99 protein-coding genes and 2 pseudogenes (1 of these 101 running past the window's edge) are annotated in these 113,823 nt (G+C 69.8%); 54 read left to right on the top strand and 47 right to left on the bottom strand.

The window, feature by feature from the left end:
- The 3 genes in view from MD221_RS04115 to MD221_RS04105 are tightly spaced (at most 43 nt apart) and all read right to left on the bottom strand, a layout consistent with a single transcriptional unit that may run on beyond the window.
- A protein-coding gene (locus tag MD221_RS04115) for a fimbria/pilus outer membrane usher protein (protein WP_425602215.1) crosses the window boundary here: on the bottom strand, positions 1-884 show its start. Its footprint begins 1,459 nt before the window's first position; 884 of the gene's 2,343 nt are visible here — the first part of the coding sequence; the start codon lies at positions 882-884; its stop codon lies off the left edge, out of view.
- Positions 885-927: 43 nt separating this feature from the next.
- Positions 928-1,701: a fimbrial biogenesis chaperone gene (locus MD221_RS04110; protein WP_242108028.1), complete on the bottom strand. Its 774-nt coding sequence runs from the start codon at positions 1,699-1,701 to the stop codon at positions 928-930.
- 7 nt (positions 1,702-1,708) lie between these two features.
- Positions 1,709-2,233 carry a Csu type fimbrial protein gene (locus MD221_RS04105; protein WP_242108027.1) on the bottom strand — a complete coding sequence of 175 codons (525 nt, stop codon included), beginning with the start codon at positions 2,231-2,233 and terminating at the stop codon, positions 1,709-1,711.
- Between the two features lie 450 nt (positions 2,234-2,683).
- Between MD221_RS04105 and map the strand changes: the two genes are divergently transcribed.
- From map to dapE, 5 genes are all read left to right on the top strand, one after another.
- Positions 2,684-3,460 (top strand): type I methionyl aminopeptidase, encoded by a 777-nt coding sequence (map, locus tag MD221_RS04100; protein WP_242108026.1) that lies wholly within the window; start codon positions 2,684-2,686, stop codon positions 3,458-3,460.
- A 45-nt stretch (positions 3,461-3,505) separates the two neighbouring features.
- Positions 3,506-6,160 (top strand): [protein-PII] uridylyltransferase, encoded by a 2,655-nt coding sequence (gene glnD / locus MD221_RS04095; protein WP_242108024.1) that lies wholly within the window; start codon positions 3,506-3,508, stop codon positions 6,158-6,160.
- A complete protein-coding gene (gene dapD, locus MD221_RS04090) occupies positions 6,157-7,068 on the top strand; it encodes a 2,3,4,5-tetrahydropyridine-2,6-dicarboxylate N-succinyltransferase (RefSeq protein WP_242108023.1) in 912 nt (303 codons plus the stop codon). Before glnD ends, dapD begins: the two co-directional genes overlap by 4 nt.
- Before the next feature lie 139 nt (positions 7,069-7,207).
- Positions 7,208-7,561: an arsenate reductase gene (locus MD221_RS04085; RefSeq protein ID WP_242108022.1), complete on the top strand. Its 354-nt coding sequence runs from the start codon at positions 7,208-7,210 to the stop codon at positions 7,559-7,561.
- Between the two features lie 19 nt (positions 7,562-7,580).
- Positions 7,581-8,708, top strand: a complete 1,128-nt coding sequence (dapE, locus tag MD221_RS04080) for a succinyl-diaminopimelate desuccinylase (RefSeq protein WP_242108021.1) — start codon at positions 7,581-7,583, stop codon at positions 8,706-8,708.
- Positions 8,709-8,799: 91 nt separating this feature from the next.
- On the opposite strand, the gene aqpZ is transcribed toward dapE, so the two are convergent.
- Positions 8,800-9,516, bottom strand: a complete 717-nt coding sequence (aqpZ, locus tag MD221_RS04075) for an aquaporin Z (protein WP_242108020.1) — start codon at positions 9,514-9,516, stop codon at positions 8,800-8,802.
- A 218-nt stretch (positions 9,517-9,734) separates the two neighbouring features.
- Between aqpZ and MD221_RS04070 the strand changes: the two genes are divergently transcribed.
- Complete coding sequence (locus MD221_RS04070; RefSeq protein ID WP_242108019.1) at positions 9,735-10,451, top strand: ankyrin repeat domain-containing protein; 717 nt, start codon at positions 9,735-9,737, stop codon at positions 10,449-10,451.
- 76 nt (positions 10,452-10,527) lie between these two features.
- Positions 10,528-11,757, top strand: coding sequence for a Tle-like phospholipase domain-containing protein (locus tag MD221_RS04065; RefSeq protein WP_242108018.1), 1,230 nt, complete (start codon positions 10,528-10,530; stop codon positions 11,755-11,757).
- 41 nt (positions 11,758-11,798) lie between these two features.
- Here MD221_RS04065 and MD221_RS17620 read toward each other — a convergent pair.
- The 9 genes and pseudogenes from MD221_RS17620 to MD221_RS04025 all read right to left on the bottom strand — a co-directional run.
- Positions 11,799-11,903: pseudogene (locus tag MD221_RS17620) on the bottom strand (pirin family protein); the annotation flags it as partial.
- Between the two features lie 32 nt (positions 11,904-11,935).
- A complete protein-coding gene (locus MD221_RS04060; protein WP_242108017.1) occupies positions 11,936-12,796 on the bottom strand; it encodes a pirin family protein in 861 nt (286 codons plus the stop codon).
- Between the two features lie 145 nt (positions 12,797-12,941).
- Entirely contained in the window at positions 12,942-13,355 is a 414-nt protein-coding gene (locus MD221_RS04055; protein ID WP_242108015.1) for a hypothetical protein, read from the bottom strand.
- Between the two features lie 45 nt (positions 13,356-13,400).
- Entirely contained in the window at positions 13,401-14,138 is a 738-nt protein-coding gene (nfi, locus tag MD221_RS04050) for a deoxyribonuclease V (protein WP_242108013.1), read from the bottom strand.
- 27 nt (positions 14,139-14,165) lie between these two features.
- Positions 14,166-15,440, bottom strand: a complete 1,275-nt coding sequence (locus MD221_RS04045; protein ID WP_242108011.1) for a dicarboxylate/amino acid:cation symporter — start codon at positions 15,438-15,440, stop codon at positions 14,166-14,168.
- Positions 15,441-15,454: 14 nt separating this feature from the next.
- On the bottom strand, positions 15,455-16,249 hold the full coding sequence (locus tag MD221_RS04040; protein WP_242108010.1) for a L,D-transpeptidase family protein: 795 nt from the start codon (positions 16,247-16,249) through the stop codon (positions 15,455-15,457).
- A gap of 6 nt (positions 16,250-16,255) precedes the next feature.
- Positions 16,256-17,107: a MurR/RpiR family transcriptional regulator gene (locus MD221_RS04035; RefSeq protein WP_242108009.1), complete on the bottom strand. Its 852-nt coding sequence runs from the start codon at positions 17,105-17,107 to the stop codon at positions 16,256-16,258.
- A gap of 14 nt (positions 17,108-17,121) precedes the next feature.
- Complete coding sequence (locus MD221_RS04030) at positions 17,122-18,219, bottom strand: dipeptide epimerase (protein WP_242108008.1); 1,098 nt, start codon at positions 18,217-18,219, stop codon at positions 17,122-17,124.
- A 43-nt stretch (positions 18,220-18,262) separates the two neighbouring features.
- Positions 18,263-19,672: a C40 family peptidase gene (locus MD221_RS04025; RefSeq protein WP_242108007.1), complete on the bottom strand. Its 1,410-nt coding sequence runs from the start codon at positions 19,670-19,672 to the stop codon at positions 18,263-18,265.
- 278 nt (positions 19,673-19,950) lie between these two features.
- On the opposite strand from MD221_RS04025, the gene MD221_RS04020 reads away from it, so the two are divergent.
- From MD221_RS04020 to MD221_RS04005, 4 genes are all read left to right on the top strand, one after another.
- Entirely contained in the window at positions 19,951-21,480 is a 1,530-nt protein-coding gene (locus MD221_RS04020) for a transglutaminase-like domain-containing protein (protein ID WP_425602194.1), read from the top strand.
- Positions 21,481-21,543: 63 nt separating this feature from the next.
- Positions 21,544-24,585 carry a TonB-dependent receptor gene (locus MD221_RS04015; protein WP_242108006.1) on the top strand — a complete coding sequence of 1,014 codons (3,042 nt, stop codon included), beginning with the start codon at positions 21,544-21,546 and terminating at the stop codon, positions 24,583-24,585.
- Positions 24,586-24,593: 8 nt separating this feature from the next.
- The gene (locus MD221_RS04010; protein WP_242108005.1) at positions 24,594-26,255 is read left to right on the top strand and encodes a serine hydrolase; all 1,662 of its coding nucleotides are present in this window, start codon (positions 24,594-24,596) and stop codon (positions 26,253-26,255) included.
- Positions 26,252-26,971 carry a M15 family metallopeptidase gene (locus MD221_RS04005; RefSeq protein ID WP_277928877.1) on the top strand — a complete coding sequence of 240 codons (720 nt, stop codon included), beginning with the start codon at positions 26,252-26,254 and terminating at the stop codon, positions 26,969-26,971. Before MD221_RS04010 ends, MD221_RS04005 begins: the two co-directional genes overlap by 4 nt.
- 42 nt (positions 26,972-27,013) lie before the next feature.
- Here MD221_RS04005 and MD221_RS04000 read toward each other — a convergent pair whose 3' ends face one another.
- From MD221_RS04000 to MD221_RS03990, 3 genes are all read right to left on the bottom strand, one after another.
- Entirely contained in the window at positions 27,014-28,540 is a 1,527-nt protein-coding gene (locus tag MD221_RS04000; RefSeq protein WP_242108001.1) for a Gfo/Idh/MocA family protein, read from the bottom strand.
- Positions 28,541-28,739: 199 nt separating this feature from the next.
- Positions 28,740-28,931: a hypothetical protein gene (locus MD221_RS03995; protein ID WP_242107999.1), complete on the bottom strand. Its 192-nt coding sequence runs from the start codon at positions 28,929-28,931 to the stop codon at positions 28,740-28,742.
- 57 nt (positions 28,932-28,988) lie between these two features.
- On the bottom strand, positions 28,989-29,492 hold the full coding sequence (locus tag MD221_RS03990; protein WP_242107997.1) for a DUF6496 domain-containing protein: 504 nt from the start codon (positions 29,490-29,492) through the stop codon (positions 28,989-28,991).
- A 639-nt stretch (positions 29,493-30,131) separates the two neighbouring features.
- On the opposite strand from MD221_RS03990, the gene MD221_RS03985 reads away from it, so the two are divergent.
- Positions 30,132-30,587 carry a hypothetical protein gene (locus tag MD221_RS03985; RefSeq protein ID WP_242107995.1) on the top strand — a complete coding sequence of 152 codons (456 nt, stop codon included), beginning with the start codon at positions 30,132-30,134 and terminating at the stop codon, positions 30,585-30,587.
- Between the two features lie 64 nt (positions 30,588-30,651).
- On the opposite strand, the gene MD221_RS03980 is transcribed toward MD221_RS03985, so the two are convergent.
- A complete protein-coding gene (locus MD221_RS03980; protein ID WP_242107993.1) occupies positions 30,652-32,247 on the bottom strand; it encodes an MASE1 domain-containing protein in 1,596 nt (531 codons plus the stop codon).
- A gap of 637 nt (positions 32,248-32,884) precedes the next feature.
- On the opposite strand from MD221_RS03980, the gene MD221_RS03975 reads away from it, so the two are divergent.
- Entirely contained in the window at positions 32,885-34,030 is a 1,146-nt protein-coding gene (locus tag MD221_RS03975) for an NAD-dependent epimerase/dehydratase family protein (RefSeq protein ID WP_242107991.1), read from the top strand.
- Between the two features lie 22 nt (positions 34,031-34,052).
- On the opposite strand, the gene phaZ7 is transcribed toward MD221_RS03975, so the two are convergent.
- Positions 34,053-35,195 (bottom strand): extracellular native short-chain-length polyhydroxyalkanoate depolymerase PhaZ7, encoded by a 1,143-nt coding sequence (phaZ7, locus tag MD221_RS03970; protein WP_242107989.1) that lies wholly within the window; start codon positions 35,193-35,195, stop codon positions 34,053-34,055.
- A gap of 189 nt (positions 35,196-35,384) precedes the next feature.
- On the opposite strand from phaZ7, the gene MD221_RS03965 reads away from it, so the two are divergent.
- The 7 genes from MD221_RS03965 to MD221_RS03935 all read left to right on the top strand — a co-directional run bounded on the left by MD221_RS03965 (position 35,385) and on the right by MD221_RS03935 (position 46,857).
- Positions 35,385-35,723: a zinc ribbon domain-containing protein YjdM gene (locus tag MD221_RS03965; RefSeq protein ID WP_242107987.1), complete on the top strand. Its 339-nt coding sequence runs from the start codon at positions 35,385-35,387 to the stop codon at positions 35,721-35,723.
- 168 nt (positions 35,724-35,891) lie between these two features.
- Positions 35,892-37,088: an SGNH/GDSL hydrolase family protein gene (locus MD221_RS03960; protein ID WP_242107985.1), complete on the top strand. Its 1,197-nt coding sequence runs from the start codon at positions 35,892-35,894 to the stop codon at positions 37,086-37,088.
- 268 nt (positions 37,089-37,356) lie between these two features.
- Complete coding sequence (locus MD221_RS03955) at positions 37,357-39,981, top strand: TonB-dependent receptor (protein WP_242107982.1); 2,625 nt, start codon at positions 37,357-37,359, stop codon at positions 39,979-39,981.
- Between the two features lie 32 nt (positions 39,982-40,013).
- Positions 40,014-43,001 carry a serine hydrolase domain-containing protein gene (locus tag MD221_RS03950; RefSeq protein ID WP_242107980.1) on the top strand — a complete coding sequence of 996 codons (2,988 nt, stop codon included), beginning with the start codon at positions 40,014-40,016 and terminating at the stop codon, positions 42,999-43,001.
- A gap of 16 nt (positions 43,002-43,017) precedes the next feature.
- Positions 43,018-45,165, top strand: coding sequence for an N-acetylmuramic acid 6-phosphate etherase family protein (locus MD221_RS03945; RefSeq protein WP_242107977.1), 2,148 nt, complete (start codon positions 43,018-43,020; stop codon positions 45,163-45,165).
- A gap of 37 nt (positions 45,166-45,202) precedes the next feature.
- Positions 45,203-45,868, top strand: coding sequence for a methyltransferase domain-containing protein (locus MD221_RS03940; RefSeq protein WP_242107975.1), 666 nt, complete (start codon positions 45,203-45,205; stop codon positions 45,866-45,868).
- Between the two features lie 56 nt (positions 45,869-45,924).
- A complete protein-coding gene (locus MD221_RS03935) occupies positions 45,925-46,857 on the top strand; it encodes a bifunctional helix-turn-helix transcriptional regulator/GNAT family N-acetyltransferase (RefSeq protein WP_242107973.1) in 933 nt (310 codons plus the stop codon).
- Between the two features lie 30 nt (positions 46,858-46,887).
- On the opposite strand, the gene MD221_RS03930 is transcribed toward MD221_RS03935, so the two are convergent.
- The 3 genes from MD221_RS03930 to MD221_RS03920 form a co-directional block, all read right to left on the bottom strand.
- Positions 46,888-47,388, bottom strand: coding sequence for a hypothetical protein (locus MD221_RS03930; protein WP_242107971.1), 501 nt, complete (start codon positions 47,386-47,388; stop codon positions 46,888-46,890).
- Positions 47,389-47,501: 113 nt separating this feature from the next.
- On the bottom strand, positions 47,502-48,812 hold the full coding sequence (locus MD221_RS03925; RefSeq protein ID WP_242107970.1) for a C2 family cysteine protease: 1,311 nt from the start codon (positions 48,810-48,812) through the stop codon (positions 47,502-47,504).
- A 119-nt stretch (positions 48,813-48,931) separates the two neighbouring features.
- Positions 48,932-49,585, bottom strand: a complete 654-nt coding sequence (locus MD221_RS03920) for a glutathione S-transferase family protein (RefSeq protein ID WP_242107968.1) — start codon at positions 49,583-49,585, stop codon at positions 48,932-48,934.
- Between the two features lie 162 nt (positions 49,586-49,747).
- On the opposite strand from MD221_RS03920, the gene MD221_RS03915 reads away from it, so the two are divergent.
- The 3 genes from MD221_RS03915 (at position 49,748) to MD221_RS03905 (ending at position 53,052) form a co-directional block, all read left to right on the top strand.
- Entirely contained in the window at positions 49,748-50,173 is a 426-nt protein-coding gene (locus MD221_RS03915) for a GNAT family N-acetyltransferase (RefSeq protein ID WP_242107966.1), read from the top strand.
- Between the two features lie 261 nt (positions 50,174-50,434).
- Positions 50,435-52,525 carry a right-handed parallel beta-helix repeat-containing protein gene (locus MD221_RS03910; RefSeq protein WP_242107964.1) on the top strand — a complete coding sequence of 697 codons (2,091 nt, stop codon included), beginning with the start codon at positions 50,435-50,437 and terminating at the stop codon, positions 52,523-52,525.
- Between the two features lie 260 nt (positions 52,526-52,785).
- A complete protein-coding gene (locus MD221_RS03905; protein ID WP_242107962.1) occupies positions 52,786-53,052 on the top strand; it encodes a DksA/TraR family C4-type zinc finger protein in 267 nt (88 codons plus the stop codon).
- A gap of 45 nt (positions 53,053-53,097) precedes the next feature.
- On the opposite strand, the gene MD221_RS03900 is transcribed toward MD221_RS03905, so the two are convergent.
- A complete protein-coding gene (locus MD221_RS03900; protein WP_242107960.1) occupies positions 53,098-53,592 on the bottom strand; it encodes a VOC family protein in 495 nt (164 codons plus the stop codon).
- A 220-nt stretch (positions 53,593-53,812) separates the two neighbouring features.
- On the opposite strand from MD221_RS03900, the gene MD221_RS03895 reads away from it, so the two are divergent.
- Positions 53,813-54,133, top strand: coding sequence for a metalloregulator ArsR/SmtB family transcription factor (locus MD221_RS03895; RefSeq protein WP_242107958.1), 321 nt, complete (start codon positions 53,813-53,815; stop codon positions 54,131-54,133).
- A gap of 73 nt (positions 54,134-54,206) precedes the next feature.
- Complete coding sequence (locus tag MD221_RS03890; protein WP_242107956.1) at positions 54,207-55,655, top strand: DUF2867 domain-containing protein; 1,449 nt, start codon at positions 54,207-54,209, stop codon at positions 55,653-55,655.
- Here MD221_RS03890 and MD221_RS03885 read toward each other — a convergent pair.
- Entirely contained in the window at positions 55,644-56,843 is a 1,200-nt protein-coding gene (locus tag MD221_RS03885) for a tetratricopeptide repeat protein (RefSeq protein WP_242107953.1), read from the bottom strand. The two genes, MD221_RS03890 and MD221_RS03885, sit on opposite strands and share 12 nt — an antisense overlap.
- 176 nt (positions 56,844-57,019) lie before the next feature.
- The gene (locus MD221_RS03880; protein ID WP_242107950.1) at positions 57,020-57,796 is read right to left on the bottom strand and encodes an AraC family transcriptional regulator; all 777 of its coding nucleotides are present in this window, start codon (positions 57,794-57,796) and stop codon (positions 57,020-57,022) included.
- Between the two features lie 131 nt (positions 57,797-57,927).
- On the opposite strand from MD221_RS03880, the gene MD221_RS03875 reads away from it, so the two are divergent.
- Entirely contained in the window at positions 57,928-59,196 is a 1,269-nt protein-coding gene (locus MD221_RS03875; RefSeq protein ID WP_277928876.1) for an MFS transporter, read from the top strand.
- Between the two features lie 9 nt (positions 59,197-59,205).
- On the opposite strand, the gene gpmA is transcribed toward MD221_RS03875, so the two are convergent.
- On the bottom strand, positions 59,206-59,955 hold the full coding sequence (gene gpmA / locus MD221_RS03870) for a 2,3-diphosphoglycerate-dependent phosphoglycerate mutase (RefSeq protein ID WP_242107948.1): 750 nt from the start codon (positions 59,953-59,955) through the stop codon (positions 59,206-59,208).
- 153 nt (positions 59,956-60,108) lie between these two features.
- On the opposite strand from gpmA, the gene MD221_RS03865 reads away from it, so the two are divergent.
- The 6 genes from MD221_RS03865 (at position 60,109) to MD221_RS03840 (ending at position 64,033) form a co-directional block, all read left to right on the top strand.
- Positions 60,109-60,705: a 2'-5' RNA ligase family protein gene (locus MD221_RS03865; protein WP_242107946.1), complete on the top strand. Its 597-nt coding sequence runs from the start codon at positions 60,109-60,111 to the stop codon at positions 60,703-60,705.
- A 2-nt stretch (positions 60,706-60,707) separates the two neighbouring features.
- Entirely contained in the window at positions 60,708-61,421 is a 714-nt protein-coding gene (locus MD221_RS03860; RefSeq protein ID WP_242107945.1) for a DUF998 domain-containing protein, read from the top strand.
- Positions 61,418-62,059, top strand: coding sequence for an HD domain-containing protein (locus tag MD221_RS03855; RefSeq protein WP_242107944.1), 642 nt, complete (start codon positions 61,418-61,420; stop codon positions 62,057-62,059). The genes MD221_RS03860 and MD221_RS03855 overlap by 4 nt, the downstream gene beginning before the upstream one ends.
- 52 nt (positions 62,060-62,111) lie before the next feature.
- Entirely contained in the window at positions 62,112-62,477 is a 366-nt protein-coding gene (locus tag MD221_RS03850; RefSeq protein WP_242107943.1) for a DUF6164 family protein, read from the top strand.
- 42 nt (positions 62,478-62,519) lie between these two features.
- Positions 62,520-63,302: a hypothetical protein gene (locus tag MD221_RS03845; RefSeq protein ID WP_242107942.1), complete on the top strand. Its 783-nt coding sequence runs from the start codon at positions 62,520-62,522 to the stop codon at positions 63,300-63,302.
- A 140-nt stretch (positions 63,303-63,442) separates the two neighbouring features.
- The gene (locus MD221_RS03840) at positions 63,443-64,033 is read left to right on the top strand and encodes a hypothetical protein (protein WP_242107941.1); all 591 of its coding nucleotides are present in this window, start codon (positions 63,443-63,445) and stop codon (positions 64,031-64,033) included.
- Positions 64,034-64,206: 173 nt separating this feature from the next.
- Here MD221_RS03840 and MD221_RS03835 read toward each other — a convergent pair whose 3' ends face one another.
- Positions 64,207-65,484, bottom strand: coding sequence for a TIGR03862 family flavoprotein (locus MD221_RS03835; RefSeq protein ID WP_242107940.1), 1,278 nt, complete (start codon positions 65,482-65,484; stop codon positions 64,207-64,209).
- A 97-nt stretch (positions 65,485-65,581) separates the two neighbouring features.
- On the opposite strand from MD221_RS03835, the gene MD221_RS03830 reads away from it, so the two are divergent.
- Positions 65,582-66,889 (top strand): MFS transporter, encoded by a 1,308-nt coding sequence (locus MD221_RS03830; protein WP_242107939.1) that lies wholly within the window; start codon positions 65,582-65,584, stop codon positions 66,887-66,889.
- A gap of 55 nt (positions 66,890-66,944) precedes the next feature.
- Here the strand turns inward: MD221_RS03830 and MD221_RS03825 are convergent, their stop codons facing one another.
- Positions 66,945-67,580: an SRPBCC family protein gene (locus tag MD221_RS03825; protein ID WP_242107938.1), complete on the bottom strand. Its 636-nt coding sequence runs from the start codon at positions 67,578-67,580 to the stop codon at positions 66,945-66,947.
- On the bottom strand, positions 67,577-67,990 hold the full coding sequence (locus tag MD221_RS03820; protein ID WP_242107937.1) for an ArsR/SmtB family transcription factor: 414 nt from the start codon (positions 67,988-67,990) through the stop codon (positions 67,577-67,579). Before MD221_RS03820 ends, MD221_RS03825 begins: the two co-directional genes overlap by 4 nt.
- Before the next feature lie 71 nt (positions 67,991-68,061).
- Between MD221_RS03820 and MD221_RS03815 the strand changes: the two genes are divergently transcribed.
- Positions 68,062-68,823, top strand: a complete 762-nt coding sequence (locus tag MD221_RS03815) for a sulfurtransferase (RefSeq protein ID WP_242107936.1) — start codon at positions 68,062-68,064, stop codon at positions 68,821-68,823.
- A gap of 22 nt (positions 68,824-68,845) precedes the next feature.
- Positions 68,846-69,013, top strand: a complete 168-nt coding sequence (locus MD221_RS03810; RefSeq protein WP_242107935.1) for a hypothetical protein — start codon at positions 68,846-68,848, stop codon at positions 69,011-69,013.
- Between the two features lie 45 nt (positions 69,014-69,058).
- Here the strand turns inward: MD221_RS03810 and MD221_RS03805 are convergent, their stop codons facing one another.
- Positions 69,059-69,814, bottom strand: coding sequence for a type 1 glutamine amidotransferase (locus MD221_RS03805; RefSeq protein WP_242107934.1), 756 nt, complete (start codon positions 69,812-69,814; stop codon positions 69,059-69,061).
- Positions 69,815-69,853: 39 nt separating this feature from the next.
- Complete coding sequence (locus MD221_RS03800; RefSeq protein ID WP_242107933.1) at positions 69,854-71,716, bottom strand: DEAD/DEAH box helicase; 1,863 nt, start codon at positions 71,714-71,716, stop codon at positions 69,854-69,856.
- A gap of 227 nt (positions 71,717-71,943) precedes the next feature.
- Between MD221_RS03800 and MD221_RS03795 the strand changes: the two genes are divergently transcribed.
- The 5 genes from MD221_RS03795 (at position 71,944) to MD221_RS03775 (ending at position 78,292) form a co-directional block, all read left to right on the top strand.
- On the top strand, positions 71,944-72,621 hold the full coding sequence (locus tag MD221_RS03795; RefSeq protein ID WP_242107932.1) for a glutathione S-transferase: 678 nt from the start codon (positions 71,944-71,946) through the stop codon (positions 72,619-72,621).
- A 78-nt stretch (positions 72,622-72,699) separates the two neighbouring features.
- On the top strand, positions 72,700-74,277 hold the full coding sequence (locus tag MD221_RS03790) for a protein adenylyltransferase SelO (protein WP_242107931.1): 1,578 nt from the start codon (positions 72,700-72,702) through the stop codon (positions 74,275-74,277).
- Between the two features lie 269 nt (positions 74,278-74,546).
- On the top strand, positions 74,547-76,451 hold the full coding sequence (locus MD221_RS03785) for an ATP-binding cassette domain-containing protein (protein ID WP_242107930.1): 1,905 nt from the start codon (positions 74,547-74,549) through the stop codon (positions 76,449-76,451).
- Positions 76,452-76,508: 57 nt separating this feature from the next.
- A complete protein-coding gene (locus tag MD221_RS03780; RefSeq protein ID WP_242107929.1) occupies positions 76,509-77,081 on the top strand; it encodes an SRPBCC family protein in 573 nt (190 codons plus the stop codon).
- 143 nt (positions 77,082-77,224) lie between these two features.
- Entirely contained in the window at positions 77,225-78,292 is a 1,068-nt protein-coding gene (locus MD221_RS03775) for a diguanylate cyclase (protein WP_242107928.1), read from the top strand.
- Between the two features lie 45 nt (positions 78,293-78,337).
- On the opposite strand, the gene MD221_RS03770 is transcribed toward MD221_RS03775, so the two are convergent.
- Together MD221_RS03770 and MD221_RS03765 are read right to left on the bottom strand one after the other, a co-directional pair.
- A complete protein-coding gene (locus tag MD221_RS03770) occupies positions 78,338-79,177 on the bottom strand; it encodes a YbaY family lipoprotein (RefSeq protein ID WP_242107927.1) in 840 nt (279 codons plus the stop codon).
- Positions 79,178-79,254: 77 nt separating this feature from the next.
- Positions 79,255-81,039: a M14 family metallopeptidase gene (locus tag MD221_RS03765; protein ID WP_242107926.1), complete on the bottom strand. Its 1,785-nt coding sequence runs from the start codon at positions 81,037-81,039 to the stop codon at positions 79,255-79,257.
- A 267-nt stretch (positions 81,040-81,306) separates the two neighbouring features.
- Here MD221_RS03765 and MD221_RS03760 point away from each other — a divergent pair, with 267 nt between their 5' ends.
- From MD221_RS03760 to cfa, 7 genes are all read left to right on the top strand, one after another.
- Positions 81,307-82,896 carry a POT-type proton-dependent oligopeptide transporter gene (locus tag MD221_RS03760; protein ID WP_242107925.1) on the top strand — a complete coding sequence of 530 codons (1,590 nt, stop codon included), beginning with the start codon at positions 81,307-81,309 and terminating at the stop codon, positions 82,894-82,896.
- Positions 82,897-83,013: 117 nt separating this feature from the next.
- Complete coding sequence (locus MD221_RS03755; RefSeq protein WP_242107923.1) at positions 83,014-83,628, top strand: rhomboid family intramembrane serine protease; 615 nt, start codon at positions 83,014-83,016, stop codon at positions 83,626-83,628.
- A 37-nt stretch (positions 83,629-83,665) separates the two neighbouring features.
- The gene (locus MD221_RS03750) at positions 83,666-83,947 is read left to right on the top strand and encodes a GNAT family N-acetyltransferase (protein ID WP_242107921.1); all 282 of its coding nucleotides are present in this window, start codon (positions 83,666-83,668) and stop codon (positions 83,945-83,947) included.
- Between the two features lie 23 nt (positions 83,948-83,970).
- Positions 83,971-84,738, top strand: a complete 768-nt coding sequence (locus MD221_RS03745; RefSeq protein WP_242107919.1) for a pseudouridine synthase — start codon at positions 83,971-83,973, stop codon at positions 84,736-84,738.
- 383 nt (positions 84,739-85,121) lie between these two features.
- Positions 85,122-85,331, top strand: a complete 210-nt coding sequence (locus MD221_RS03740) for a cold-shock protein (protein WP_242107918.1) — start codon at positions 85,122-85,124, stop codon at positions 85,329-85,331.
- Positions 85,332-85,496: 165 nt separating this feature from the next.
- Entirely contained in the window at positions 85,497-86,363 is an 867-nt protein-coding gene (locus MD221_RS03735) for a DUF3298 and DUF4163 domain-containing protein (RefSeq protein ID WP_242107917.1), read from the top strand.
- 95 nt (positions 86,364-86,458) lie between these two features.
- Positions 86,459-87,622 (top strand): cyclopropane fatty acyl phospholipid synthase, encoded by a 1,164-nt coding sequence (cfa, locus tag MD221_RS03730; protein ID WP_242107916.1) that lies wholly within the window; start codon positions 86,459-86,461, stop codon positions 87,620-87,622.
- Between the two features lie 34 nt (positions 87,623-87,656).
- Here the strand turns inward: cfa and MD221_RS03725 are convergent, their stop codons facing one another.
- From MD221_RS03725 to MD221_RS03715, 3 genes are all read right to left on the bottom strand, one after another.
- Complete coding sequence (locus tag MD221_RS03725; RefSeq protein WP_242107915.1) at positions 87,657-88,346, bottom strand: alpha/beta hydrolase; 690 nt, start codon at positions 88,344-88,346, stop codon at positions 87,657-87,659.
- A gap of 218 nt (positions 88,347-88,564) precedes the next feature.
- Positions 88,565-90,025, bottom strand: a complete 1,461-nt coding sequence (locus tag MD221_RS03720) for an amino acid permease (protein WP_242107914.1) — start codon at positions 90,023-90,025, stop codon at positions 88,565-88,567.
- Positions 90,026-90,165: 140 nt separating this feature from the next.
- Complete coding sequence (locus MD221_RS03715) at positions 90,166-90,999, bottom strand: NAD-dependent protein deacetylase (RefSeq protein ID WP_242107913.1); 834 nt, start codon at positions 90,997-90,999, stop codon at positions 90,166-90,168.
- 253 nt (positions 91,000-91,252) lie between these two features.
- On the opposite strand from MD221_RS03715, the pseudogene MD221_RS03710 reads away from it, so the two are divergent.
- Positions 91,253-95,863 (top strand): annotated as a pseudogene (locus tag MD221_RS03710) (DEAD/DEAH box helicase); the annotation flags it as partial.
- 211 nt (positions 95,864-96,074) lie between these two features.
- Positions 96,075-97,406: a glycerophosphodiester phosphodiesterase family protein gene (locus MD221_RS03705; RefSeq protein ID WP_242107909.1), complete on the top strand. Its 1,332-nt coding sequence runs from the start codon at positions 96,075-96,077 to the stop codon at positions 97,404-97,406.
- A 49-nt stretch (positions 97,407-97,455) separates the two neighbouring features.
- Here the strand turns inward: MD221_RS03705 and MD221_RS03700 are convergent, their stop codons facing one another.
- The 3 genes from MD221_RS03700 to MD221_RS03690 all read right to left on the bottom strand — a co-directional run bounded on the left by MD221_RS03700 (position 97,456) and on the right by MD221_RS03690 (position 102,253).
- Positions 97,456-98,088, bottom strand: coding sequence for an NUDIX hydrolase (locus tag MD221_RS03700; RefSeq protein ID WP_242107908.1), 633 nt, complete (start codon positions 98,086-98,088; stop codon positions 97,456-97,458).
- Positions 98,089-98,158: 70 nt separating this feature from the next.
- Positions 98,159-100,363 (bottom strand): M3 family metallopeptidase, encoded by a 2,205-nt coding sequence (locus tag MD221_RS03695; protein ID WP_242107907.1) that lies wholly within the window; start codon positions 100,361-100,363, stop codon positions 98,159-98,161.
- 525 nt (positions 100,364-100,888) lie between these two features.
- A complete protein-coding gene (locus MD221_RS03690) occupies positions 100,889-102,253 on the bottom strand; it encodes an esterase-like activity of phytase family protein (RefSeq protein WP_242107906.1) in 1,365 nt (454 codons plus the stop codon).
- Positions 102,254-102,377: 124 nt separating this feature from the next.
- Here MD221_RS03690 and MD221_RS03685 point away from each other — a divergent pair, with 124 nt between their 5' ends.
- Entirely contained in the window at positions 102,378-102,860 is a 483-nt protein-coding gene (locus MD221_RS03685) for a glutathione peroxidase (RefSeq protein WP_242107905.1), read from the top strand.
- A gap of 4 nt (positions 102,861-102,864) precedes the next feature.
- Here MD221_RS03685 and MD221_RS03680 read toward each other — a convergent pair whose 3' ends face one another.
- The 6 genes from MD221_RS03680 to MD221_RS03655 form a co-directional block, all read right to left on the bottom strand.
- The gene (locus MD221_RS03680; RefSeq protein WP_242107904.1) at positions 102,865-103,449 is read right to left on the bottom strand and encodes a TlpA family protein disulfide reductase; all 585 of its coding nucleotides are present in this window, start codon (positions 103,447-103,449) and stop codon (positions 102,865-102,867) included.
- 51 nt (positions 103,450-103,500) lie between these two features.
- Positions 103,501-104,310 (bottom strand): ferredoxin--NADP reductase, encoded by an 810-nt coding sequence (locus MD221_RS03675; protein ID WP_242107903.1) that lies wholly within the window; start codon positions 104,308-104,310, stop codon positions 103,501-103,503.
- Between the two features lie 55 nt (positions 104,311-104,365).
- On the bottom strand, positions 104,366-104,740 hold the full coding sequence (locus tag MD221_RS03670; protein ID WP_242107902.1) for a hypothetical protein: 375 nt from the start codon (positions 104,738-104,740) through the stop codon (positions 104,366-104,368).
- Positions 104,741-104,854: 114 nt separating this feature from the next.
- Entirely contained in the window at positions 104,855-105,742 is an 888-nt protein-coding gene (locus tag MD221_RS03665; protein WP_242107900.1) for a DUF4097 family beta strand repeat-containing protein, read from the bottom strand.
- Positions 105,743-105,766: 24 nt separating this feature from the next.
- Positions 105,767-106,312 carry a hypothetical protein gene (locus MD221_RS03660; RefSeq protein ID WP_242107898.1) on the bottom strand — a complete coding sequence of 182 codons (546 nt, stop codon included), beginning with the start codon at positions 106,310-106,312 and terminating at the stop codon, positions 105,767-105,769.
- Positions 106,309-106,899, bottom strand: coding sequence for an RNA polymerase sigma factor (locus MD221_RS03655; protein WP_425602214.1), 591 nt, complete (start codon positions 106,897-106,899; stop codon positions 106,309-106,311). The genes MD221_RS03660 and MD221_RS03655 overlap by 4 nt, the downstream gene beginning before the upstream one ends.
- A 135-nt stretch (positions 106,900-107,034) precedes the next feature.
- Between MD221_RS03655 and MD221_RS03650 the strand changes: the two genes are divergently transcribed.
- Positions 107,035-107,610 carry a DUF488 domain-containing protein gene (locus MD221_RS03650; protein WP_242107894.1) on the top strand — a complete coding sequence of 192 codons (576 nt, stop codon included), beginning with the start codon at positions 107,035-107,037 and terminating at the stop codon, positions 107,608-107,610.
- A 49-nt stretch (positions 107,611-107,659) separates the two neighbouring features.
- Here MD221_RS03650 and MD221_RS03645 read toward each other — a convergent pair whose 3' ends face one another.
- Positions 107,660-109,534 (bottom strand): ABC transporter ATP-binding protein, encoded by a 1,875-nt coding sequence (locus MD221_RS03645; RefSeq protein ID WP_242107892.1) that lies wholly within the window; start codon positions 109,532-109,534, stop codon positions 107,660-107,662.
- Between the two features lie 146 nt (positions 109,535-109,680).
- Here MD221_RS03645 and MD221_RS03640 point away from each other — a divergent pair, with 146 nt between their 5' ends.
- Both MD221_RS03640 and MD221_RS03635 read left to right on the top strand, forming a co-directional pair.
- Positions 109,681-111,237, top strand: coding sequence for a fumarate hydratase (locus tag MD221_RS03640; protein ID WP_425602213.1), 1,557 nt, complete (start codon positions 109,681-109,683; stop codon positions 111,235-111,237).
- Positions 111,237-111,683 (top strand): CoA-binding protein, encoded by a 447-nt coding sequence (locus MD221_RS03635; protein ID WP_242107890.1) that lies wholly within the window; start codon positions 111,237-111,239, stop codon positions 111,681-111,683. Before MD221_RS03640 ends, MD221_RS03635 begins: the two co-directional genes overlap by 1 nt.
- Before the next feature lie 12 nt (positions 111,684-111,695).
- On the opposite strand, the gene MD221_RS03630 is transcribed toward MD221_RS03635, so the two are convergent.
- Positions 111,696-112,187: a hypothetical protein gene (locus MD221_RS03630; protein WP_242107888.1), complete on the bottom strand. Its 492-nt coding sequence runs from the start codon at positions 112,185-112,187 to the stop codon at positions 111,696-111,698.
- A gap of 77 nt (positions 112,188-112,264) precedes the next feature.
- Complete coding sequence (locus MD221_RS03625; RefSeq protein ID WP_242107886.1) at positions 112,265-113,134, bottom strand: N-acyl homoserine lactonase family protein; 870 nt, start codon at positions 113,132-113,134, stop codon at positions 112,265-112,267.
- 114 nt (positions 113,135-113,248) lie between these two features.
- On the opposite strand from MD221_RS03625, the gene MD221_RS03620 reads away from it, so the two are divergent.
- Entirely contained in the window at positions 113,249-113,617 is a 369-nt protein-coding gene (locus tag MD221_RS03620) for a winged helix-turn-helix transcriptional regulator (RefSeq protein WP_242107883.1), read from the top strand.
- Positions 113,618-113,823: the final 206 nt, after the last annotated feature.

The following is a 113,823-nucleotide window of genomic DNA, read 5'->3' as shown; positions in this document are numbered from 1 at the left end:
GCGTCGGTGACGACGATCTGCGCGTTGCCCACGCCGCTGATGCCCGGCACCGTCGCCAGCTGGAACGGGCCGGGCGGCACTTCGCCGCTGTACTGGCGGATGCCGTTGACGTACAGGTCGACCGCTGAGGGCACCGCGGCTTCGCCGAGAAAGGCGGGCAGGGGCGTGGTGATGCGGTACGGCTGCAGGGAGAAGTTGCGCCCGATCTGGATGCCGCCCAGGCGCACCGTGCGCGTCCAGTCGAGAAAGCCGCTGTAGCTGTCGCCGAGGGTCAGCGTGACGGCGGAGTCGGGGAACGACAATTGCCAGCTGCTGTCCAGGCGTACGGTCTCGCCGCGCCAGCCTTCGCCCTTTTCGCGATAGGTGCGGGTGAGCGCCGAAGTGCTGAACACGCCGGCGCCGACGCCGAACAGCCGCAGCTCCGCGGTGGCGGCGAGGTTGCTGGCGCCGCGCTCCTGGCTTGCGTAGAGGTCGTAGTTGAACAGCGCGCCGGGCGAGGCGCCGGCCGGGCTGCTCGACATGCCATCGGGCCGATTCAAGAGCGTCGTGTCCAGCGAGAGCAGCGACAGCGGCGCGTCGAGATGGACGCGCTGCAGCGCCGCGTCGTAGCGCACGGACAGTCCCGGCAGCGAGTCCAGCGCTACCAGTTCCGCAGGCTGGCGGCCGGGCAGGGCAAACCCGATCTCGCGCAGCGTCGCCACGCTCGCGCGCAGCGAATCGCGCGAACGCATGAAGTGCGCCAGGCGGCCTGTATCGGTACGGTTGAGGGTGACCTGCAGATACAGGTCCTCGTCGCCGTCGGGATCGGCAAGGGGGCGCGCGGGATCGAGCGTGACGTCGGTCAGCGGCCGCGCGCCGACGTCCGCATCCGCGGCCGCCGCGATCTGCGGCACCCCCGTCAGCAGCAGCGCGGACGGCAGCAGCAGTTCAGGGCGAAGCCGACAACGCCAGCGGCTGAAGAGCGGCTGCACCGTTGATCCTCGCGACGAAGATGCCGCCCGTGAAGCGGGAAGCGGGAGACTTCAGCGGCCAGCGCATGGTCTGTCCGGCCAGCGCGTATCCCAGCAGGCCTGGCGTGACCGGCGCTGCCGAGGCCGCGTCCTTGCCGTAGGCGAGGTCGGCGATCTGCGCATGCTGCGTGCCGCGGTTGCGGACTTCGAGGATCGCCTCGCCGTCGCCGCTGCCCAGCAGGCGCGCATCGAGCGCCGGCGCGGGCGTCGGCGCCCCGGCCGCGGCATCGGGAACGACGAAGATCGGCACCGAATAGCGCAGCACGAACTGCAGGCCCTGGCGATCGCGGGCGCCGCTCGGCAGCTCGTCGACGATGACGCGATAGGTGGTTTCCGCGGCGACCGGTTGCGGCGCCGTGCGGATGATCCGCACCACCTGCTTCTCTCCCGGCTGCAGCGTCTGCATGGCCGGGCTGACGACCAGGTCGTGGCTGGGATCGAGCGATTCCGCGCCATCGGACTGGGTCCAGCGGAACATGCGCAATTGCACCTGCACCGGTTCCTTGCCGCTGTTGCTGAGCCAGAGCACATCGGCGTTCTGGCGGCCCTGCAGCGTCAGGGAGGTGGGCGCGACCTGCAGGCTCGCCGCCGGCGCGCCGCCGGTCCATGCCGCCGCCAGCAACAGCAGGGCGGCGGCCAGGGCCCGAAGGCGCGCATGCGTCGTCGTCGGGCCGCGGCCGTTCCGGATCATGCGCCGCTCAATAGACGATGGTCGCGGTGATCGTATCGAGATAGGAGCCGGCCGCCGCGTTGTTGGTGCTGGGATTGGCGACGCGGCCAAAGACCGGATAGACCTGGTTGAGGCCGGTGCCGGTGGCCGAGAGCGTGTTGGTGCCGACCGTGCTGCCCCAGACCGTGGTGCGCTGGGAGTTCTGGTAGAGCTGGTAGGCGACGAAGTTGTTGGTGGTGACGGCGCCGTCGATGTTCTTCATGCGGCGGGTGTTGACGTCGTTGGCCGTGGACGGGTTCAGGCCGGCGTTGAGGGCGATGTTGTACGGGGTGAGCGGGCTGCACTTGGCGGTCACGCTGCCCTGGGCGTCGGCGTTGGCGGTCGAGTCGCCGGCTACGCTGCCGAAATCGACGTCGGTGGCGGCCGCGGCGGTGATCGTGCAGGCCTTGAGGATGATGATCTTGACGTTGAACTGGGTGGTGTCCGCTGCGGCGGCCTGGCCGCCGACGGCAAGCAGGGCGGTGGCGAGCAGGGCGGATTTCGACAGGCGCATGAAAAGTCTCCGAAGCGTGGACCGAAGTGCAAGCCAGGCGGGATTGCCGGCCACCGAAACCGAAGCAGGTTGCATGCCAGGGCTTTCGATTGACGGTGAGCACGACCCGGGGCGAATTCAGGAACGGAGTGTCTGAAACCGAACATGAAGATTTTGACAAGAAAAGGTGACGCAAACGTCATAAGCCGTTGATTTTTTTGAAGCGAAACGGGGCTTACGCTGCTGGTAGGGGCCGGAGTGCCGGTATTCTCGCTGCGCTGCCGGGCGACAGGGCGGTCCGGCTGTTCGTTCGACCGATGTCACTTTTTGACAAAATTTTAATGATTTGCTCCGCCGTGATGCATCCAGCTGCCTCCGCCGATCGCGCAGTTTCGGTCGGGGCGCCGGCTGCAGACGGCTACGGCAGGCGCCCTCCGTTCAGGCGCCGCGCGATCGGCGATAATTCCCGTCATGTCCATCCAATCGAAAACCCCCGACGAGATCGAGAAGATGCGCGTCGCCGGCCGCCTGGCCGCCGAGGTGCTGCAGATCGTCGCCCCGCACGTGAAGCCCGGCGTCACCACCGAGGCGCTGGACCGCATCTGCCACGACCACATCGTCAACGTGCAGCAGGCGATCCCCGCCAACGTGGGCTACCGGGGCTACCCGAAGACCATCTGCACCTCGGTCAACAACGTCATCTGCCACGGCATCCCGAACGAGTCGAAGGTGCTGCGCGAGGGCGACATCGTCAACATCGACGTCACCGTCATCAAGGACGGCTGGCACGGCGACAGCAGCCGCATGTACTACGTCGGCACCCCGTCGGTGATGGCCAAGCGGCTGGTGGAGGTGACGCGCGAGGCGATGTTCCGCGGCATCCGCGCGGTGAAGCCGGGCGCCACGCTCGGCGACGTCGGCCATGCCATCCAGAGCTACGCCGAGGGCGAGCGTTTCAGCGTGGTGCGCGAGTATTGCGGCCACGGCATCGGCAAGGTCTACCACGACGAGCCGCAGGTGCTGCACTACGGCCGTCCGGGCGACGGCGTGGTGCTGCGCCCGGGCATGACCTTCACGATCGAGCCGATGATCAACGAGGGGTCGCGCTATACCAAGGTGCTGCCCGACGGCTGGACGGTGGTCACCAAGGACCGCAAGCTGTCGGCGCAGTGGGAACACACCGTGGCGGTGACCGAGACTGGCGTGGAGATCCTCACCCGGCTGCCGGGCGACGACAATGACCTTTGACGGCGGCGCCGTCCCGGCGCGCCGGCGCGCCGGCGTCCGGACGGCATGAGCATCGACGTCTCCGACGAGGCCGCCTCGACGGGCGCGGAGACGCAATGGGCGCAGCAGGCGCGCGCCGCGCTGGCCCAGACCGACGCGCGGCTGGCCAAGCGCTTCGACCAGGGCGAGCGCGTCGAAAGGCTGGTGGCGCTGCGCGCGCGCGCCGTGGACGAGCTGATCCGCCAGGCCTGGGCGCGCTGCGTGCGCGGCGAGCGTCATGCCGAGAGCGGCGCCGAAGCCCTGCCGGCGTTGTTCGCGGTCGGCGGATATGGGCGCGGCGAGCTGTTTCCGCAGTCGGACATCGATCTGCTGGTGCTCGCCGAAGAAAGCGTCCAGCACGCCTGCGGCGAGCGCCTGTCGCGCTTCTTCGCCTCGCTCTGGGACGCCGGCCTGCAGGCCAGCCATGCCGTGCGCTCGCTGGCGCAGTGCACGCAGGCGGCGGCCGACCAGACCGTCCTCACCGCGTTGCTGGAAGCGCGCCCGCTGGCGGCGCGCGATGCCGAGCGCGCGGCGCTCGCCGAGGCCATCGCCCCCGACAAGGCGTGGCCGGCGCGCGAGTTCTTCCTTGCCAAGGTGGAGGAGCAGCGCAGGCGCCATGCCCGTTTCGGCGACACTTCCGACAATCTCGAGCCCAACCTCAAGGACGGGCCCGGCGGTCTGCGCGACCTGCAGACGCTCGGCTGGATGGCGCTGCGCAGCTTCGGCGTGCGTGAGCTCGAACCGCTGATCGGTCTCGGCCACCTCGGCGCCGACGAGGCCACGGCGCTGGAGCGCGAGCGGCGCAATCACGGCCGCCTGCGCTATGGCCTGCACCTGATCGCCGGGCGCCACGAGGAGCGCCTGGGCTTCGACTACCAGAAGGCGCTGGCCGCGCGCCTGGGCTACGCCGACGACGCGCAGAACCTCGGCGTCGAACAGATGATGCAGGGCTTCTACCGCAGCGCGGCGATCGTGCGCCGCATCAGCGAGCGCCTGCTGCAGCGTTTCGAGGAGCATTTCGACGGCGCCGCGGCGCCGACGCCGCTGGACACGCTGCCTGCGGGCGCGCGCTTCGAGTCGCGCCGCGATTACCTTGCGGCCAGCGATGCGCACTGGCCGCACGAGCGCATCGACGAGGTGTTCGCGCTGTTCGCGGCCTGGGCCGCGCACGACGGCCTGCGCGGCCTGCACTCGCAGACGGCGCGCGCGCTGGCCGAGGCGCTGCCGAAGCTGCCGGCCTACGACCAGACGGCGCCCGCCTCGCGCGAGGCGTTCATGGCACTGTTGCGCGGCCCGCAGCCGGTGAAGACGCTCGAGCGCATGGCGCGGCTGGGCGTGCTCGGGCGCTGGCTGCCGGCATTCGCGCAGGTGTCCGGGCGCATGCAGTTCGACCTGTTCCACGTCTACACCGTCGACCAGCACACGCTGGCCGTGCTGCGCAACCTCGCCGCGTTCTCCTCCGGAGGCGCCGACGAGCGCTTCTCGATGGCGCACGAGGTCTGGCCGACGCTGCGCCGGCCCGAACTGCTGCTGCTCGCCGGCCTGTTCCACGACATCGCCAAGGGGCGCGGCGGCGACCATTCCGAGCTGGGCGCCGACGACGCGCGCGCGTTCTGCCAGGCGCACGGCCTGTCCGAGAGCGATACCGCGCTGGTCGAGTGGCTGGTGCGCAAGCACCTGCTGATGTCGGTGACGGCGCAGAAGCAGGACATCTCCGATCCGGCGGTGATCCATCGCTTCGCCGCCGAGGTGGCCGAGCGCGAGCGGCTGGATTACCTGTACCTGCTGACCTGCGCCGACATCGCCGGCACCTCGCCCAAGCTGTGGAACGCCTGGAAGGATCGCCTGCTGGCCGACCTGCGCATTTCCACCCGGCTGGCCCTGCGCCAGGGGCTGGAGCATCCGGTGGCCGCCGCCGAGCGCATCGAGGAGACGCGCGCCGAGACGCGCCGCCTGCTGGCGCTGCAGCAGGTCGGCTTCCAGGAGATCGACGCGCTGTTCCGGCGGTTTCCCGAATACAGCTTCCTGCGCGCGCGTCCCGACCAGATCGCCTGGCAGGCGCTGGCACTGCGCGGCTGCCGACCCGGCCAGGCCGCGGTGGCGGTGCGCTCGCTGGCCGCCGGCGACCACGCCCTGGAAGTGTTCGTGCACTCGCCCGACCGCGACGGCCTGTTCGCGGCGATCGTCATCACGCTCGACCGCCTCGGCCTGGCCATCCAGCAGGCGCGCGCCCTGGACGGGCCGGGCGAGACCATCTTCGACAATTTCCAGGTGCTGCCGAGCGACACGCGCGTCGCGCCCGACCTGGGCGCGATCGAACGCCGGCTGCGCGAGGCGCTCGACGGTCCGCTGGAGCGCATCCAGCCGGCGCGCCGCGCGCAGCCGCGCCACCTGCGGCATTTCCGCCTCGCGCCGCGGATCAGCTTCGACGCCGCCGTCGACGGCCGCAACACCGTGCTCAGCCTGATCTGCAACGACCGTCCGGGCCTGTTGGCCGATATCGCCCACGCCCTGCGCAGCCAGCGCGTGCGCGTGCACGACGCGCGCATCGCCACGTTCGGCGAACGCGCCGAGGACGTGTTCCGCATCAGCGACACCGGCAACCGCGCGCTGGACGAAACCGCCTGCGCGGCCCTGCACACCGCATTGCTCGTTCACATCGACGGAGAATCCCCCCCATGAGTCCCGCAAAGAAGGCCACGCCGGCCTCCGCGAAGAAGAAGACGGCCAGGAAGAAGGCCGAACCCAAGGCGCCGGGCGTCGACGAGCTGAAGTTCATGATCGAAAGCGCCTGGGAGCGGCGCACGATGCTCACCCCCGACGAGATCGACGGCTCCACGCGGCCGACGGTGGAACGGGTGATCGACGGCCTGGAGAACGGCGAGTTCCGCGTCGCCGAGCCGGACGGCAAGGGCGGCTGGAGCGTCAACGAGTGGCTGAAGAAGGCGGTGCTGCTGTACTTCCGCACCCAGGAGATGGAAGTCGTCGAGGCCGATCCGGCGCCGTTCTGGGACAAGATCCCGGCGCGCTTCGCCGGCTTCGACGAGCCGGCCTTCCGCAAGCTCGGCGTGCGCGTGGTGCCCGGCGCGGTGACGCGGCGCGGCGCGCACATCGGCAAGGACGTGGTGCTGATGCCGAGCTTCGTCAACATCGGCGCGCATGTCGGCGCGGGCACCATGGTCGACACCTGGGCGACGGTCGGCTCCTGCGCGCAGGTGGGCAAGCACTGCCACATCTCCGGCGGCGCCGGCATCGGCGGCGTGCTCGAGCCGCTGCAGGCCACGCCGACCATCATCGAGGACCACTGCTTCATCGGCGCCCGGTCCGAGGTGGTGGAGGGCGTGATCGTCGGCCACCACAGCGTGATCGGCATGGGCGTGTTCCTGGGGCAGTCGACCCGCATCTACAACCGCGCCACCAAGGAGATCTCCTATGGCGTCGTGCCGCCGGGCAGCGTGGTGGTGGCGGGTTCGCTGCCGGCGCAGGACGGCACCCACTCGCTGTACTGCGCGGTGATCGTCAAGCAGGTCGATGCCAAGACGCGCGCCAAGACGTCGGTGAACGATCTGCTGCGCGGGTTGGCCGCTTGACGCACCGCGTCACGCGGCCAACGGCCGGCCAGGGAGAACCGCGCCGCCGGCGCGGTTCGCGGCCTGACCGGACGACCCGAAGCCTGCGCCGCGCCGCCATGGATGGCGGCATGGACGCTCCGAAGATGGGAAACAGAGAATGACCACGCTGTACGGCCTGAAGAATTGCGACACCTGCAAGAAGGCGACGAAATGGCTGGACCGCTTCGGCGTCGCCTATACCTTCGTGGACTACCGCGACCACAAGCCCACGCCGGATACGCTGGTGGAGTGGGCGCGCCAGGCCGGGGGATTCGATACGCTGGTCAACAAGTCCTCCACGACCTGGCGGCAGCTGCCCGAGGGCCGCAAGACGCCCGGTTCCGAGGCCGAGTGGAAGCTGCTGCTGCGCGAGTACCCGCAGCTGATCCGCCGTCCGGTGGTGGTGACCGACGACGGCACGGTCACGCAGGGCTTCAGCGACAACGACTTCAAGAAGCGGTTCGGCCTTTGAGCGCGCACCGGACATCGCCATGACCGACGTCCTGCAGCTGGCCTGCAGCCTCATCGCGCGCGCCTCGGTGACGCCCGAGGACGCCGGATGCCAGGCGCTGCTCGCCGAGCGCCTGCAACGCGCCGGCTTCGCCTGCGAGCGCCTGCGCTACGGCGAGGTCGACAATCTCTGGGCCACGCACGGCAGCGGCGGGCCGGTGCTGGTGCTGCTCGGGCACACCGACGTGGTGCCGTCCGGGCCGCGCGAGGCCTGGACCAGCGACCCCTTTGCCCCGGAGATCCGCGACGGCGTGCTGTACGGCCGCGGCGCGGCCGACATGAAGGGCAGCGTGGCCGCCTTCGTGGTGGCGCTGGAACGCTTCGTGGCGGAGCGGCCGGACCATCCGGGCACGGTGGCGCTGCTGCTCACCTCGGACGAGGAGGGCGATGCCATCGACGGCGTGCGCCGCGTGGCCGAGACCTTCCGCGAGCGCGGCGAGCGCATCGACTGGTGCATTACCGGCGAGCCGTCCTCGAAGGCGCGGCTCGGCGACCTGCTGCGCGTGGGACGCCGCGGCACGCTGTCGGCGACGCTGACTGTGAAGGGCGTCCAGGGCCACGTCGCCTATCCCGAGAAGGCGCGCAATCCGATCCACGAGGCGCTGCCGGCGCTGGCCGAGCTGGCCGCGCGCCGCTGGGACGAGGGCTACGAAACGTTTCCGCCGACCAGCCTGCAGATCAGCAACGTCCATGCCGGCACCGGCGCCAACAACGTGATTCCCGGCGAGCTGCAGGTGCTGTTCAACCTGCGCTACAACCCGCGCTGGGACGCGCCGCGGCTGGAAGCCGAATGCGAGGCGGTCCTGCGCGCGCACAAGCTGGACTACGCCGTCCGTTGGCATCGCGGCGGCGAGCCGTTCTACACGCCGGAGGGCCCACTGCGCGCGGCCGCGCGCGACGTGCTGGCGCGATACGCCGGCGGCGCGCCGGAGGAGAGCACCGGTGGCGGCACCTCGGATGCGCGCTTCATCGCGCCGCTGGGCGCGCAGTGCATCGAGGTCGGGCCGGTCAACGCCAGCATCCACAAGGTCGACGAGCACGTCGCCGTGGCCGACCTGGAAGCGCTGCCGGACCTGTACTTGGATCTGATCCGCAAGCTGCTGGACTAGCCGTCCGCGCAAGCGCGGTCTTCGGCTGCCCCATCAAGACGAAGGCGCGGAACCGGTCCGCGCCTTCGTTCGACCGCGAATGCGGCAGCGCTCAGTCGCGTCCCAGCCAGCGGTAGATGATGCCGCCGATCAGGCCGCCGAGGATCGGCGCCACCCAGAACAGCCACAGCTGCTGGACCGCCGCGCCGCCGACGATCACCGCCACGCCGGTGGAGCGGGCCGGATTCACCGAGGTGTTGGTCACCGGGATGCTGATCAGGTGGATCAGGGTCAGGCCCAGGCCGATCGCGATCGGCGCGAAGCCGGCCGGCGCGCGGGCATGGGTGGCGCCCATGATCACGATCAGGAACACCGCCGTCAGCACCACCTCGGTGAGGAAGCCGGCCGCGGGCGAATAGCCGCCCGGCGAGAACGCGCCCACGCCGTTGGTGGCGAAGGCGCCGGCCGAGGTCGGGTCGATGGAGAAGCCGCCGGTGCCGCTGGCGATCTGGTACAGCACCCAGGCCGCGACGATGGCGCCGAGCACCTGGGCCACGATGTACGGCACCAGGTCCTTGAGCGGGAAGCGTCCGCCGGCCCACAGGCCGAAGCTGACGGCGGGATTGAAGTGGCCGCCGGAGATGTGGCCGAAGGCGTAGGCGCCGGTGAGCACCGTCAGGCCGAAGGCCAGCGACACGCCGAGCAGGCCAATGCCGAGCGGATTGCCGTCGCCGCCGAATTTCGCGGCCAGCACCGCGCTGCCGCAGCCGCCCAGCACCAGCCAGAAGGTGCCGAGGAACTCGGCCGCCAACCGTTTCGTCAATTGCATCGCAGATGTCCCCGTGGAAATGTGGAAGGAGGCCGCAAGGCGGCCGATGCGAAACCCAAGCAAGCTAGTGCGAGGATTGTAGCTGTTATGTGAAGGACGTCACATTGGCGCGCATCCGCGGAATCCTGTTATGCTCGGGACGTCGCGGCAGGAGGCTGCGCGGGGAGCAAGAGCGAGCGGCCATGGCCTGCCATCCGTGTCGTCCCTTGCCAACGACCATGCTGATGATGCTGGCGTTGCTGGCCGCTTCGGGCTGTGCTCAGGAGGAGTCGAAGATGTCGGAAGTCGATGTTCACCAGGTCTTCGCCGACCCGCGGGCCGCCGAGCTGGCCGAAGCGGTCGCCGAGGGCGATGCCGCGCGCGTGCAGCGCCTGGCCCAGGGCGCCGACCTGCGCGCCCACGGCGACAAGAACGTCACGCTGCTGGAGTGGGCCATCCTCAACCAGAGCCCGAAGGGCCTGAACGCGCTGCTCGTCGCGGGCGCCGATCCCGCCGAGCCGGGCATCGACGGCAGCAACGCGGTGCACCTGGCCGCGATGGCCAAGGATCCCATCTACCTGCAGACGCTGCTGGCGCACGGCGCCAACCCCGACACGCCGCATGGCCAGACCGGCGCCACGCCGCTGAGCACCGCGCTGATGGGCGAGCGTCCCCTCCAGTTCAAGGCGCTGCTGGCCGCCGGCGCCGATCCCAATCGCGCCGACCGCCTGGGCAACACGCCGCTGCACGTGGCCGGCAAGATCAACGAATCCGGGCACGCGCTCGAACTGCTCCGGGCCGGCGCCGACCCGGCCGCGCGCAACGCGCAAGGCGCCACGTTCCAGCGCTACCTCGACATGACCCCCGTCAACCTGCTCACGGACGAGAGCCGGCGCGATCGCGAGGCCGTACGGGCCTGGCTGCGCGAACACGGCATCACGGTGGAAGGGGGCTGATGCTTCCGGCGGCCGCCCGGCCGCCGGCAGTGATGATTTTCTTCTCGACAACGCAAGGACATAAGGGGAAATCAGGATGAGCCAGCAAGACAGCATCGCCATGCCCGCGGACGGGCCCTCGTTCGCCTCGCAGGTGCGCGGCCAGGACGCCCGGCCGGTCGACCTGACGCTCGCGCGGCTGATGGCCGACCTCTACGACGATCACTACGGACGCGACCGTCCGTCCAATGTCGACGGCTGGAGCGTGCTGAGCGACGAGGAGCTGACCGGCGCCGGCATCGACCCGAGCAAGCTGCAGGACGAGAACTCCGGTTTCCGCTCGCTGATCTACGGCGACGGCAAGGGCCATTACGTGCTGGCGTTCTCCGGCACCGACGAGGGCAAGGACTGGCTGACCAATTTCCGGCAGGGGCTGGGCTTCGAGGACGCGCAGTACAACCAGGCCATGGCCCTGGGCAAGGAAGCGCGCGCCGCCTTCGGCGACCAGGTGGTGATCACCGGGCATTCGCTCGGCGGCGGCCTGGCCACGGCCGCTTCGGTGGCCAGCGGTATTCCCGCGGTCACCTTCAACGGCTCCGGCCTGCACGACAACACCATCCGCCGCCTGGGGCTGGATCCGGATGCGGTGAAAGCCTACGCCGAGGAAGGCCAGATCCGCCGCTACGCGGTGAAGAACGAGATCCTTACCGACCTGCAGGAGCACAGCATCCCGCTGAAATGGGCGATGCCGGACGCGATCGGGCACAAGATCGAGCTGCCCGACCCGAACCCGCAAAGCTTCTGGCAGCGCATCAATCCGATCAGCGACCTCAAGCACGACGTCAAGAACCATTACATCGACGCGGTGATCGCCGGCATGACCCAGGCGCACCCGGAATGGGTGAGCGGCGAGGGCAGGATGCGCATCGCCGGCGAGGGCGCGCCCGCGCCCGCCGCGCCGCCGCTCGACAATCCGGCGCATCCCGGCTTCGCCCTGTTCGACCAGTCGCTGCAGGGCCTGCGCAACACCGACGCCGCGGCGCTCGGCCTGCAGGGCGAGCGGGACATGCACAACACCGCCGCCAGCGCGGCGCTGGCGGCGAGGAAAGGCGGCCTGGAGCAGATCGACCACCTGGTGCCCGACCGCAGCGGCAGCGGCTTCTTCCTGATCGAGGGCGACCTGCGCGATCCGGGGCACCGCCGCGTGCTGGTCGACGCCGAGCAGGCGCGCACCCAGCCGATGGAGCAGAGCGCCGCACAGCTGGCGCAGCTGCCTGCCGCGCAAGCGCAGCCCGAGCGCGAACAGCGGCAGACGCTGGCGGTCTGACCGCCGTCCCCGCCACGGCGCGCGGCGCCGTGGCGGGGGTCTCAGCGATCCGGTAGCGGGATGAACTCGTCGTCGCCGGCGATCTTGCCGAAGCGGCCGTCGCGCCAGTCCTGTTTGGCCTGCTCGATGCGGTCCTTGGACGAGGACANCCCCGGGGCGGGGCGCGGGGGCGGGGGTCTCAGCGATCCGGTAGCGGGATGAACTCGTCGTCGCCGGCGATCTTGCCGAAGCGGCCGTCGCGCCAGTCCTGTTTGGCCTGCTCGATGCGGTCCTTGGACGAGGACACGAAGTTCCACCAGATGTGGCGATGGCCGTCGAGCGGTTCGCCGCCGAACAGCATCGCCTTGAGCGGCGTCTTCGCCCGCAGCACGGCGCGGCTGCCGCGGTCGAGCACCACCAGGTGCCGCGGCGGGATGTCGGCGCCGTCCAGCTGCGCCTCGCCGTCGAGGACGTAGAGCGCGCGCTCGACGTGGCTGTCGTCGATGGCGGCCTCGGCGTCGGGCGCCAGGTCGATGGCCACGTTGAGGATCTCGCTGAAGGCGCGCACCGGCGATTCCTCGCCATAGGCGCGCCCGGCGATCAGCCGCAGCAGCGCGCCGCCGCGCTCGATGCGCGGCAGGGTCGCGGCGGGGTGGTGATGGAAGGCCGGATCGGTCTCCTCGTCGCGCTGCGGCAGGCCCACCCAGGTCTGCATGCCGTGCACGGGCTGTTCGTGCTCGCGCAGCGCGGCCGGCGTGCGCTCGGAATGGGCGATGCCGCGCCCGGCGGTCATCCAGTTGACGTCGCCGGGGGTGATGTCCTGGTCGGAGCCGAGCGTGTCGCGATGGCTGATGGTGCCCTGCCACAGGAACGTCACCGTCGCCAGGCCGATGTGCGGATGCGGGCGCACGTCGATGCCGCGTCCCGGCTCGAACACCGCCGGCCCCATGTGGTCGACGAACACGAAGGGGCCGACGCTGCGCGCCTGCAGCGTGGGCACGGCGCGGCGTACTTCGAAGCCGCCCAGGTCATGGACGCGCGGGGCGATGATCGTGGTCATGCGGATTTCCCTGGCGGCTGCGTTGCCGGCAAGCATCGCACCCGCAACCGCGCGCCGCATGATGCGCTGCGCAACATAGCGTCCCGTCCCGCTCCGGTTTCGGCAGGAGAATGGGGGGCGTGCCGGAATTGCGCGGGATTCGGCGCTACGGGGCGGCGGCGTCGAGTTTCAGCCGCGCTTCCGGTTCCGGGCCGCGCGCCAGCGATTCGAGCGTCACGCGCTGGCCGTCCAGGTCCTTGCTGCGATCGCCGCGTCCGGTGTGCAGGACGAAGCTTTGCGCACCGCCCGCGGCCGGCGTCCATTCGAACTCGACCTCGGCGTCGCCGGCCCAGACGCAGCGCACATCGGGAGGGCAGCGCGAATCGTTGACCAGCTTGACGTAGCGCAGCGTGCCGCGATCGGCCAGCGACACGCGTTCGCCGTGCGCGATGGAGAAGCTTTCGCCCGCGCTCACCGTGCGCTGGCCGGCGGCGCCGGCGGGCGAGGTGGAGCAGGCGGCGAACAGCAACGGCAGCAGCGCGGCGGACAAGGCGGCGGGGGAGTACGGACGACGCATCATCAAAGCCTCCCGGCAAGGAACCTTCGGTTCCGGATCACGAGGATTCTAGACATCCAGTCCGGCGTCAGGATGAACATGGGCCCGGTCGCGGCGCGAAGCCAGGCGGTCGGCCAGCCGGGTCGGTTCCGGCAGGCGGTAACGCGTGACGCAGCGCATCACCAGGTCGGCTGCGGAGGCCAGCGCCACGCGATGGCCGGGCGAGACGTAGAGCGGATTGCAGTTCGGCTTGCTGCGCAGGATCCAGCCGATCTGCCGGCCGCCCTGGCGCAGCGCGGTGTAGGCGCCGCGCGTCTGGTGCGGTTCGGGGCCGCTGCCGGTCAAGCGCTTCTTCGCCACGCCGATGCTGGGCAGGCCGGTGGCCACGCCGAAGTGCGCGGCGATGCCCAGCCCGCGCGGATGGGCGATGCCGTGGCCGTCGACGAAGACCAGGTCGGGACGTTGCCGCAGCTGTTCGAGCGCCTGCAGCAGCGCGGGCAGCTCCCGGAACGAGAGCAGGCCCGGCACGTACGGCATCGAGGTCGGCACGCGCGCCACCTGCATGTCCAGCGGCTGCAGCGTCCGCGCATCGAGCAGCACCGCCGCGGCGCGGGTAGTGGCGCCGTCGTCCTCGAAACCGACGTCGAAGCCGGCCAGCACCCGCAGCGGCGTGGGGAAGTCGTCGCGCAGCAGCACGGCCTTCGCCAATTCCGACTGCAGCGCGCGCGCGGAGGCGACGCTGCCGTCCCAACCGCCGAACACATCGCTCACCGTTCGTCCGCCGCCATCGTCTGCAAGGGCGGCCATGCTCTCACGAATGCCGTTGTCGCGGCGTCAGCCCGTGTCGGCGGCATCGGCGGCGGCGGGCGGGCGCTCCTCGCCTTCGCCGGCGTGTCCGGCCACCACGCTGGTGGCGGTCAGGCCGCCGCTGACATTGCCCACGGTGGCGAACACGTCCGGGATCGTGTCCACGGCCATCAGCACCGCCAGCGGTTCCACCGGCAGCCCCATCGCCTGGGTGACCGGCATGTTGGTGAACATGAAGCTGACCTGGCCGGGGAGGCCGACCGAGCCCATGCTGATGATCACCGCCAGGCCGATGCCGGCGACCAGGTGCATGGTCGGCACCTCGATGCCGTACAGCCAGGCCACGAACGCGGCCACGCCCATGTACTGGATCGGGCTGGTGATGCGGAACAGCGACACCGCCATCGGCAGCACCAGCGAGGTGACGTGCAGCGGGTAGCCGAGGCGTTCGCGCGCGCTGTCGATCATCGCCGGCAGCGAGGCCAGCGAGGACTGGGTGCTGGCGGCGATGGTCTGCGCAGGCAGGATCGCCAGCGCGAAGCGCCTGAACGGCTCGCCGCCGGCCACGCGCGCCACCACGTACAGCATCAGCGTCACCGAGATGTACAAGCTGCACTGCATCAGGATGTAGCCGCCCAGCGCGCCGAGCGTCTTCAGTCCCACTTCGGCGCAGACCGCCAGCACCAGGGCGAACACGCCCAGCGGCGCCACCCACAGCACCCAGTGCACGATCACGATCATCACGTCGGCCAGGCCCTGCACCAGTTCCAGCATGCGCGCGCGGCGCCCGGCGTCGATACGGGTCAGGCCGAAACCGAAGAACATCGAGAACACCACCAGCGGCAGCATCGCGCTCTGCGCGGCGGCGGCAATCGCATTGGAGGGGATGATCGCCGCGATCGAGGCGCCGAGCGTGGTCGGCTCGGCGGTGGCCGTCGCCGGCGCCATCGCCGTGCGGAAGGCGGCCACCGAGGCGGCGTCGTGCGGCAGCAGCGACAGGAACAGCGGCGCAACGAAGGCGGCGAACGCGCTGGCCAGGGTGAGCAGCACCAGGAACACCACGATGGCGTTGCGCGCCACGCGGCCGGAGGCCGCCGCGTCGCTGGCGGTGTTCACGCCCAGCACCACCAGGGCGGCGACCAGCGGCACCACGGTCATCTGCAGGGCGTTGAGCCACAGGCGGCCGATGGGCTTGACGAAATCGGCGGCGGCGCCGGCCGTCTCCGGCGCCCAGATCGCCAGGCCCAGGCCGATCGCGGCGCCGAGGAACAGCCCCAGCAGTACCCGTGTGGTCATCGACATCGTGCGGTGCGCTCCTACAGGGTCGGCAGTTGCCAGTCGGTCTTGAGGCGATCGTATTCGTTTTGCGGCAGCAGCACGAACACCGGATGCGCCTGCGGGCGCAGCCAGGCGTACAGGCGCTGCATCGTCGGTTCGTCCATCGCGGTGCAGCCGGCGGTGGCTTCGCCGGGCGCCTTCCACAGGTGCGCGAAGATGCAGCTGCCGGCGCCGGTGCGGGCTTCGCGGTTGTGCCCGATCACGAAGCCGATCTTGTAGCGCATGTCGCCATGATTGTGCAGATCCAGGCGCATCGGTTCGCTGGAGCCCTTGGCAGCGGCAGCGCCTGCGGTCTTCGTATCGACGAAGCGGTTGTACAGCGGCGAATCGGGGACGTCAATGCACCAGCTGGTAGCCTGCATCTGCAGGTAGGGCAGGGCGGTATCGGGGTGTTCGATGTAGCCGAAGGCGCCGTCGATCGTGAAGACGCCCGCCGGCGCGCGTCCGTCTCCTTCGCGCTTCATCGGCGCGCCGTCCCGAGCTTGCTGCGGGTGCAAGCCGAGACCCCAGGCCGCGCCGTTGCGCCCGATCGTCACGGGGATAGGACCGCCTTCCTTCTTCCAGCCATTCTTCGTTTTCGAGTAGTTGCGGAGCGTGCCGCCGCTTGCGTTCCAGTCGGCGGTGACGACCACGATCATCTGGGTGGCGTTGTTCCAGGCGGCCGTGTCGCCGCCAGCCGCCCTCGGCGGTCGGTGCGCGCACGCCGCCAGTACCAGCGTGGCGATCGCAAGGCAGGCGTAGGCGAGGCGTGCTGAAGCGGATGTCGGGTTCATCGGGGCTCAGTGATCCAGCATCGGCTGGATGCGTTCGAGGTTGATTCCGAGCTGCTCAAAGTGTTTCGCGTCCTCGCACAGCAGCAGGAAGATCAGGTCGAGCAGCTGCTGCAGCGCGGACTGGTAGAGCAGCGGTTCGATATGGGCGCGGTCGTCGTGCGCGGAGACCAGCAGCGAGAAATCGGCGTGCGCCTGCAGCGGATTGGCCGTATGGCGCGTGATCGCCACGGTGCGGCCGTGGTGTTCCCGGAACAGGTGCGCCACCTGGCACAGCGCCGCCTGACGGCCATGCTCCGAAAACACCAGCAGCACGTCGCCGTCGCCGGCACTGGAGATGCTGGAAGGCATCAGCGCGGGATCGAAATGATGCACGGCGAGGATGCCGAGCAGCGACAGCTTCATGGCGAAGGCGCGCGCGGCGATGCCATCCGGTCCCTGGCCCAGAACGAACACCTTGCCGGCCTTACGAATGGCGTCGGCGATGGCGTCGATGCGTTCAGGCGGGTTGATCAGCCGCGTCTCCTCCTCGGCGCGCGCCTTGGCATGCCAGAGTTCGCCGGCCAGCGCCGCGTGCGGATGCGTGTCGTTCGGGTCCGGCGCGGCGCCGTTGCCTTCCTCGCCCGCGTCGCCGCGCGCGGCCGACACGCCGATCGAGTACTTGAGGTCGGGATAGCCCTTGTAGCCGAGCTTCTGGCTGAACTTCACCACGCTCGACTGGCTGATGCCGAGCGCGCTGGCGAGCTGCTGCGAGGAATAGTCGCGCAGCAGGTGGGCGTTCTCGAGCAGGAAGTCGGCGATGCGGCGCTCGATCGCCGACATCTGGTCGCGCTGGGAGCGGATTTTCAGGAGCGGTGACATCGCCGCGCCGGCGCTCAGGCCGTCATGGCCTCGAGCCCGCGGATCTCGCGGATGCCCAGGCCCGGCGCGTCGCCGATCGAGATCTCCGATTCGTTGAAGCTGACGCCGCCGTCCACCGGGTTGAAAGCGCACAGCGACGGGCCGTCGAGGTCGACCTTGGTGATCACGTCCGACTTCGCCACCGCCAGGTGCACGGCGGCGGCCACGCTGATGCTGGTCTCGATCATGCAGCCGATCATGCACTGCACGCCGTACAGCCCGGCGATGTCGGCGATGCGCACCGCGTTGGAGATGCCGCCGGTCTTCATCAGCTTGATGTTGATGATGTCGGCGGCGTGCGCCTTGATCAGGTCGATGACCTGCAGCGGGCCGAACACGCTCTCGTCGGCCATCACCGGGGTGTGCACGCGGTCGGTGACGTACTTCAGGCCGTCGATGTCCTGCGCCTTCACCGGCTGCTCCAGCAGCTCCAGGCGCACGCCGGCGTCCTCCAGCGTCTGCACCGCGTAGACCGCCTGCTTGGCGGTCCAGCCCTGGTTGGCGTCCAGGCGCAGCAGGGCCCGGCCCTCGACGGCGGCGTAGATCGCCTTGACCCGCTCGATGTCGACGCCGATGTCCTTGCCGACCTTGATCTTCAGCGACTCGAAGCCGCGCTCCACCGCCGACAGCGAATCGGCCACCATCTTGTCGATGTGGTCCACGCTGATGGTGATGTCGGTGGTGATCACCGGTTCGCCGCCGCCGAGCATCTTGTACAGCGGCGCCTCGTAGAGCTGCGCCCACAGGTCGTAGACCGCGATCTCGACCGCGGCCTTGGCGCTGGTGTTGCGCTCCAGCGCGGTCTGGACGAGCCGGGTGATGCGGTTGAGGTTGGCGATGTCCTCGCCGATCAGGCGCGGCGCGATGAACTTGCGGATCGCCTCGATGATGGAGCCGTGGGTGTCGCCGGTGATCACCGCCGTGGCCGGGGCCTCGCCGTAGCCGACGTGCCCGCTGTCGGTGTGGACGCTGACCACGATGTCCTCCACCGTCTCCACCGTGCGCAGCGCCGTCTTGAAGGGCGTCTTCAGCGGCACGCGCAGCATGCCGAAGCGGATGTCGGTGATTTTCACGGCGAGGCCTTCATGCGTTCGTCCTGGATGTGTTGCGACCGTCTTATGGCCGGATGCGCTGGATGTTGGTCATGCGGTCCACGTAGGTCTGCTTCAGGCTGGCGCGCATCGGCGGCAGCGGCGTGACCGAGACGCCGTTGAGGTCGCCGCGCACCAGCTTGCCGGCCGTGTCGAGCCAGGCCCCGCCGTTGGTGTCGTGGATCACGTAGGGCATGCCGTTGTCGTTGCCGATCACCATCATCACGTGGCCGGGGATGTAGACCAGGTCGCCCACCTGCAGCTGCTTCACCGCCGCCGTGCGCTTGCCGCGCTCGCCGGGCTTGAAGGCGAGGCGGTTCAGCGCCGGGCTCACGCCCTGGTCGCTGGTGTTGCGCGGCAGCTGCACGCCCAGGCTGCGGTAGACCTCGGACACGAAACTGCTGCAGTCGCGCGTGCCGTAGTCGTTGCCCCAGCCGTAGCGCTCGCCCAGGAACTTGAAGCTCTGGCGCAGCAGGTTGGCCTGGGTCAGCGGCAGGTAGTCGGGCGAGACGTCCGCGGTGCGCGGCAGCAGGGCGGGGGCGAAGCGCAGCGAACCGTCGTCGTTGCGCACCGGCAGCTCGATCACGTAGGAGGCGTAGGCGGCCTGGCCGTTGACGCTCTGGTTGCCGGGCCATTCCTTCAGCAGCGGCAGCCGGATGCCCATGTCGAGCTGCAGGTCCGAGACCTGCGGCAGGTTGGGCGTGTAGGTGGTGCGCACGGTGGCGCCGGTGACCACCAGGTACGGCACCTTGCGCACGTAGCTGAACACCTGGGTCTTGCTGCCCTCGGCCACGGCCTGCTTCTCGACCCAGGCCGCGTAGAAGGTGCCGACCACGAACCACCACTTGCCGTCGCGGCTTTCGTGCGCGATCGCCACCGGCGTGCCGGGGAAGAAGGCGGTCTCCTGGAAGCGGTCGATGTCGGTGTCGCCGCGGGCGCTGAACACGCGCTGCGTGGTGGGGAAGGTGCGCAGGTCGGCGCGGTGCACGATCAGGCCGTAGCGCGTGGGCTGCGATTCGGGGATCGCCTGCAGGTTGAGGCGGTCGAGCCAGTCGTCGACGGTCTTCCTGGCGATCTCCTTGCCGGCGGTGTCGTACAGCGTGCGCGACGGGCGCGCCGAAAGCTTGCGGATCCAGCCGCCCACCTGCTTGCCGTCGAGCGTGGTGGGCAGGGCGTCGATGTTGTACAGGGACGGATCGCTCTGCTGCAGCTTGCGGTTCTGCGCGGCGATGGCGCCGCGGTCGAGGACGACCTTGTTCGCCTGCGGCAGGCGTGCGATCCAGTAGTCGGCGTCCAATTGCGCGGTGTCCACGCCCACCACTCCGGTCGCAGCGCCGGCGGCGTGCGCCGGGGGCAGCGGCGCGAACGCGACCGCGCACAGCGCCAGGAGGGCGGCGGCGAGGGGGAATCGGGACCTGCGGGATGCGGAATTCATGGCGTCGGATCTGTACGGAAGGAAAGGAGGCATGGTGGCCCGTTCATTGTGAAGGGATGAACGGCCGCGCACTACGCACTGTCCCCGATGGCGCGGCGGCTCCCGTCTCAGGCGCGGCCGACGCGTCGGGACGCATGATGGAATACAAATTTCTCAACTTGCAAGTTTTTGGAATAAATTATTGACCATGGCGGGGGCGCATGTTAAACACATGTGACAGGGGAATTGGGTGCCGGCCGTGGGTCGGTCATGACGGGGCGACTAGGCGCGGCAATGGCGTGAACCACACCTTGGCCAATCGGACTGCATCGCCCGGCGCGGCGCGTGGGCGCCGGCTGGCCGCCTTGTTGGCGGCGGTGGCCCTGGGCTGCTTCGCCGCGCAGTCCGCCGCGCCGTTGCCGGAGGTGATCGCGGCGGTCGACGCCGGCCGCTTCCAGGACGCCGAAGCGCAGATCGCGGCCGCCTTGGGCGATCCGGCCGTGAGTCCGGCCAAGAAGCGCGACTACGCCTTCCAGCGCGAGCGCATGCGCCGCATCCTGCTGGACTTCAGCCTCGACGAACAGGGCGTGCGCGAGCGCGTGCGCAAGCAGATCCCCGACCTGACCGAGGCCGAATTCGCCAGATGGAACGCCGCCGGCCTGTTCGAGCGCATGACCATCGACGGCCGTACCGTGTACTTCAACCGCGCGCCCTCGAACCTGTTCCGGCTCAGCCCGGAGGCCGCCGCGCGCCGCGATCCGGCGCTGTCGAAGCTCGGCAACGCCAACGGCCCGATGGAGTCGCCCAATCCGCACCATAGCGAGGTGCGCGATGCCGCGCTGGCGCAGGGGCGCCGCCATGTCGCGCCGAGGCGGCTGCAGGTGACGCAGTCGCTGACCGTGGACGCGGACGCGGTGCCGGCCGGCGAGACGGTGCGCGCCTGGATCCCGTATCCGCGCGCCTTGCCGGGGCAGCAGGAACATCTCCGCTTCCTGACCAGCGAGCCGGCGCGGCACCGGATCGCCCCGGAGTCCGCCCTCCAGCGCACCGTGTATCTGGAGAAGCCGGCGCGCAAGGGACAGCCTACGGCGTTCTCGATCACCTACGAGCTGACCGTCTACGGCCAGTACGTCGACATCGATCCCGAGAAGGTCGTTCCCGCGAAGATCACGCCCGAGCTCGCGCCGTACCTGGCCGAGCGCCCGCCGCACGTGGTCTTCACCGACGTCATGCGCCTGTATTCCGCGCAGGCGGTGGGCGATGAGAAGAACCCCTACCGCATCGCGCGCAAGCTCTTCGACGCCGTCGACCGCATCCCCTGGGCCGGCGCGCGCGAGTACTCCACCATCAGCAACATCGGCGACTACACCCTGCATGCCGGCCACGGCGACTGCGGGCAGCAGACGCTGCTGCTGATCACCCTGCTGCGCATGAACGGCATCCCGGCCAGGTGGCAGTCGGGATGGATCTATTCCGACGGCGGCTACGACAACATGCACGACTGGGGCTGGCTGTACCTGGCCCCGTACGGCTGGGTGCCGATGGACGTCACCTTCGGCAGGCTGCACGGCGACGGCTCGGCCGAAAGCCGCGCCGTCGAGAACTTCTACCTGGGCGGCTTCGACGCCTACCGCATCGCCTTCAACGACGACTACGGCCGCGACTTCGTCCCGCCCAAGCGCTTCGAGCGCTCGGAAACGGTCGACCTGCAGCGCGGCGAGGCCGAGTGGCGCGGCGGCAACCTGTACTTCGACCAGTGGGACTATCACTTCGCCTGGAAGATGCTGCCGCCCCCGGGCGACGGCGCGGGCGGGGAAGGGAAGCGCTGAGCGACATTCCGCCGGCGGCTTGCCGGCGCCATCATCATTTAGGGCATCGACGGGGAGAGCGTCATGAGCAGCAACAAACCGAATCCGCGCAAGCGCGCGCTCTGCATGGCGATGGGGCTGTGCCTGGTATCGCTGACCACAATGCCTGTCATGGCACAGAACACAACTGGCTCCATTGTTGGCCGCGCCGAGCCGGGTTCGCAGGTCACGATTGTTAATCCGCAGACGGGCTATACGCGCACCGTGACAGCCGACAGTCAGGGGAATTATCGCCTTGCCCTGTTGCCGACTGGCGGTTACACGCTGCAGACGAGCAAGGATGGAGTGCCTGTCGGCGATGCCGTTCCTGTCACGGTGACGCTTGGCAATGCCACTACCGTCAACATTGGATCAGCTGGAACCACCAACCTGGATGTTGTCCAGGTGAAGGGGTCGCGTGTCATCAATGCTGTGGACGTGACGTCCACCGAATCCGCGACCAATGTGACTCGCGAAGAAATCGCGCGACTTCCCGTAGATCAGAGTGTCGGATCAGTGGCGCTGCTGGCGCCCGGCGTGGTGCAGGGCAAGTCTTCATTGGGGGCGCAAGGGTTGTCTTTCGGTGGATCCTCCGTCGCCGAGAACACCGTTTACATCAATGGGCTCAACGTCACCGATTTCTACAACAGGGTCGGCTACTCCTCGGTCCCATTTGCGTTCTACCAGGAATTCCAAGTGAAGACTGGTGGTTATTCTGTCGAGTTTGGACGTAGTACCGGTGGCGTGATCAACGCGGTCACTCGCTCGGGCAGCAACGAATTCAAATCCGGCGTTGAGTTGACCTTCGAGCCTCGCGCATGGCAATCCGCGGCAAAAAATCGATACTTGCGCGGAGGAGGACGCTATATCGCAGCCGATCAGGATGACTACACCCGCGCCAAGTTCAACGCCTATGCGTCCGGACCGATCATCAAGGATCGCTTGTTCTTTTTTGCTATGTACGAAGCGCGCGATTATCGTCCGAGAAGCACCAACGACGCCGGTAGTGTGTTCAATTCTGGTCAAGCAAACGATCCCTTCTGGGGCGGTAAGCTCGATTGGCAGATTACCGATCGTCACTCCTTGTCGCTGTTCGGGTTTTCGGACAAGAACAATACGGTAACGGACGTCTACGATTACGATTTCGACTCTGGCGTGCGGGAGGGCCAAACCAACCAACTCGTCCAGGACAATGGAGGAAAGAACTGGGCGGCCACTTATACCGGAAACTTCACTGATAATTTTTCCATGAAGGCGCTCTATGGCGAAAATGACCGGGAGCGTTCGGCAAGTAGCGCAAATGACGTTGAATGTAACCGAGTGTTTGACAATCGCTCTCTAGACGATGGGGTTCCTGAGGATTTGCAAGGGGATCGCGGTTGCACGACGGCGACCGAGGTCGTGACGGCAACGGACAAGCGTAAGGCGGCCAGGCTGGATTTCGAATGGAGCCTCGGCTCGCATCTGTTTCGCTTTGGCGCCGATCGTGAAGAGAATACGTCGGAACAGGATCGCTACTATCCCGGTCCGGGTCGAATCCGTTATGACGTATATCGTCGCACCCCCGGAGCGCCGCTCAATGGCGGTCGGGTTCCGGCAAGCGGCCTTGTGGTTCGCACGCGACAAAACGAGGTTCAGGGTTCTTTCAAGTCGATCAATTCTGCGCTCTATATCGAAGACAACTGGTCGGTCACGGAGAATTTGCTGCTGAACATCGGGTTGCGCAAGGAAGCGTTCGACAATCAGGACAGCGACGGCAGAAGTTATATCGAAATGGACGATATGTACGCGCCGAGATTTGGCTTCTCCTGGGATATGAAAGGGGATGGGGCAACCAAGGTTTTTGGTAATCTCGGTCGTTACTTCCTGCCGGTCGCAAACGTCATCAACATCAAGCAGGCCGGAGCGTTCCTAGACGAGCGCCGTTGGTACGAATTTTTAGGCTATCAAGACCTGTTGAGCTCCAGTTACGGTCGAGCGTACGCCTTGCCGATCTTGGGTGGTCAGATTGGCGGCATCGACAACTCGCAGGGTGACGGTACGGTGGGAGATCTGCGCTCGGAGGTCGATCGCGACATGGATCCGGTCTATCAAGACGAATTGATCCTCGGATTCCAGACCATGATCAACGAGAAATGGTCCTGGGGCGCAAGCGCGACCTATCGCAAGCTGAACAATGCGATCGATGATATGGAGATCAGCGCCACGGGTGCATGCGGCGAGGATGGGTATGTCGGGTTCGTGATGGCCAATCCTGGCAAGAAGGTCACGGTCTGGGGGGATACCGATTGCAACGGGAGTGCCGATGGATGGATCACGGTTGACACGGCCAGGGAGGGGTGGGCGATGTACCGTCAAGATGGCGTCGATGGCGATGGTGATCCCATCATGACGTACATCGGGCAGCGCGGATGGGGTAAGCCGAAACGTTCCTATGCTGCCTTGGAGCTGCAGATCGATCGGGCATGGGATGAAAAGTGGGGATTCAATGCCTCTTACACGCTCTCCTACAACAAAGGTAACGCCGAAGGGCCGGTCAATTCTGATACTGACTTTGCTGACACCGGGCGTACAGAGAATTTCGACAACCCTTGGGTCAATTATCGAGGGTCGGGTTATCTGGCAAATGACCACCGGCATCAGTTCAAATTTCGCGGGAGCTATGCCGTCACTGAAAATCTGACGGCTGCGGCATCGTTGAACGTCCAGTCTGGCGCCCCGATCACCGCGTTTGGGGCAGGCAACCCCTTTGATACAACGGATTTCCACAGCTACTACATTTGCGTGGAGAACTGCAATTCGACCTATTCGAACGAGCGCGTCTACGTGCACTCCCGAAGGGGCGGTGAGGGGAGGACGCCATGGGTCTACAATCTGGATCTCAGCCTGGCCTACAAGGTGCCGATCCCCACTGACCTCCGAATCAAGTTCGCTATTTACAATGTGCTCAACCAGCAGCGGACATTGGGTGTGGATCAGGACCTCCAGCCTCAAGACAGTATCGGCACGTTCAATCCAATGTACGGATATGGGCAGTCGTTCCAATCCCCTCGGTATGCTCAGTTGGTGGTGAGCTGGAACTTCTGAAGGCTGCCGTGCGCGATTGGCTGATTGGCCCGGAAATTCCCGGCAACGGATCGTTGCCGGGTCTCGGCCGATTGGCGGCGGCCGTGGATATTCGACGCCTGTCCATGCTGGCGGCAATGTTGCTGTTGGCATGCCTCACTGCGAACGCAGCACCCCAGAAAGAAGCGGTTGATTCCGCTTTCGATGATGCCATGACCCGTTATCAACTGCCGGGTCTTGCCGTTGGCGTTGTCGAGAACGGAGAGGTTGTTTACATTCGCGCTACTGGACGGCAGCGTGGCGGCGGCGGTCCCGGCATCAATAACGAAACCCTGTTCAAGATAGCCTCCAACACCAAGGCCATGACCGCCGCGGTGCTGGCGCGGCTGGTCGATGCGGGCAAGCTGAAGTGGGACGATCCGGTGACCAAGTATCTGCCGGATTTCCGGATGCACGACCCGTGGGTCACGCGGGAGCTGCAGGTGCGCGACCTGCTCGTCCACAACAGCGGCCTGGGCGCCGGTGCCGGCGATCTGATGCTGTGGCCCGAACCGAACCGGTTCACGCGCCAGGACGTGCTGCATGGGCTCCGTTACCTGAAGCCGGCGTACAGCTTCCGATCGCGCTACGCCTACGACAACACCTTGTACATCGTGGCTGGCGAGGTGGCGGCCGCCGCGGGCGGGATGCCCTACGAGGCATTGGTGCGCAAGGAGCTGTTCGAGCCGCTGGGAATGACGCGCTGCCAGGTCGGCGAATGGCGGCGCGACGAGGTCGGCAACGTGGCGCAGCCGCATGTCCTGAGGGACGGGCGCTACGTGCCGGGGCGGACCGACGGGGAAACGGTCCCTGCCATTCCGATGGCGGCGGCCGGCGGCATCCGCTGCGACCTCGACGACATGCTCAAGTGGGTCTCGATGTGGCTGGCGCCGGAGAAGACCGGCCTGGTCGCCGGCAAGCCGTGGCTGTCGGCCGAGCAGCGCCAGGCGGTCTGGTCGGCGCAGACGATCATGCCGCTCTCCAGGCGCATGCGCGAGTGGGACGGCAGCCATTACTCCGCCTATGGCTACGGCTGGCGCCTGGCGGATGTCGACGGCACGCAGAAGGTCTCGCACACCGGAACGCTCTCGGGAATGTACTCGGCGGTGACGCTGTTGCCGGAGAAGCACGTCGGCTTCGTGATCCTGATCAACGGCGACGCCGAGGAGGCCAGGACGGTACTCAATCAGGTGCTGGTCAAGCACTTCACGGCGCCGGAGCAGCAGAGAACGGTCGCTTACTACGCGGACCTGCTCGATGCCGAAGCACGCGCCCCGGGGGCGCGCGCCGCGGCATCCGACGCCACGAAGGCCGAGACGGGCCGGCCGGCGACCGTCGCGGAGCTGCGCGAATTCCTCGGCGTCTATCGCGATCCCTGGTTCGGCGAAGTCGATCTCTGCCCGGCCGGGGCAGGAGTCGAATTCTCGGCCCGCAAGTCGCCGCGGGTGAAGGGCGAAGTCCGGAGCGCGGATGGACGCTGGCGCGTGCACTGGGGCGAGGACGGGCCGGACGTGGATGCCTGGCTGGAGTTCGCGGCGTCCGCCGGCGGCGTGGCGCTGAAGATGTCGAAAGTCGATCCGGATGGCGATTTCAGCAACGATTTCGAGGACCTGGCGCTCGAGCGGACGGGGATCTGCGGGCCAGGCGAATGAGGCGATTGTCCGATGCGGTGTTGATTGTCGCGATCGCCTTATCCGGTTGCGCCAGCGCGCCCGAGGCGCGGGCGCCCCGGATCGCTGCGGCCGACACCGCCGACGCGGCGGGATTCGCCAGCATGCGGGCGCTCGTTCCCGACATCCGCATGGAGATCCGCTACGCCGGCACCCACAATTTCGTCGGAACCCGGATCGAAGGCTACGAGGCGCCCGAGTGCTATCTGCTGCGGCCGGTCGCGCAGGCGCTGGCCAGGGTGGAGCGGACCTTGCGCGAGGCGGGCCGGCGGTTGCTGATCTACGACTGCTACCGCCCGGTACGGGCGGTCGCGCATTTCATGCGCTGGGCGGGCGATGCGCGCGATCAGGCGCGCAAGGCCGAGTTCTATCCCGAGCTCGACAAATCCCGGCTGGTGCCGCAGTACATCGCCGAGCGTTCCGGGCACAGCCGCGGCGCCACCGTCGACCTGACGCTGCTGCGATGCGATGCCGGCGGCAGCTGCATGCCGATGGACATGGGAACCGGCTTCGACTACTTCGGCGAGCTCGCGCATACGGACTCCCCGAACGCGACGCCGGAGCAGCGCGGCAACCGGCATGCGCTGCGGGCGGCGATGGAGCGGGAAGGGTTTCGCAACTATCCCGACGAATGGTGGCATTACACCCTGGCGCCGGAGCCGTCCCCGGAGACGGCCTACGATTTCCCGGTGCGCTGACCGGATCGCGCCTCGTCGGCGCCGGGCGAAGCCTGCGGCCGGTCAGGTGTCGCGCTCGACGAGCATGCCGGCCTCGAACTCCAGCGGGACCACCGGATTTCCGCCGCCCGATCGGGCCACGTGCGAGAGATAGATGGCGCTCATCAGTCGCGCGGGCACGAGGTGGTCGTCGATGTTCGATCGCAGCTGCGCCCGTTCGATCCTGCCGGCGACGAAGAGGACGAACTCGCGCAACGCCTCCTTCTTCACCTGTTCGATGTGCAGCCGGCTGTCGTCGAACTCGGCCAGGTCGCCGGCGCGATACAGGCGGTAGGGCTCCGCCCCGCCGGTGAGCGCGGTGTTGCGGAATATCTTGACGTCGAAGTGATTGTTGCCGCCCGCGCGCCGATCGGCCGGGGCGCTGCGCTCGTGCCTGTCGCTCGCCTGCCGGGATTCCAGGACCACGGTCTGGTACGGCCCGCAGACGATTTCGTGGGTCTCGTGCTTGACCCGCCCGGCCGCCTTGTACAGGTCCGGGCGCGGCCATAGCCAGTGGCGGCGCGAGAAGCCGTTGTGCCGCAGATCGATCTGCGCCTGTCCGATCAGGTCGCCGCCGGCGCCGAATTCGATCAGGGCCTTGGCGTCGATTTCGCCCAGCTTCGGCGAGCGCGACGCGACTTCGGCGTCGGAATGCAATCCGGCGCGCACGTATTCGGCGCCGAACAGCCGCTCGTATTCCCGGCGCGGGATCTGCTTCACGAATCCCGCCGGCTGCAGCAGGCTCGAATAGACCGATGCCCGGTCGGGCGCAGTCTCACGGGTATAGCCGGCCTTGAAGAAGCGGTAGACGGCGTCGAGGATGTGGTAGCCGGAATGGGAAATCTTGCCGTAGCCCTGGTTGAAAGGGTGGTAGCGCATCTGCAGGATTTCGCTCGGGAAGCGCCACTGCCCGTCGCAATGCGAGGAGGAAACCGAGGTGACGGGACAGCCGGTGAGGTCGCGCACCTCGCGGATCAGCGACAGCGCCAGGTCGAACGCAGGATGCCAGCGGCGATGGCTGTTGACGACCAGGCAAAGTCGCCGTGTCCCCGCGGCGCGCTCGTAGTGGGCGAGAATGTCGTCGGCATCCTCGGCGATCAACCGCGCCTGCGCAGCGTCGCTGACGGCGTTCGCGCGGGTGGTGACCGGCTTGTCGAGGAGGACGCTGAGGCCGCGCGCGAGCGCCCAGAGCGCGTAGGCGCGATGGCTGAGCGGCTCGGTGCTGATGATCACCGCATCGATGCGGCGCCGCCTGGCGAGGCCGTCCAGCCCGGATGCGACTTCGTCCGGAAGCTCCTCCTCGAACGGGGGCACGAAGACCGCATCGGCGTCGAGCCGTTCTGTGCGCAGCAAGGCCTCGATCCGATCGCGCTCGCCTTCCAGTTCGACGATGCCCGAAAGCCTGACGTCGACGCCGTCGTGGCGTGCCAGTTCGTCGACGTGCCGCACGTAGGTGCGCTGCGCATGCGGTCCGAGTCCGATCAGCAGGATGTTGATGGGGCCGTGAGTGGCGCCGGTCGAAGCGTGGGCGGTTGAGGTGCTGGAAGTCATGCGTGGCACGGGCGCTTGACGGGGCTGCGGAATCCGGCCTTGTTCCGGCCTCGCACAAAAAAACCGGCGAGACGATCGCCGGCCCACTTTGAATCGATGCCGCGGAGCATACACGAACCGCTTCCTGCCGGGATGCGGCGGAAAGCGGTTCGGATGGAGGAATGGCTCGGGGCGCGTTCAGCGTTCGCGCGTGCCGCGCTCAGTGATGGCGGGTGTCGTCGTTCTCGCTGCCGACGGTGCCGTCGCGATCCTGGTCGCGTCCGGACCGGTTGGGGAGGCGGGTCTTGGCGGCTTGCTCTTCACGACGCGAATCGCGTGGCGGGGACGTGCCGGGCAGGCGGCCCTCGGGAGGATGGTGCTGGCGGCGTTCTTCGGTTCGATGCTTGCTCATGTGGATACTCCTGTGGTCGCTCTGTCGGGGGAGGTCGGAGCGAGCGACGGCTCCGGGTCAGCTGCTTTTCTTCTTCGCGCGGGTACGGGCGGCTTTCTTGGCGGCAGCCGAACGTCCCTTCGCTCCCTTGGTCCTGGCGGCTTTCTTGGCGGCCGCCGAGCGCTCGCTCGCGCTGCGCTTGCTGGCCGCGGACTTGGTCTGGCGCGACAACGCCCGCTTGGAAGCCGACTTGCTTCCGGCCCGCTCCAGGGCCTTCTTCGTGGCCGCGGAACGCTTGCGCGAGGGTGCTTTTTTCTTGGCGGTCTTCTTGCCCGCCTTCAGGTCGCTTTGCGCCTTCTTGCGGGTCGACGCCTTGCCTTTCTTCGGCGCGCCGACCTTGACGCCGGCGCGGCGCGCCTTCGACAAGCCGATGGCGATCGCCTGCTTGGTGGATTTGGCGCCATGCTTGCCCTCGCGGACGTGTTCGATTTCCTCGTGGACGAATTCACCGGCCTGCGTACTGGGCGATTTGCCTTCGCGCTTGTCTTTCCTGGCGCGGTCGAGTGTTTTCTTCTCGGGCATGTCTGGCTCCCGTCGTGGGTGAGTGGGGTCCGGCCGATCGATGCGTGCCTGGCGTGGAGCAGGCCACGCTGCGGTGGATGCCTTGGCGTCCCGGGGCAGGCTCGTAGGATGCAGCGCCCGCGGGGGGCAACCTCGGCGAGGACGCAGCCGCGCTAGCGCGGGATGTGTCGTTTCGGCCGGCCTGGAGGCAAATTCGCATTGCGTGTCATTGCACGACCACCATCCCGGGGCCGGCGTTATCGCGGCGCGAAAAAAAGATCGAAGGAAGCGAATGCGGGCGCGGGGAATGAATTGCCGCACGCGCCGGTTGCGAATGGGTTCATGAACGGCACATGCCTTGCGGCGCCTGCACGCCGCGGGGACGCTGGGCTGAACGGCGGCAGGGTGAGGCGGCATGTCTCCCGGGCCGGAGAGACCATCGCGCGGAGGAGGCGGGCGGCGATTCCTTTCACGACAAGGATTTGGGCCGAACCTTTCGGGACATGGGGGAGGACGGCAGGGACACGCGGAATGCACGGGCCTTGTGATAGCGTGCCGGAAAATGGCGCATAATCGGAACAGGCCCTGCCGTCGCTTGGTGGCAGCCTCCTGCGAGAGGTCTTCCGGTTCGGCAACTTCTTCCCAAGTATTGGGGGCACTATGGCTACGCTACACCGCACTCTTGCTTATGTGATCGCCGCGGGCGCCCTGGCCCCGACGGCCAATGCAGCCCTGGCAGAAGACGGCGGCCCGATCATCTCCGACGGCCATGGGTTCAAGAAGACCGAGGGCCTGGGCGCGCCTGCGCCGGTCGCGCCCAATGTCAGCATCGATCCGACGTGGTTCGTCTACAAGTTCGACCGCGAAGGCATCGAATACCTACAGGTGAACGATCGGGCAGGCAACGTTCGCCTGGTGCTGGGCGCCATCGACAACATCGTCTGGACCCTCCCGCTGGGAGATCAGGCGAATCAGGTGTCCACCTCCTTGCAGCAGCAGGCGATCCCGGCCGATGCCAAGCGTTCGGTGGTCTATCACTCGGCCGAATTCGATCTGGTGGCCTATACCGGCGCCAATGGCGTGGTCGTCTGGGCCGTGGAAACTTCGACCCCGTAGACCCGCACGATCGGGTCTTGACCGATACGGGGAGCGCGGCAACGCGCTCCCTTTTTTGATTGATTTACATGGGCGCCAGCGGCGTGGCCTGGGCCTGCTGGGCTGCGGAAACGCCGGGCATCGCGGTCGCATAGGCAGCACGCTCGGCCCTGGCCGGCTCTGCCAGCAACAGGCAGATGCGGTTGCGGCGGCAGCGGACGCTGCCGCCGTAGGCGAGTGCCCGTCCCGAAAGGGCCTCCGCGGCACGCTCGGAAATCTCCTCGCCCAGGGTGCGGGAGTTGTCCAGCAGCGACACGCTCACCACGATGCCGCGGTAGCCGCCACGGCGCCCGCAGCGCGCGCGGACCAGGATCGAGCCCGATTCCTGCTCCAGGAGCAAGGCGACCGCGTCGCTGATGCTGCGATAGGCCGCCAGCTGCAGGCCCAGGCCGAGCTGGCAGGGGTCGCCCTTCAGCCGCGGCGTGGCCAGGCGGCCGGTCTGGTCCCAGACCTCGGCGATGGCACTGGATTCCAGCACGAGGTACAGGCCGTAATGCTCGATCTCGGAGGGGTAGACCAGGCTCAGCTGTTCTCGGAACAGGCGCGACTGGATCACGCTGGTGCGCAGCATGTCCATCGCCGCGGCATGGTGGCCGCGGCCCTGCAGCCACTGCACCGCCTTGCGGAAGGAGATGTCCATGTCCTCGCCGATGATCTTCATCCGGATCGCGCGTTCGCGCATCTCGCGTTCGGTGGACAGGATGCTGGTGCGGGCGATGGACATCGCCTGCTTTTCGACCTGGCGCTGGGAGGTGAATTTGCGGTAGTGATGCGAGATCGTCGAGCCGAACCAGAGCAGGGCAGTGCCCGCCACCGCCAGGATCTCCTGGACGATGAATGCTTCTGCGTAATTGGTGTAGTCGCGGGCTTCTCCGCCGTTCACGGTCAGGCCGATGGCCAGGTTCACGGCGATCACGCCGATCGCGGCGCCGCGCCAGCCGTGCAGGCAGGTCAGGGCGATCGCCGGCAGCACCATCAGGATGCGGATGCTGTTCTTCTGCAGGATGTCGCTGCTGGAGAACTGGACCAGGTAGACGCTCAGCAGGGCGATGATCGATACCCCGACGAAGGCGTCCCAGCGCAGTTTGCGCGAGGAGGCGTAGGGCAGCCTGCGCTGCTTCCACAGGATCGCCAGCGGCCCGAGGATGAGGATGCCGAGGTAGTCGCCGATCACGAACTTCAGGGCTTTCTCCCACGACACCGGCTCGCCGGCCGGGGTCATGAGGAAATAGGTGCTCGCCAGGTTGAGCGCGGTCACGACCACCGCGGCCAGCGCGGCCACGGACAGGAACCATTCGTAGCGCCCGGAAATCCGCAGCTTCTCGTGCTTGTGCACGATGTAGGCCACGATGGGCATGAGCAGGGCGGACGCGCCGACGAACCAGGCGAGGCCGTACATCTCGATCTTCGGATAGCGCAGATAGGCGAAGGCCGCGTACTCGCCGACCAGCAGGTAGGGCCACAGGCGCAAGGGGAAGAGCAACAGGGCGGCCACGCGCAGGCCTGCCGGCAGGTACCACTGATCCGCGGACAGCTGGCGCAATGCCAGGTAGCAGATCGCGTAGGCAACCGCCAGCAGGAGGCCGCTTGGCCTCAGGCGAAGGTGAAGTTCCTTTTCCAACCAACCAAATCGCTCTGACATCAGCCCCCCTTGGCGCTAATGGTGTGTCAGGGGCATGTTATGAAACCGCGAAGACACTGCCCCGGGAGAATCCATTCCTACAGGCCCTGGCGTCAAGCCGATGTCATCGTCGACCGATACGCCGATCGCCGAGTTCCCGGATGAATACGCACTCCCGGCGCGGCGGGCGTTTCCCGAACGCGAAATGGCATGACGCAGGGCACGGATTCGAGGTGACCCGATCCCTGGTAGACGCATACCTTTGCGGTTGAAAAGGAATGGTGGGAGTCGCCCGGCTGGGCATCATCGGGCTGTCTCATAAGAGATTGAGACTCTTGGCGGCGGGTCGCCGTGCCGGCCGTCCATGGCGGGACTATGCCCTGGGCGAGGATGAAAGAAACATGCTGATCGCGGACGCTGCCGCCGGTAGCGAAGTGCGGGCGAGGGCGTTTCGGGCGAGTACCGGTTCGGGCGGACGGCGAATTCGGCGATGCCAGGATGGCGTCTGGATGGCGATCGGCCCCCCGACTTTCGCCATGCGCGGCTTCCGGCGCGGAATGCAAGAGTGTCGCTCCAGCCGTGGGGACGTGCCGGGAAGGATGGCTCCGCGATATGCGCACACCGTCAGGAGCCTGCCATGCCTACCCGCCGTGAATTGCTCAAGCTCAGCGCCCTCGCCACTGCCGCCACCGCGCTGCCGTCACTGGCCTCGGCGGCGAGCGCGCCGGCGCCCGTCGGCAAGGCAGCCAAGCCGCTGAACATCCTGATCCTGGGCGGGACCGGTTTTACCGGACCGTTCCAGGTCGCCTACGCCTTGGCGCGCGGGCACAAGGTGACCCTGTTCAATCGCGGCAAGAAGCCCTCGCCGGAATGGCCGGGCACGGTGGAGCAGCTGCACGGCGACCGCAACACCGGCGACCTGAAGGCGCTGCAGGGCCGCAAGTGGGACGTGTGCATCGACAATCCCACCAGCCTGCCGTTCTGGGTGCGCGATGCCGGCAAGGTGCTGAAGGGCAACATCGGGCACTACCTCTTCATCTCCACGATCTCGGTGTACGCCGACGGCAGCAAGCCCGGCATCGCCGAGGACGCGCCGCTGGCCGTCTACAAGGGCAAGGACGCGATGGCGGAAACGCAGGAGACGCTGCGCGCCGATATGGAGAACCTGTACGGCTCGCTGAAGGCGCTGAGCGAGGCGGAGGCGCGCAAGCAGTTCGGCGAGCGCGTGACCATCGTCCGCCCCGGCTACATCGTCGGGCCGCGTGACGAGACCGACCGGTTCACCTATTGGCCGCACCGCGTGGCCCAGGGCGGCGAAATGCTGGTGCCGGGCGACGGCGCGGACCCGGTGCAGATCATCGACGGGCGCGACCTGGGCGAATGGATGATCCGGCTGGCCGAAGCCGGCACCACGGGCGTTTTCAACGCCTGCGGTCCGGACTATTCGCTGGGCATGGACGCGATGCTGTACGGCTGCCAGGCGGTCACCGGCGGTCCGGTCGGTTTTACCCATGTCACGCCCGCCTTCCTCGAAGAAAAGAAAGCGGAGTTGCCGATCTGGGTGCCCTCGCGCGACAACCCCTATGCCGGCTACGGGCAGGTGAGCAACGCGCGCGCGATCCAGGCCGGACTGAGCTTCCGTCCGCTCGCCACCACCGTGGCCGATCTGCTGGCCTGGTTCGGCGCGCTGCCCGCCGACCGCCAAGCCAAGCTGCGCGCGGGCATCACGCGCGAGCAGGAGGCCGAACTGCTCAAGGCCTGGCGGGCGCGGCAGGGGGCCTGATCGCGCTGCTGCCGGGCGCTCGCTAGCGGTTGGCCGCCGGACCGTTCACACCGGCATAGCCGTTCGCGCAGCCGCTGGTGCAGGTGGTGGACAGCATGTTGTAGACGATGCGGCCGGCGTTGTTCTTGGAACGGAAATGGCCGACGCCATTGCTGGTGTCGCCGCCGCCGGCGTTGTAGGGGCTGCCGTCGGCCCAGTCCCAGTCGTAGGCGTAGGCGCTGCTGCCGAAGCCGATGTCGACCTGCGCCTTGACGTTGCCCGCGGCGTTGAACAGGGCGCCGTCGCCGCAACCGGCCGCATAGCTGGTGGTGAAGCAGTGCACCTGGTCGTAGCGGCCGGCGGTGATGGTGTAGAACGCCACGGACGGGAACATCGACGGCAGCGCGCGCAGGCTGTCGCTGCCGCTCCCGGTCCAGCGGTTGTAGCCGTAGTAGGGCGCGCCGGTGCTGGGATAGAAGCCGAAGGTATAGAAGTCGTAGGGCCAGACGTAGGCCTCGGCGTTGCAGGTCGGCGCGTACGGCGACTGGTAGCCGGAGCCGTAGCAGGTGTTCAGGCCGCGCAGGCCGCCGCCGATGTTGACGAAGCGGCGCACGCTGCCCTGGTTGCCGTAGTAGCGCATCGTCGCCAGTGCCAGGCTGCTGCCCATGGAGTGAGCGACGATGTCGACCTGGCTGCGTCCGGTGTAGGCCTTCACCTTGTCGATGAAGGTCTTCAGGACCTGGTACCGGGCCGGCTCATGGTAGTTGTACTGCGGGGCCTGCCGTTCGTCGGCGTCGAGGTAGGTGATGCCGAACAGTTCGCAGTCGTTGTAGCCGCGCGCTTTCAGTTCGTCGTACGGCGAGAGCGTCGGGGCGGTGTAGCCGGCGACGGCGCCGGGCGGCATGTCGAAGCTGATCGCACTGTCGCCGTTGCCGGGAACGAACACCACCGGTGTCCGGGTGGCCGCGCAATCGCCGCCGCCGAAGCCGCCATGGCCCACGCCGGGGCTGAAGCCGCCGGCATACTGCGACGCGGCGCCGGTGCAGACGAAGCCGTTGTTGGCGCCGCAATCGAGCGCGCGCGCCGGCAGGGACGCGATGGCGGCGAGCAGGCCGGAGGCCGCCAGTACCGCCGGCAGCAGGCGCGTCGGCGCGAGAAGGCATCGAGGGAAAAGGCCGCGAGTCATGGTGGATCTCCAGGCTGGGTGTCGAACCGGGGAGACAGCCACTGGATGCTGCGCCCGCTGCGCGGCCACGGCCATTGCACGAAAGGGCATGACGCGCCGCGTCATGCGTGCCGCGACGGCGCGCGGTTTCCCGCGAAAGGCGATCGCGAGGCCGGTACAATTGCCGGCCCCCACCGGCCTTTCCGCCCCATGTCCGACGCCCCTGTTTGCCCGCTTTGCGCGCTCGATCACACCTACGCCGACGGCGCGCTATGGGTCTGCCCGGATTGCGGGCACGAATGGAGCGAGGACGACCCGCCCGGCGATGCCGCCGGCGTGGTGCGCGACTGCAACGGCAATGCGCTGGCCGAAGGCGATACCGTGGTGGTGATCAAGGACCTGAAGGTGAAAGGCAGCTCGATCCCGCTCAAGCAGGGCACGGTCATCCGCAATATCCGCCTGGTCGAGGACGATCCGGCGCACATCGAAGGCCATTCCGACAAGATCAAGGGCCTGGTGCTGAAGACCTGCTTCCTGCGCAAGGCATGAGCGCCGGCATCGCGTGGCCGATGCCGTGCGCGGTGCAATGACTTCCGACACTGTCGTCGCGACGGGCCGGGCACACACAGTGCCGCGCTGGAAACCGGGAACAAGGATCGTGTCATGCGGAGTTCGACGCGCACGCGTGTCGTAGCGGGATGGTTGCTGTCATGCGTCGTGGCGCTCGGAGCGCCCGCGCAAGCGCTGGCCGGCGCGGCCAAGGCCGAGGACGGCTGGATCGCCACCTGGGGGGCGGCGCCGGTGTCCGAAGGCGCGCCGCTCGAAGCGGGATCGATCCGGCAGGTGGTCCGGACCAGCATCGGTGGCTCTGCGGTGCGCATCCGGCTGTCCAATCTCTTCGGCGACGCGCCGCTGACCCTCGGCCCGGTGCGCGTGGCCAAGGCGGCCGACGGCTCGGCCATCGTCGAGGGTTCCGGCCAGGCCGTGACCTTCGACGGCAAGCCCACCCTCACCCTGGCGCGGGGCGCGAGCGCGCTCAGCGATCCGGTCGCGCTGCCGGTCGGCGCGCTGGAGCGCATCGCGGTCAGCCTGTACCTGCCGCAGGGCGCGAAGCGGCCGACCATCCACGGCGCGGCGAGCCAGGACGCGTTCTTCGCGCCGGACGAGGCCACGGCCGCGACGGCATTCCCCGCGGGCGAACCGGAGGACAGGCGCTACTTCCTCACCGACGTGGAGGTCGCCGCGGCGGCCGGCGCGCGCGCCATCGTAGCCCTGGGCGATTCGATCACCGACGGCGTCGGCTCCACCCAGAACGGCGACGCGCGCTGGCCGGATCTCCTGGCCCGCAGGCTGCAGGCCGATCCGGCCCTGGCGGACATCGCCGTGGTCAATTCCGGCATCGCCGGCAACCGCATCGTCAACGACGGCGCGGCGCCGTACCGCGGCCCGAGCTCGCTCTCGCGCCTGGATCGCGACGTGCTCGACAAGCCCGGCGTGCGCTGGGTGCTGTTGCTGCAAGGCGGCAACGACATCTCCGCTTCGGACGTGCTGGCCGCGCCGGAGCAGAAGGTGTCGGCGCAGCAGATCATCGACGGCATGAAGACGCTGATCGCGCGGGCCCATGCGCGGGGGCTCAAGATCTGGGGCGCGACGCTGCTGCCCAGGGCGAACACCGAATTTCCGGCGCCGCCGACGCCCGCGGCGCTGGCCAAGCGCGAGCAGGTGAATGCCTGGATCCGCGACTCGGGCGCCTTCGACGCGGTGGTGGACTTCGACAAGGTGATGCGCGATCCGGCGCATCCCGATCGCCTGCTGCCGGCCTTCGACAGCGGCGACCACCTGCATCCGAACGATGCCGGCTACAAGGCCATGGCGGAGGCGATCGACCTGACGCTGTTCGACGCCGGGAAATAGGCGCCAGGCGCGACGCGCCATCGCCGCGCCCGGCCGCCGTGCGGCCGTTTCGCGGCCGCGGTGGTTGACGGCGCGGTCAAAACAGTTTCAGATCGCTTCCGCATCAGGCAAGGACATGGTCGAAGTCGGGCGCGTTCGGTGCCCGCGCGTCCACGAGCCGCGGCTTCAGGGGGGATGTGCGATCGAACGCGATGCGCCGCAACGGCGTGCCGCGGCGACGGACACAATTCCGAAAAGCTGGCTGCCCGCACGGGCAGGGGAGAGGGGCATGATGACGATCCGCAAGACGATGCTGTCGGCTGGAATCCTCGCGGCGCTGCTGGCCGCCCGGGCGCAGGCGCAGGAGCAGGTCCAGGAGCCGCCGCAACAGGCGCAGGCGCCCGCCGCGCCGCAGGCGGTCCAGGATCCCACCGAACTCGACACGGTCGTGGTGCAGGGCATCCGCGCCAGCCTGCAGAGCTCGCTGCAGACCAAGCGCAACGCCGACGCGATCGTGGAGGCGATCACCGCCGAGGACATCGGCAAGTTCCCCGACAAGAACGTCGCCGAATCGCTCTCGCACATCCCGGGCGTCACGGTCGACCGCAATTTCGGCCAGGGCGAGCAGGTCAGCATCCGCGGCACCGAGCCTTCGCTCAACCGCACGCTGCTCAACGGGCAGACCATCGCCTCGGCGGACTGGCAGATCCTCGACGGCCCCGGGCGCACCTTCAACTACACGCTGCTGTCGCCGGAGATCGTCGGGCGGCTGGAGGTCTTCAAGTCGCCCGAGGCGCGCATCGACGAGGGCAGCATCGGCGGCACGGTGATCGTCTACACGCGCCGCCCGCTCGACCTGCCGGCCAACACCATCAACGCTTCGCTGGGGCACGCCTACAACGACCGCTCCGACGACAGCTCGCCCAGCGTCTCGGGGCTCTACAGCTGGAAGAACCCCGCCGAGAGCTTCGGCTTCCTGTTCTCGGCGCTGTATTCCAAGGAGGAGCTGCGGCGCGATGGCGTGGAGGTCTTCAGCTTCCCCACCGTGGCCTCGACCACGGCCGGCGGCGGTTTCCCGACCGTGACGGGCGACGACCGCAACGCGGTGTTCCCCAACGCGATCAACTCGGCGATCTTCCAGCAGGAACGCACGCTGCGCAGCTTCACCTTCGGCCTGCAGGCCAAGCCCAGCGACACGTTCGAGCTCAACCTGACCGGCGTCTACATCAAGGGCCAGTACAACAACTACAACCAGAGCCGCTACGCCTTCACCAACTGCGGCACGCCCGGCGCCTGCGCCAGCTCGGTGACGGCGGCCACCATCCGCAACGGGCTGGTGACCGACGCGCGCGTCAACAACGGCCTGACCCTGCTCGACGCCATCGACCGCGAGGCGCAGGTGAAGACCTACTCCGTCGACCTGCGCGCCGACTGGCGCGGCGAGGGCTGGAACGCCAGCGCGCAGGCCGGCACCACCAAGGCCGACGGCGGCACGCAGAAGCAGAATTTCCTGGAATTCGCCGGGGTCGGCGGCTACGACTACCACATCGGCGAGAAGTCGGCGTCGGTGGACTTCGACAACGATCCGGCCGATCCGGCCAGCATGGGCGGCATCGCCCTGGGCGAATTGCGCGCGCAGCCGACCCGCGACAAGGAGCACTACCTGCAGGGCGACTATTCGCTCAACGTCGACTGGGGCCCGGTGAGCCAGCTGCTGGTCGGCGCGAAGTACCGCAAGCACGAGACCGGGCAGACCGACCGGATCGCGGCGGTCGATCCGGCGCGGCTGTCCGGCCTGTCGCTGGCCGATTTCTACGGCGGCACGACGCCGGGCGACTTCATGGACGGGATCGATGCCGGCGGCGGACTGACCGACTGGGCGATGGCCGATCGGCTGGGGCTGCGCAAGTTCCTGCGCGGGCTGCCCGAGGCGGGCGCGCTGGCCGAGCGGCCGGAAGGCAGCTTCGACATCGAGGAGAAGATCGGCAGCGCCTACGCGCAGCTGAACTTCGGCTTCGGCGACCTGCGCGGCAACCTGGGCGTGCGCTACGTGCGCACTCAGCAGACCAGCGTCGGGCAGACGCGCACGCCGCAGGGCCTGTTTCCCAACAAGTTCGACAAGACCTACAAGGACTGGCTGCCGACGCTCAACGTCGCCTGGGACGCGCGCGAGGACCTGGTGCTGCGCCTGGCCGCCGCGCGCTCGCTGGCGCGCGCCAACTTCGACGACCTGTCCTCGTTCATCGTGCTGCGCGACACGGTCAACACCGGCACCGGCGGCAATCCGGACCTGGAGCCGTACCGCGCCAACAACTACGACCTGTCCGCGGAGTGGTACTTCAGCGAGACCGGCATCCTGGCGGCGACCGCGTTCTACAAGGACATCGACACCTTCATCATCAACCAGAGCGCCAAGGAGCTGCAGTTCAACGTCACCGACGGGCAGTTCGAGACCTATGACATCACCCGTCCGCGCAACGGGCGGGGCGGGCGGCTCTACGGCCTGGAACTGGCGTTCCAGAAGAGCTGGGATTCCGGCTTCGGCATCATGAGCAACTACACCTATTCCGAAGGCGGCACCAGCGGCGGCCTGGAAGTGCCGTTCAATTCGAAGAACACGTTCAACATCACGCCGTTCTACGAGAACGACCGCTTCTCGGCGCGGCTGACCTACAGCTGGCGCGACAAGTATTTCCGCGCCATCGGCGTGGACGGCGCGGTCACGACCAACGACGACTACGCGCAGGTCGACACCAACCTGACGTACCGCGTGAACGAGTACCTGGAACTGAGCCTGCAGGGGCTGAACCTGCTCGACGAGACGCAGTACCGCTACGCCGGCAAGGAGGACCGGCCGCTCGGCCTGTACCGCAACGGGCGGCGCTACTTCATCAACGCGCGGGTCAAGTTCTAAGATGGCGCGACGGCCGCTGACGGGACGCGCTCTTGATTGAACAGGTGATCGGGCCGGTGCGCGGACGCATGCGGCGCGGCCTGCCGGTGCTGGCCGCGGTCCTGCTGACGGCGTTGTCGGCGGGGGCGAGCCCGCGGCCCGCCGGAGCGCAGGCGACGCCGGGCGCGGCGACGGCGGCACGGGCGGCGAGCCTGCGCGGCCTGTCCGAAGCGGACCGGCGATGGGTCGAATCGACCTTTGCCGGGCTCGACCTGGACCGCAAGGCGGCGCAGCTGGTGTTCGTGAAGACCGAGGCGCGTCCGCGTCCGGCCGACGCCCCGCCGACCGCGCAGTTGCTGGCGCAGGTGCGCGAGCTCGGCATCGGCGGCCTGGTGCTGTCGCGCTCGGAGTTCGACACGGTGGTTCCCTACCTGGACGGCATGCAGGCCGCCGCCGCCGTTCCGCTGTTGGTGTCCGGCGACTTCGAGCGCAGCGTCGGATTCCGTGTCGACGAGGGCACGGTGCAGCTGCCGGGCACGATGGCGATCGGCGCGCTGTCCTCGGGGGCGGAGGAGGCGGCGCGGTTCGCCGGCGAAGTGACGGCACGCGAATCGCGCGCGCTCGGCGTGCAGTGGGTGCTGGCGCCGGTCGCCGACGTCAACGTCAACCCCGCCAACCCGGTGATCAATACGCGCTCCTTCGGCGAGGAGCCCGAGCGCGTCGGCAAGCTGGTCGCGGCCTTCATCCAGGGCGCGCATGCCGCGCGCACGCCGGTCATGACCTCGGTGAAGCATTTCCCCGGCCACGGCGACACCGCGGTGGACAGCCACTACGGCCTGCCGACGCTGGCCGGCGATCGCGCGCGCCTGCGGCGGGTGGAGCTGGTGCCGTTCCGCGCGGCCATCGCCGCCGGCGTGGATTCGGTGATGCTCGGCCACCTGCAGGTGCCGGCGCTCGATCCCAGCCAGTCGCCGGCCACGCTTTCGAGGCCGATCGCGACCGGTCTGCTGCGCGACGAGCTCGGCTTCCGGGGGCTTGCGGTCACCGACGCCATGGACATGCGCGGCGTGGCCGGCGTGTGGGTCGGTGCCGCCGCGGTGCGGGCGATCGCCGCGGGCGCCGACGTGGTGCTGATGCCGCCCGATCCGCGCGTGGCGGCGCAGTCGATCGCCCGCGCGGTGCGCGAGGGGCAGCTGCCGCAGGCGCGGCTGGACGAGGCCGTGCTGCGCGTGCTGGCCGCCAAGGCGCGCATGGGACTGCACCGGCAGCGCATGGCCGATGCCGTCGCGGCGCGCGGGCTGGCCGGCCGCAGCGACGACCAGGCGCGCGCGGACGCGATCGCGCGCGACGCGATCACGCTGGTGCGCAACGCCGGCGACGTGTTGCCGCTGCCCGAGGAGCGGCATCTGCGCATCCTGCATCTGGTGGTGGCCAGCGACGGCATGGACGATCCGGCGGACGCGTTCGAAACCGAGCTCGAGGCGCGCCGCATTCCGGCCGATACCGTCCGCGTGGCGGCCAACCTGCCCGCGCCGCAGCGCGAGGCCCTGCTGGCGCGCGCCAGAGACGGCTACACGCACGTGCTCGTCTCGCTCTATCTGCGCGGCGGCGCGCGGCTCGACGAAAGCCAGGCGGCGCTGCTGAACGCGCTCGGCGCCTCGGGCGTGCCGAACGCGGCGATCGTCTTCGGCAGCCCCTACGTGACGCTGCAGTTGCCGCAGGTGCCCGCGCTGCTGTGCGCCTGGGGGCCATGGGCGACCAACCAGCGCGCCGCCATGCAGGCGCTGCTCGGCGAGAGCGCCATCACCGGCCGCCTGCCGGTCACGCTGCCCGGCGTGGCGAAGGTGGGCGAGGGCCTGCGCATCCCGCGCCGCGCATTGGCGCTCGAAACGCCTGCGGATCCGCGCAAGGCCGCAGTCGAGGCGGGCTTCCGCCCGGACGGCCTCGATGCCGTGGCCCGCGTACTCGACGAGGCGGTGGCGAGCGGCGCGTTCCCCGGCGGCGTGATCGCCGTAGGCCATCGCGGCCGGCTGGCGATGCTGCGGCCGTTCGGGCGGCAGACCTATGCCGTCGACGCGCCCGCCGTCGCCGCCGACACGCTCTATGACCTCGCCAGCCTCACCAAGGTGATCGCCACCACCACCATGGCGATGATGCTGGTCGACCAGGGCCGGCTCGACCTGGACGCGCGCGTGGCCTCGTACCTGCCGCGGTTCGTCGACGGGCCGGGGCAGGCATCGGACAAGGACGCGGTGACCGTGCGCCAGCTGCTGACCCATTCGGCGGGCCTGCAGGCGACGGCGCAGCTCTACCGCGATACGCAGGGCAGGCAGGCCTTCCTCGAACGCATCGAGGCGATGCCGCTGGCCTACCGGCCGGGCACGGAGAGCCGCTACAGCGATCTGGGCGTGATCCTGCTCGGCGAGATCCTGGAGCGCGTGTCGGGCGTGCCGCTGGACACGTTCGCGCGCGAGCAGGTGTTCGAGCCGCTCGACATGCGCCAGACGCGGTTCTTCCCGGAGCCGCCGCCGTCCGACGTGCTCGCGCGCATCGCGCCCACCGAGCGCGACCCCTGGCGCGGGCGCGTGGTGCGGGGCGATGTGCACGACGAGAACGCCTACGCCATGGGCGGCGTGGCGCCGCACGCCGGCCTGTTCTCCACGGCGGGCGACCTGGCCCGTTTCGCGCAGATGCTGCTCTACGGCGGCGTGCTCGACGATGCCGGCGGCGCGCGCCAGCGCATCGTCTCGCACGATACCGTGGCGCTGTTCACCCGCCGCGACGGCGCGGTGGCCGATTCCACCCGCGCGCTGGGCTGGGACACCAGATCCCCCGAGGGCTCCTCGGCGGGCAGCCTGTTTTCGGCCGACGCGTTCGGCCATACCGGATTCACCGGGACATCGCTCTGGATCGATCCCGAGCGCGAGCTGTTCGTGGTGCTGCTGACCAACCGCGTGCACCCCACGCGCGAGAACAACCGGATCCGCGAGGTACGGCCGGCCGTGGCCGACGCGGTGGTGCGCGCGCTCGCCGCGCCGTGATCGAGGAGGAGCCGCAATGCCCGCCATGACCGAACGCCTGCGTGGCCCGCTGCTGGGCGCGTTGCTGGGCCTGCTGGCCGCCTGCGCCACGACGCCGCCGACGCCATCGGCAAGCGGCGCCGCGCCGCAACGGGACGTCCTGCAGCTGCTGGGCATCGTCCCCTCGGCCGAGTCCGAGGACTACGTCCGCAACAAGACGCAGTTCCAGCTGCACACGCTGACCACCGAGCAGCGGCACCCGCGCACCTGGGACCTGAGCGAACGCATCGCGCACGACACCGCCGAGGGGTTGCGGATGCTGTTCTCGGTGGACGAGGACATCGCCGCGCGCCTGGACACGCTGGCGCGCGAGCCGGCGCCGTCGATGCTCTCGGCCGCCATCGAGAAGGCGATGCTGGAGCGGCGCAGGATCTACGTCTACGGCACCGGCGCCACCGGTCGCCTGGCCAAGGAAATGGAAAGCACGTTCTGGCGCCCGTTCTGGCGCCGCGCGCTGGCCGATCCGGCGATCCGCGCCAAGCTGCGGGCGCATCTGTCGGAGAACATCGCATCCGACCTGGTGGGCGAGATGACCGGCGCCGACCGCGCCCTGATCAGCTCGCTGGAGGGCTTCGAGGACCTGCAGTTGATCGGCCGCCTGCAGCTGGCCGACCATGGCATCGGCAAGGGCGACGTGGTGATCGAGGTGACCGAAGGCGGCGAGACCTCGGCCGGCATCGGCACCGTGCTGGGCGCGCTGGACCAGTGGCGGCTGACGCAGGGCAAGCCGGCCCCGGACTACGATCCCGCAGCGGCCGCGGCGCACCTGTTCTTCGTCTACAACAATCCCGATCGCGTGCTGCTGCCGTTCGAGCGCAGCCGCGAGGTGATCGAGCAGCCCGGCATCACCAAGCTCAACCTGACCACCGGCCCGCAGGCGATCACCGGTTCGACGCGCATGCAGGCGACGACCATCGAGACCTTCGTCATCGCCCACGCATTGCAGGACGCCGTGGCGCGCGTGCTCGGCCGCTTCCTGGACGCCGGCGAGATGGCGCGGCTCGGATTCGCGGGCGAAGACGACCTGCGAGCGCGGCTGGCGCGCTTCCCGCGGCTGCTCTCCTCAGCGAAGGCCTCGGTGCCCGAGCTGGCCAGGCTCACCGACCTCGAATCCGATACGTATCGCGACGGCCGCTTTTCCACCTATTTCGCCGACTGCGGCCTGATCACGGTCTTCATCGATAGCACCGAGCGCAGCCCGACCTTCCGCCTGTTCCCGCTGGATACGGTCAAGGAGCCGGCGCGCAAATCCTGGATCCAGGTGTGGACGCCGGCGCGCGACGCCGGCGAGGCCTGGCAGGGCATGCTCGGGCGCCCGTTCCGCGGCCTGCAGGCCGAACGCTACCGCGAGCCGTTCGCGACCCGGATCGACGATCCGTACCTGCGCAACGCCGCGCTGGAAAGCCTCAAGCGCGCCGGCGACGAGCAGCAGGCGCTCTACGATTTCTCGTTTTCCGAGGCCTCGATGCGCCGCAGCGGCCCCGCACGCGGCGATCTGGGCGTGATGGTGGCGGTGGGGGACGAGGCGCGCGCGCTGGGCGAAAGCGCTTCGCCCTTCGGACGTTTCGGCGCGGCATTCCAGGCGCGTGGCGCGCGCCTGGGCATCGTGCACGTGGGCGAGGAACAGGTGCCGGCGTGGCCGGGCGCGGACGCGATCGTGCACGTCGCGGTCGGCACGCGGGACGATCCCTTCGGCGTGGACCAGCAGATCGCGCTGAAGATGCTGCTCAATGCGCACTCCACCGCGGTGATGGCGCGCCTGGACAAGGTGGTCGGCAACACCATGACCCATGTCAGCCCGAGCAACCTCAAGCTGATCGGGCGGGCCACCTACCTGATCCAGTCGCACGTCAACGACGTGCTCGCCGATCCGGGCTGGACGCGGCGCTACGGCGAGCGGCCGCCGCTCGGCTATGCGCAGGCCAACGCGGTGCTGTTCGACACCATCGGCTTCGTGCGCACACGCAAGAGCGCCGGCGACCAGGGCGCGGCGGAAGTCTCGCTGGCGATCGTGCGCATCCTCGAATCGCAGCGCCTGCAACGCGCCGTGTCCTACGAGGAGGCCGCCGAACGGCTGCGCTCGGGCGGCCTCAACGGCTATCTGTCGGCGCTCACGGCGCGCTAGCGCATCCCTCCGCCGCATTCCTTCCCTGGAGCCTGGCATGACCGAACGCCGCGATGCGCAGAACACGGGCGAGTCGCCCTCGCTGGCCGCCTGCGCCGACAATCGCCGCACCGTGGAGGTGTACGAGCGATCCGCAACGAGCTACGTGCAGCGCATCGCCTCATGGCCGAGCGGCGTCGACGAGCAGGCGCTGCGCCGCGTGGCGCAGATCGCGGGCGAGGTCGGGACGGTGCTGGAGGTGGGCTCGGGCGCGGGCTGGGACGCCGATTTCCTGGAGTCGCTGGGCGTCGCGGTGCGGCGGACCGATGTCACGCAGGGGTTCCTCGAGTTCCAGGCCGGGCGCGGCAAGCGGATCGAGGCGCTGGACCTGCTGCGCGACGATCTCGGCGGTCCCTACGGCGCGGTCGTGGCCCTGTACGTGCTGCAGCATGTCGGTCGCGACCTGACGCCCGGCGTCCTGCGCAAGGTGGCGGCGGCGCTGCATCCCGGAGGCGCGTTCCTGGTGTCCGTGCAGGAGGGGACCGGGGAATCGTGGGAGCACGGCAAGTTCGGCGAGTACCTGGTCGTGCGGCGCACGCTGGAGGAGCTGGAGGTGGCGCTGTCCGAGGCGGGCCTGCGGCTCGACTGGCACGCGCACAACGTGAGCGAGGACGGTCCCTGGTGGATCGTGGTCGCCCGCAAGTCCGCCGATGCGGGCGGGTGAGGCCCTCCGCCTCCGGCCGGATTGACGAAGGATATTTATCTGACTAAAGTCAGATAATGGATTCCGGTCAGATTACGCAGATCCGCAGCTTCAACCGCACCCTCACGCGGCGCCTTGGGGTGCTGAGCGAGAGCTTCCTCGGCATGGGGCGCCCGCTGAGCGAAGCGCGGCTGCTGTTCGAGATCGGCCGGCACGGCGCCGAATTGCGCGCCCTGCGCGCCCGGCTGTCCCTGGATTCTGGCTATCTCAGCCGCCTGCTGCGCTCGCTGGAGGGGCAGGGGCTGATCCGGCTGCAGCGCGCCGAGGCCGACAGCCGGGTGCGCGTGGCCACGCTGACGCGCAAGGGGCTGCGCGAGTTCGACGAGCTGGATCTGCGCTCGGAGCAGTTCGCGGCCTCGGTGCTGGTGCCGCTGGGGCCCGCGCAGCGCGACCGCCTGGTCGCGGCGATGGCCGAGGTCGAGCGTTTCATGCGCGCGGCGGCGGTGACGGTGGAGGCCGCCGATCCCGCCGGCGGCGAGGCGCGGGCCTGCCTGCGCGCCTACTTCGAGGAACTGCAGGCGCGCTTCGACGGCGGCTTCGATCCGGAGCGCAGCGTTTCCGCCGATCCGGGCGAGCTCATGCCGCCGCGCGGCCAGTTCCTGGTCGCGCGGCTGGACGGGGAGGCGATCGGCTGCGGCGCGTTCAAGGCGATCGGGCGGGGCGTGGGCGAGATCAAGCGCATGTGGGTGGCGCCCGCCGCGCGCGGGCTCGGCGTCGCCAAGCGCCTGCTCGACGCGCTCCAGGCGCATGCGGCCGAAGCCGGGATGGACGTGCTGCGCCTGGACACCCACCGCGCGCTCAAGGAGGCGCAGGCGCTGTACCTGCGCAACGGCTATCGCGAGATCGCGCGCTACAACGACAATCCCTATGCCCATCACTGGTTCGAGAAGACCGGCCTGCGCAAGGGGGCCAGGCGTGGGCGCGCCGGCAAGGGCGCGCCGCCGGGCTAGGGCGCGGCGGTCAGGCGCGGGGCGTCGCCGTCATTTGTCCGGCGTGGGATCGCGGTAGCGGAAGGTCAGCCAGATGCCGACCGCCACCGCGTAGCACAGGTTCGGCACGTAGGCGCGGTCCAGCGTGGTGACGTGCGTCTTCAGGGCGATGAAATTGGTATAGGCGGCCTGCGACAGGGTGAAGGCCGCGACCATCAGCATGAAGCGGATCGGGATCGGCCTGCCCATGTGCAGGGCGAGGATGGTGGCTTCCGAGACCACGATGCCGATCATGAAGGGCAGCAGCCCGCCGATCAGCACCAGGCTGAGCAGGTCCTCCTGCACGCGCGCGCGCAGCATCAGGTCGGCGAAGGTCAGGCCGAGCGGACGGCTGATGAGGAACATCAGGAAGCCGGTGCAGAAGGCCATGATCCGCACGTACTGCTCGGCGCCGCTGGAATTGAGGATCACCCGCACGGCGATCCAGATCTGGCTGGAAATCGTCAGCAGGATGAGCATCTGCTCGATGATGGTGAAGACATCCCACTTCATGTAGGGCCGCTGATCCTTGTGTGACGGGCAAGGATACCTTGCCCGCACAGGCCGCGTCTGCCCGCAGTTCCTCGCCCGATGCCCCGGGGGGCATCGGGCGCCGTGCCGTGGGCTCAGGACGCCACGCCCAGGCCGGCGAAGTAGCGCTTGAAGGATTCGATGGTCATCGCGAAGACGCCGCCGGTATTGAGCGGCGTGGCGCGGATCCAGCTGGTTTCGTGGCTGCGCCAGTCCGCCGCGAGCGTGTCCACCAGGCCCTCGTGCTGGCCCCAGGGATTGCGCAGCACGATGTAGCGCTGCGTCCTGGCCGGCTGCCCGAACACCACCGGCAGGCTGGTGCGGGTGATCCAGCCCAGGATCGAGTAGCAGTGCCAGCCGACGATGCCGGTGCTGCCGTCGTAGGCGATCGGGTCGGGGGCGTCGGCGGCCGTGGCATAGGTCCAGGCGGTCATCGGATTGATGGTGCGGCCGCTGCGCAGGCGTCCGAAGACCGGTTCCAGGGCGCCGGCCGCGGTGGGCGTGGCGATGCAGTTGTCGCGCAGCTGCTGCCACAGCGCGTCGGCGCTGCTGGTGCTGGTCTGGGTGTAGTGGGCGACGGTGCCGGGAACCAGCCGGGCGCTGGCGTCCACGCAGTCGCCGCCGTGCAGCACCAGGATGTCGGGCTTGTCGGTGAGATTGCCGGAGCGGAACTTGGCGAAGGCCTTCTCGTAGACGCCGGGCCAGATCTCGCCGGCCTCGGCCGAGCGGGCGAAGCGCGGCGCGCCGGTGCCGGTGTTGACCGGGACGTTCTCGGTGACCTCGAAGCGCTTGGTGGTGGCCGAGGTGTCGGCGATGTCGATGGCGTTGACGAAGGCGTCGTTGCCGGGACCGGTGGTGCGGTTGCGCTGCACGATGGCGTAGGGACGGCTGAGCGCCACCGAGGCCAGGGCGGCGATCAGCCAGCAGTCGCCGACCGCGCCCTGCACCGGATCGCCGAACTCGGTGCCTTCCTCGAAGAAATCGCCGGGATCGCTCCAGGTGGCGCCGCTGTATTCGGTGGTGCGCAGCTGCGGGATCAGCACCGGCGTCACGATGTCGACGAGGTGCTTCCTGAGCGCGGGCGAGATCTGCTCCGAGAGATTCGCCTTGAACGCCGGCAACGCCGCAGCCGTGCCGTTCCTGGCCTTGGCGGGCGTCTTCGCCGTGGCCGCGCGCGCGGATTTTGCGGTGCGCCCGGGCCTGGCGGCCGGCGAGAGCAGCGACTGCTGCAGCGCGAACACCGGCGATCCCTTGCCGCCGTCGAAAAGGCGGTCGGCACGCGTGCCCAGGGTCTTCTCCAGGAGTTCGAGCGGGCGCTCGAGCTTGTTCCATTCCACGCGCTTGCCGATCACGGTTTCGGCCAGCGCATAGGGATTGATCGCGCCGCCCAGGAAATTGCTGTTCATAGTGAGTCCGTCCATGAGTTGAAGGGTGGGGCGGCATCGCGCGGCCGCAATGCCGCCCCCTTGCTATGAACGCAATCCGGCGCGGCGGACTGACATTCCCCGCGGATTCGCGCCTGGCCTCAGTCGCGATCGGGCGCGCCGAGCGGGAAGTAGTGGCGATAGGGGCGCGCCTCGTCGACCGCGCGGGCGAAGGCAGGGTAGGCCAGCAGCCGGCGCCGGTAGGCGTGCACGTTGCGGTACGAGGGATCGATCGCATGGCTCCAATCGGCGTAGAACAAGGCCGGCGCCGCAGCGCAGTCGGCCAGGCTGAAGGCCTGGCCCACCGCCCATTCGCGGCCGGCCATGCGCCGTTCGAGCCAGGCGTAGGCGGTATCGAGCATCGACCGCGCCTCGGTCACGCCGTACGGATCCCGGTCGGCTTCCGGGCGAATGGCGTCGAAGACGATCTTCTGCTGCGGCGTGGAGACGTAGTTGTCGAAGAAGCGGTCCAGCATCCGCACCTCCAGCGCCGCGCCCGGATCCGCGGGGATCATGCGCACCGGGCCGGAATGGCGCAGGTCCAGGTGCTCGATGATCGTGCTCGACTCGATGACCGTCGCACCGTCGTCGACCAGCACCGGGAAGCGCCGCATCGGCCAAAGCGCCTGCAGCTCGCGCCGCGCCTGCTCGTCTTCCAGCAGGCGGTATTCGAAATCGACGGCGTTCGCGTAGAAGGCGATCAGCGCCTTCTGGCAGTAGGAGGACAGGGGGTGGGCGAAGAGTGTCAGGGACATGGCGGCTCCAGGGGTGGAAAGGGGGCTTTGCCGGGCGACGAACCGGGGGGCGGAAAATCGACATTGGCAGGGCACTTTTCCGATGTCGGCGGCCATCCCGGTCACTGCCGGACGGGGCGGGCTGCGGTTACCCTTGCGCGATAGCGTCCAGGAGTGCCGGCCATGCCCGAAGCCACGCAAGTGTTCTACGCGCGCGAGACGACGCTGGCGACGGACGAATTCCGGCGCGTCCTGGTCGAGTCCGGCCTGGCGGCGATCCGGCCGGTCGACGACGCGCCGCGCCTGCGCGCCATGCTGGCGGCCTCCAACCTGATCCTTACCGCGCGGCTGCAACGGCCGGACGGCGTGCTGGCCGGCGTGGCGCGCTGCGTCACCGATTTCGCCTGGTGCTGCTATCTCTCCGAGCTCGCGGTCTCCGCCGCGGCGCAGAAACTCGGCATCGGCAGGGGATTGCTGGACGAGGCGCGCCGGCAGCTGGGGCCGCGCGTGAGCCTGATCCTGGCTTCGGTGCCCGAGGCCGTGGGCTTCTACGAGCGGGCGGGGATGGCGCGTTTGCCGGATGCGTTCTGGTACAAGCGCGAGACCTGATCGTCAAGTGCCGTTCGAAGGGCACATGCGAACTTTCGCATGAATGCGCGTCGCCTCCGCTGTTTGCTGCGTTGCATCGAATCGCATGCGTGCGAACCGTCGAGCGACGCATGCCGGAACTCCGGCGCGCGGTCACGCTTCGCGCGGGCCGAATGGTGACGCAGTCGCAGGTTCGGCGAACGGCATTTATTGCAAAGTGTCGCCGTCGCGGGGAACACCAATCGCGGCCTCATCCGATCGTTCGACCAGGGGAAATCCAGAGTGACCATCCAACAGCGCAAGCCGCTTTCCGTTCCGGGAAAGGCGGCCAGGGTTCTTGCCGTATCCGCCGTCATCCTCGTCTCCGGGCTGGCCACGCCCATGGCCGCCACGCGCCAGCAGGCCGGCGCGCGGCAGGTCGACGCCAGCCTGCAGTGGCCGGCGGAGCCGCCGGCGCGCATTTGCGGCGACACCGCGCTGCTGGCCGGGCCGCAGACGCCGCCGGAAGGCGCGATCACCGTGCCCGCCGGCGACAACAGCGGCTTCGATTTCAACCGGCCCGGCGCCGTGCTCTGGTTCGCGCCCGGCGTGCATACGCTCGGCGATGACATCTACGGCCAGATCATCACGCGCGAGAACACCACCTACGTCGGCGCCCCGGGGGCGATCATCGACGGGCGTAACCTGAACCTGTACGCGTTCACCGGTACCGCCAAGAACGTCAAGATCCGCTACCTCACCATCCGCAACTTCGGCCGCGGCCTGGACAACAACAACGAAGGCGTGGTCAACCACGACGCCGGCGACGGCTGGCTGGTCGAGTACAACACCATCACCGGCAACGACGGCGCCGGCGTTTTCCTCGGCAGCGACAACGTGGTGCGCTACAACTGCCTCAAGGACAACGGCCAGTACGGCTTCAGCATGTTCAAGCCGCCGGTGGAGGGCGATTCGGCGATCAAGAACATCGTGCTGGACCACAACGAGATCGCCGGCAACAACACCGACGACTGGGAGGCCCACGAGCCCGGCTGCGGCTGCACCGGCGGCGGCAAGTTCTGGGACGTGAAGGGCGCGCGCGTCACCAACAACTGGGTGCACGACAACAAGAGCGTCGCCCTGTGGGCGGACACCAACAACATCGACTTCCTCTTCGAAGGCAACTACATCGCCGACAACCACGATGAGGGCATCTGGTACGAGATCAGCTACAACGCCACCATCCGCGGCAACACCTTCATCAACAACGCCTGGATGAAGGGACAGAACAACCACGGCTCGCCGGCGCCGGCGATCTACCTGTCCGAGTCCGGCGGCGACGCGCGCCTGGCCAGCAGCGTGTCCGGCGCGGCGAAGATCCGCATCTACGACAACTACTTCGAGGATAACTTCTCGGGCGTGGCGATCTACGAGAACGCCAACCGCTTCTGCAACTCCAACGGCAACACCAGCAAGAGCTACTGCACGCCGTTCGTGAGCCCGAACCAGATTCCCGGGCCGTACGACTACGACTACCTCGATCCGATCAACGCCACCCATCCCTGCTACACGCAGGTGGCCAGCGAGCCGTATTTCACCGATTGCCGCTGGCATTCGCGCAACATCGAGGTCACCGGCAACGAGTTCTACTTCGACCCGGACGCCGTTCCCTGCGGTACGTCCGAGTATTGCGGCGTGCAGGCGCTGATCGCCACCGGCGCCGACAACCTGCCCTGGTCGCCGTACACGGTGAGCGGCGTGCAGGACCAGGTGATGTTCAACGCCAACAACAAGTTCGCCAACAACCACTACTACGGTCCCTGGCAGTTCGCCAAGCGCTGGGGCGAGCGGATCAGCTTCGCCGCCTGGCAGGCGGCGCCATACCTGCAGGACGCCGGCAGCACCAGCGACCAGGTCGGCGGGCCGGGTCCGACGGGCAACATCGTCGATGCCGACACCGCGACCCTGGAAGGATCGCAGGGGCTGTGGAACAGCTGGTACAACGCCAACCTCAGCCGCAGCAGCGAGCAGGCGCACGGCGGCAGCTACAGCCTGCGCGTGGACATCACCGACAGCTACTGGGGCGCGGAAGTGGCCAACTATCCGGGCTACGTCGCCGGTCCCGGCGCGATGGCGGTCAGCTTCTGGGCCAAGGGCGGCGGCGGTGCGCCCGGCACCCCGAAACTGGCGCTGGAGTGGCGCGACGAGAGCGGCCACGTATTGAGCACCGACGTGATTGCGGTGGAGAACCTGAGTACGAGCTGGCAGCAGGTCAGCGCCCCGGCGCAGGCGCCGGCTGGCACCAGCACCGTGCTGATCACCCTGGTCGGCTCGGGAAGCGCGGGCGCCTGGTTCTTCCTCGACGACCTGACCATCGAGTCGGCGCAGGAGTAGGGCGCCGGCAAGCGGCCGCCGCACCGGATCGCCGTCCGGTGCTGGCGGCGGCGGGCATGGCGAGGAAGGGCGCGAGCGGCCGGAGCGCTCAGGGAACGGAACGCCATCGAGACGTAGTAGAGCCAGGGTGGCGGGAGTCCCGCGCGAGCAGCCTGGAATGGCGCCGTAGCGCATCGAGCGCGCCATGTCCCGGGCTGAGCCCGGGTTCATGCCGTCGGCGCTATGCTCGATTTCCGTTCCAACAGTTTTCGGGAGTTCCCATGGCCACCGGCTGGGCCGGCGACGGCGCCGTGCAGGACCAGATCGACGCGACCGTGAAGGACGCGATCAAGCGCGCGCGCAGCCAGCTGCCGCAAGGGCCTGGGCTGCGCCATTGCGAGGAATGCGACGCCGAGATCCCCGAGGCGCGGCGCCAGGCCATGCCCGGCGTGCGCCTGTGTATTGCCTGCCAGGAAGTGCGCGACCAGGAACAGGCCGCGCAAGGCGGCTACAACCGGCGCGGCAGCAAGGACAGCCAGCTGCGTTGAGACGCCCGGAGCGTCGCGCGGGGCATGCTTCCCGCGCGTGGCGGCTCATCCCGCCGCCCGCTCGAGCGCGGCGATATCGATCTTCTTCATCCGCAGGATCGCGGCCATGGCGCGTCGTCCCTTTTCCACATCGGGATCGCTGAGCAGCTCGCCCACCTGCCTGGGCACGATCTGCCACGACAGGCCGAACCTGTCCTTGAGCCAGCCGCATTGTTGCGCGCGTTCGTCGCCGCCTGCGGACAGGCGGTCCCAGTAGCGGTCCACTTCGGCCTGCGTCTCGCAGTTCACCACGAACGACACCGCTTCGTTGAATTTGAAGTGGGGGCCGCCGTTGATGGCGCTGAAGCGCTGGCCGTCGAGCTCGAAGGCCACGACCATCACCGAGCCTTCCGGCTGGCCGGACGCGCGGGCGCCTTCCTCGTTGTAGCGCGTGGTGGTGAGGATCCTGGCGTTGTCGAAGGTTTCGACGTAGTAGGCGACGGCTTCCTCGGCCTGGCCGTCGAACCACAGGAAGGGGGAGATGCGTTGTGCGATGGCCATCGGGATGCTCCGGTTTGGGATGGAAATGGAGCGGGAACCGGACCCGGCGGGGTCCGATGCCGCACTCCTGGTATCCCGACGAATGGGATCGGGCGGGATCGACAGCAGGGCGGTCAAATACTGAACAGTTCAGGCCAATCGCGCGCCATCGCACGTTCCGGTTGACAGGCGTCGCTTCATGAGATAAATAATTAAGTAATTTCTTAATTAAAGAACTGCCATGGAACGCGTCTTCGAAGCCCTGGCTTCCACCGCCCGTCGCAAGATCCTGGCCTATCTCAACGAGGGCGAGCTGACCGCCGGCGAGATCGGCGCCCGCTTCGACTTCAGCAAGCCGGCGCTCTCCGGGCACCTGCGCATCCTCGAGGAAGCGGGTCTGGTGTCGCGCGAGAAGCGCGGCCAGTTCGTCTATTTCCGCCTCGTGCCAGAACGGCTGACCAACACCTTGTTCGCCTGGGCGGCGGAAGTGTGTCCGGTCGCCAGGCCGCTCAAGCGCGAGAGCCGGGCGCGGGCACGCGGCAAGGCGCAACCGGCGGATTGATCGCGCGGAAACATCGCGGTCCGGGCAAAGCAGACCGGCGCACCGCTCGGCCGGGCAAGGAAGGAGGGGACAGATGTTGACGACCACCAAAGCCATCCGCACGTTTCCCAGCGTGCGCATCCGCCCGCGGGCCGGCGGCCTGCCGATCGAGGTTTCGCTGATCGCGCAGCTGGGTCACGGCGGCGGCGACCAGCTGATCGAGGACGCGTCGGCGCGCCAGCGCGGGCACGAGGCCTTCATCGACGAGCTCGACGAGCCCTCGGCGCGCCTGGGCGGCGTCGACCTCGACAACGGCGACGCGACCTCGCTGTACTCCTTCACGGTGGGCGTCAACGGCCATCCCTTCCACCGCCATGCCGGCCATCGCGTGTTCACCGCGATCTCCGGCAGCGCCGGGACGCAGTTGCGCTTCTCGACCGCCTCGTCGGAGGAGATCGCCAGCGACCCGCGCCGCTTCGTCGCGGCGCTGCACCATGTCGAGATCCCGCCGGACTGCCTGTTCACCGTGCGCTTCGGCGGCGGCACCTGGCACCAGTTCCTGCCGCTGCGCGCGCGCTCGGCGCATCCGGCGATGTTCGCGCTGTCCTGCCATACCAACGAACTCGGCGGCGACCTGGCCCCGGCGCTGCGCCAGCAGGTGATCGACAACCGCGCCGACATCCCGGCCCTGACCGAAGTACTGCCGCAGGCGGTGCTCGACTTGCTGCGCGACGGGAGCTTCGACGCCTTGCGCGTGCCGACCCATGCGCTCTCGCTCGACGCCGCGCCGGCCTCGCCGCTGGCGCGGCTGTGCGCGCGCACGCGCGGCGTGCTGGGCCGCGCGCGCGGCGCCTGGAGCCGCTGGCGCGGGCCCAGCGGCTTCCTCGCCGACAACGGCGGCGGGCGGCTGGCGGAAGCGCTGGCCGCGCCGCCGGCAGGCTCGATGCTGTACGAACAGCTGGACGGCAAGCACACCCAGGAAGACACGTTCGCGCTGGCCATCGCCGCGGACGAACTGGCCGGCATGCCGGCCGCGACCGTCCTGGCCGCGGTGCTGGAGGGATTCCTGGAAAACCGGCCGCTGGGCGTGTCGCAGCTGATGGCGTTCCGCAATGTCCTGGTGCGTCCGCTCGGATTGCGCACCTCGCCGCTGGGCTGCCCGGCGTCCTCGCTGCTCGCCACCGAATCGCGCAACCGCTTCGCCGGCCGCCACCCGGTGCTGGCGCAGCGGGTGGAGGGCGACATGCGCGCACAGGTGATCCTGGGCGCGGACGACAAGCACCTGGTGTTCCGTACCTGCGTCGGCGTGGAGCGCGTGGCGGACGGGCGCCTGCTGTGCACGATGGGCACGCGCGTGCGTACCCGCAACCTGTTCGGGCGCCTGTACATGGCGGCGATCGACCGCATGCACCGCGGCTACATCGCGCCGACCATGCTGCGCCTGGCCGTGGACCACGCGGTCACGCGGCTGCGCGAGGCGCCGCGGCGCGAGGGCGCGCCGGCGAATGCGGGCCCGTTGGCCTGCGTCGCGTCAGTGCGCTAGCGCGGCGGCCTTGGACCAGCGCCGCAGGCTGTCCAGCTTGGCCTGGTAGCGGTTGCGCAGGATCGCATCCTCGCTGCTGAGTGCCAGCGCGCGGCCGAGCTCGCGTTGCGCGCGCTGCGTGTCGCCGGTGAGGAAGGACACGCGCGCCAGTCCGAAGTGGAACTGATGCACCTTGTCGTAGAGGCGGATGGCGCGGCGGTAGTGCGTGGCGGCGAGCGCGTAGTCGCCGTTCCTCTCGGCCTGGTCGGCCTGCAGGAACTGGTAGAACGGGTCGCCGTACTGCGCCCGCTGCAGCTTGCGCATGTATTGGTCGGTCCTGGCCTGGTCGCCGGCGGCGCGGTACAAGTTGACCAGGTTCGACAGCGCCGGCGCATAGGAGGTGTCGCGGCGCAGCGCCGCCAGGTAGTCGCGTTCGGCCAGCGCACGCTGGCCGTCGCGCGCGCGCAGCACGCCGAGGTTGTTCCAGGCAGGGGAGAAGCCCGGGTCGTAGGCGAGGGCGGTGTCCAGGTGCGCCTTGGCGTCGGCGATCCGCCCGTCCTCCATGAGTTCGGAACCGCGGTTGTTGTAGAAGTGCGACAGCGCGCGCTTGTCGGAAATGCGCTTGGGGCCGCCGCGCGAGATCAGGATATTGCGGTCCAGGTCGATGGTGCCCTTGTCGGTGCCGAACTCGATGCCGACGTTGACGTGGCCGGCGTTGTAGAGCGTGTTGTTCTCCTGGTACCAGGACAGCGCCTGGCCCACTTCCTGCACGTAGGCGGTGATGCCGGCCTCGCGCGCCAGCGCCACGAACAGCAGGGTGAAGGACAGGCAATTGCCCTTGCGGTCGCGGAAGGTCTCGGCGACGGTGCGCGTGACCGAGGCGTCGTACTCGAGTCCCATCCCGCGCTTGCTGAAGACGAACTCGACCAGCAGCTTCATGCGCTTCTCGCGCGAATAGCTCTTGCTGGTCACGTTCTCGTGCAATTGCGCCAGCAGTTCCGGCGGCACCGCCATGATCTGCTGCGGGCTGGGCAAGGCGTCGGCCTGCGCCGCGTTGGCCGGCATGGCCAGCGCCTCGGTGGGCGCGGCAAGCGGGCGGGTCTGCGAGAACGGGCCGACGCCGGTGGACGCGGCGGTCGCGGCGTGCGCGCCAAGACAGCATCCCAATGCGGCGGCGGCCAGCAGGGCCGGGGCGATGCGGGAAATCATGGGAAATCCTCCGTCGGTGGAGGCGATGTCGCCGTGCCGAGTCTATCCCTTTGCGCGGGCGCCGGCGCAAGGGGCGGACGGCCTGGTCCGGCGATGCCGGCGGCGCCGAAGACAATGTCCGGAAAGGGCGAGTGCCGCGTCGCTTGCCGCAACGCCGGCGGTCCGGCGCGGCGTTCTCAGGCGCCGTGCAGGTAGCGGCTGGGCGAGGCGCCCAGGGCGCGGCGGAAGGCGGCGGTGAAGGCGCTGGCGCCGCTGTAGCCGAGGTCGGCGGCGACCTGGGTGATCGAGTCGCCCAGGCCCAGCCGCGTCAGCGCCGCGAGCAGGCAGGCCTGCTGGCGCCAGAGCGCGAAGCTCATGCCGGTCTGCTGGCGGAACAGGCGCGTGAAGCTGCGCCGGCTCATGCCGGCCTTGTGCGCCATCATGTCGATATCGATCTCCAGTGCCGGCGCCTCCATCAGCGCGCGGCACAGGCGCGCCAGGCGCGGATCGCGCGGCAGCGGCGTGTTGAGCGCCAGTGCCGGCATCGCCGCGATCTCGTCGAGCAGCAGCGCCATCACCCGTCCGTCGCGCCCGTCCAGCGCGTACTCGGTCGGCAGGTCGACCGCCTCCAGCAGCAGCGCATGGAGCAGGGCCGAGACGGCGATGACGCGGCAGCGCGCCGGCAGTCCGGCGGCCCGCGCGGCGTCGGCGCGCACGTAGGCGCTGCGCGTGGACACCTTGCCGCTCATGCGCACCTCGTGGGCGATGCCGGGCGGGATCCACAGCGCGCGCCGCGGCGGCACCACCCAGCTGCCCTCGTCGGTGATGGCGGTGACCACGCCGGCCGAGGCGTAGAGCAGTTGCCCGCGCTTGTGCGAATGCGCCGGCAACACGAAGTGCGGCGGGTACTCGTTGCCCGTGGCGAGGACGTCGCGCGGGATGTCTTCGTAGGAATCGATGCGGGTCTGGCGCATGGGGGCGGTTCCCGGGCCGTTGGCCCGGATTCGACAGAAATTGGCCCATCGATTCGTATGGGCCTGCTCCGGCCACTCTAGAGTGGCGCGGCCGCCGTGGCAAGGCGGTCCCCCCGTTGGAGCGTTGCGCCATGCAGACCCGTGTCGAAGACGTCGCGCTCGCCGCGCCGCCGCTATCCGCCGAGGAGCGTGCCGTAGAGGAGCGTACTGCGTTCGTGGTGCTGGGCGCGATCAGCTTCTCGCACCTGCTCAACGACATGATCCAGTCGCTGATCCAGGCGATCTATCCCTTGCTCAAGAGCGGGTTTGCGTTGAGTTTCGCGCAGATCGGATTGATCTCGCTGGTGTACCAGCTCACCGCGTCGATCCTGCAGCCGCTGGTGGGCACGTACACCGACCGGCGGCCGCTGCCGTACTCGCTGCCGGTCGGCATGGGCTTTACCTTGTGCGGATTGCTGCTGCTGGCGTCGGCGCCGAACTTCGGCCTGCTGTTGCTGGCGGCCGCGCTGGTCGGCACCGGCTCCTCGATCTTTCACCCTGAGTCCTCGCGCGTGGCGCGCATGGCCTCCGGCGGGCGGCACGGATTGGCGCAGTCGCTGTTCCAGGTCGGCGGCAACGCCGGCGCCTCGCTGGGGCCGCTGCTGGCGGCCTGGATCATCGTGCCGCACGGCCGCGGCAGCGTGGCCTGGTTCTCGCTGGCGGCGCTGCTGGCGATCGCGGTACTGGTGCAGGTCGGGCGCTGGTACGCCCGGCATCACGTCGCGCGCGGCAAGCCGGCCGCCAGGCATGGCGCGGGTGAGACGCTGTCGCGTCGCCGCGTCGCCGTCGCGCTGCTGATCCTCGGCACGCTGGTGTTTTCCAAGTACTTCTACGTCGCCAGCCTCAGCAATTACTACACCTTTTACCTGATCCACACCTTTGGCGTGTCGGTGCAGAGCGCGCAGGCGCACCTGTTCGTGTTCCTCGCCGCGGTGGCGGCGGGCGCGCTGATCGGCGGGCCGATCGGCGACCGCATCGGCCGCAAGTGGGTGATCTGGATCTCGATCCTGGGCGCGGCGCCGTTCACCCTGCTGCTGCCGCACGCCAACCTGTTCTGGACCGGCGTGCTGAGCGTAGTGATCGGCCTGATCCTGGCGTCGGCGTTCTCGGCGATCCTGGTCTACGCGCAGGAACTGCTGCCCGGGCGCGTGGGCATGGTCTCGGGATTGTTCTTCGGCTTCGCCTTCGGCATGGGCGGCATCGGCGCGGCGCTGCTCGGCCAGCTCGCCGACGCGCGCGGCATCGGCTTCGTCTATCAGGTCTGCGCCTACCTGCCGCTGATCGGCGTGATCGCGCTCTGGCTGCCGGATCTGCGCGGACAACACGAGCACGCGGGAAGGCGCGAGCCGGCGCGCGCGTGAGGGGCGGGATTACTTCGCCTTGCCCTGGTTGGCCACGGCCTCGGCCGCGCGCCTGGCGGCTTCGGGATCGCCAAGATAGCGGAACGAGCGCACGCCCAGCTGCTCGTCCAGCTCGAACAGCAGCGGGATGCCGGTCGGGATGTTGAGCTCGAGGATGTCGGCGTCGGAGACGGCGTTGAGGTACTTGTACAGCGCGCGCAGCGAGTTGCCGTGCGCGGTGACCAGCACCGTGCGCCCGGACTTGAGCTGCGGGGCGATGGCGTCGTGCCAGTAGGGCAGCACGCGATCGAGCGTGGTGGCGAGCGATTCGGTGGCCGGCAGCACCCGGCGGTCGAGGCCGGCGTAGCGGCGGTCGTGCATCGGATGGCCCGGATCCTCGGCCGGCATCGGCGGCGGCGGAATATCGTAGGAGCGGCGCCAGATCTTGACCTGCTCCTCGCCGTGCCTGGCCGCAGTCTCGGCCTTGTCGAGGCCTTGCAGGGCGCCATAGTGGCGCTCGTTCAAGCGCCAGCTCTTGAACACCGGCAGCCAGTCCTGGTCCATCACCTGCAAGGCGCCCTGCAGCGTATGGATCGCGCGCTTGAGCACGGAGGTGTGCGCGACATCGAACTGCAGCCCTTCCTCGCGCATCAACTGGCCGGCGTTGGCGGCTTCGCGGCGGCCCTGCTCGGTGAGGTCGACGTCGACCCAGCCGGTGAAGCGGTTTTCCAGGTTCCACTGGCTTTGGCCGTGGCGCAGTAACACGAGGCGATGGGTCACAACAGGGCTCCGCGGATCGCGATGGACGGCGCGGATTGTAGCCGGTCGCGTTGTGGCCGGTCGCGTCGCCGCCGCGGTCCGGATCGCGGATAATCCGCGTCAGCGGCAACGTCGAGGGCACGGCAGTCGAGAGCATGGCATTGGAGCGGTCTGGTGAACGGCAAATCGGGTGAACAGCCGACGTTGGCTGGATTCGGTCCTCCCGATCCCGTCGGCAGCCTGTTTTTCGCGGTAATGCCGGATGCCGAGGCACGGGGGAAGATCGCCGCGCTGGTGCAGGCCCTGCGCGCCGGGCACGGCTTGCGCGGCCAGGCGATCGCGCCGGAACGCCTGCACGTCACCTTGCAATACCTGGGCGAATTCGCCGGACTGCCCGCGGACCTGGTGGCGGGCGCCAGGCGTGCGGGAGATGCGCTGGACGCGGACGCGTTCGACCTGGCGTTCGACGGCATCGCCGGCTTCGGCGCGGGGCGCGGACGGCGCCCGCTGGTGCTGCGCGGCGGCGCGGCGGGCACGCGCGCCTTGGTCTCGCTGTACGAGGCGCTGGCCGCGCGGCTGGCGGCGGCGGGCGTGAAGAGCGACACCCGTCACGCGTTCGTGCCGCATCTGACCCTGCTTTACGATGAGCGCCTGCCCGCGCCGCAGGCGATCGATCCGGTCGGCTGGCGCGTGCGGGAGCTGCATTTGCTGCGCGGTCTCGCCGGCGCTCCGTGCTACGAGCCCCTGGCGAGCTGGACGTTGCGGAGATAGGCATGCACGAGACCGAGCAAGGGCAGGCGGTACGGGCGCGCGCGAAAACGCACGCGGTCGCGGCAACCCCCGTGCCCGCCGATCGCGCGCTGCGCGTCTGCGCCATCGGCGCGCTGGCCGCCGTGCTGCTGTTCGCGGCGGCCGCGCTGGCGTTGCAGTTCGCGCGCGCCGACCTGGACTGGGTGCGCACGCCGTTGAGCTTCTACCTGATCGGGCCGTACGGCCCCTGGCTGCAGGCGGCGTATTGCCTGCTGGGCGTCGGCATGATCGTGCTGTCGGCGGGGCTGTACGGTGCGCTCGCGCCCGCCGCGCGCAGCGCCGCACCGGTCCTGGTGTTCGCGATGGCCGCCGCCGCGCTGGCGGTGACCGCGTTCGCGCACACCAACGTGCCGGGCCGGGCGCCGACCTTCGAGGGATGGGTCCATGGTACCGCCGCGCAGGCGGCCTTCCTCTGGACGACCACGGCGATGCTGTTGCAGGCCTGGCGCTTCCGCGGCGATCCGCGCTGGGGCGCGCGCTTCGCGTTGGCCTTCTGCCTGGCGCTGGCGTGCTTCGCGGCGATCTGGGTGCTGTCGCTGTGGCGCAGCGCTCCGCGCGGGCTGACGCAGAAAGTGGTGATCGCGATGATCGTGTGCTGGCTGTCGATGGCCGGTGCGTGGCTGTGGCAGGCCAGGCCCGCGATGCGTCCCGGAGCGGCGGGGAAGGGCGCGAGATGAGCGAGGATGCGGCGATGCAGACGCTCGCGGCGCGGTTGGCGCCGGAGCAATGGTCGGCACTGCAGGCCGCCTACGCGCGGCCGGCGCGGGCGTACCACAACTTCGGCCACGTCGGCGAGGTGATGCGCCATTGCGCGTCCGTCGCCGAGGGGCCGGGCTGGGCGCAGCCGCTGGAAGTGCAGCTGGCGGTGCTCTACCACGACGCGGTCTACGAGGCCGGCCGCAAGGACAACGAAACCCGCTCGGCCGAGCTGGCGACGGCGGAGATCGCGCGCTGGATGCCGCATGCCGGCGTGGAGTCCGCGCGCGTGGCCGAGCTGATCGCGCTGACGGCGCGCCACGGCCAGTTCGCGCCCGAGGATTTTCCGCGCGACGCGCGCGGCGACGATACCCGGCATTTCCTCGATTGCGACATGGCGATCCTGGGCGCACCGCCGGCGGCCTTCGACGCCTACGACCGCGGCATCGCCGCCGAATACCGCGGCCACGTGCCGGGCTGGCTGTTCAGGCTCAATCGCCGCCGCTTCCTCAAGGCGCTGCTGGGCAAGCCGCGCATCTATCTGAGCGCATTCTTCCACGAGCGGTTCGACGCGCAGGCGCGCGCCAACCTGCGCCGGGCGGTGAACGAGAAGCGCTGACGCGCCTGCGCGCGCAACGGTGCCTGCCGGCGTCCCGGGCTATGATGCGGCCATGGCCAAGCTGCTGCTGAATCTGCGCATGGTGCCGGAGGACGAGGCCGACGAGGTCCGCGCCTTCCTTGATGCCGCCGAGATCCCCTGGTACGAAACCCGGCCCAGCCGCTGGGGCATCTCCCATGGCGGCATCTGGGTGGAGCGTAACGAGGACATCACGCGGGCCAAGCAGCTGATGGCCGATTATCAGGCGCGCCGGCGCGAGCAGGCGCGCGCGGCGCAGGCGCAGGCCCGCCTTGACGGTACCGCCGAAACCTTCGCCGACATCGTGCGCGCCTCGCCGCTGCGCGTGCTGCTCACGCTGCTGGCGATCGCCTTCCTGCTGGGACTGGTGGTATTGCCGGTCTGGTTGTTGCATCGTTAGCGCGGGGGGATGGCCGGGCAATGCGACCCGGCAAGGGCACACATGGCGAAACTGAGGAAACAGCGCAAGGTCGAATTTCCCGATCGCAAGGCGTTTCGACGCCGCCAGCGCAGCGGCGCGTGGATGGCGGTGCTGGTAGTGGTGGCGGCCGTGGCGGGCTGGGGCGGCTATCGCCTCTATCACAAGTTCTCCGCGCAAAAGCCGCCGCCGCCCAAACCCGCGCCCGTGGTCAAGCCGCCGCCACCGCCGCCGCCCAAGCCCGCGCCGCCCGACCCGGTAGTCACGCGCGCCGCGCGCATGGCGGCGCTGCACGAGGCGATGCAGCGCGGCGACGAGGTGGCGACGCAGAAGCAGATCGACGGCCTGCAGGAGGATTTCCGCAAGTCGATGCGCTTCGTCGATCCCGGGCGCGTGGACGCCTACGAGGCCGCGCGTGCGGCGGCCTGGAAAGTGGGCGGCGTGCGTTCGCTGGCCTGGCTCGATCGCGTCAATCTGTATGTGATCGTGGATACGCCCGAGCACCGCAGCCAGGCGACCATCGATGCCGTTTGCGAGGCGGTGCGGACGCTGAGCGACAAGCCGGAGGAAAAGCCGGACGTGGTCGTCGATCTGCAGGTGGATTTCCGCGGCCGGGAGCCCTCGGAGATGCTGGCCCGCAATTGCCGCGCGGCACCGGTCGCCGAGAACGGACCGGACGCGCAGGACGCGCAGAAGAAGGACGAGGACGCGAAGCCCGATGCGGCCAAGGACAAGCCGGCCGAGGAACAGGACCCGGTGCGCGAGGAAAGCCTGCGCATCCTGCGCGACACCACCCCGGAGCTGTAGGCGAAAGCGCCGCTCCGGCGCCGTCCAAACCTAACGTTTGTTGAACGATCGATGCTTATGATGTCGCGTTTGGACAGAATTGACCGGGGATTTACGTAATGAGTTGTGACCGTGTTCGCAGGATTCTCCCGCTCGCCGCATTGACGGCGACCCTCGCGCTGGCGGCCGCCTGCACGCCGGAGCCGCCGCCCAAGGCGCCGGAGGCCGCCCAGGCGCCGTCCGCGCCGGCGCCGGCGCCGCCGTCGGTGCCCGAGCCGGATCCGAGCACGGCCACCTACGAGCGCGCGGCGCCGCCGACGCTGCAGCCGGTGGTGCTAGGCGATTTCCAGCCGGGCGATCCGGTCGGCGAGGCCAGCACCGGCGCGGTCAAGATCGAGGACGGCAAGATCACCGGCGCCAACGGCGCCAGCTTCGTCACCGAGCGCGTAGCCCTGGTCAGCGGCGACGACCAGTTCGCGCCCAACCAGCGCTATGCCGATGCGATGATGATCGAGCCGCGCCAGCAGGTCGAACTGCGCCACATCGTGCAGCAGACCGCGCCCGGCAAGATGCCGGGCAACGCGTTCTGCGGCAGCACCGCCGATGCCAGCTATCTCGCGCTGGCCAAGGTCATGGACGGCGAGGACGAAGTGGTGAAGCTGATCGCGCTCAGCGGCACCACGCTGCCGGCGGCGGCGGCGCAGGACGTGAAGCTGTGCGCGTCGACGCATTATTTCTCGAAGAAGAAGTGACGCCTGGGCCGCGTTGCGGCGGCAGGTAGGCGGAGCGCCGTGCCGAGTCGCCGCGCGCGGCTCGACTCCCTTGCCGCTACGGTTCGAGGCCGCTATTCGGTGCCTTTGCCGGAATGGCGAAGCGTGAGGCGATGCAGGAAGCCATATGCGGCACGTGCCCGCAACGATGACGCCTATGCGGCGGGCGCATCCGACTGCCGCAACCACCGCGCGGCGGCCTGGCCGGCGCGATGGCCGCTGGCGAAGCAGGCAGTGAGCAGATAGCCGCCGGTCGGCGCTTCCCAGTCGAGCATCTCGCCCGCACAGAACACGCCGGGCATCGCGCGCAGCATCAATTCCTCGTCCAGCGCTTCCAGGCGCACGCCGCCGGCGCTGCTGATCGCCTCGGCGATCGGCCGCGCGCCGCGCAGCCGCAGCGGCAGCCGCTTGACGGCGGCGGCGACCAGCGCGGGATCGTCCAGTCCGCCGCGCCCCAGCGTCTCGTACAGCAGCGCGGCCTTGACGCCGTCCAGGCCGGTCTGCCGGCGCAGGTGTTCGCTGGCGCTACGGCGTCCGCGCGGCCTGGCCAACGCCTCCCGCAAGCGCGCGCGTTCGCGTCCCGGAGCGATGTCCAGGTGCAGCAGCGCGACGCCGTCGCGGGCAATGGCCTCGCGCAGCTCCGCCGAGAGCGCGTAGACCAGACTGCCTTCGATGCCCCCGGCGGTGATCACGCACTCGCCCTGCAGCGCGTGTTCCGCACCACCCGCGTCGCGCCAGTGCGCGATCACCGGCTTCAGCGGCATGCCGGCGTGGCGCTCGGCGAAATGCGCGCTCCAGCCGATGTCGAATCCGCAGTTGGCCGGCGCCAGCGGCGCCAGTTCGATGCCGCGCGCGCGCAGCGCCCCGGTCCAGGCGCCGTCGGAGCCGAGCTCCGGCCAGCTGCCGCCGCCGAGCGCGAGCACGCTCGCTCCGGCGCGGACCTCGCGTTCGCCCTCGGGCGTGGCGAAGCGCAGCGCGCCATCGTCGCTCCATCCCAGCCAGCGATGCTGGACGTGGAAGCGCACGCCCTGGTCGCGCAGGCGCCGCACCCAGCCGCGCAGCAGCGGCGCGGCCTTGAGGTCGGCCGGGAACACGCGGCCGGAACTGCCGACGAAGGTCTCCACGCCCAGCCCGCGCGCCCAGGCGCGCAGGTCCTCGGCGCCGAACCCGCGCAACCAGTCCGCGACCGCGTCCTCGCGCTCGCGATAGCGGCGGGCGAAGGCGGGCATGGGTTCGGAGTGGGTGAGGTTGAGGCCGCCCTTGCCGGCGATCAGGAACTTGCGTCCGACCGATCCCTTGGCGTCGTACAGGTCGACCTCGAGGCCGGCCGCGCGCGCGGTTTCGGCCGCCATCAATCCGGCCGGGCCGCCGCCGACGACGGCGAGCGCTTGCGCATGCGAGGAGGGGGCCGCGCCGGGCGGGAAGGCGATCATCGGCGACAGGGTAGAGAAAGGCCCGCGGCGGCGGAAGGCATGCGCGGCCCGGGCGCCTTCTGTCATGATCGCCCGGCCCTCCACGCGGACGTCTCGCATGCCTCCCGTCGCCGCCGCTCCCCGCAATTCCGCGGGACGCATCCTCTTCGCCAGCCTGATAGGCACCACCATCGAGTTCTTCGATTTCTACATCTACGCCACCGCGGCGGTGCTGGTGTTCCCGACGCTGTTCTTTCCGGCCGGCGATCCGGCGTCCTCGACGCTGCAGTCGCTGGCGACCTTCGCGCTGGCGTTCTTCGCGCGGCCGGTCGGCTCGGCGCTGTTCGGCCATTTCGGCGACCGCATCGGCCGCAAGGCGACGCTGGTGGCGGCGCTGCTGACGATGGGCCTGTCGACGGTGGCGATCGGCCTGCTGCCGACCTATACGCAGATCGGCGTGGCCGCGCCGCTGCTGCTGGCGCTGTGCCGCTTCGGCCAGGGGCTGGGGCTGGGCGGGGAATGGGGCGGGGCGGTGCTGCTGGCCACCGAGAACGCGCCGCCGGGCAAGCGCGCCTGGTACGGCATGTTCCCCCAGCTCGGCGCGCCGATCGGCTTCCTGCTGTCGAGCGGGGTGTTCCTGCTGCTGACCGAATTGATGGACGACGCGCGGTTCTTCGCCTGGGGCTGGCGCGTGCCGTTCTGGGCCAGCGCGGTGCTGGTGCTGGTGGGGCTGTGGGTGCGGCTGCGCATCGAGGAGACGCCGGACTTCCGCCGCGTGCTGGCCAGCCAGGCGCGGGTGCGCGTGCCGATGCTGACGGTGCTGACGCGGCATCCGCGCATGCTGCTGGTCGGCACGTTCGCGGCGATGGCCACGTTCGTGCTGTTCTACCTGATGACGGTGTTCGCGCTGAGCTGGGGCACCTCGTCGCTGGGCTATGCGCGCGAGCAGTTCCTGCTGCTGCAGATGGTGGCGGTGCTGTTCTTCGCCGCCACCATCCCGCTCTCGGCCCTGTACGCCGACCGCCACGGCCGGCGCGCGGCGATGCTCTGGTCGACGGCGGCCATCATCGTGTTCGGCCTGTGCTTCGCGCCGCTGTTCGCCTCCGGCAGCGCGCTGGGCGTGCTGCTGTTCCTGGCGCTGGGACTGGCGGCGATGGGCCTGACCTACGGTCCGCTGGGCACGATCCTGTCGGACCTGTTCCCGACCGAGGTGCGCTACACCGGCGCCTCGCTGGCGTTCAACTTCGCCGGCATCCTCGGCGCCTCGCTGGCGCCCTACGCGGCGACCTGGCTGGCCAAGCACTACGGCCTGCAGTACGTGGGCTACTACCTGTCGGCGGCGGCGGTGCTGACGCTGCTGGCGCTGCTGGCCATTCCGAAATCGGCCGGCGCGCGCGAGCAATTGCCGCTGGGCGAGCAGGCCTAGCCGCGCTGCGCCGGCGTCCGCGCATGCGTCGCGGACGCCGATGCAGGGATGGATATCAACCGGCAGCGAAGCGCTTCTGGTACTCGGCGTCCAGCGGCGCGTGCCGCTTCCAGAAGTTCGGCGGCGCGCGTCCGTGCAGGCGATCGGCGAGCACGTCCAGGTGCGCGTGCCAGCCGCCGGACACGCCGACCAGCTCGCCATGGTTCGGCAGGCGGGCATGCGTCACCGTGAGCAGCACGTCGTCGCCGCGCTCGTTCAATTCGAAACGCACTTCGGAAGCGTCGTCCTGCTCGCCCCAGGTGTAGGCGAGCACGCGCGGCGGATCCCAGGCGGTGACGCGGGAGCGGTGGCGATAGCCGTTCGGTTCCATGTCGGCGTAGCGCGCCGGCGCGGGGCCGGGCTCGTCGGACAGGCGCGAATGCAGGAACAGCAGTTCGACCTTGCCGCCCACGCGCGGCTCGATGATGCCGGAGGCGAGCCACTGGCCGAGCTTCTCGTCCTCGGTCAGGTAGGCCCAGACGCGTTCGATGGGGCCGGGCAGGGTGCGCTCGATGCGCACGGCGTCGGGGGCGGTGCGGACGGCTGCGTTGCGGTCGAAATCAGCGTTCATGCGGAAATCCTTGGTGGTGGGCAGCGGATGCGGGAGCACGTGGCTCGGGTAGGGACGCGAGGAGGCGAGGCGGCCATTCATCGTCGTTTCTTCTTCTTCGCGGGGTCGGGCGATCGCGGCTTGGATGCGCGGGTGGGCGCGGCGGCGTCCTCGGCGCGCAGCAGCGCTTCCAGGGCGTCCAGGCGCCCATGCCAGAAGCGTTCGTAGTGGCGGATCCATTCCATGCCCGCGTGCAGGGGCTGCGCGTGCAGGCGCACGCGGTGCGTGCGGCCCAGCACTTCGCGGCGCACCAGCCCGGCGTCCTCCAGCACGCGGATGTGCTTGGACGCGGCCGCCAGCGACATCGAGAACGGTGCGGCGAGCTCGCCGACGCTGCACTGGCCGCGGCTCAGGCGGGCCAGCATCTCGCGGCGGGTACGGTCGGACAGGGCGGCGAAGACCTCGTCCAGGACGGCGTCGGCGGCGGGGCGGGAGGGCTGATATTCATCCATATGGTTGAATATACCCGCAACCGGATGAATGTCAACCGTTCGGTAAAATATCGACGCCGTAGAATGCGCGCATGGTCACCAATATCGCCGTCTACCACTTCGTCGAGGTCGATTCCCCGGAGTCGCTGGCCGCCACGCTGTCCGCGTCGGCGCGGCGCAACGGCCTGCTGGGCACCGTGCTGGTCGCGCCGGAGGGCCTCAACCTGTTCCTCGCCGGGGAGGACGACGCGATCGCCGACTTCCTGCGGGCGCTGCGCATGGACGCGCGCTTCGCCGGACTACGCGTGAAATACAGCCGCAGCGCCGCGCAGCCGTTCGCGCGGCTGAAGGTGAAGGTGAAGCCGGAGATCATCGCTTTCCGCCGCGACGGCGCCTCGCCCCTGGCAGGCCGGGCGCCGGCGGTGGCGCCGCGCGATCTGGCGCGCTGGATCGCCCAGGGCCGCGACGACGACGGCCGGCGCCTGGTGCTGCTGGACACGCGCAACCGCGAGGAGGTCGGCCACGGCAGCTTCGCCGGCGCGCTCGCGCTGCCGATCGACAATTTCACCGACCTGCCGGAAGCGCTGGCGCCGCATCGCCCGGCGCTCGCCGACGCCACCGTGGTGAGCTTCTGCACCGGCGGCGTGCGCTGCGAGAAGGCGGCGCTGTGGATGCGCGCAGAGGGCATGGACAACGTGCTGCAGCTCGACGGCGGCATCCTCGGCTATTTCGAGGAGGTGGGCGGCTACGGCTACGACGGCCGCTGCTTCGTGTTCGACGAGCGCGTCGCCCTGGATCCCGAGCTGCGGCCGCTGTGCGCTACGATGGCGGCAAGGGAGAACGGGCAGGCATGAATCGGATACCGGATTGGACATCATGAGCTGGGTCGGCGTACTCGTCCTGATCGTGGGACTCTACCTGGCCTTCAAGGTGGTCAGTTTCCTGCTGAAAGTGGCCATGTGGGGCGTGGTGATCGCCGCCGCCTACTGGGTCGTGGCGCCGCTGGTCGGCTGGCCGCCGCTGATGGAGCTGTTCGCCGCCTGACGCGCAGGCGGACGCATCCGGCGCAGGCGACCTTGCACGAAGGGATCAGGCGAACTCGCGCGAGGGCAGGGTGTAGCGCTTCTGCGGACGTCCGACGAGATCGAGGAAATTGTTGAACACGCGATCGGCCTGCAGCTGCATCGCCGCGATGTGCGCGCGGGTCTGGGCGCGGATCGCCTCGGCGTCGTGCGGCAGGCCCGAGGCCGCCAGTTCGTCGCGATAGGCGGGCGTGGCCAGCCAGCGCTCGATCAGCGGCTGGTCCATCTCCAAGTGGAACTGGAAGCCGTAGGCGTGCTCGCCCCAGCGGAAGGCCTGCGGCGGGCAATGCTCGGTGGCGGCCAGGTGCACCGCGCTGTCGGGCACCTCGAAGCGGCAGGCGTGCCATTGGAACACCGGCGCTTGCTCGCCCAGCGGGGACAGCACCGGATCGGCGCGTCCGGCGGCGGTGGTGCGCAGCTGGTACCAGCCGATCTCCGGCCTCGCCTGCCGGCACACCGGCGCGCCGAGCACGTGCGCCAGCAGTTGCGCGCCCAGGCAGATGCCCAGCACCGGGCGGCCCAGCGCGAGCATGCGCTCGATGGCGCGCAGCTCGGTCATCAGGTGCGGGCGCAGCGCCCGGTCCTCGACGTTCATCGGTCCGCCCAGCACGATCAGGCCGCGGTAGCGCTCGATGGTCGGCTGCGCGTCCGGCTCGCGTTCGAAATTGGCGAAGCGGATGCGGTGGCCGCGGCCGCGGATCAGCGGGTCGAGCGTGCCGAGCGGCTCGGCGGCGACGTGTTGGAAGACCAGGAGTCGGGACATCGGCCGATTCTAGCCTTGCCGCGCACCCGGTCCGGAAGGCTAGCGCGGTTTCCTGGCGTGGGGCTTGCCGCCCGGCGGCTTGCGCGGCGGCTTGCCGGCGAAGGGACGCTTGCCGCGGAACGGGGCGGGGCCGGTGTCGGCCGCCTCGGCGCGGCGCATGCGCAGCGGCTGGCCGGCGACGCGCACGCGCTTGAGGTGTTCCAGCAGCTCGCGCGGCATGCCTTCCGGGAGATCGACCAGGCTGTAGTCGTCGCGGATGTCGATGCGGCCGATATAGCGGCTTTCCAGTTCCGCCTCGTTGGCGATGGCGCCGACGATGTTGCCCGGCTGCACGCCGTGGGCATGGCCGACCTCGATGCGGAAGGTTTCCATCGGGAAGTCGCCGGTGGGCCCGGCCTCGCCGCGCTCGGGACGCGGGCGCTCGGGCGGCGCGGCCTCGTCGGCGAAGGCGCGCGGTTCGGCGCGGCGGCGCGGCGGCCCGTCGGCGTCGGCATCGCGGCGGCGCGGCGCCTCGGGTCCGCGATCGCGCGTCCGGCGCGGTTCGGCATCGCGCTCCCTGCGCTCGTCCGGGGCGTTCAGCAGCAGCGGCGATTCGCCCTGCACCAGTTTCGCCAGCGCGGCCGCGATCTCGATCGCGGGCACGTTGCGCTCGTTCTCGAAGCGGGCGACCAGGTCGCGGAAGACGTGCAGGCCCTCGCTCTCCAGCGCCGTGCCGATCCTGTCCAGGAAGCGGGAGACGCGGCGTTCGTTCACCGTCTCCACGCTGGGCAGGGCCATCGGCTCGATCGGCTGGCGCGTGGCGCGCTCGATCGCGCGCAGCATGCCGCGCTCGCGCGGGGTGACGAACAGGATCGCCTCGCCGGCGCGGCCCGCGCGGCCGGTGCGGCCGATGCGGTGCACGTAGCTTTCGGTGTCGTAGGGGATGTCGTAGTTGAGGACGTGGCTGATGCGTTCCACGTCCAGGCCGCGCGCGGCCACGTCGGTGGCCACCAGCACGTCGATGCGGCCGTCCTTGAGCTGCTGGATGGTCTTCTCGCGCTGCTTCTGGTCCATGTCGCCGTTGATCGCGGCGGCGGCCAGGCCGCGCGCGGACAGCTTCTCGGCCAGCTCCTCGGTGCCAAGCTTGGTGCGCGCGAACACGATCATGGCGTCGAAGGGCTCGGCCTCCAGGATGCGGGTGAGGGCGTCGAGCTTGTGCAGGCCGCTCACCGCCCAGTAGCGCTGGCGGATGTTGGCGGCGGTGGTGGTGGTGGACTTGATCGCGATCTCGACCGGATCGCGCAGATAGGTCTGCGCGATGCGCCGGATCGGCGCCGGCATGGTCGCCGAGAACAGCGCCACCTGGCGCGTGTCGGGGGTCTTCTTCAGCACCGCCTCGACGTCGTCGATGAAGCCCATGCGCAGCATCTCGTCGGCCTCGTCCAGCACCAGCGTGCGCAGCTGCGACAGGTCGAGCGAGCCGCGCTCGAGATGGTCGATGACCCGCCCCGGCGTGCCGACCACGACCTGCACGCCGCGCTTGAGCGCGCCCAACTGCGGGCCGTAGCCCTGGCCGCCGTAGATCGGCAGCACGTGGAAGCCGGGCAGGTGGGCGGCGTACTTCTGGAAGGCCTCGGCGACCTGGATCGCCAGTTCGCGCGTGGGCGCGAGCACCAGCGCCTGCGGCTTGCCCTGGTCGGGGTCGATGCCGGCCAGGATCGGCAGGGCGAAGGCGGCGGTCTTGCCGGTGCCGGTCTGCGCTTGGCCGAGCACGTCGCGGCCGGCCAGCAGCGGCGGGATGGTGGCGGCCTGGATCGGCGAGGGCGACTCGTAGCCGACCGCGGCCAGGGCGCGCAGCAGCCCCTCGGGAAGCCCGAGGCCGGCGAAGCCCGCCGCAGCAGGCGTGGCGGCCTGGTCGCTCATGTCGTGGTTGTCCGGTGATGATGCCGGTCCGCGCCGGCGAAGCCCACAGTTTACGCGCCGGTACCTGAGTATGGCGTCAGTGTCCGCGCCGGGACGCGTGCGCCGGGCCCTCGCGACCGCGCGCCCGGCCCGTTCCGGGCGGCAAGAGCGCCGCCGCGGGCGATCCGCGTCGTCCCATTGCGCCGCCCTGGCCCGCTACCATGCCGGCTCCGACCGCGAGGGCAGCCATGATCCAGGTCCACCACCTCAACAACTCCCGCTCGCAGCGCGTGCTGTGGCTGCTGGAGGAACTGGAACTGCCCTACGAGGTGATCCGCTACCAGCGCGATCCGAAGACCATGCTGGCGCCGCCCGAGCTGCGCGCGATCCATCCGCTGGGGAAGTCGCCGGTGGTGGAGGTGGACGGCAAGGTGCTGGCCGAGTCGGCGGCGATCATCGAGACGCTGGTCGAGCGCTACGACACCGCGCACCGCTTCTCGCCGCCGCCGCAACCGCAGGACGCGGACGAGCGCCTGCGCTACCGCTACTGGCTGCACTACGCCGAAGGCTCGGCGATGCCGCCGCTGCTGCTGAGCCTGGTGTTCTCGCGCATCCGCGGCGCGCCGATGCCGTTCTTCGCCAAGCCGGTGGCGCGCGGCATCGCCGACAAGGCGATGGCCGCCTTCGTCGGCCCGCAGCTGAAGCTGCACCTGGACTACATGGAGGACGAACTCGGCCGGCGCGCCTGGTTCGCCGGCGACCGCTTCACCGCCGCCGATATCCAGATGAGCTTCCCGGTCGAGGCCGCCGCGGCGCGCGCGCGCGACCGGCCGCGTCCGAACCTGGCGGCGTTCCTGGAGCGCATCCATGCCCGTCCGGCCTATCGGCGGGCGCTGGAGCAGGGCGGGCCCTATGCGTTGGCCTGAGCGGCTGGCGACGCTTCGGGATCGGCATCGCGCCCTCCCGGGCTTGTGTTGCCGCCGCGGCGACGGCATGTAGGGGGCATGCGCGCCCTCCGCTTCGATAACGCCTTCCTCCGCGAGTTGCCCGGCGATCCCGAGTCCGGGCCGCGCGTGCGCCAGGTGCACGGCGCGCTGTGGTCGCGCGTCGATCCGACGCCGGTGGCGGCGCCGCGGCTGATCGCGTATTCGGCCGAGATGGCGGCCGCGCTCGGTTTCGACGAGGACGACCTGGCGAGCCCCGACTTCGCCGCCGTCTTCGGCGGCAACGCCCTGCAGCCCGGAATGCAGCCTTACGCGGCCAACTACGGCGGCCACCAGTTCGGGCATTGGGCGGGGCAGCTCGGCGACGGGCGCGCGATCTCGCTGGGCGAGGCGGTGGCCGCCGACGGCGCGCGTTGGGAACTGCAGCTCAAGGGCGCCGGGCCCACGCCGTACTCGCGCAGCGCCGACGGGCGCGCGGTGCTGCGTTCCTCGATCCGCGAATTCCTGTGCAGCGAGGCGATGCACCACCTCGGCGTGCCCACCACGCGCGCACTGTCGCTGGTGGCCAGCGGCGAACAGGTGGAGCGGGACATGTTCTACGACGGCCATCCGCGTCCCGAGCCGGGCGCGATCGTGTGCCGGGCCGCGCCGTCCTTCCTCCGCTTCGGCCATTTCGAGCTGCCGTTCTCGCGCGGCGACGCGGCACTGCTGAAACAGCTGGCCGATTTCACCCTGCGCCGCGATTTCCCCCACCTGGCCGCGCGCGGAATCGGCGCCGGATCCGACGAAAGCCGCTACGGCGACTGGTTCGCCGAGGTCTGCGAGCGCACCGCGGCGATGGTCGCGCACTGGATGCGCGTGGGGTTCGTGCACGGGGTGATGAACACCGACAACATGTCGATCCTCGGCCTGACCATCGACTACGGCCCCTACGGCTGGATCGACGACTACGACCCGGACTGGACGCCGAACACCACCGACGCCCATGGCCGCCGCTACCGCTTCGGCTGGCAGCCGAGGATCGCGCACTGGAACCTGATGCGCCTGGCGCAGGCGCTGTCGCCGCTGTTCGGCTCGACCGAGCCGCTGCAGGCGGGACTGGACCGCTTCGCCGCCGCCTATACCGCCGCCGACCGCGACAACACCGCGCGCAAGCTCGGCCTGGCCGAATGCCGCGACGAGGACGTCGAACTGATCCGCGACCTGCACCGGCTGCTGCACGAGGCCGAGGTCGACATGACGATCTTCTTCCGCCGGTTGGCGCGGCTGGAGCCCGCGGCGCCGTCGCTCGATCCGCTGGACGAGGCCTTCTACGACCCGTCCAAGCGCGACGCGGCCGCGGCGGCGTTCCAGGACTGGCTGCGGCGCTACGCCGCGCGCCTGGGCGAGGATGCGCTGGATTCCGCACGGCGCCGGACGCGCATGGACGCGGCCAATCCGTGCTACGTGCCGCGCAATTACCTGGCGCAGCAGGCCATCGACCGCGCCGAGGCGGGGGACGAGGCCGGCATCGCCGAATGGCTGGAGGTGATGCGCCGGCCCTACGAGGAGCAGCCGGGGCGCGAGGCCTTCGCGCGCAAGCGGCCGGACTGGGCGCGGACACGGGCGGGATGCTCGATGCTGTCCTGCAGTTCCTGATCCGCAAGAGCGATCCGGGCCAAGCGGCCCGGAAGAGCGGCGCCGGAGGACGGGCCGCCATCCCCACAAAAAGAAAGCCGGCTTATTTGCCGGCTTTCTTGTCCTTCTTCGCCGCGCGCTTTTCCTTCAGCGTCTTCTCCGGCTTCTTCTTTTCTTCCTTGCGCTTGTCCATGCCCTTGGCCATGGCGGGTCTCCTGCGGGTGGGTCGGGGCTGCGAATGTACTGCCGCGCCGCGCCGCCGCCTAGTAGCGGACCGGTAAACTAATGGCATGTCCCTGATCACACTGAACGCCGTCGACTACAGCGTCGGCGGCCCGCTCCTGCTCGAGCGCGTCGACCTGTCCATCGAGGCCGGCGAGCGCATCGCCCTGATCGGCCGCAACGGCGCCGGCAAGTCCACCCTGCTGCGCCTGCTGGCCGGCGAACTCAAGCCCGACGGCGGCCGCATCCTGCTGGAGGGCGGGGTGCGCGTGGCGCGGCTGGAACAGGAAGTGCCGGCCGGCGCCGCGGGTTCCGTGTTCGACGTGGTCGCCGACGGCCTGGGAGACCTCGGCGCGGCGCTGGCGCAGTACCACCACCTGGTTCATCCCGAAGCCGGGGCCCCGGTCGATACCGTCGCGCTCGCCGCCGTCCAGGCGCGCATCGAGGCGGCCGGCGGCTGGGGCCTGGACCAGCGCGTGTCGGAAACCCTGTCCAGGCTCGGGCTCGACGGCGAGGCCGTCTTCCAGCGCCTGTCCGGCGGCATGAAGCGCCGCGTGCTGCTGGCGCGCGCCCTGGTGTCGGCGCCGGACCTGCTGCTGCTGGACGAGCCCACCAACCATCTCGACATCGCCGCGATCGACTGGCTGGAAGGCTTCCTGAAGGGCTGGCCGGGCGCGCTGGTGTTCGTCACCCACGACCGCCGCTTCCTGCGCGCGCTGGCCACGCGCATCGTCGAGATCGACCGCGGCCAGGTGACGAGCTGGCCGGGGGACTGGGAGAACTACCTGCGCCGTCGCGAGGAGCGGCTCAATGCCGAAGCGCAGGAACAGGCGCGCTTCGACAAGCTGCTGGCGCAGGAGGAGGCCTGGATCCGCCAGGGCATCAAGGCGCGGCGCACCCGCGACGAGGGGCGCGTGCGCCGGCTCAAGGCGATGCGCGTGGAGCGCGCGCAGCGCCGCGAGCTCGCCGGCAACGTGCGCATGGAGGCGGCGCAGGCGGGCAGCTCGGGCAAGAAGGTGATCGAGGCGCGCGCGGTGGATTTCGCCTGGGGCGATGCCGTGCTGGCGCGGCAGTTCTCCACCACCGTGCTGCGCGGCGACCGCATCGGCCTGATCGGCCCCAACGGCAGCGGCAAGACCACGCTGCTGAAGCTGCTGCTCGGGCAGCTGGCGCCGCAGTCCGGCGAGGTGCGCATCGGCTCGCAGTTGCAGGCGGCGTATTTCGACCAGTACCGCACCACGCTGCGCGAGGACTGGAACGCGCTCGAGAACGTCGCCGAAGGCCTGGAGTTCGTCGAGATCGGCGGCAAGCGCAAGCACGTGATCGGCTACCTGCAGGACTTCCTGTTCACCCCGGAGCGCGCCCGGGCGCCGATCACGCGCCTGTCCGGCGGCGAGCGCAACCGCCTGCTGCTGGCCAAGCTGTTCGCGCAGCCGTCCAACCTGCTGGTGATGGACGAGCCGACCAACGACCTGGACGCCGAGACGCTGGAACTGCTGGAGGACCTGCTGGCCGACTATCCCGGTACGCTGCTGCTGGTCAGCCACGACCGCGATTTCCTCGACAACGTGGTCACCTCGACCCTGGTCATGGAAGGCGACGGTCGCATCGGCGAATACGTCGGCGGCTACAGCGATTGGCTGCGCCAAGGCCAGCCGTCGCCGCGCCGGGACGAGCGCGCCGCGCCGCGCGCGCCGGCCGCCGTCGCCGTGCCTGCCGCGCCGGCCCCCGCCCAAAAGCGCAAGCTCAGCTACAAGGACGCGCGCGAACTCGAACAGCTGCCGGCGCGGATCGAAGCCCTGGAGGCCAGGCTGGCGGCGCTGACCGGGGCGATGCAGGAGCCCGGATATTATGAACGGGATCATGCTGCGGTCGCAGCACAGACCGCGGAGTTGTCGCAGACCCAGGACGAACTGGATGCGGCCTATGCGCGCTGGGAATTCCTGGAAAGCGCGCAGGGCGCCGATGCCTGACTTGCGGCCTCGCCGGGATTGCGCGTAAAACAATCGCGGTATCCGGAAAAGCCTCGTATGCATCGATTGGGACTGCCGCCGCTCGCGCTTGCCGCACTGCTTCCGTTCTGCGCATCGTCCGCTGCCGCCGTCCTGGATGCCACGGCGTCCGGTTTCACCATCGAGAATTCCCGCGACGTGCCGGTGGATGCCGAAGCGGCCTGGAAGGCGCTGGTCGGCGATGTCGACCGTTGGTGGCCGAAGGACCACACCTGGTGGGGCGCGCAGTCCACGTTGAGCATCGACGCCCGCGCCGGCGGCTGCTTCTGCGAGCGCGTGCGCGAGGCCGGCGCCGGTCCGGCACGCGAGGCGCTGCACATGACGGTGACCTTCGTCGAGGCCGGCAAGCTGATGCGCATGGTCGGCGGGCTCGGTCCGCTGCAGGGCATGGGCCTGCACGGCGCGATGGAATGGCGGATCGCGGCGGCGGGCGAGGGCCGTTCGAAGATCACCCTGTGGTACCGCGCCGGGGGCTATGCGCCGGACGACCTGGGCAAGCTGGCGCCGGTGGTGGACCAGGTGCAGGGCGTCCAGCTCGGCGCGCTCGCCGATTACCTCGCCGCCGGCGGGGAACGGCGAAAGGACGGGTGAGGATGCGCGGATGCCTTGCGGTCGTCGTCGCGGCGCGCGCGAGCAGCATCGCCGACGATCTCGCGCCGGGACCGTGACGGTGCGCCGGGCCGAAGACGATCGGGACACGTAGGCTGCGCCGTAGGGATGCCGGGACAGGGGACATGACCAACACCGCGACGCCATCAGCCGCCCTGGATCCCGGCACGCGCGCGCGCATGGTGGAGATCGTCGACCGGAACCACCTGATGCGCACGCTGGGCATGGGGCTGGCCGCGCCGCTGGTCGGCGCGGTGCTCTACGAGCACCGGGCGACCTGGCCGTACTGGCTGGCGCTGGGCGTCATCGCCCTGGCCTGGCCGCACCTGGTCTGGCATCTCGCGCGCCGCAGCGCCGATCCGCTCAAGGCCGAGTTCCGCAACCTGATGCTGGATTCGGTCATCGGCGGCGCCTGGGTGGCGGCGATGCAGCTCAACCTGCTGCCGAGCGCGATGCTGGTGGCGATGCTGACCATCGACAGGATCGCGGTGGCGGGATGGCGCTTCTACGTGCGCACGCTGGCCGCGCTGGCGCTGTCCTGCCTGACGACGTGGGCGCTGCTGGGCTTTCCGGTGCAATTGCATTCGACCACGTTCGGCGTGGTGATGTCGCTGCCGTTCCTGTTCATCTACACCGCGGCGCTGGGCACGCTGGTGCGCCAGCTGACGGTCCGGGTCGGCAGCCAGAACCGCATGCTCGAACGCCTGAACCGCATCGACGCCCTGACCGGCCTGCACAACCGCCGGCACTGGGAGGAGGCGGCGAGCAACGAGCTTTCGCGTTTCCTGCGCACGCGCCGTCCGGCCGTGGTGATGCTGATCGACGTCGACAACTTCAAGATGGTCAACGACCGCCACGGCCACGCCAGCGGCGATCGCGTGCTGTGCTGCATCGCCGACGTGCTGCGCGAGTCGCTGCGCGAGATCGACATCCCGGCGCGCTATGGCGGCGACGAGTTCGCGGTGCTGCTGGCCGAGACCGACCTGCGCAACGCGCGCCAGGTGGCCGAGCGCGTCCGCCTGCTGTTCCTCGAGCGCCGCGGCCAGGACGCCGAACAGCAGCATTGCACGCTGAGCATCGGCCTGGCCGAGGCCGACCGCCTGCTGGTCACGGTCGACGACTGGGTGCGCAATGCCGACGCGGCCATGTACCGCGCCAAGGCGGCGGGCCGCGACCGCATCAACGCCGCCTGATCGAATGCCTGATCGAGCGCCGCCTGATCGCGGCGGTCCGCCAGGCTATTCGTCGAGCCAGCTGCCGCAGCCGCGGTATTGCTTGCCGCCGACGGTCAGCTCGGCGCGCGCGTCGAAGGCCTCGCCGCTCATGTCGTCCTCGCACGGCTCGCGGTAGATGCGCAGCAGCACGTCGGTGCCGTCGGCGGCCTTGCCGCCGAACCCGAAGGTGCTGCTGATGCCCATGGCCCTGGGCACCTCGAGCTTGCGCTCGCCGTAGTCGAGCTCGGCGCGCAGCACCGGCGGGTCGGCATCGCTGACCTCCACCCACCAGCCCGGTTCGTTGCCGACCGCGCGGAAGGCGATGCCGCGCCTGCGCGCGTCGTCCCAGACCGGGCCGGTCTTGCCGCCCGGCGTGCGCTGCGCCGGCGCCGCCGCGCCGCCGACCATGGTCATGACGAACTCGCCGACGTCGTCGTGGCCGGGCGAGTAGGGCACGCGGGTGTCGGTGACGAACAACAGGCTGCCGTCGGCGCCGTACAGGGCCGCGTGCAGGCCGTACATCCCGCCATCGGCGCGCAGCTTGGCCGGGTCGTAGGGCAGCTCGAAGGCGTAGGGCGGGCCGGCGACGTCCTTGACGGTGGTCTGCGCGAGCACCGCCTTGGGCGTGTCCATCAGCCGGCCGTCGATCAGCTGCACGGTCAGGTAGGCGCCGGGCGCGATCTTGATCCGCTGCAGGTAGGTGGCCTTGCCGCGGATCACGGCCCCGGCGGCCGGGGGCGCGGCGGCACCCTCGGACGCCGCGGTCGAGGAGTTCGGCTCGTTGTTCATGGCGCCTCCGGCCGGCGATTGGCAGGCCGCCAGCATGCAGGCCAGCGGCAGTGCGAGGATCAGGATCGGGCGCATGGGACCTCCTGCGATGGGAGCGGCAAGCATAAACGCGCCCGCCGCAACGCCACGGCAACGGCGCGGCGCCGCGCCGTTCAGTCCCCCGGCGCCGTATCCACGCGCAGCACGGGGTAGAGGTTGTAGCGCTCGTCCCAGGAGGCATGGCGGCGGTAGAAGAAATCCAGACGCGCCTGCGGATCCTTGGCGAAGGCGGCGTCCTCGCGCACGCGGCGCTCGAACTCGGCCTTCACCGCCGGGTCGGCCAGCATCTCGCGGGCCACGTCCTCGGCGACGTAGGCCTCCATGCCTTCCTTGCGCTCGAAGGCGTTGTTGAACTCGCCCCAGGCCGCCAGGGAATCGGGCGCCTGCGGCTCCAGTATCGCCATCACCAGGCGCGCCTTGGGCTGGGCGATCGGCACGAACAGCGCGCCGGCCGCGACCTCGCGCGTTTCGGGCTTCCAGGCGCCGCGCAGGGTCAGCGGCTGGTGGCCTTCCACGGATCGGGGCGAGAAGCTCGCCTCGTCGGCGCGGAAGCCCATCACCTTCGCCTGCGCCAGCGCGTTGTCGAGGCGGCGGAAGCGGATGCCGTGCTGCCTGAGCTTTTCGCCGACCCACGCCGCCTGCGCCGCCGGCACCAGGTAGCCAGCGCGCGGCGCGGTCACGCTGTGGTCGGGCACGATCTCGTCGCGCAGCGGCAGTTTCCATACCTGCGGGGTGTTCTCGTCGTAGCGCGTCATCGGCGCGCCGGACACCTCCGATGGCGTGCGCGTGTAGGCATAGCCCAGGAAGTCGACGGTGCGCGTCTTGTCGGTGGTCCTGTAGTCGAGCGGGACGGAAGCGCCGCCCAGTTTCTCGGCGCGCCTGTCGGCCTCGCCGGCGATCCGCAGCCACGATCGGCCGCTGCGCGCGGTCTGTTCGAGCAGGTCGACGATGGTGTTGCGGGTGATGCGCACGCGCGCGGGGTAGTCCTTCCAGGAATGGGTTTCCACCAGCAGCCCGAAGCGGTTGCGGTAGAGGAAATAGGCGTGGGAGAAGCGCGGCGGCGCGACGGTGTCGACGAAGCCCGAGGCGGGCTCGTCGTCCTTGACGAACGAGGGGTAGAAGGTCAGCGGCAGCGAGCCCTGCTTGCGCATCGCCTCCACCAGTTCCGTGCGCAGCGCCAGGCCGGCCTTGCGCAGCGCCGGGTCGCCGGCGTGCACGGGCTCGATCTGGTAGGAGACGTCGTGGCGGAACTTGGCGCCGTCGGTCACGTGCAGGTCGACGTACAGGATCGGGTCCCAGGCCTCGACCAGGGCGAGCATGGCCTGCATCTCGGGCGCGTCGGCCTTCACGTAGTCGCGGTTGAGGTTGTAGTTCTGCGCGGTGGTGCGCCAGCCCATTTCCTCGGGGCCGCGTTGGTTGGGCCGATTCCAGCGGCCGAAGCGCTCGTGGCCGTCGATGTTGAACACCGGCACGAACAGGAAGACCTGGCGATCCAGCGCCCCCTTCGCGGCGTCGCCTTCCAGCACCTGGCGCAGCGCCAGGAAACCTGCGTCCTTGCCGTCGATCTCGCCGGCGTGGATGCCGCCCTGGACCAGCAGCACCGGCACGCCCTTGGCGCGCGCGGCCTCGGGCGTGAAGGCGCCGGTGCGGGTGGCGACCAGGGCCTTCATCGGCCGGCCTTCGGGCGTGGTGCCGAAGTCGATGCAGCGCACCGCGTCCGGATAGCGCTGCGCGAAGGCCGCGCACAGCGCGACGACCTCGTCGTAGCGGCCGGTCTGCACGAAGCCGGAGCGTTCGGACACCGTGGTCAGGGGCGCGTCGGCGGCGCGCGCCGGCAGCGCCGGCGACAGGGCGAGGGCAAGGGCGAGCAGCGGCAGGGTGCGATGGGCAGGGGGCATGGCGGATTCGCGGTCGGGCGGAAAGATGCGGATGATGCCCCCCGCGCGGCGCCGGCCCAAGTGCCCATTGCCCTAATTGCGATGACCGTGCGCGCAAACATGCGCCCGAACCGGCGCGGGCCGCGCGGCATCGCGGCGCGCTCGCGCTTGCCGGACAAGGACATGCGGGCGAATCGGCCGGGAATTCAGGCGCCGCGTCGCGCCATCGGCTCAACATCCCGGCGAAAAATGCTCTAGGCTTGGTTTTTTTGGATCAGGGCATTGCCGATGACGACTGCCGCCGCAGCCGCCCCCGCCGCCGGGAAGATGCCCCGGCAGATTCCCTACATCATCGGCAACGAGGCCTGCGAGCGCTTCAGTTTCTACGGGATGCGCAACATCCTGGTGCAGTTCCTGGCCAGCAGCGTGCTGCTGGCCTACCTGCCGGAAGCCGACCGCCAGGGCATGGCCAAGGACGTCTTCCATACCTTCGTCATCGGCGTCTACTTCTTCCCGCTGCTCGGCGGCTGGCTGTCGGACCGCTTCTTCGGCAAGTACAACACCGTATTGTGGTTCTCGCTGATCTACTGCGCCGGCCATGCCTGCCTGGCGCTGTTCGAGAACGACCGCAACGGCTTCTACACCGGCCTGTTCCTGATCGCGCTGGGCTCGGGCGGCATCAAGCCGCTGGTGGTGTCCTTCTGCGGCGATCAGTTCGACCAGAGCAACAAGCACAAGGCCAAGCTGGTCTTCGACGCGTTCTACTGGACCATCAACTTCGGCTCGTTCTTCGCCTCGCTGCTGATGCCGATCTTCCTGCGCGAATACGGCCCGGCGGTGGCCTTCGGCATTCCCGGCGCGCTGATGTTCGTCGCCACGCTGATCTTCTGGGCGGGCCGCAAGAAATACGTGCGCGTGCCGCCGGCCTCCTCCGATCCGGATTCGTTCCTGCACGTGGCGCGCACCGCGCTGCTGGCGCGGGCGCCGGGGCAGGGCAGGCCCGGACTGGCGGTGGCGGCGTCGGGCGGCATGCTGGCGATCGGCGCGCTGCTGCTGATCCCCAAGCTGGGGTTCGTGATCTGCGCCTGTCTGGCGCTCGGCCTGATCATCGCCTTCGGCGGCATGGGCGCCTCGATGCAGCTCAAGCGCGCCCGCGGCAGGCACCCGGACGCGGCGGTGGACGGTGTGCGCGCGGTGCTGCGCATCCTGATCGTGTTCGCGCTGACCACGCCGTTCTGGTCGCTGTTCGACCAGAAGGCCTCGACCTGGGTGCTGCAGGGCAACCAGATGGTCATGCCGCACGACCAGTGGTGGTGGCCGAGCTTCCTGGTGCGCGATGCCGCGCAGATGCAGGCGCTCAACCCGGCGCTGGTGATGCTGCTGATCCCGTTCAACAACCTGGTGCTGTACCCGGCCCTGCGCAGGATGGGGTTCGATCCCACGCCGCTGCGGCGCATGGGCGCGGGCATCGCGTTCTCCGGCATCGCCTGGATCTTCGCCGGGATCATCCAGCTCGGCATCGACGGCGGCGATCCGGTGTCGCTGGCCTGGCAGATCCTGCCGTACGCGCTGCTGACCTTCGGCGAGATCCTGGTCTCGGCCACCGCGCTCGAATTCGCCTACAGCCAGGCGCCGGCGGCGATGAAGGGCGTGATCATGGCGTTCTGGTATCTGGCGGTGACCTTCGGCAACGTCTGGGTCCTGCTGACCAACACCGGCGTGCGCAATGAAACCGTGATTTCGCACATCGCCAGCACGGGATTGAGCGAGAACGCATTCCTGATGTTCTTCTTCGCCGGTTTCGCGTTCCTCACCGCATTGGCCTTTGCCGCGTACGCGCGGCGCTATCCGATGCAGGACAACTACCGTGTTGCCTGATGCGTTGCCGTCTCGGCCTTTGGCGGCGGTCGCGCTAAGATCGTCCCGGGTCCCGGCAAACGCCGGGATCGTGGCGTCCGGACTTCCGCCGGCGCGAATCCGGCCCAGGATCCTTCGATGACCTCGCTCGTCACCCTATTGCTCGTCGCCGTCACCTCCCTGGTCTCGTGGCTGGCGTTCAACAACCGCCAGCTGCTCGACCGCCTGATCCTGTGGCCGCCGGCCATCGAGCGGCACAAGCAGTACGACCGCCTGGTCACGCACGGCTTCATCCATGCCGACCTGATGCACCTGCTGTTCAACATGATCACGCTGTTCTTCTTCGGGCGCGCGGTGGAGCCGGTGTTCGTGCAGGAGATCGGCATGCTCGGCTTCCTGGCCTTCTACCTGTCGGCGGTGGTGGTGGCGATCCTGCCCACCTACATGCGCCACCGCCACGACGGCCGCTACCGCAGCCTCGGCGCCTCGGGCGCGGTCTCGGCCGTGCTGTTCTCCTATGTGCTGATGGCGCCCTGGTCGCTGATCTTCGTGATGTTCCTGCCGGTGCCGGCGATCCTCTACGGCGCGCTCTACATCGGCTACAGCATCTGGATGGACCGGCAGGGAACGGACAACGTGAACCACAGCGCCCACCTGTGGGGCGCGCTGTACGGCCTGATGTTCACCCTGATCATGGAACCGGCGGTGCTCGGGCACTTCCTGCGCGAACTCACCAATCCGCGGTTCGGATGAGCGGCGCGCGGCCCGCCGATCCCTGGAGCGAAAAGACATGAGCGATGCGATCGAGATCCGTCACGACAGCGGCGCCCGCCGCTTCGAAACCCTGGTCGAGGGCCATGGCGCCTACGTCGAGTACCGGCTGGAGGGCGGGGTGATGGCCATCATCCACACCATCGTCCCCGACGCGATCGGCGGGCGCGGCATTGCCGCCGCGCTGGTGCGCGAGGCCCTGGAGTACGCGCGCGGCGCCGGGCTCAAGGTGTCGCCGCACTGCTCCTACGCGGTGGCCTACCTGAAGAAGCATCCCGAGTACGCGGACCTGGCGGCCTGACAGCGCGGCGCGGCTGTGTCAGCATGCGCGCCCCGCGGCGGAGCCTCCGCCGCCTTTCCCCGAGCCCGGCGGCGGCCATGCGCCTGAACAAGCACATCAGTGACACCGGTTTCTGCTCGCGGCGCGAGGCCGACCGCCTGATCGGCGAGGGGCGGGTGAGCGTGAACGGCATCCGCGCCCGGGTCGGCGCCGAGGTCGGCGAGGACGACCGCATCCAGATCGACGGGCAGCCGCTGCGCCTGCGCGCGTCGGCCAAGGGCAAGCGCCGCCACACCTACATCGCCCTGAACAAACCGGTGGGGATCACCTGCACCACCGAGTCCTCGGTGCCGGGCAACATCGTCGATTTCGTCGGCCACGAGCAGCGCATCTTCCCGATCGGGCGGCTGGACAAGGATTCGGAAGGGCTGATCCTGCTGACCAGCAACGGCGACATCGTCAACGCCGTCCTGCGCGCGGAAAACAAGCTGGAGAAGGAATACATGGTGGTGGTCAACCACCCCGTGACCGAGGAGTTCGTGCGCGCCATGAGCCGCGGGGTGCCCGTGCACGGGCAGACCACGCTGCCGTGCCGGACCGGCAAGCTCGGCCGGTTCGGTTTCCGGATCGTGCTGGTGCAGGGCCTGAACCGGCAGATCCGGCTGATGGCGGCGCACTTCGGCTACCGGGTGAAGGGCCTGCTGCGGGTGCGGATCGGCAACGTGAAGCTGGGGCACCTCAAGCCCGGGCAATGGCGCAACCTGACCGATGCCGAGCTGCAGGGCCTGCTGCCCCGGCAGGAGGACTGGTAGCCGGAGGCGGGGGCGGATGCCCGGGGCGGGGCGATGTCAAGAAGAATTAACATTTCCGCTCCGACTTCAGGTATCGTGCGCGCACTGTTCAAAGCCGGGATCACGGTACATCGTGGTTTCGATGCGGTAGATCTGTGACCCCGGAGGCGCGCCGAAAGGCGGGTCGCCGGGAGGCCGGACCCGGAGCGATCCGGAGCCGGCAGCGCCGGACGGGGGCTTTTTCCCGTCCGGCGAGCGACGCCACCCGCGTCGCCGCAGGGCCCTCTCCGGAGGACCTGCACCGATCCGCTCCATCGCTTCGCGTTACCCCTTGCTAGACACAGTCGCGCATCCGCCCCGGGCGGAGCGTGTATCCATCCCACTGTTCCAAGGAGTAACTCACCATGTCCGATCGTCAGGTTGGCACCGTCAAGTGGTTCAACGACGCCAAGGGCTTCGGTTTCATCACCCCCGAAAGCGGCCAGGACCTGTTCGTCCACTTCCGTTCCATCCAGGGCTCCGGCTTCAAGTCGCTGCAGGAAGGACAGAAGGTCTCGTTCAAGGTCGTGCAGGGCCAGAAGGGCCTGCAGGCCGACGAAGTGCAGGCGCTCTAAGCCCCTCGCTTCGGCTTGACCCAAGGCCCCGGACGGCGACGTCCGGGGCTTTTTCTTTGGCGGACCTGCTTCCTGGGCCCCGGCGGACGCAAGCGTGTCAATACCGGCGTCACATCGAATTCGTTAAACTGGCGTTATTCGAACCGTCGACCCCTGGAGACCGTCATGCGCCACCTGCTGACCTGTTGCCTGTCCCTGGCGCTGCTGGCCGCGTGCCAGCGCGAGACGCCGCAGGCCCAGCCGGCCTCGCCGACGGGGCAGGCGCAGCCGGAGACGGGCGCGCCGGCGCCGGCCGCGCCGACCGAACTGAAGGACGTGATCGAGCGCGACCCGCGCTACGTGATCGGCATCAGCTATCCCAAGGGCATCGACAAGTACCCGGGGCTGGCCGCCGAACTGCGCCAGTACGCCGACGCGGCGCGCAACGAGCTCAAGCAGGCCCTGGACGGCCTGGGCGGCGAGAAGCCGAGCGCGCCCTACGACCTGACGCTGGCCTTCAATACCCTGCAGGAGACCCCGCAGGTCGTGGCGGTGGGCGCCGACGGCAGCAGCTACACCGGCGGCGCGCACGGCAATCCGCTGGTGGCGCGCTTCGTCTGGCTGCCGCAGCAGAACAAGGCGCTGCGCATCGGCGAGCTGGTCACCGGCAAGAACGGCTTCCGCGACCTGTCCGGGTACGTGCGTGAGCAACTGCACGCGGCGCTGTCGCAGCGCATCGACGCCGACGAGGTCGCGCCGGCCGAGCGCGCGGAGATGATGAAGTCGGCGCTGAAGATGATCGACGAGGGCTCCACGCCCGAGGCCGACAATTTCGCGCAGTTCGAGCCGGTGCTGGCGCCGGACGGCAAGCTGTCGGGGCTGCGCTTCGTGTTTCCTCCCTACCAGGTGGGGCCTTACTCCGACGGCGTGCAGACCGTCGAGGTGCCGGCCTCGGTGCTGCTGCCGCACGTGGCGCCGGAGTACCGCGGGCTGTTCGCCGCCGCGCCCGCCGCCGCGCCGGCGCAGCTGCCGGCCCAGGTGCCCGGATCCTGAGCGATGCGGCGACGCAGTGTTGCGGCGCGGGTGAGCGTCCGGGCGCGCGGACAGGAGTAGTCTGAGGGCGTCCCGTTCGTGTCGACGACGCCCCCATGTCAGCCACGCACCCCTTCCAGGACCGCATCCAGTCCCTGCTTGCGCAGGCCGACATCCAGGTGGACGGCGACCGTCCCTGGGACATGCGCATGCACGATCCGCATCTGCCGGCCCGGCTGATGGCGGGCGGTTCGCTGGCGCTGGGCGAAAGCTTCATGGACGGCGCCTGGGACGCGGATTCGCTGGACGAATTCCTGTTCCGACTGCTGCAGGCGCACGTCGACGAGCGCGTGCACGGCATCGGCGACATCCTGCTGGCGCTGCGCGCGCGGCTGCTGAACATGCAGTCCGGACACCGCGCCTTCGATGTCGGCGAACGCCACTACGACCTCGGCAACGACCTGTACGCGGCCATGCTCGGCAAGCGCCTGGTCTACAGCTGCGGCTACTGGCATCGCGCCGATGGCGGCATGGCGGCCTCGCTGGACGAGGCGCAGGAGGCCAAGCTCGACCTGATCTGCCGCAAGCTCGGGCTGCGCCCGGGCATGCGCGTGCTCGACATCGGCTGCGGCTGGGGCGAGGCGCTGAAGTTCGCCGCCGAGCGCTACGGCGTCAGCGGCGTGGGCGTGACCGTCTCGCGCGAGCAGGCCGAATTCGCGCAGGCGCTGTGCGCCGGACTGCCCGACGACAGGCGCGTGGAGATCCGCGTGCAGGACTACCGCGCCCTGACCGGCGCCGCCCCCGACGAGCGCTTCGACCGGATCCTGTCGGTGGGCATGTTCGAGCACGTGGGCGTGCGCAACTACCGCGCCTATTTCGAAGTGGCGCTGCGCTGCCTGGCCGAGGACGGGTTGTTCCTGCTGCACAGCATCGGCGGCAACAAGTCGGTCACGCACAGCGATCCCTGGATCACCAAGTACATCTTCGCCAACTCGATGCTGCCCTCGGCGCGGCAGATCGCCGAGGCGGCCGAGGGACTGTTCGTGATCGAGGACTGGCACAACTTCGGCGCCGACTACGACCTGACCCTGCAGGCCTGGCGGCGCAACATCGAGGCGGCGTGGGAGCGCCTGCCGCCGCGCTACGACGAGCGCTTCCGCCGCATGTGGCGCTTCTATCTGGCCGCTTCGATGGCCAGCTTCCGCGCGCGGCGCATCCAGCTCTGGCAGCTGGTGCTCTCGCCCGGCGGCGTGCCCGGCGGCTACGTGGCGCCGCGCTAGGCCGCCCGCGCAGGCGGACGGCCTAGCGCAGGGCTCATGCCGCCGACGCCGCCTCGTCGATCAGGCCGGCGACCTCGCCCGGCCGCGAGGCGAGCGAGGCGTGGCTGGCGTCGAGCGTGATCACCTTGCGCGCGCCCAGCCGGGCGGACATGCGCTGCTGGTTGTCCGGATGGATCATGCGGTCCTGGCTGGAGATCTGGTACCAGCTCGGCTTGTTCTTCCAGGCCGGTGACGAGATCGCGTCGCCGAAGGTGCTGGCCAGCGGCGCCTTCTGCGTCAGCGACATGACCAGCCCTTCGTCGGCGCTCAGGTCCTGGCAGAAGCTGTCGTGGAACTTGTCGTACTGCACCCACAGGTAGCCGTCGCTGTCGGGCGCCAGGTTGGCGGCGGCCGCGGGCGGTTGCTGCTGGGTGATGCCGCCGGGGCTTTCGCCGTCGTCGGGCGCGAACGCCGCGATGTAGACCAGGGCGGCGACGTTGGGCAGGTTGCCGGCCTGGGTGATGACCGCGCCGCCGTAGGAATGCCCCACCAGCACGACCGGCCCGGGCTGCTGCGCGACCATCTTGCGGGTGCGCTCGGCATCGTCGGCGAGCGAGGTGAGCGGCAGCTCGACCGCGCGCACGGCCGTATGGCCCTTGCGCGCGAGTTCGAGGATGACCTTGCTCCAGTGGGCGGCGCCGCCCCAGAAGCCATGCACAAGGACGATCGTGGGTTTGCTGCTCATCGCTCTGCTCCTGATTCAGGTGGGATGGTCCGCCGGGGGCGCGGGTGGCGCCGCGGCCGGCGCCGTTCGAGCTTAGCCCGGACGGGTGCAGGGCGGGTGACAGCGGCGGCGCGTGGCCGCCGGCATGGCTATCGGCGCAGCGGCAGGCAGATGGCGGTGCGCCGCTTGTCCGGCGGCAAGGCGTGCGGGTCGTGCAGCCGTGCCGGCGCCGCCCCGGCTCAGGAAGACCGCGCCAGGGTGCTGTGGCGGATGCCGTAGCCGAAATAGACGACCAGGCCCAGCGCCATCCAGATCAGGAAACGCTCGTAGGTGATCCAGGGCAGGCCATAGATCAGCCAGATGGAGAAGGCGATGCCCACCACCGGCACCGCCGGCACCCAGGGCGTGCGGAAGCTGCGCGGCAGATCGGGTTGCCGCCTGCGCAGCACCAGGATCGAGGCGCAGATCACGATGAAGGCGGCCAGCACGCCGACATTGACCAGCTCGGCCAGCTCGCCGATCGGAAAGAAGCCGGCAGCCAGGGCGGTGACCACGCCCAGCAGCAGGGTCGGGCGGTACGGGGTGCCGTAGCGCGGATGCGGCCTGGCGAACCAGGCCGGCAGCAGGCCGTCGCGCGAGAGCGCGAACCAGATGCGCGCGGCCGCCAGCATGAAGGCGAACACCACGCTGATGATGCCGGCCACCGCGACCAGCGAGACCAGCGTGCCGACCCAATCCAGGCCGAGTTGGCGGAAGGCGTTGGTGACCGGCGCGGCGTTGCCGAGCGTGGAATAGTGCGCGATGCCGGTGAGCACCAGCGAGATGGTCAGGTACAGCGCCATCGAGATGCCCAGCGAGAGCATCACCGCGCGCGGCAGGTCGCGCTGCGGATCGCGCGCCTCCTCCGCGGCCGTGGTCAGCGTGTCGTAGCCGAACACCGCGAAGAACACCACCGCGGCGGCGGTCACCACGCCGTTGAAGCCGAAATGCGAGACGCCGTCGGCGCCGACCGTGGCCGCCGGCACGAACGGCGTCCAGTTGGCCGGATCGATGTAGAACACGCCCACGCCGATCACCAGGATCACGCCGAGCACCTTGATCGCCACGATCAGGGTGTTGAAGCGCGCGCCCCATTCGGTGCGCACGCTCAGCAGCAGCGCCACCGCCATCGCCACCACCGCGGCGATGAGGTTGAAGACGTGGCCCTCGCCGCTGCCGCGCGCGCCCTGCGCCCAGACCGGCAGGTCGATGCCGATGCTGTGCAGCAGGTCCTGCGCGTAGCCCGACCAGCCGCTGGCCACCACCGCCACCACCATCGCGTATTCCAGCAGCAGATCCCAGCCGATCAGCCAGGCCGGCAGTTCGCCGAGCACGGCGTAGCCGTAGGTATACGCGCTGCCGGTGACCGGGATCATGCCGGCGAACTCGGCATAGCACAGCGCCGCGGCGGCGCTGGCGATGCCGGCGATGATGAAGGACAGCGCGACGGCCGGACCGGCGTTGGCCGCGGCCTGCTGGCCGGCGAGCACGAACACGCCCACGCCGATGATGCCGCCCAGGCCGATCGCGGTGAGCTGCCAGACCCCGAGCACGCGGCGGAAGTCGCGGCGCTGGCCGAGTTCGGCCTGCAGTTGCGGGATGCTCTTGGGGCGCAGCATGCGTGCGGCGAGCCGCCCGGCCGGCGGAGGCGTTGCGCTCATCGAGGGTTCTCCCAAAAAGATGGGCCGATCATAGCCGCTGGCGCCGTCGCGGCGATCCGATGCGGCGTGATGCAGTGCAGGATTTCTCGGGGCATCTTCCGCGCAGCCGACGTCCCGGCGGATGGCCGGCACGGCTCGGCTCAGGCCAGTCCCGCCTGCAAGGCGCCGCCGATCTCCGCGTCCAGCTTCAGCGACGCCAGTGCATCCGCGCGCGTGCGGCCGCGGTTGACGATGGCGATCGGCAGCCCGGCCTCGTGTGCCATGCGCGCGAAACGGAAGCCCGAATACACCATCAGCGAGGAGCCGGCCACGAGCATGGCATCGGAAGCCTGCAGCGCCGCGCGCGCCCGTTCGTAGCGCGGCCGCGGCACGTTCTCGCCGAAGAACACCACGTCCGGCTTCAACGCGCCGGCGCAGTCCGGGCAGCGCGGCGCCGCGAAGCGCGCGACGGCCGCCTCGTCGATGTCGGCATCGCCGTCCGGCGCCGCCGTCGCGCGCACGGCATCCCAGCCGGGATTGGCGGCGGCGATGGCGTCCTGCACTCGCGCGCGCGCCTCGCGCCGCCCGCAATCCAGGCAGACCACGGCGTCGAGGTTGCCGTGCAGATCGACCACGGCGCGGCTGCCGGCCCGCTGGTGCAGCCCGTCGACGTTCTGGGTGACCAGCAGCGACAGCGCGCCGGTGCCTTCCCAGGCGGCGAGCGCGCGGTGCGCCGGGTTCGGTGCGGCGCGCGAGAAGCGCGGCCAGCCGAGGGCGCTGCGCGCCCAGTAGCGGCGGTAGATCTCGGCGTCGCCGGTGAAGGCCTGGTAGGTGACCGGCGGGGTGCGTTTCCAGGCGCCGTCGGCGTCGCGGTAGTCGGGGATGCCCGAGCCGGTGCTGCAGCCGGCGCCGGTGAGGACGAAGACGCGGCGGAACGGCGCCAGCCAGTCGCGCAGCGGGGCGGCGAGGGCGGGGACGGCGAATGAAGCGTTCATCGATGCATCCTAGCCGCTTCGTGGCGGCGGCAGCGTTTCCGGGCCCGCAATAGGGGTCTCAGCGGTTGAGACGGCCTGCCGCTAGGGTCATGACCGGTACCTGGGGTGCCGGCCTTCCGGCGTTTGAAATAGGCGCTCCCGGGCCCGATCTTCAGTGACGTACCGAGGACGCACCGTTCCGCTCCGCGCGCGGTTCAACGCTTCAGGCGCAACCGACCCAACCAGGCCCAACGCCACGTCCCATTTTCCTCCGATGCCGCTCGACGCCTTCCATCCCGCGGTCGCCAACTGGTTCCGCGCTGCCTTTCCGGCGCCGACCGAAGCGCAGGCGGCGGCGTGGCCGGCGATCCGCAGCGGGCGCAATACGCTGGTGGCTGCGCCCACCGGCTCGGGCAAGACGCTCACCGCCTTCATGACCGCGATCGACGGCCTGGTGCGCCAGGGCCTGGAGCAGGGCAGCCGCGATCTGCTGGGACAGGCGACCTCGGGCCTGCCGGACCAGACGGTGGTGGTCTACGTCTCGCCGCTGAAGGCGCTCTCCAACGACATCCGCATCAACCTCGAGGCGCCGCTGGCCGGCATCCGCGCCGAACTCGAACGCATGGGCCTGCCGGACGTGGACATCCGCACCGCCGTGCGCACCGGCGACACGCCGCAGGCCGAGCGCGCGCTGGCGCGGCGCAAGCCGCCGCACATCCTGGTCACCACGCCCGAATCGCTGTACGTGCTGCTCGGCTCCGAGTCGGGGCGGGCGATGCTGTCGACGGTGCGCACGGTGATCGTCGACGAAATCCATGCCGTGGCCAACAGCAAGCGCGGCAGCCACCTGGCGCTGTCGCTGGAGCGGCTGGAGGCCTTGTGCGGGCCCTCCCGCAACGGCCCGGCCGCCCAGGGCCGCACGGTCCGTTCGGGCGGCGGCCGCCTCACGCGCATCGGCCTGTCGGCCACGCAGAAGCCCATCGACGAGGTGGCGCGCTTCCTGGTCGGCGCCGCGGCCGTTTCCCCGGACGGCGCGCCCGATTGCGAGATCGTCGACATCGGCTACGTGAAGCGGCGCGACCTGGCCCTGGAGCTGCCGCCGACGCCGCTGTCGGCGGTGATGTCCAACGACCAGTGGGAGCAGGTCTACGGGCGCGTCGCGGAGCTGGTGGCGCAGCACCGCACCACGCTGGTGTTCGTCAACACCCGGCGCATGGCCGAGCGCGCGGCGCGGCAGCTGGGCGAGCTGCTCGGCAAGGAGGCGGTGGCCGCGCACCACGGCAGCCTCGCCAAGGAACTGCGCCTGGACGCCGAGCAGCGGCTCAAGCGCGGCGAACTGCGCGTGCTGGTGGCCACCGCCTCGCTCGAGCTCGGCATCGACATCGGCGACGTCGACCTGGTCTGCCAGCTCGGCTCGCCGCGCTCCATCGCCTCCTTCCTGCAGCGCGTCGGCCGCTCCGGCCACCATGTCGGCGGCGTGCCCAAGGGACGGCTGTTCCCGCAGACGCGCGAGGAGCTGATCGAATGCGCGGCGCTGCTCGACGGCGTGCGCCGCGGCGAGCTGGACGCATTGATCATGCCGCAGGCGCCGCTGGACGTGCTGGCGCAGCAGATCGTGGCCGAGGTGGCCTGCCGCGAATGGGACGAGGACGCGCTCTACGACTGGTTCCGTCGCGCCTGGCCCTACGCCTCGCTGGAACGCAAGGACTACGAGGCCATCGTGCGCATGCTCGCCGACGGCTTCACCACGCGACGCGGGCCGCGCGCGGGCTACCTGCACCGCGACGCGGTCAACCGCAAGCTGCGCGGGCGCAAGGGCGGGCGCATGACCGCGCTGATGTCCGGCGGCACCATTCCCGACACCGGCGACTACAGCGTCATCCTCGAGCCGCAGGCGCAGAACATCGGCACGGTGAACGAGGACTTCGCCATCGAGAGCCTCACCGGCGACGTCTTCCAGCTCGGCAACGCCAGCTACCGCATCCTGCGCGTGGAGCCCGGGCGCGTGCGCGTGGAGGACGCCGAGGGCGCGCCGCCCAACATCCCGTTCTGGCTGGGCGAGGCGCCGGGGCGGACCGACGAGCTGTCGTTCGCGGTGTCGCGCCTGCGCGAGACGATCGCGGCACGCATTGCCGAGCGCGGCGCGGACGGGGCGCTGGCGTGGTGCGTCGACGAACTCGGCCTGCCGCTCGCGGCGGCGCAGCAGCTGGTGGATTTCCTCGGCGCCACCTTCGCCGCGCTCGGCGCGGTGCCGAGCCAGAACACCATCGTGCTGGAGCGCTTCTTCGACGAGTCCGGAGGCACCCAGCTGGTGATCCACACGCCCTACGGCAGCAGGCTCAACCGCGCCTGGGGCCTGGCGCTGCGCAAGCGCTTCTGCCGCAAGTTCAACTTCGAGCTGCAGGCGGCGGCCACCGAGGACGCGATCGTGCTCTCGCTCTCGACCAGCCACAGCTTCCCGCTGATCGAGGTGGCGGGCTACCTGCATTCCAACTCGGCGCAGGAGATCCTGGTCCAGGCCCTGCTCGACGCCCCGCTGTTCGGCGTGCGCTGGCGCTGGAACGCGACCACCGCGCTGGCGCTGCCGCGCTTCGTCGGCGGCAAGAAAGTGCCGCCGCAGCTGCAGCGGATGAAGTCGGAGGACCTGCTGGCGACGGTGTTCCCGGACCAGGTGGCCTGCCTGGAGAACATCGTCGGCGAGCGCCAGGTGCCCGACCATCCGCTGGTCGCGCAGACGCTGCACGACTGCCTGCACGAGGCGATGGACGTGGAGGGCTGGCTGCGCCTGCTGCGCGCGATGGAGACCGGCCAGGTGAAGGTGGAGGCGCGCGACCTGACCGCGCCGTCGCCGTTCGCCGCCGAGGCGCTGAACGCGCGGCCCTATGCCTTCCTCGACGACGCGCCGCTGGAGGAGCGCCGCACCCAGGCGGTGCAGACGCGCCGCTACGCCGATCCGCAGGCCGCCGACGACCTGGGCAAGCTCGACCTGGCCGCGATCGAGGCGGTGCGCGAGGAGGCCTGGCCGCAGGTGCGCGATGCCGACGAGATGCACGAGGCCTTGATGGGCCTGGGCTTCGTCACCCAGGCCGAGGCCGCCGGCAACGGCGCCTGGCTGGACTGGCTCACGCGCCTGGCGCGCGACCACCGCGCCACGCGGCTGGCGGTCGGCGAGGGCCTGTGGGTGGCGGCCGAGCGGTTGCCGCAATTGCGCGCGCTGCACCCGGGCGCCGCATCGCAGCCGGCCATCGAGGCGCCGGCCGAGTACGCGGCGCAGCCGTGGACGGCGGAGGACGCGGCGGTGGAACTGCTGCGGCTGCGGCTGTCCGGGCTCGGGCCGGTGCCGGCCTCTGCGCTGGCCGCCGACAGCGGCCTGTCGGCCACCGATGTCGAGATCGCCCTGCTGCGCCTGCAGAACGAAGGCTACGTGATGCAAGGACATTTCACGCCGGGCGCATACGCTCGCACGAGCGGCCCTGCGGAAGGCCCCGCTCTTGCGGGAAGTCCGACCATGGACGGCCGGGCTCCTGCGGAAGGACCCGCTTTTGTGGGAAGTCCGACCATGGACGGCCGGGCTCCTGCGGAGGGACCCGCATACGAATGGTGCGAACGCCATCTGCTCGCCCGCATCCACCGCTACACGCTCAAGCGCCTGCGCCGCGAGATCGAGCCGGTGGAGCCGCGCGACTTCATGCGCTTCCTGTTCGACTGGCAGCGCGTGGCGCCCGGTACGCGCGTGAGCGGACCCGAGGCGCTGGGCGGCGTGCTGGCGCAGCTGGAAGGCTTCGAGGCGCCCGCGGCGGCCTGGGAGGCGGAGCTGCTGCCGGCGCGCGTCAACGACTATTCGATCACCTGGCTCGACGACCTGTGCACCGCCGGCCGCACGCTGTGGACGCGCTTGCGGGCGAGCACGGGCGAAGGCGGCGCGCGCGGCGGCGCGCCGGTGCGCTCGACGCCGATCGTACTGCTGCCGCGCAAGCACGCGGCGGTCTGGACGCGGCTGGCGGACGGCGCGGGCCCGTCGGCGAAGGAGCGCGCGTCTCCGGCCGAGCCGTCGGACAAGCGCGATCAGGCGCTTTCCTCGCGCGCGCAGCGCGTGGCCGACTACCTGGCCGAGCACGGCGCCTCCTTCTTCGACGAGCTCGTCGACGGCGCGCACCTGCTGCGGACCGAACTGGAGGACGCGCTGGCCGAACTGGTGGCGCGCGGGCGCGTGCACTGCGACAGCTACGCCGGGCTGCGCGCGCTGCTGGTCCCCGCGTCCAAGCGCGGCGGCGCCTCGTCGCCGCGCCGCCGCCGCGCCGCGCTGTTCGGCATCGAGGACGCCGGGCGCTGGGCGCTGATCCGGCGCGAGCATCGTGCCCTCGCCGAAAATGCGCAGCAGCAGATGTCCGGGAAGGAATCGGCGCCTGCGAAAGGTCCGCACAAGGATATGCGGGCTCTTGCGGAAGGATCCGCATACGAACACGTGGCCCGCGTGCTGCTGCGCCGCTACGGCGTGGTCTGCTGGCGCCTGCTCGAGCGCGAGGCGGCGTGGCTGCCGCCCTGGCGCGAACTGCTGCGCGTCTACCATCGCCTGGAGGCGCGCGGCGAGATCCGCGGCGGGCGCTTCATCGCCGGCCTGTCGGGCGAGCAGTTCGCCTTGCCCGAGGCGGTCGGACTGATGCGCCAGGTCCGCCAGCGCCCGCGCGACGGTGCCCTGGTCTGCCTGTCCGCGGCCGATCCGCTCAACCTGCTCGGCACGGTGCTGCCCGGCGCCAAGCTGCCGCGCCTGACCGGCTCGCGCCTGCTGTACCGCGACGGCGTGCCGCTGGCGATCTTGAACGCTGGACAGGTCGAATGGCTGGCGACGCTGCCGGCGGAGGAGCAGCGCGCCGCGCAGCGGGTGCTGATGCGGCTGCCGGCGCAGGAACCGCCGGCCCCGGCGTGGCCGGCCGCGTCCGGCGCGCGCGAGCCGGTCCGTCACTGAGACCCAGCCGTCGCGACGGGCACTGGCCGAGGGACCGTCAACTGCCCGCAACCTTGGTCGCCGACCCTGTGCGCGGGCCGGCTGGCAGGGGAGTCGGCGCGCCCCGACTTTCCGACAGAGGTCCGAAGCCATGCGTTTGCGTACTAAGCTAATCTCGATGCTCGGCGCGGCGGCACTGCTCGCCGTCAGCGTCCCCGCCTTTGCACAAGAGGCCTTCGCACAAGAGTCCACCGTGGCCGACACGTCCGCCCGCCATCGCGACAACGATCGTCAGGGCCAGGATCGCCAGGGCCGAGATCATCAGGGCCTGATCGTGATCGGCCACCGCGGCGCCAGCGGCTACCGCCCCGAACACACGCTCGAATCCTATCGTCTGGCGATCCGCCAGGGCGCCGACTTCATCGAGCCCGACCTGGTCTCGACCAAGGACGGCGTGCTGGTCGCCCGCCACGAGAACGAGATCTCCGGCACCACCGACGTCGCCAGCCATCCGGAGTTCGCCGGCCGCCGCACCACCAAGGTGGTCGACGGCGTCAGCCTCACCGGCTGGTTCACGGAAGACTTCACCCTGGCCGAGATCAAGACCCTGCGCGCCAAGGAACGCATCCCGGCGGTGCGTCCGCGCAACACCCGCTACGACGGCCGCTTCCAGATCCCGACCTTCGCCGAAGTGGTGCAGCTGGCCAAGCGCGAAGGCCGCAACGGCCGCCCGGTCGGCATCTATCCCGAGACCAAGCACCCGACCTATTTCGCCAAGGAAGGCCGCCGCATCGACGGCACGCCGATCCACGTCTCGCTGGGCACGAAGCTGGTCGAGACGCTGGTGGCCGAAGGCTTCACCGATCCCAAGCGCGTGTTCATCCAGAGCTTCGACGTGGAGAACCTGCTGGAGTTGAAGAAGCGCATCATGCCGGCGGCCGGCGTCTCCTTCCCGCTGGTGCAGCTCTACGACGACATCGGCCAGGCCAAGCCCTACGACATGGTCTACAACGCCAGCCACGGCGAGGACCTGGCGGCGATCTACGGCGGCCTGAACGAGCGCATCGAGGGCGGCATCGGCGCGGAGACCACCTACGGGGCATTGACCACGCAGCGCGCGCTGAACTGGATGAAGGCGAACTACGCCTCCGGCATCGGCCCGTGGAAGAGCAACCTGCTGCCGCGCACCGCGCTCGATCCCAAGGTCGACGCCAACGGCGACGGCAAGGCGGAGCTGGGCACGCGCAACACCGGCGCGGTGCATCCGATGCTGGCGCGCGCGCTGAAGGCGGGGCTGCTGGTGCATCCGTATACGCTGCGCGCGGAGGAAAGCTTCCTGACGCAGACGCCCAGCGGCATCTCGCAGTCCGCCCTCGGCGAGGCCGTGCAGCTCTACAGCCTGGGCGTGCAGGGCTTCTTCATCGATCAGCCGGATGTCGGCGTGGCCGCGCGCGAGATCTTTCTCGACCTGAGCCGGCCGTAATCGCAAGCCGGGCTTCGCCGCGCATGCGGGACGCGTGCCGTCCCGCGATTCAGTCCCCGCGCAGCGGGTAGGGCGCTTCGAGGACGTCCACCTTCGACGGCGTGGCCGCGGCCGCGTCGTCGAACACCAGCAGGAACGAGCCGCCCCACAGCGTGTCCGGGTGCCGCAGGATCTGCGCGGTCTCGGTGCGCAGCGGCTCGATGCCGATCTTCTTCGCGGCCTCGTCCTCCGCGATCCAGCGGTATTCGCGCCCGTCTTCCTTCGGCTGCGCCAGCGCGCCGCCGGCCACCCGCGCGGTGTAGTGCGCGCGGAAGGACACGGCCGCGTGCGCCGGGTCGGGCGGCGTTTCCTGGAACTTGTAGGTGAACAGCCCCGCCAGCCGCACCGCGTCGATGCGCAGGCCCATCCCGGCGGCCAGCGCGTCCAGGGCCTCGCGCACCGACTGGCGCCGGTTGGCGCGGATCGCCGGGGTCATCCATCCGTTGGCGTTGCGTTCCAGCAGCACCTCGCCGCGCCCGTTGGACACGATCAGGCGCTGCACGGTGTAGTTGTCCAGCGGCCGTGCCGCCGGCTGGGCGGCGGCCGGTGCCGCGGCCTGCGCGAAAGCCGGCGCCGCCGGCGCGGCGAGCAGGCTCAGCGCACAGGCCAGTAACGCGAGGCGGGAGCGGGGCTGGATGCGCATGGCGGGGCCTTCCTGGCGTGGCGGCGGACATGGTCCGGAACGCCTCCAGGGGAGGCGTTCCGGCGATCGGTCACTTGCTGCCGCTGGCTTCCGAGGCCGGCTTGTCGGCCTCGGCCGTCAGCCCGCGCTTGACCAGCAGCGGCTGGATGTCGGGCGCGTGCCCGGTGAAATCCAGGAACAGCTGCGAAGCGTCCTTGCTGCCGCCACGCGAGAGCAGGGTGCGGCGGAAGCGGTCGCCGTTCTCGCGCTTGAGGCCGCCGTTGTGCTTGATCCACTCCACGGTGTTGGCGTCGAGCACTTCCGACCAGATGTAGGCGTAGTAACCGGCCGCGTAGCCGCCCATGATGTGGCTGAAGTAGGCGGTGCGGTAGCGCGGCGGCACCGGCGGGTAGTCCACGCCGTCCTTGCCCAGCGCCGACTTCTCGAACGCGATCACCTCGCCCGCGCCGGGAATGCCGGCCTCGGCCAGCTGGTGGTAGTTCTGGTCGAGCATCGCCGCGCCCAGGTATTCGGTGGTGGCGAAGCCCTGGTTGAACTTCTGGCTGGCCAGGACCTTGTCCAGCAGCGCCTGGGGCATCGCCTCGCCGGTCTGGTAGTGCTTGGCGTAGTGGGACAGGATCGAAGGCCAGTCGGCCCACATCTCGTTGACCTGCGAGGGGAACTCGACGAAGTCGCGCGGCACGCTGGTGCCGCTGAAGTAGGGGTACTTCACGTCCGAGAACATGCCGTGCAGGGCATGGCCGAATTCGTGGAAGGCGGTGGTCACCTCGTCCCAGGTCAGCAGCGTCGGCTTGCCGGCGGTGGGCTTGGGGATGTTGAGGTGATTGGCCACCACCGGCCTGGTGCCGAACAGCTCCGACTGGCTCACGTAGCTGTTCATCCAGGCGCCGCCGCGCTTGGACGGGCGCGCGTAGGGATCGAAGATGAAGATCGCCAACTGCTTGCCGTCGTGGTCGGTCACGTCGTAGGTCCACGTGTCGGCGTGGTACTTGGGCAGGTCGGTGCGTTCCTTGAAGCTGATGCCGTAGAGCTGGTTGGCGGCGTAGAACACGCCGTTCTCCAGCACGTTCTTCAGTTCGAGGTAGGGCTTGAGCTGGGCCTCGTCGAAGTCGTACTGCGCCTGGCGCACCTTCTCGGCGTAGAAGGCCCAGTCCCAGGGCTGCAGCTGGAACGTCGGCTCGCCCTTGGCGGCCTGTTCCTTGTCGATGATCGCCTGCATCGCCGCGGCCTCGCGCTTGGCGTTGGCCACGGCCGGCGGCGCCAGTTGCGACAGCATCCTGTTGACCGCGTCGGGCGTCTTGGCCGTCTCGTCGGCCAGCACGTAGGCGGCGTAGGTCGGGTAGCCGAGCATCTTGGCGCGTTCGGCGCGCAGCTTGAGCACCTCGGCGACGATGGCGGTGTTGTCGAACTTGTTGCCGCGGCTGTTGCGCGCCACCGAAGCCTTGTGCAGGCGCTCGCGCAGGGTGCGGTTGGTGAGCTGCGATTCCGGCGGCTGGCCGGTGGTGTTGAGCAGAGTGAGGACGTACTTGCCCTCGAGCTTGCGCTCCTTGGCGGCCTCGGCGGCGGCGGCGATCTGCTCGTCGGTCAGCCCGTCGAGCTCGGTCTTCGAATCCACCACCAGGGCGGAGTCGTTGACCTCGTTGAGCACGTTCTCGCTGAACTGCGTGCCGAGCTTGGCCAGCTTGCCGTTGATGTCCTTCAGGCGGGTCTTGTCGGCGTCCGACAGCGCGGCGCCGGCGCGCACGAAATCGGTGTGGTAGCGCTCGACCAGGCGTTGGCCCTGGTCGTCCAGGCCGAGCGAGCCGCGCCGCTCGTACAGCGACTTGATGCGCGCGAACAGCTTCGGGTTGAGCTGGATGGCGTCGCCGTGGGCGGCGAACTTCGGCGCGTAGTCGCTGCGCAGCCGGTTGCGTTCGGGGTTGGTGTCGGTGCCGACCAGGTTGAAGAACACCGTGGTGGCGCGGTCCAGCACGCGGCCGGAACGCTCGAGGGCGAGGATGGTGTTGTCGAAGCTGGCCGGCTCGGGGTTGTCGGCGATCGCTTCGACCTCCTTCAGCTGCTCGGCCATGCCGGCGTCGAAGGCCGGGGCGAAGTCGGCGTCCCGGATCTTGTCGAACTGCGGATAGCGCAGCGGCAGCGGGCTGTCGGCGCGGAAGGGGTTGTCCTGGAGCCGGGATGGGGCGGCGGTCATGTCGGCGGAGGTATCCGGCTGGGCTAAGGCGGGGATGCCGGCGGAGAGCGCGATGGCCAACGCCAGGGCGAGCGGGTGCTTCATGAGAGGTTACTCGTCGGAATCCGGACCCGGGAGCCTAGCCCATGCCCGCCCCCCAGACCCATGACGAAAGGCATGGGTGAGGCGGCGCAAGCTTAGCGCGGCATTGCCGCGCTGCGCCGCCGAACGCCCGGCCATGGATGGCCGGGCAGGACGTTCCGAAGGCTGAAATGCTGCGCCACGGATGGCGACGGACAGCACGGCGAAATAGCGCGCGGCATTGCCGCGCTGTGCCGCCGAACGCCCGGCCATGGATTTGGAGCCACGCCGTCAGCATGGCGACAGGCCGGACGTTCCGAAAGCTGAAATGATGCGCCACGGATGGCAACGGACAGCACGGCGAAATAGCGCGCGGCGCTGCCGCGCTGCGCCGCCGAACGCCCGGCCATGGATTTGGAGCCACGCCGTCAGCGTGGCGACAGGCCGGACGTTCCGAAGATTAGAAACGCTGCGCCACGGATGGCGGCGAGTTCCACTGCGAAGCAATCACGGTACTACCGCCGCGCTGCCGGATGCCTCACCGCGCCCTCAGCCCCGCAACCCCCGCACCTTGAACGACAGCAGATACCCCGGAATCAGCGAAGTCCCCGCCGGGCAGGCGCTGTCCAGCGGCACCTGCCGGCGTTCCCCGGTCGCGGTGTTCACGCAGACGTCGAACTGCTCGCCCGCGCCGCTCTGGGTGACGCTGTAGTCGTTGTCGCTGCCCACCAGCACCACCTGGCCGCCGAACAGCAGGCGCGGGCCGATGGCCAGGCCTTCGAGCTTCTCCGGCACGTCGGAGCCGACGCCGCGCAGGGCGGCGAGCAGATCGACCTCCGGCCGCTTGGCCACGGGCCTCACCCCGGCGGGCAGGTCGTTGCGGCCGGCCAGCGAGAGGTGCTGGACGTCGGTGGCGCCGCGCAGGTCGATGCGATAGACGCGCTTGTGCACCGGCGCGGCGGTCTCCTCGACGCCGAGGCCGCGGTTGTCGCGCTCGAGCACCAGGAATTCGTGGTCGGAGATCGCCTCGATGGCGCTCAGGCCGATGCTGCGGCCCTGGTCCTTGCCCTCGAAGTCGTCGCCGGTGGCGGGATCGACGGCATTGAGCGCGTCGACGCTTTCCAGCGGATAGAGGTACTGCGCGGTGCTGGTGCCGCTGGCCGGGTCGAACTCGACCACGCGCACCCAGCGGCTGCGGCGGCCGTCGTTCTTCTCGCCCTCGTTGACCAGCGGATCCTGCAGCACCGCGTACAGGCGGGTGCGCGAGGCGTTGAAGGTCAGGCCCTCGAAACCGCGGTTGTCCTGGCGGCCGGTGGCGATGACGCCGCGGCCGTCGGTGTAGTTGGGCTGGCCGTCGGCCTGAACCGGACGCAGGTTGGCGGGAATCTCGAAGGCGCGCACGAAGCGGCCACGGCGGTCGAACTCGTACAGGCTCGGGCCGTACTCGTCGGACACGTACAGGCGGCCGTTGCGGCCCACGGCGATGCCCTCCGGGTCGAAGCTGTTGCCGAGCGTGGCGGGCGTGCCGTTGAGCAGGGTCGGGTTGAGGCCGTTGAACGGGCGGCCGTTGCGGTCCTGGAACAGGATGGTGCGCAGCACGACCGGCTTGGCGAGCACGGCGCCGGTGACCGGGTGGAGCGGCACGATCATCTGCTGCACGCGCGTGGCATAGCCGATCACGCCGCCGCCGGGGCCGCGGTCGGAGAGCGCGAACCAGGTGCCGGTGGCGGCGTCGTACTTGAGATCGGAGAAGAAGCCCAGGCGGTTGAGGTTGGCGACGTTGCGGCCGGGCGCGACGCGGTCGACGCTGCGCGCGGAAATCGGCATCACGTCGCCGAGCGACCAGTCGGCGGCCTGGGCCTGGGCGGAAAGGACGAAGGTCAGCGCGCAGGCGCAGGCGAGACGACGCAGCATCGGAAGCTCCCGGGGGAAGGAATCGGCCACGTTAGGAAGGCCATGTTGCAGCGGGATGACGCCCCGGCCGCGCCGGGCGCGGGATCGTCTAGAATCCCCGCAACGTCTTCCCGAGGCCGCCGCCATGACCACCGCCTACGATTTCAGCGCCAAGGACATCGACGGCGGCGCGCAGGACCTGTCCGGCTATGCGGGCAAGGTGCTGCTGATCGTCAACGTCGCCTCCAAGTGCGGCTTCACCCCGCAATACACCGGGCTGGAGAAGCTGTGGCAGGCCTATCGCGACCGCGGCCTGGTGGTGATGGGCTTCCCCTGCGACCAGTTCGGCCACCAGGAGCCCGGCGACGAGGCCGAGATCAAGAATTTCTGCTCGCTCACCTACGACGTCGACTTTCCGATGTTCGCCAAGGTCGACGTCAACGGCGACGGCGCGCATCCGCTGTGGAAGTGGCTGAAGGAGGAGAAGGGCGGCTTCCTCGGCATCGACGCGATCAAGTGGAACTTCACCAAGTTCCTGGTCGGCCGCGACGGCCGCGTGATCAAGCGCTATGCGCCGACCGACAAGCCGGAGTCGCTGGCGGCCGATATCGAGAAGGCGCTCGGCTGAGCGATCAGGACCCCGGGGGCCGCGCCAGCACCTCGGGCGGCAGCAGCGCCAGCATTTCCTTGACGAAGCCGTCGAGCATGTCCGGCGAATAGCCGTTGTGGACGTGCGCCACCCTGCCGTCCGGGCCGACGATGAACATGTGCGGGACGGTCTTCACCCCATAGGTATCGCTGATGCGTCCGCGCGTGTCCTGCACGTAGGTCAGCTTGACGGCGGGGTTGGCGCGGATCACCCGGTTGAACGCGTCGCGATCCTCCTTGTAGTTGATCGCGACCACGTCGAGGTGCTCGCGGCCGACCGCCTGCTGCACCTTGCCCAGGATCGGCAGCTCGCGCCGGCAGGGGCCGCACCACGACGCCCAGAAGGTGACGATCAGGACCTTGCCCTTGAACTGGCTGACGGCGAGCTCGTCGCCGTTGCGGTCGCGGCCCAGGGCGTCGGGCGGGATCTCGCCGCGCTTGGGCGGAGGCGGCAGGGCGCCGTCGGCCGCGGCGGCGGGGCCGGCCGCGGGCAGGGACAGGAACAGCGCCAGGGCCACTGGCAGGCAGGCGCGCGGCATGCGCGGCGCGGCGGTCTTTGCGATCGTCATGTCCGTCCCCCGTTGTCGCGTGCAGCATAGCCGCTCAGGCGGGCGGCGCGGCTATTTCTCGACGAACGCGCGCTCGAACACGTACTGCCCCGGCGTGCCGATGCGCGGCGCGGCGGCGAATCCGCGCTCGTCGAGCAGGGCGCGGAAGTCGGCCAGCATCTGCGGGCTGCCGCAGATCATGGCGCGGTCGTGCGCGGCCTCGAGCGGGTCCAGCCCCAGGTCGCGCATCATCTGTCCGCTGTCCATGCGCTCGGTGAGCCGGCCGCGGTGGTCGCGGTCCCGGAAGGCGAAGTCCTCGCGCGACACCGCCGGGTAGTAGAGCAATTTCTGCGCGATCTGCTCGCCGAGCAGCTCGTGGTGCGGCAGCTCGTTGACGATGTAGTCGCGGTAGGCGAGGTCGGCGGCGCTGCGCACGCCGTGGCAGAGCACCACGCGCTCGAAGCGTTCGTAGGTCTCCGGGTCCTTGATCACCGACAGCCACGGCGCCAGCCCGGTGCCGGTGCCCAGCAGGTAGAGATTGCGGCCGGGATGCAGGTCGTGGATGAGCAGGGTGCCGGTCGGCTTGCGTCCGATCAGCACGCTGTCGCCCGGGCGGATCTCGCGCAGGCGCGAGGTGAGCGGACCGTTGGGCACCTTGATGCTGAAGAACTCCAGCTGTTCTTCCCAGTTGGCGCTGGCGATCGAATATGCGCGCAGCAACGGCTTGCGCGCGCCGTCCGGCTGCGGCACGTCCAGGCCGATCATCACGAACTGGCCGTTGTCGAAACGGAAGCCGTTGTCGCGGGTGGTGGTGAAGCTGAAGTAGTCGTCCGTCCAGTGACGGACGTCCAGCACCGTCTCGGTGCCAAACGCTGAGGACATGGGGGCAGGGGATCGAAAAGCCGCGCCCATTGTACCCCATGGATGAGAACCGCTCTCATTCTCCCGGGGCGCCGTTCAGTGCCTGCTGGGCGTGGCCGAGCCGCAGCGCCGTGCCGGCGCGCAGCGTGTGCCAGCGGCAGATGTCGAAGTTGCGCACGACCAGGCGCCAGGCGCCGACGAAGTCGATGCGCAGGTCGCGCCGGCATCCCGAGGTGCCGGGCACGACCAGGACCTCGGCCACGCCGCCGCGCAGCCCGTCCTCCGGCAGCGCGATCAGGCTCCATTCCACGCCGCCCGGCTCGGCGGCATGGATGGAGAGGATGCGGCGCGGCGCGTCGTTGACCACGGTGAGGTAGTGCGCGGTCGCCGGGGAGGCGAGATGGCAGGCGAGCAGCAGGAACATGAGCGGCAGGAACACGATCGCACGCATGACGGACTCCGTTTCGCGCGGCCGAGCGCGGTCGTCGCGGCGGCATCGCCGCGCGGGAGGCATTGCGGGGGGCGCGGCGGGGGCCGCCGCGCGGCGGTTGCCGCGGATGCGGCCTCAGTACAGCGTCAGGCTGGCGTCGCCGGAGAAGGTCTGCAGCTCGACGACGCCGCCGCCACCGCCGTAGCGCTGGTCGAAGTCGGAGCCGGGGCCGTGCCGTGCGCGGTTGACGCGCGCGCCGGGCGCGCTGACGTCGCCGCTGAAGCTCTTGCCGGTGACGCGCGCCGAGAGCGACTTGGGCATCGCGATGTCGATGTCGCCGCTGGTCGACTCGACGTTGATCCTGCCGCTCTCGGCCAGATCGGCGCGGATGCTGATGTCGCCGGAGATGCTGCTCACGCTCAGGTTGCGCAGGCGCTGTCCGCGGCTGTCGACGCTGAGGTCGCCGGAGACGACCTCGCCCTTGACGGTGCCGCCCAGCCGGCCGCGCAGCGCGATGTCGCCGCTGACCGACTGCGCGCTGACGTCCGGGCTGTTGAGCGCGGCGCGCACCGAACCGCTCACGTTCTGGATGTCGGCGCGGCCCGGCGCGCCCGAGACGGTCACCTCGCCGCTGACGTTGTCGATGCTGAGCTTGGCGCCGGCGGTGCCGGAGACGTCCACGCTGGAGGACACGCTCTCCACGGCGAGGCTGGCGAGCCTGGGGACCTGCACCACCAGGGTGGTCGGCTCGGAGCGGTTGTCGCCGTTGCGCGGGTAGCGCACCTTGATGTCGAGCTGGCGGCTGTCGCCCTCGATGGCGAGGCGCTCGACGCCATCGCCCAGCTGGCCGCCGATGTGCACCTGCGGCTTGTCCCAGACGCGGACCTCGATGCGGCCCTTGAGGTTGCCGATGCTGACCGTGCCGCGCGCATCGAGCGGGCGGGTCTCGTCGATCGGGGTGGAGGCGAACGCCGGGCAGGCCAGGCCGGCCAGCAGCAGGGAAGCGATGAGTTGCGGCTTCATGGGAAATCTCCGGAAGGTCGTGGCTCAGCCCAGGGCGAAGCGCTGGGTGAGGGCGAGCCGTTGGGTATAGAGCTTCTGCAGTTGCCTGAGCAGGAAGCGGGCATCGGGGTCGCGCGCCAGCGCCTGGCGCACCTGCGCCGCGCCGGCGTCGAGCTGGTGCAGGGCGTCGGCGTCGGTGGCGGCGAGTTCGGGCAGGTCGATCTGGCGCAGGGCCGTGTGGTATTGCTCGGTCATGCTGGCCGCCTCGCGGGAGATGGTGGCGGCCGCGGGACCGGCGGCCGCCACGGGCGCCGGCGGCGCGTCGGAGGCGGGCCGCAGCTGCCAGGCGAGGGCGAAGGCGAAGCTCACCGACGCCGCCAGCGCCGCCACGCGCATGCGCGGCGCGCGCAGGCTCCAGCGCGAGGGCGGCGCCTGCCGCGCGCCGGCCGGCATCTGCGCGATGCGCGCGCCGATGCCGGTCCACAGGTCGCGTTGCGGGGGCACGTCGCGGCGCAGGCCGCGCAGCTGCAGGCGCAGCGCGTCCGGCATGCCTTCCTGGTCGGGTCCCTGTCCGGGGGCGTTCGTGTTCATGCTTCACCTCCGAGCCGCGCCCGCAGCAGGGTGCGCGCGCGATGCAATTGTGCCTTCGAGCTGCCGACGGCCATGTTCAGTTCGCCGGCGATTTCCTCGTGCTTCCAGCCTTCCACGTCGTGCAGCACCAGCACGGCCCGCGCCCGCGGCGGCAGCGAGGCCACGCCGCGCTCCAGGTCGGTCGACAGCGCGGTGCTGTGGCCGGCCGAATCGATGCCGCCCAGGGCCTCGTAGTCGGCGTCCTCGTCCGCCTGCGGCTGGCTGCGCCGCGCGCGCAGTTCCATCAGCGCGGTGTTCACCGCCAGCCGGTACAGCCAGGTGCCGAAGGCGCTCTCGAAGCGGTAGGCCGGCAGGGCCTGCCAGGCGCGCACGAAGGCTTCCTGGGTGAGGTCCTCGGCGCGCCCGTGCCGCCCGCCGACCAGGCGCAGGATCACGCCGTACACGCGCCCGGCATGGCGCCGGTACAGCTGTTCGAAGGCGCCCGCGTCGCCGTCGCGCGAGGCGCGGGCCAGGGCGGCGTCGGCTTGCGCGCCGGTCGCGTCCTGCGGGGAGTCGGGAATGGCTTCGATGGTCGCGGCCGTCAGCATGATCATTGTGATGCGGCGGAGCGGAGAAGGGTTTAAAGCCCCTCGGGCCGCGCCTGGTCGGTCCGGAACGGCATGGGGGGCCGGCAGAGACCGGCTCCGGCGCCGTTCCGGGCGGACAGGGTACCCTTGCCGCACATGCAATCCCCAGGCTCCGCAGCGGTCCAGGCGCCGGCCACGCTCTGGACCATCGGCCATTCCACCCGGGAATGGCCCGTGTTCGTCGGCATGCTGCGCGATGCCGGGATCGCCACCCTGGCCGACGTGCGCCGTTTCGCGGGCTCGCGCCGCCATCCCCAGTACGTCGCGACGGCCATGCAGCCGGCCCTGTACGAGGCCGGCATCGAATACGTGGCGATGCCGGCGCTGGGCGGTCGCCGCGCGCCCGTGCCCGGTTCGAGCAACGGCGCCTGGCGGGTGGCCGCCTTCCGCGGCTACGCCGACTACATGGCCACCGCGGACTTCGCCCGGGCGCGCGCGCGGCTGGTGCGCCTGGCGGGCGACACGCGCTGCGCGGTGATGTGCGCCGAGGCGCTGTGGTGGCAATGCCACCGGCGGCTGATCGCCGACGACTTCCTGGCGCGCGGCTGGCAGGTCACGCACCTGATGGCGCCGGGGCGCAGCGAGCCGCACGTGCTGCACGAGGCGGCCCGCCTGGTCGACGGCGTGCTGCGCTATCCGGCACCCGGCGACGCGCAGGGTGCGCTGTTCTAGGCGTGCTGTTCTAGGTGCGCTGTTCTAGGGCACTGGCGCCACCCGCGTCCTAGCGGTAGCCGGCCGCCTGCAGTTCGAACAGTTCGGCGTAGCGCCCACCCTGCGCCATCAGCTCGGCATGCGTACCGCTGGCTTCGATCCGCCCCTGCTCCAGCACCAGGATGCGGTCGGCCATGCGCACGCTGGAGAAGCGGTGCGAGATCAGCACGGCGGTGCGGTTGTCCGACAGCTCCTTGAAACGCTGGAAGACCTCGAACTCGCTGCGCGCGTCGAGCGCGGCGGTCGGCTCGTCCAGGATCAGCAGTTGCGCGTCGCGCATGTAGGCGCGGGCGATGGCGATCTTCTGCCATTCGCCGCCCGACAGGTCGACGCCGTCCTTGAACAGCTTGCCGAGCATCTGCCCGTAGCCCTGCGGCAGGCGTCCGATCACCTCGTCGGCGATGGCGCGCCGCGCCGCCTCGCGGATGCGCGCCTCGTCGCCGCGCGCGTCGATGCGGCCGATGGCGATGTTGTCGGAGGCGGAGAGGAAGTAGCGCACGAAGTCCTGGAAGATCACCCCGATGTTGGCGCGCAGCTCGTCCAGGTCGTATTCGTCCAGCGGATGGCCGTCGAGCAGGATGCGGCCCTCGTCCGGGTCGTACAGGCGCGCCAGCAGCTTCACCAGGGTGGTCTTGCCGGCGCCGTTCTCGCCGACCAGGGCCAGCACCTCGCCGGCGTGCAGGGTGAAGTCGAGGTGGCGCACCGCCCAGCGCTGCGCGCCCGGATAGCGGAAGCCGACGTTCTCGAAGACGAAGCCGGCGCGGATCGGGCTCGGAAACGGGCGAGGGCGTTCCGGCGAGAAGATCTCGGGGCGGATGCGGAAGAACGAGAACAGGTCGTCGAGGTACAGCGCCTGCCCGGCGACCTGGGAAAATCCGGCCAGCAGGTTCTCCAGCAGGTTGCGCAGGCGGCGGAACGAGGCCGACAGGAAGGTCAGGTCGCCGATGCTGAATTCCCCGCGCACGGTGCGCCAGGCGATGAAGGCATAGGCGGCGTAGTAGCCGAGCGTGCCGATGGTGGTGAACAGCCCGCCCCAGCCGGCGCGCCGCAGCGCCACGCTGCGGTTGGCGCGGTAGATCGACCAGGACAGGGTGCGGAAGCGCTCGATCAGGAAGCGGTTCAGGCCGAAGCTCTTCACCTCCTTGGCCGAGTTGGCGCTGGCGCCGAGCATGCGCACGTAGTCCAGTTCGCGCCGCTCGGGCGTGGAGTGGAAGTTCACCGCGTAGCTCTGCGCGTTGAAGTGCATCTCGCCGATGAAGGCCGGCACCAGCGCCACCAGCAACAGCAGGATCAGCCACGGCGCGTACACCAGCAGGCCGACGGCGAAGCTGACGATGGTGACGATGTCCTGCGCCTGGCCCAGCAGCTGCGACAGCAGCGGACTGCGCGCGGCGACCTGGCGGCGGGCGCGGTCGAGCTTGTCCTGCAGGTCGGCGTCCTCGAAATCCTCCAGGTCGAGCGAGGCGGCGTGCTCCATCAGCCGCACGCTGGTGCTGTTGGAGTACAGCTCGGCCAGCAGCGAATCGACCAGGCCGACCACGCGGCCGAGCAGGTCCGCGCCGATGGCCAGCGCGAACTCCAGCGCCAGCAGCCCGAGCAGGTGATCGAGCGTGCCGGCGTGCCACAGCGCGGCCAGCGGCTCCCTGGCCGTGCCCAGCGAGACCAGGCGCACGGCCTCGTCGACGATCAGCTTGCCGACGTACAGCGTGGTCACCGGCAGCAGCGCGCGCACCAGGCGCAGGGCGATGCTGGAGAGGGCCAGGGTCGGGCTGGTGTCCCAGATGCTGCGCAGGAACGGCGGCAGGTTGCGCAGGGCGGCGAAGCGCTGCCGGAGATTCAGCTTCGGCGGCTCTTGGCCGCGCATGCGCCAGTAGGAACTCGACATCGAGGTTTCGCGGACCAGGGTGGGGCAAGCATGCCATGCGCCGCCCGGGAGGCGACGTCGCGCGCCGCCGCCGCCGCGGCCCGCGCTAAAATACGCGTCCCCCCGCAAGCCTCGAGCCAGCCTTGACCACGACCCACCCGGCCCGCATCGAGCCGGCCCCCAGCCGGCCGGCGCCGGTCCGCTCGACCCCGATCCGGCAGGAAGACCTGATCCAGAGCGTCGCCGACGCCCTGCAGTACATCAGCTACTACCATCCGGTGGACTACATCCGGAACCTCGCCGCGGCCTACGAGCGCGAACAGTCGCCGGCCGCCAAGGACGCCATGGCGCAGATCCTGATCAACTCGCGCCTATGCGCCGAGGGCCATCGGCCGATCTGCCAGGACACCGGCATCGTCACCGTGTTCCTGAAGATCGGCATGGACGTGCGCTGGGACGACGCCACCATGGGCGTGGAGGAGATGGTCAACGAGGGCGTGCGCCGCGCCTACAGCCATCCGGACAACAAGCTGCGCGCCAGCGTGCTGCGCGATCCGGCCGGCGGGCGCAGGAACACCGGCGACAACACGCCCGCGGTGGTCAACGTCTCGGTGGTGCCGGGCAACACGGTCGACGTGATCGTCGCGGCCAAGGGCGGCGGCTCGGAGGCCAAGTCCAAGTTCGCCATGCTCAACCCCTCCGACTCGATCGTCGACTGGGTGCTCAGGACGGTGCCGACCATGGGCGCCGGCTGGTGCCCGCCGGGCATGCTCGGCATCGGCATCGGCGGCACCGCCGAGAAGGCCATGCTGCTGGCCAAGGAGGCGCTGATGGAGCCGATCGACATCGTCGACCTGCAGGCCCGCGGCCCGGCCAACCGCCTCGAGGAGCTGCGCCTGGAGCTGCACGAGAAGGTCAACGCGCTGGGCATCGGCGCCCAGGGCCTGGGCGGCCTGACCACGGTGCTCGACATCAAGATCAAGGACTACCCGACCCACGCCGCCAACCTGCCGGTGGCGATGATTCCCAACTGCGCCGCCACCCGGCACGCCCACTTCGTGCTCGACGGCAGCGGCCCGGTGATGCTCGATCCGCCCTCGCTGGAGGACTGGCCCAAGCTCACCTACGACGCCTCCAAGGGGCGGCGCGTGGACCTGGACAAGGTGACCCGCGAGGACGTCGCCACCTGGAAGCCGGGCGAGGTGCTGCTGCTCAACGGCAAGCTGCTGACCGGCCGCGACGCCGCGCACAAGCGCATGGTCGACATGCTCGACAAGGGCGAGCCTCTGCCGGTGGATTTCAACGGCCGCTTCATCTACTACGTCGGCCCGGTCGATCCGGTGCGCGACGAGGCGGTCGGCCCCGCCGGCCCGACCACCGCCACGCGCATGGACAAGTTCACCGAACAGGTGCTCAGCCAGACCGGCCTGCTCGGCATGGTCGGCAAGGCCGAGCGCGGACCGGCGGCGATCGAGGCGATCCGGAAGCACAAATCCGTCTACCTCATGGCGGTGGGCGGCGCGGCCTACCTGGTGTCGAAGGCGATCAAGGCCGCGCGCGTGGTCGGCTTCGCCGACCTCGGCATGGAGGCGATCTACGAGTTCACCGTGCAGGACATGCCGGTGACCGTGGCCGTGGACAGCACCGGCGAATCGGTGCACCGCACCGGACCGCGCGAGTGGCAGGCCAGGATCGGCAAGATCCCCGTGGTCGAGGTGGCCTGATGTTCAAGTGCGGCCGGGTGCTGTCCGGGCATCGCGATTTCGACCGCGTCTTCGGCGCGCTGCGCCGCATCGCCGTGCTCGGCATCAAGCCCGAGCATCGCGCCGACCGCCCGGCGCACATCGTGCCCTCGTACCTGCGCCGGGTCGGCTACGAGATCCTGCCGGTGCCGGTGTACTACCCGGAGGTGGAGCGCATCTTCGACCGGCCGGTGTACCGCAGCGTGGCCGAGATCCCCGGCCGCGTCGACCTGGTCGACGTGTTCCGCAAGCCGGAGGACCTGGAGGCGCATCTGCCCGACCTGATCAAGGCGCGGCCGCGCACGGTGTGGATGCAGACCGGCATCCGCAACGAGGTCTTCGTCGAGCGGCTGGTCGCCGCCGGCATCGACGTGGTGCAGGACGAATGCCTGATGGTCGAGGACCGGCGCTGGCGCAGCACGCGCTGAGCGCGCGTCGCCTCAGATTCCCAGGAAGTAGAGGTCGACGTAGTCGGTGGCGGTGTCGCAGGGGTTGTCCATCTCCTGCAGCCGCCAGTAGCGGCGCTTGCCCGTGGCCTTGAAGTGGAAGGTGCCCTCGCGCCGGCATTCGGCGCCCTGGGCCAGATGGTTGACCTTGGTGAGGATCTCGCCGGCGAAGACGAAGCCGTCGCGGTCGGCGGAGACGATCTTGCCGGCGATCTCGAGGTAGTCCCCGGCGTTCTCGCCCGTGCCCTCCTGCCGGCCCGCCACCGCCAGTGCGCCCCCGTCGTCGCGGATCGTGGCCGTGCCGGCCTGCGACAGGTCGCCCCAGCCCAGCCACTGCAGGGTGAGCAGGTGCTCGCCGACCAGGCGCGCGCGGGCCTCGGCATCGAGCCCGGTGGCGGGCGGCGGCAGGTCGTGCGCGCCGGCGCTGACGGCGGCGAGCGCGAACGCGAGCGGCAGCGCGGAGACGATGCCTTTGATGGCGGGCATGACGATTCCTTTCCGGGGCGGCGAAGGCGACAGGGTGCCGCATCCGCCGCCGGCTTGCACGCCGTCCGCGCCGGCGTTCAGTCCAGGTAGGCGGGGAATGCCGGCAGCGCCGCGAAGTCCTCCGGCGCGTGCTGGATGACCAGGCGCGCGTGGCGGTTGGCCAGCAGCGTCTCGATGCGATCGAAGGAGGCCAGCGTCTCGGCGCGGCTGTCGTTCACCGGCGGCACGCGGCGATCGCGGCGGTTCTCGCGCGTGTGGAACAGGTCGCCGGAGAGGATCACCGTGCCGGCGTGCGCCAGTTGCAGCATCAGCACGGCGTGGCCGGCGGTGTGGCCGGGCGCGCGCAGGATGCGCACGCTGCCGTCGCCGAAGACGTCGTGGTCGAGGTCCAGCCACGTCACCCTGGCCTGCCGGTAGCCGGAGAACAGCGCCGGCGCGACGCCGGGCGGGGACGGCTCGGTCGTGGCCCAGGCCAGTTCCCTGCGGCTGAGCAGCCAGATCGCGCGCGTGAACAGGTTGGCGTTGCCGGCGTGGTCGGCATGCAGGTGGGAGAGCGCGAGGTAGTCGATGTCCTGCGGCGCCAGGCCGAGTTCGGCCAGTTGCGCGACCAGCGTGGTCCTGACCGTCGCGGTGATGCCGAGCGGCTTGTAGATGGTGTCGGGCTGGCTGGCCAGGCCATCGCCGAGCCCGGTGTCCCAGATCAGGTCGCCCTTGGGATGCCGGATCAGGAAACAGGGCACCGCCATCTCGCCGGGCTTGCCGTCGTATTCGCCGGTGTCGGAGAACAGGCCCATGTCCTTGAAGGCCAGGTGGCCGCAGTCGATGGCATACAGGCGCAGGGTGGGCGGGGCCTGCGTGGGCGCCGCATGCACGGGCGCCGTCGCGGCCAGGAGCAGCAGGCAGGCGGCGAACAGGCGCAGCGGAAAGGAGGGCGTGTCGGAAAGCATCGGCGGTGCGCGCGAGTGGACGGTGCGCCCATGCTAGAGTCGCCGGCGACCGCCGCAAGTACGCACTTTTTCTGCACGCAGTATCAGAATGGATACTGCCCGGGGTTTCCGCCGATGTCGCGTTCCGCCGAAAACACCAGCCGCTGCGCGGTCGAAACCGCGCTCGATGCCATCAACGGCAAGTGGAAGGGCCTGATCCTGTACCACCTCATGCGCGATGGAATGCAGCGTTTCAACGCGCTGCAGCGGCGCCTGCCCGGCATCACGCAGCGCATGCTCACCAAGCAGCTGCGCGAACTGGAGGCCGAGGAGCTGGTGGTGCGCAAGGTCTACGCCGAGGTCCCGCCGCGCGTGGAGTACCGGCTCAGCGCGCAGGGCGAGGAGCTGCGCCCGGTGATCGAGGCGCTGCGCGCCTGGGGCATGCGCCGCGATGCGGCGCGAGGCAAGGTCGAGGACGGGCGGGACGCCGCGTCGAACTGCTGACGCTCACGCGGCGGCCGGCGCGCCGCCGGACTGCCTGGCCCGCTTGCGTTCCTTCAGCGCGACCACTTCCTGCTCGAACAGCTGCCAGAAATCCAGCGCCACGGGCTCGAGCTCGTTGGTCCCGTGGCGATGCCGCCAGCGTCCCGTCCGGCAGGGCGCAATAGACGTCGGGATCGTTGATCACGGCCAGGATCGGCGCCGCGGCC

It is taken from the genome of Luteimonas aquatica (assembly GCF_022662575.1).
GTDB classification, from domain to species: Bacteria; Pseudomonadota; Gammaproteobacteria; order Xanthomonadales; family Xanthomonadaceae; genus Luteimonas; species Luteimonas aquatica.
This window is presented reverse-complemented; position numbering and strand designations above follow the sequence as displayed.

Excerpts from the sequence above, each read along its gene's own strand:
- MD221_RS03810 (WP_242107935.1), top strand. The coding sequence starts at position 68,846 with ATGAGCTGGGTCGGCGTACTCGTCCTGATCGTGGGACTCTACCTGGCC.
- MD221_RS03895 (WP_242107958.1), top strand. The coding sequence starts at position 53,813 with ATGGAACGCGTCTTCGAAGCCCTGGCTTCCACCGCCCGTCGCAAGATC.
- MD221_RS03660 (WP_242107898.1), bottom strand. The coding sequence starts at position 106,312 with ATGAACACGAACGCCCCCGGACAGGGACCCGACCAGGAAGGCATGCCG.
- MD221_RS03795 (WP_242107932.1), top strand. The coding sequence starts at position 71,944 with ATGATCCAGGTCCACCACCTCAACAACTCCCGCTCGCAGCGCGTGCTG.
- MD221_RS04110 (WP_242108028.1), bottom strand. The coding sequence starts at position 1,701 with ATGATCCGGAACGGCCGCGGCCCGACGACGACGCATGCGCGCCTTCGG.
- MD221_RS03830 (WP_242107939.1), top strand. The coding sequence starts at position 65,582 with ATGCCTCCCGTCGCCGCCGCTCCCCGCAATTCCGCGGGACGCATCCTC.
- MD221_RS03965 (WP_242107987.1), top strand. The coding sequence starts at position 35,385 with ATGTCCGACGCCCCTGTTTGCCCGCTTTGCGCGCTCGATCACACCTAC.
- MD221_RS03990 (WP_242107997.1), bottom strand. The coding sequence starts at position 29,492 with ATGCCCGAGAAGAAAACACTCGACCGCGCCAGGAAAGACAAGCGCGAA.
- MD221_RS03705 (WP_242107909.1), top strand. The coding sequence starts at position 96,075 with ATGCGTTTGCGTACTAAGCTAATCTCGATGCTCGGCGCGGCGGCACTG.
- MD221_RS04085 (WP_242108022.1), top strand. The coding sequence starts at position 7,208 with ATGACCACGCTGTACGGCCTGAAGAATTGCGACACCTGCAAGAAGGCG.
- MD221_RS03835 (WP_242107940.1), bottom strand. The coding sequence starts at position 65,484 with ATGATCGCCTTCCCGCCCGGCGCGGCCCCCTCCTCGCATGCGCAAGCG.
- MD221_RS03975 (WP_242107991.1), top strand. The coding sequence starts at position 32,885 with ATGCCTACCCGCCGTGAATTGCTCAAGCTCAGCGCCCTCGCCACTGCC.
- MD221_RS03775 (WP_242107928.1), top strand. The coding sequence starts at position 77,225 with ATGACCAACACCGCGACGCCATCAGCCGCCCTGGATCCCGGCACGCGC.
- MD221_RS03670 (WP_242107902.1), bottom strand. The coding sequence starts at position 104,740 with ATGCGTGCGATCGTGTTCCTGCCGCTCATGTTCCTGCTGCTCGCCTGC.
- MD221_RS04070 (WP_242108019.1), top strand. The coding sequence starts at position 9,735 with ATGCTGATGATGCTGGCGTTGCTGGCCGCTTCGGGCTGTGCTCAGGAG.
- MD221_RS03845 (WP_242107942.1), top strand. The coding sequence starts at position 62,520 with ATGGCGAAACTGAGGAAACAGCGCAAGGTCGAATTTCCCGATCGCAAG.
- MD221_RS03785 (WP_242107930.1), top strand. The coding sequence starts at position 74,547 with ATGTCCCTGATCACACTGAACGCCGTCGACTACAGCGTCGGCGGCCCG.
- MD221_RS03770 (WP_242107927.1), bottom strand. The coding sequence starts at position 79,177 with ATGCGCCCGATCCTGATCCTCGCACTGCCGCTGGCCTGCATGCTGGCG.
- MD221_RS04040 (WP_242108010.1), bottom strand. The coding sequence starts at position 16,249 with ATGAACCCGACATCCGCTTCAGCACGCCTCGCCTACGCCTGCCTTGCG.
- MD221_RS03985 (WP_242107995.1), top strand. The coding sequence starts at position 30,132 with ATGGCTACGCTACACCGCACTCTTGCTTATGTGATCGCCGCGGGCGCC.
- MD221_RS03635 (WP_242107890.1), top strand. The coding sequence starts at position 111,237 with ATGTTCAAGTGCGGCCGGGTGCTGTCCGGGCATCGCGATTTCGACCGC.
- MD221_RS03900 (WP_242107960.1), bottom strand. The coding sequence starts at position 53,592 with ATGGCCATCGCACAACGCATCTCCCCCTTCCTGTGGTTCGACGGCCAG.
- MD221_RS03920 (WP_242107968.1), bottom strand. The coding sequence starts at position 49,585 with ATGTCCCTGACACTCTTCGCCCACCCCCTGTCCTCCTACTGCCAGAAG.
- MD221_RS03750 (WP_242107921.1), top strand. The coding sequence starts at position 83,666 with ATGAGCGATGCGATCGAGATCCGTCACGACAGCGGCGCCCGCCGCTTC.
- MD221_RS03675 (WP_242107903.1), bottom strand. The coding sequence starts at position 104,310 with ATGTCCTCAGCGTTTGGCACCGAGACGGTGCTGGACGTCCGTCACTGG.
- MD221_RS03720 (WP_242107914.1), bottom strand. The coding sequence starts at position 90,025 with ATGAGCGCAACGCCTCCGCCGGCCGGGCGGCTCGCCGCACGCATGCTG.
- MD221_RS03905 (WP_242107962.1), top strand. The coding sequence starts at position 52,786 with ATGGCCACCGGCTGGGCCGGCGACGGCGCCGTGCAGGACCAGATCGAC.
- MD221_RS03680 (WP_242107904.1), bottom strand. The coding sequence starts at position 103,449 with ATGACGATCGCAAAGACCGCCGCGCCGCGCATGCCGCGCGCCTGCCTG.
- MD221_RS03820 (WP_242107937.1), bottom strand. The coding sequence starts at position 67,990 with ATGGATGAATATCAGCCCTCCCGCCCCGCCGCCGACGCCGTCCTGGAC.
- MD221_RS04045 (WP_242108011.1), bottom strand. The coding sequence starts at position 15,440 with ATGTCGATGACCACACGGGTACTGCTGGGGCTGTTCCTCGGCGCCGCG.
- MD221_RS03740 (WP_242107918.1), top strand. The coding sequence starts at position 85,122 with ATGTCCGATCGTCAGGTTGGCACCGTCAAGTGGTTCAACGACGCCAAG.
- MD221_RS03955 (WP_242107982.1), top strand. The coding sequence starts at position 37,357 with ATGATGACGATCCGCAAGACGATGCTGTCGGCTGGAATCCTCGCGGCG.
- MD221_RS03850 (WP_242107943.1), top strand. The coding sequence starts at position 62,112 with ATGGCCAAGCTGCTGCTGAATCTGCGCATGGTGCCGGAGGACGAGGCC.
- MD221_RS03715 (WP_242107913.1), bottom strand. The coding sequence starts at position 90,999 with ATGAACGCTTCATTCGCCGTCCCCGCCCTCGCCGCCCCGCTGCGCGAC.
- MD221_RS04055 (WP_242108015.1), bottom strand. The coding sequence starts at position 13,355 with ATGATGCGTCGTCCGTACTCCCCCGCCGCCTTGTCCGCCGCGCTGCTG.
- MD221_RS03855 (WP_242107944.1), top strand. The coding sequence starts at position 61,418 with ATGAGCGAGGATGCGGCGATGCAGACGCTCGCGGCGCGGTTGGCGCCG.
- MD221_RS03735 (WP_242107917.1), top strand. The coding sequence starts at position 85,497 with ATGCGCCACCTGCTGACCTGTTGCCTGTCCCTGGCGCTGCTGGCCGCG.
- MD221_RS03940 (WP_242107975.1), top strand. The coding sequence starts at position 45,203 with ATGACCGAACGCCGCGATGCGCAGAACACGGGCGAGTCGCCCTCGCTG.
- MD221_RS04000 (WP_242108001.1), bottom strand. The coding sequence starts at position 28,540 with ATGACTTCCAGCACCTCAACCGCCCACGCTTCGACCGGCGCCACTCAC.
- MD221_RS03930 (WP_242107971.1), bottom strand. The coding sequence starts at position 47,388 with ATGAAGTGGGATGTCTTCACCATCATCGAGCAGATGCTCATCCTGCTG.
- MD221_RS03690 (WP_242107906.1), bottom strand. The coding sequence starts at position 102,253 with ATGCTGCGTCGTCTCGCCTGCGCCTGCGCGCTGACCTTCGTCCTTTCC.
- MD221_RS03995 (WP_242107999.1), bottom strand. The coding sequence starts at position 28,931 with ATGAGCAAGCATCGAACCGAAGAACGCCGCCAGCACCATCCTCCCGAG.
- MD221_RS03880 (WP_242107950.1), bottom strand. The coding sequence starts at position 57,796 with ATGCGCCAGACCCGCATCGATTCCTACGAAGACATCCCGCGCGACGTC.
- MD221_RS03915 (WP_242107966.1), top strand. The coding sequence starts at position 49,748 with ATGCCCGAAGCCACGCAAGTGTTCTACGCGCGCGAGACGACGCTGGCG.
- MD221_RS04060 (WP_242108017.1), bottom strand. The coding sequence starts at position 12,796 with ATGACCACGATCATCGCCCCGCGCGTCCATGACCTGGGCGGCTTCGAA.
- MD221_RS04015 (WP_242108006.1), top strand. The coding sequence starts at position 21,544 with ATGAGCAGCAACAAACCGAATCCGCGCAAGCGCGCGCTCTGCATGGCG.
- map (WP_242108026.1), top strand. The coding sequence starts at position 2,684 with ATGTCCATCCAATCGAAAACCCCCGACGAGATCGAGAAGATGCGCGTC.
- MD221_RS03655 (WP_425602214.1), bottom strand. The coding sequence starts at position 106,899 with ATGCTGACGGCCGCGACCATCGAAGCCATTCCCGACTCCCCGCAGGAC.
- MD221_RS03630 (WP_242107888.1), bottom strand. The coding sequence starts at position 112,187 with ATGCCCGCCATCAAAGGCATCGTCTCCGCGCTGCCGCTCGCGTTCGCG.
- MD221_RS03665 (WP_242107900.1), bottom strand. The coding sequence starts at position 105,742 with ATGAAGCCGCAACTCATCGCTTCCCTGCTGCTGGCCGGCCTGGCCTGC.
- MD221_RS04105 (WP_242108027.1), bottom strand. The coding sequence starts at position 2,233 with ATGCGCCTGTCGAAATCCGCCCTGCTCGCCACCGCCCTGCTTGCCGTC.
- dapE (WP_242108021.1), top strand. The coding sequence starts at position 7,581 with ATGACCGACGTCCTGCAGCTGGCCTGCAGCCTCATCGCGCGCGCCTCG.
- MD221_RS03790 (WP_242107931.1), top strand. The coding sequence starts at position 72,700 with ATGCGCGCCCTCCGCTTCGATAACGCCTTCCTCCGCGAGTTGCCCGGC.
- nfi (WP_242108013.1), bottom strand. The coding sequence starts at position 14,138 with ATGGCCGCCCTTGCAGACGATGGCGGCGGACGAACGGTGAGCGATGTG.
- MD221_RS03935 (WP_242107973.1), top strand. The coding sequence starts at position 45,925 with ATGGATTCCGGTCAGATTACGCAGATCCGCAGCTTCAACCGCACCCTC.
- MD221_RS03925 (WP_242107970.1), bottom strand. The coding sequence starts at position 48,812 with ATGAACAGCAATTTCCTGGGCGGCGCGATCAATCCCTATGCGCTGGCC.
- MD221_RS03695 (WP_242107907.1), bottom strand. The coding sequence starts at position 100,363 with ATGAAGCACCCGCTCGCCCTGGCGTTGGCCATCGCGCTCTCCGCCGGC.
- MD221_RS03945 (WP_242107977.1), top strand. The coding sequence starts at position 43,018 with ATGCCCGCCATGACCGAACGCCTGCGTGGCCCGCTGCTGGGCGCGTTG.
- MD221_RS03625 (WP_242107886.1), bottom strand. The coding sequence starts at position 113,134 with ATGCTTTCCGACACGCCCTCCTTTCCGCTGCGCCTGTTCGCCGCCTGC.
- MD221_RS03825 (WP_242107938.1), bottom strand. The coding sequence starts at position 67,580 with ATGAATGGCCGCCTCGCCTCCTCGCGTCCCTACCCGAGCCACGTGCTC.
- MD221_RS03620 (WP_242107883.1), top strand. The coding sequence starts at position 113,249 with ATGTCGCGTTCCGCCGAAAACACCAGCCGCTGCGCGGTCGAAACCGCG.
- MD221_RS03800 (WP_242107933.1), bottom strand. The coding sequence starts at position 71,716 with ATGAGCGACCAGGCCGCCACGCCTGCTGCGGCGGGCTTCGCCGGCCTC.
- MD221_RS03765 (WP_242107926.1), bottom strand. The coding sequence starts at position 81,039 with ATGCCCCCTGCCCATCGCACCCTGCCGCTGCTCGCCCTTGCCCTCGCC.
- MD221_RS03805 (WP_242107934.1), bottom strand. The coding sequence starts at position 69,814 with ATGTCCCGACTCCTGGTCTTCCAACACGTCGCCGCCGAGCCGCTCGGC.
- MD221_RS03645 (WP_242107892.1), bottom strand. The coding sequence starts at position 109,534 with ATGTCGAGTTCCTACTGGCGCATGCGCGGCCAAGAGCCGCCGAAGCTG.
- phaZ7 (WP_242107989.1), bottom strand. The coding sequence starts at position 35,195 with ATGACTCGCGGCCTTTTCCCTCGATGCCTTCTCGCGCCGACGCGCCTG.
- MD221_RS03875 (WP_277928876.1), top strand. The coding sequence starts at position 57,928 with ATGCAGACCCGTGTCGAAGACGTCGCGCTCGCCGCGCCGCCGCTATCC.
- MD221_RS03745 (WP_242107919.1), top strand. The coding sequence starts at position 83,971 with ATGCGCGCCCCGCGGCGGAGCCTCCGCCGCCTTTCCCCGAGCCCGGCG.
- MD221_RS03780 (WP_242107929.1), top strand. The coding sequence starts at position 76,509 with ATGCATCGATTGGGACTGCCGCCGCTCGCGCTTGCCGCACTGCTTCCG.
- aqpZ (WP_242108020.1), bottom strand. The coding sequence starts at position 9,516 with ATGCAATTGACGAAACGGTTGGCGGCCGAGTTCCTCGGCACCTTCTGG.
- MD221_RS03860 (WP_242107945.1), top strand. The coding sequence starts at position 60,708 with ATGCACGAGACCGAGCAAGGGCAGGCGGTACGGGCGCGCGCGAAAACG.
- dapD (WP_242108023.1), top strand. The coding sequence starts at position 6,157 with ATGAGTCCCGCAAAGAAGGCCACGCCGGCCTCCGCGAAGAAGAAGACG.
- MD221_RS03760 (WP_242107925.1), top strand. The coding sequence starts at position 81,307 with ATGACGACTGCCGCCGCAGCCGCCCCCGCCGCCGGGAAGATGCCCCGG.
- MD221_RS03885 (WP_242107953.1), bottom strand. The coding sequence starts at position 56,843 with ATGATTTCCCGCATCGCCCCGGCCCTGCTGGCCGCCGCCGCATTGGGA.
- MD221_RS03755 (WP_242107923.1), top strand. The coding sequence starts at position 83,014 with ATGACCTCGCTCGTCACCCTATTGCTCGTCGCCGTCACCTCCCTGGTC.
- MD221_RS04065 (WP_242108018.1), top strand. The coding sequence starts at position 10,528 with ATGAGCCAGCAAGACAGCATCGCCATGCCCGCGGACGGGCCCTCGTTC.
- MD221_RS04025 (WP_242108007.1), bottom strand. The coding sequence starts at position 19,672 with ATGAATTCCGCATCCCGCAGGTCCCGATTCCCCCTCGCCGCCGCCCTC.
- MD221_RS03815 (WP_242107936.1), top strand. The coding sequence starts at position 68,062 with ATGGTCACCAATATCGCCGTCTACCACTTCGTCGAGGTCGATTCCCCG.
- MD221_RS04005 (WP_277928877.1), top strand. The coding sequence starts at position 26,252 with ATGAGGCGATTGTCCGATGCGGTGTTGATTGTCGCGATCGCCTTATCC.
- cfa (WP_242107916.1), top strand. The coding sequence starts at position 86,459 with ATGTCAGCCACGCACCCCTTCCAGGACCGCATCCAGTCCCTGCTTGCG.
- MD221_RS03890 (WP_242107956.1), top strand. The coding sequence starts at position 54,207 with ATGTTGACGACCACCAAAGCCATCCGCACGTTTCCCAGCGTGCGCATC.
- MD221_RS03725 (WP_242107915.1), bottom strand. The coding sequence starts at position 88,346 with ATGAGCAGCAAACCCACGATCGTCCTTGTGCATGGCTTCTGGGGCGGC.
- MD221_RS03650 (WP_242107894.1), top strand. The coding sequence starts at position 107,035 with ATGCAATCCCCAGGCTCCGCAGCGGTCCAGGCGCCGGCCACGCTCTGG.
- MD221_RS03685 (WP_242107905.1), top strand. The coding sequence starts at position 102,378 with ATGACCACCGCCTACGATTTCAGCGCCAAGGACATCGACGGCGGCGCG.
- MD221_RS04035 (WP_242108009.1), bottom strand. The coding sequence starts at position 17,107 with ATGTCACCGCTCCTGAAAATCCGCTCCCAGCGCGACCAGATGTCGGCG.
- MD221_RS03700 (WP_242107908.1), bottom strand. The coding sequence starts at position 98,088 with ATGCGCATCCAGCCCCGCTCCCGCCTCGCGTTACTGGCCTGTGCGCTG.
- glnD (WP_242108024.1), top strand. The coding sequence starts at position 3,506 with ATGAGCATCGACGTCTCCGACGAGGCCGCCTCGACGGGCGCGGAGACG.